93 protein-coding genes and 1 pseudogene (2 of these 94 only partly in view) are annotated in these 115,343 nt (G+C 67.2%); 58 read left to right on the top strand and 36 right to left on the bottom strand.

What is annotated here, in order from left to right; translation table 11 throughout:
* The 7 genes from addA to regB form a co-directional block, all read right to left on the bottom strand.
* Positions 1 to 3,086, bottom strand: partial view of a double-strand break repair helicase AddA gene (gene addA, locus ACFFU4_RS10415; protein WP_377069702.1) — the 5' portion only. 310 nt of this gene lie to the left of the window's left edge; only the first 3,086 of its 3,396 coding nucleotides appear in the window; it begins with the start codon at positions 3,084 to 3,086; its stop codon lies off the left edge, out of view.
* Positions 3,083 to 6,031 (bottom strand): double-strand break repair protein AddB, encoded by a 2,949-nt coding sequence (gene addB / locus ACFFU4_RS10410; protein WP_377069701.1) that lies wholly within the window; start codon positions 6,029 to 6,031, stop codon positions 3,083 to 3,085. Before addB ends, addA begins: the two co-directional genes overlap by 4 nt.
* Positions 6,018 to 6,719 (bottom strand): nucleotidyltransferase family protein, encoded by a 702-nt coding sequence (locus tag ACFFU4_RS10405; protein WP_377069700.1) that lies wholly within the window; start codon positions 6,717 to 6,719, stop codon positions 6,018 to 6,020. Before ACFFU4_RS10405 ends, addB begins: the two co-directional genes overlap by 14 nt.
* Positions 6,716 to 7,732 (bottom strand): aminoglycoside phosphotransferase family protein, encoded by a 1,017-nt coding sequence (locus ACFFU4_RS10400; RefSeq protein WP_377069699.1) that lies wholly within the window; start codon positions 7,730 to 7,732, stop codon positions 6,716 to 6,718. The genes ACFFU4_RS10405 and ACFFU4_RS10400 overlap by 4 nt, the downstream gene beginning before the upstream one ends.
* Positions 7,725 to 8,210 (bottom strand): tRNA (adenosine(37)-N6)-threonylcarbamoyltransferase complex ATPase subunit type 1 TsaE, encoded by a 486-nt coding sequence (gene tsaE, locus ACFFU4_RS10395; RefSeq protein WP_377069698.1) that lies wholly within the window; start codon positions 8,208 to 8,210, stop codon positions 7,725 to 7,727. Before tsaE ends, ACFFU4_RS10400 begins: the two co-directional genes overlap by 8 nt.
* A gap of 58 nt (positions 8,211 to 8,268) precedes the next feature.
* Positions 8,269 to 9,753 carry a PAS-domain containing protein gene (locus ACFFU4_RS10390; RefSeq protein ID WP_377069697.1) on the bottom strand — a complete coding sequence of 495 codons (1,485 nt, stop codon included), beginning with the start codon at positions 9,751 to 9,753 and terminating at the stop codon, positions 8,269 to 8,271.
* Between the two features lie 73 nt (positions 9,754 to 9,826).
* Positions 9,827 to 11,191 carry a sensor histidine kinase RegB gene (gene regB, locus ACFFU4_RS10385; RefSeq protein ID WP_377069696.1) on the bottom strand — a complete coding sequence of 455 codons (1,365 nt, stop codon included), beginning with the start codon at positions 11,189 to 11,191 and terminating at the stop codon, positions 9,827 to 9,829.
* 82 nt (positions 11,192 to 11,273) lie between these two features.
* Between regB and ACFFU4_RS10380 the strand changes: the two genes are divergently transcribed.
* From ACFFU4_RS10380 to ACFFU4_RS10360, 5 genes are all read left to right on the top strand, one after another.
* Positions 11,274 to 11,909 (top strand): SCO family protein, encoded by a 636-nt coding sequence (locus tag ACFFU4_RS10380; RefSeq protein WP_377069695.1) that lies wholly within the window; start codon positions 11,274 to 11,276, stop codon positions 11,907 to 11,909.
* A 72-nt stretch (positions 11,910 to 11,981) separates the two neighbouring features.
* Positions 11,982 to 12,533, top strand: a complete 552-nt coding sequence (locus ACFFU4_RS10375; protein ID WP_377069694.1) for an ActR/PrrA/RegA family redox response regulator transcription factor — start codon at positions 11,982 to 11,984, stop codon at positions 12,531 to 12,533.
* A 149-nt stretch (positions 12,534 to 12,682) separates the two neighbouring features.
* Positions 12,683 to 13,669 carry a glycosyltransferase family 2 protein gene (locus ACFFU4_RS10370; RefSeq protein WP_377069693.1) on the top strand — a complete coding sequence of 329 codons (987 nt, stop codon included), beginning with the start codon at positions 12,683 to 12,685 and terminating at the stop codon, positions 13,667 to 13,669.
* A gap of 31 nt (positions 13,670 to 13,700) precedes the next feature.
* Positions 13,701 to 15,401, top strand: a complete 1,701-nt coding sequence (locus tag ACFFU4_RS10365; protein ID WP_377069692.1) for a DUF5927 domain-containing protein — start codon at positions 13,701 to 13,703, stop codon at positions 15,399 to 15,401.
* 6 nt (positions 15,402 to 15,407) lie between these two features.
* Entirely contained in the window at positions 15,408 to 16,835 is a 1,428-nt protein-coding gene (locus ACFFU4_RS10360; protein ID WP_377069691.1) for a nodulation protein NodH, read from the top strand.
* 4 nt (positions 16,836 to 16,839) lie between these two features.
* On the opposite strand, the gene ACFFU4_RS10355 is transcribed toward ACFFU4_RS10360, so the two are convergent.
* The 6 genes from ACFFU4_RS10355 to ACFFU4_RS10330 all read right to left on the bottom strand — a co-directional run bounded on the left by ACFFU4_RS10355 (position 16,840) and on the right by ACFFU4_RS10330 (position 20,618).
* Complete coding sequence (locus ACFFU4_RS10355; protein WP_377069690.1) at positions 16,840 to 17,304, bottom strand: PTS sugar transporter subunit IIA; 465 nt, start codon at positions 17,302 to 17,304, stop codon at positions 16,840 to 16,842.
* A gap of 39 nt (positions 17,305 to 17,343) precedes the next feature.
* Positions 17,344 to 17,907, bottom strand: a complete 564-nt coding sequence (gene hpf, locus ACFFU4_RS10350; protein ID WP_377069689.1) for a ribosome hibernation-promoting factor, HPF/YfiA family — start codon at positions 17,905 to 17,907, stop codon at positions 17,344 to 17,346.
* A 213-nt stretch (positions 17,908 to 18,120) separates the two neighbouring features.
* Complete coding sequence (gene lptB / locus ACFFU4_RS10345; protein WP_377069688.1) at positions 18,121 to 18,891, bottom strand: LPS export ABC transporter ATP-binding protein; 771 nt, start codon at positions 18,889 to 18,891, stop codon at positions 18,121 to 18,123.
* Entirely contained in the window at positions 18,888 to 19,376 is a 489-nt protein-coding gene (gene lptA / locus ACFFU4_RS10340) for a lipopolysaccharide transport periplasmic protein LptA (RefSeq protein WP_377069725.1), read from the bottom strand. The genes lptB and lptA overlap by 4 nt, the downstream gene beginning before the upstream one ends.
* Positions 19,377 to 19,378: 2 nt before the next feature.
* Positions 19,379 to 19,960: an LPS export ABC transporter periplasmic protein LptC gene (gene lptC / locus ACFFU4_RS10335; RefSeq protein ID WP_377069687.1), complete on the bottom strand. Its 582-nt coding sequence runs from the start codon at positions 19,958 to 19,960 to the stop codon at positions 19,379 to 19,381.
* A 46-nt stretch (positions 19,961 to 20,006) separates the two neighbouring features.
* A complete protein-coding gene (locus ACFFU4_RS10330; RefSeq protein ID WP_377069686.1) occupies positions 20,007 to 20,618 on the bottom strand; it encodes a ribonuclease D in 612 nt (203 codons plus the stop codon).
* 195 nt (positions 20,619 to 20,813) lie between these two features.
* Between ACFFU4_RS10330 and ACFFU4_RS10325 the strand changes: the two genes are divergently transcribed.
* From ACFFU4_RS10325 to ACFFU4_RS10245, 17 genes are all read left to right on the top strand, one after another.
* Positions 20,814 to 22,427, top strand: coding sequence for a thiamine pyrophosphate-binding protein (locus tag ACFFU4_RS10325; RefSeq protein ID WP_377069685.1), 1,614 nt, complete (start codon positions 20,814 to 20,816; stop codon positions 22,425 to 22,427).
* A 10-nt stretch (positions 22,428 to 22,437) separates the two neighbouring features.
* The gene (locus ACFFU4_RS10320) at positions 22,438 to 23,613 is read left to right on the top strand and encodes a CaiB/BaiF CoA transferase family protein (RefSeq protein WP_377069684.1); all 1,176 of its coding nucleotides are present in this window, start codon (positions 22,438 to 22,440) and stop codon (positions 23,611 to 23,613) included.
* 77 nt (positions 23,614 to 23,690) lie between these two features.
* Complete coding sequence (locus ACFFU4_RS10315; RefSeq protein ID WP_377069683.1) at positions 23,691 to 24,161, top strand: DUF302 domain-containing protein; 471 nt, start codon at positions 23,691 to 23,693, stop codon at positions 24,159 to 24,161.
* A gap of 192 nt (positions 24,162 to 24,353) precedes the next feature.
* Positions 24,354 to 25,730, top strand: a complete 1,377-nt coding sequence (locus tag ACFFU4_RS10310) for a tetratricopeptide repeat protein (RefSeq protein ID WP_377069682.1) — start codon at positions 24,354 to 24,356, stop codon at positions 25,728 to 25,730.
* Between the two features lie 59 nt (positions 25,731 to 25,789).
* The gene (locus ACFFU4_RS10305) at positions 25,790 to 27,016 is read left to right on the top strand and encodes an OpgC family protein (protein ID WP_377069681.1); all 1,227 of its coding nucleotides are present in this window, start codon (positions 25,790 to 25,792) and stop codon (positions 27,014 to 27,016) included.
* Complete coding sequence (locus tag ACFFU4_RS10300) at positions 27,013 to 28,563, top strand: OpgD/OpgG family glucan biosynthesis protein (protein ID WP_377069680.1); 1,551 nt, start codon at positions 27,013 to 27,015, stop codon at positions 28,561 to 28,563. The genes ACFFU4_RS10305 and ACFFU4_RS10300 overlap by 4 nt, the downstream gene beginning before the upstream one ends.
* 23 nt (positions 28,564 to 28,586) lie before the next feature.
* Positions 28,587 to 30,419: a glucans biosynthesis glucosyltransferase MdoH gene (gene mdoH / locus ACFFU4_RS10295; protein WP_377069679.1), complete on the top strand. Its 1,833-nt coding sequence runs from the start codon at positions 28,587 to 28,589 to the stop codon at positions 30,417 to 30,419.
* 106 nt (positions 30,420 to 30,525) lie between these two features.
* Positions 30,526 to 31,656: an ABC transporter substrate-binding protein gene (locus ACFFU4_RS10290; protein WP_377069678.1), complete on the top strand. Its 1,131-nt coding sequence runs from the start codon at positions 30,526 to 30,528 to the stop codon at positions 31,654 to 31,656.
* A gap of 58 nt (positions 31,657 to 31,714) precedes the next feature.
* Positions 31,715 to 32,635, top strand: a complete 921-nt coding sequence (locus ACFFU4_RS10285) for a branched-chain amino acid ABC transporter permease (protein ID WP_377069677.1) — start codon at positions 31,715 to 31,717, stop codon at positions 32,633 to 32,635.
* On the top strand, positions 32,632 to 33,615 hold the full coding sequence (locus tag ACFFU4_RS10280) for a branched-chain amino acid ABC transporter permease (protein WP_377069676.1): 984 nt from the start codon (positions 32,632 to 32,634) through the stop codon (positions 33,613 to 33,615). Before ACFFU4_RS10285 ends, ACFFU4_RS10280 begins: the two co-directional genes overlap by 4 nt.
* Positions 33,608 to 34,357: an ABC transporter ATP-binding protein gene (locus tag ACFFU4_RS10275; protein ID WP_377069675.1), complete on the top strand. Its 750-nt coding sequence runs from the start codon at positions 33,608 to 33,610 to the stop codon at positions 34,355 to 34,357. Before ACFFU4_RS10280 ends, ACFFU4_RS10275 begins: the two co-directional genes overlap by 8 nt.
* Complete coding sequence (locus ACFFU4_RS10270) at positions 34,354 to 35,040, top strand: ABC transporter ATP-binding protein (protein ID WP_377069674.1); 687 nt, start codon at positions 34,354 to 34,356, stop codon at positions 35,038 to 35,040. Before ACFFU4_RS10275 ends, ACFFU4_RS10270 begins: the two co-directional genes overlap by 4 nt.
* A 107-nt stretch (positions 35,041 to 35,147) precedes the next feature.
* Positions 35,148 to 36,218, top strand: a complete 1,071-nt coding sequence (locus ACFFU4_RS10265; protein WP_377069673.1) for a radical SAM/SPASM domain-containing protein — start codon at positions 35,148 to 35,150, stop codon at positions 36,216 to 36,218.
* Positions 36,215 to 37,267: a protein kinase family protein gene (locus ACFFU4_RS10260; RefSeq protein WP_377069672.1), complete on the top strand. Its 1,053-nt coding sequence runs from the start codon at positions 36,215 to 36,217 to the stop codon at positions 37,265 to 37,267. The genes ACFFU4_RS10265 and ACFFU4_RS10260 overlap by 4 nt, the downstream gene beginning before the upstream one ends.
* A 28-nt stretch (positions 37,268 to 37,295) precedes the next feature.
* Positions 37,296 to 38,513, top strand: coding sequence for an ABC transporter substrate-binding protein (locus ACFFU4_RS10255; protein WP_377069671.1), 1,218 nt, complete (start codon positions 37,296 to 37,298; stop codon positions 38,511 to 38,513).
* A 96-nt stretch (positions 38,514 to 38,609) separates the two neighbouring features.
* Positions 38,610 to 40,259 (top strand): ABC transporter permease, encoded by a 1,650-nt coding sequence (locus ACFFU4_RS10250; RefSeq protein ID WP_377069724.1) that lies wholly within the window; start codon positions 38,610 to 38,612, stop codon positions 40,257 to 40,259.
* Positions 40,252 to 40,887 carry an ATP-binding cassette domain-containing protein gene (locus tag ACFFU4_RS10245; protein ID WP_377069670.1) on the top strand — a complete coding sequence of 212 codons (636 nt, stop codon included), beginning with the start codon at positions 40,252 to 40,254 and terminating at the stop codon, positions 40,885 to 40,887. Before ACFFU4_RS10250 ends, ACFFU4_RS10245 begins: the two co-directional genes overlap by 8 nt.
* A gap of 253 nt (positions 40,888 to 41,140) precedes the next feature.
* Here the strand turns inward: ACFFU4_RS10245 and pheS are convergent, their stop codons facing one another.
* The 4 genes from pheS to ACFFU4_RS10225 form a co-directional block, all read right to left on the bottom strand.
* Entirely contained in the window at positions 41,141 to 42,214 is a 1,074-nt protein-coding gene (gene pheS, locus ACFFU4_RS10240; RefSeq protein WP_377069669.1) for a phenylalanine--tRNA ligase subunit alpha, read from the bottom strand.
* A 59-nt stretch (positions 42,215 to 42,273) separates the two neighbouring features.
* Positions 42,274 to 43,071, bottom strand: a complete 798-nt coding sequence (locus ACFFU4_RS10235; protein WP_377069668.1) for an ion transporter — start codon at positions 43,069 to 43,071, stop codon at positions 42,274 to 42,276.
* A gap of 81 nt (positions 43,072 to 43,152) precedes the next feature.
* Positions 43,153 to 43,533: an HIT domain-containing protein gene (locus ACFFU4_RS10230; protein WP_377069667.1), complete on the bottom strand. Its 381-nt coding sequence runs from the start codon at positions 43,531 to 43,533 to the stop codon at positions 43,153 to 43,155.
* A gap of 9 nt (positions 43,534 to 43,542) precedes the next feature.
* On the bottom strand, positions 43,543 to 45,120 hold the full coding sequence (locus ACFFU4_RS10225) for a DUF5928 domain-containing protein (protein ID WP_377069666.1): 1,578 nt from the start codon (positions 45,118 to 45,120) through the stop codon (positions 43,543 to 43,545).
* Between the two features lie 140 nt (positions 45,121 to 45,260).
* On the opposite strand from ACFFU4_RS10225, the gene ACFFU4_RS10220 reads away from it, so the two are divergent.
* The 8 genes from ACFFU4_RS10220 (at position 45,261) to gyrB (ending at position 54,299) form a co-directional block, all read left to right on the top strand.
* Positions 45,261 to 46,079, top strand: coding sequence for a sulfotransferase family protein (locus ACFFU4_RS10220; protein ID WP_377069665.1), 819 nt, complete (start codon positions 45,261 to 45,263; stop codon positions 46,077 to 46,079).
* Between the two features lie 159 nt (positions 46,080 to 46,238).
* Complete coding sequence (rpsT, locus tag ACFFU4_RS10215) at positions 46,239 to 46,502, top strand: 30S ribosomal protein S20 (protein ID WP_377069664.1); 264 nt, start codon at positions 46,239 to 46,241, stop codon at positions 46,500 to 46,502.
* A 470-nt stretch (positions 46,503 to 46,972) separates the two neighbouring features.
* On the top strand, positions 46,973 to 48,331 hold the full coding sequence (dnaA, locus tag ACFFU4_RS10210) for a chromosomal replication initiator protein DnaA (protein ID WP_377069663.1): 1,359 nt from the start codon (positions 46,973 to 46,975) through the stop codon (positions 48,329 to 48,331).
* A 131-nt stretch (positions 48,332 to 48,462) separates the two neighbouring features.
* A complete protein-coding gene (dnaN, locus tag ACFFU4_RS10205; RefSeq protein WP_377069662.1) occupies positions 48,463 to 49,581 on the top strand; it encodes a DNA polymerase III subunit beta in 1,119 nt (372 codons plus the stop codon).
* A 53-nt stretch (positions 49,582 to 49,634) separates the two neighbouring features.
* The gene (recF, locus tag ACFFU4_RS10200) at positions 49,635 to 50,747 is read left to right on the top strand and encodes a DNA replication/repair protein RecF (protein ID WP_377069661.1); all 1,113 of its coding nucleotides are present in this window, start codon (positions 49,635 to 49,637) and stop codon (positions 50,745 to 50,747) included.
* A complete protein-coding gene (locus tag ACFFU4_RS10195) occupies positions 50,744 to 51,175 on the top strand; it encodes a VOC family protein (protein ID WP_377069660.1) in 432 nt (143 codons plus the stop codon). The genes recF and ACFFU4_RS10195 overlap by 4 nt, the downstream gene beginning before the upstream one ends.
* Complete coding sequence (locus ACFFU4_RS10190; protein WP_377069659.1) at positions 51,172 to 51,792, top strand: LysE family translocator; 621 nt, start codon at positions 51,172 to 51,174, stop codon at positions 51,790 to 51,792. The genes ACFFU4_RS10195 and ACFFU4_RS10190 overlap by 4 nt, the downstream gene beginning before the upstream one ends.
* Before the next feature lie 89 nt (positions 51,793 to 51,881).
* Positions 51,882 to 54,299, top strand: a complete 2,418-nt coding sequence (gene gyrB / locus ACFFU4_RS10185) for a DNA topoisomerase (ATP-hydrolyzing) subunit B (protein ID WP_377069658.1) — start codon at positions 51,882 to 51,884, stop codon at positions 54,297 to 54,299.
* A 34-nt stretch (positions 54,300 to 54,333) separates the two neighbouring features.
* On the opposite strand, the gene ACFFU4_RS10180 is transcribed toward gyrB, so the two are convergent.
* Positions 54,334 to 55,284 carry an isoaspartyl peptidase/L-asparaginase family protein gene (locus ACFFU4_RS10180; protein WP_377069657.1) on the bottom strand — a complete coding sequence of 317 codons (951 nt, stop codon included), beginning with the start codon at positions 55,282 to 55,284 and terminating at the stop codon, positions 54,334 to 54,336.
* A gap of 190 nt (positions 55,285 to 55,474) precedes the next feature.
* Here ACFFU4_RS10180 and ACFFU4_RS10175 point away from each other — a divergent pair, with 190 nt between their 5' ends.
* The 4 genes from ACFFU4_RS10175 (at position 55,475) to ACFFU4_RS10160 (ending at position 62,432) form a co-directional block, all read left to right on the top strand.
* The gene (locus ACFFU4_RS10175) at positions 55,475 to 56,335 is read left to right on the top strand and encodes a cyanophycinase (protein WP_377069656.1); all 861 of its coding nucleotides are present in this window, start codon (positions 55,475 to 55,477) and stop codon (positions 56,333 to 56,335) included.
* Positions 56,322 to 58,964 (top strand): cyanophycin synthetase, encoded by a 2,643-nt coding sequence (cphA, locus tag ACFFU4_RS10170; RefSeq protein WP_377069655.1) that lies wholly within the window; start codon positions 56,322 to 56,324, stop codon positions 58,962 to 58,964. The genes ACFFU4_RS10175 and cphA overlap by 14 nt, the downstream gene beginning before the upstream one ends.
* A 71-nt stretch (positions 58,965 to 59,035) precedes the next feature.
* On the top strand, positions 59,036 to 60,334 hold the full coding sequence (locus tag ACFFU4_RS10165; protein ID WP_377069654.1) for an ATP-grasp domain-containing protein: 1,299 nt from the start codon (positions 59,036 to 59,038) through the stop codon (positions 60,332 to 60,334).
* Between the two features lie 82 nt (positions 60,335 to 60,416).
* Positions 60,417 to 62,432 carry a CocE/NonD family hydrolase gene (locus ACFFU4_RS10160; protein ID WP_377069653.1) on the top strand — a complete coding sequence of 672 codons (2,016 nt, stop codon included), beginning with the start codon at positions 60,417 to 60,419 and terminating at the stop codon, positions 62,430 to 62,432.
* A gap of 283 nt (positions 62,433 to 62,715) precedes the next feature.
* Here ACFFU4_RS10160 and ACFFU4_RS10155 read toward each other — a convergent pair whose 3' ends face one another.
* Positions 62,716 to 65,007 (bottom strand): adenosylcobalamin-dependent ribonucleoside-diphosphate reductase, encoded by a 2,292-nt coding sequence (locus ACFFU4_RS10155; RefSeq protein ID WP_377069652.1) that lies wholly within the window; start codon positions 65,005 to 65,007, stop codon positions 62,716 to 62,718.
* Positions 65,008 to 65,086: 79 nt separating this feature from the next.
* A complete protein-coding gene (locus ACFFU4_RS10150) occupies positions 65,087 to 66,058 on the bottom strand; it encodes a GlxA family transcriptional regulator (RefSeq protein ID WP_377069651.1) in 972 nt (323 codons plus the stop codon).
* A 70-nt stretch (positions 66,059 to 66,128) separates the two neighbouring features.
* Between ACFFU4_RS10150 and bcoG the strand changes: the two genes are divergently transcribed.
* The 5 genes and pseudogenes from bcoG to ACFFU4_RS10125 all read left to right on the top strand — a co-directional run bounded on the left by bcoG (position 66,129) and on the right by ACFFU4_RS10125 (position 71,991).
* Positions 66,129 to 67,037, top strand: coding sequence for a 3-dehydrocarnitine:acetyl-CoA trimethylamine transferase BcoG (bcoG, locus tag ACFFU4_RS10145; protein WP_377069650.1), 909 nt, complete (start codon positions 66,129 to 66,131; stop codon positions 67,035 to 67,037).
* Positions 67,034 to 67,999: pseudogene (locus ACFFU4_RS10140) on the top strand (3-hydroxyacyl-CoA dehydrogenase NAD-binding domain-containing protein); the annotation flags it as partial. The gene bcoG and the pseudogene ACFFU4_RS10140, both read left to right, overlap by 4 nt.
* 29 nt (positions 68,000 to 68,028) lie before the next feature.
* Entirely contained in the window at positions 68,029 to 69,192 is a 1,164-nt protein-coding gene (locus ACFFU4_RS10135; RefSeq protein WP_377069649.1) for an acyl-CoA dehydrogenase family protein, read from the top strand.
* A gap of 10 nt (positions 69,193 to 69,202) precedes the next feature.
* Positions 69,203 to 71,197 carry an acetate--CoA ligase family protein gene (locus tag ACFFU4_RS10130; protein ID WP_377069648.1) on the top strand — a complete coding sequence of 665 codons (1,995 nt, stop codon included), beginning with the start codon at positions 69,203 to 69,205 and terminating at the stop codon, positions 71,195 to 71,197.
* Positions 71,194 to 71,991, top strand: coding sequence for a carnitinyl-CoA dehydratase (locus ACFFU4_RS10125; RefSeq protein WP_377069647.1), 798 nt, complete (start codon positions 71,194 to 71,196; stop codon positions 71,989 to 71,991). Before ACFFU4_RS10130 ends, ACFFU4_RS10125 begins: the two co-directional genes overlap by 4 nt.
* Positions 71,992 to 71,994: 3 nt before the next feature.
* Here the strand turns inward: ACFFU4_RS10125 and ACFFU4_RS10120 are convergent, their stop codons facing one another.
* From ACFFU4_RS10120 to ACFFU4_RS10105, 4 genes are all read right to left on the bottom strand, one after another.
* Positions 71,995 to 72,774, bottom strand: coding sequence for an IclR family transcriptional regulator (locus tag ACFFU4_RS10120; protein ID WP_377069646.1), 780 nt, complete (start codon positions 72,772 to 72,774; stop codon positions 71,995 to 71,997).
* Positions 72,775 to 72,787: 13 nt separating this feature from the next.
* Positions 72,788 to 74,149 (bottom strand): TRAP transporter large permease, encoded by a 1,362-nt coding sequence (locus tag ACFFU4_RS10115; protein ID WP_377069645.1) that lies wholly within the window; start codon positions 74,147 to 74,149, stop codon positions 72,788 to 72,790.
* Between the two features lies 1 nt (position 74,150).
* Complete coding sequence (locus ACFFU4_RS10110) at positions 74,151 to 74,819, bottom strand: TRAP transporter small permease (RefSeq protein ID WP_377069644.1); 669 nt, start codon at positions 74,817 to 74,819, stop codon at positions 74,151 to 74,153.
* Positions 74,820 to 74,914: 95 nt separating this feature from the next.
* A complete protein-coding gene (locus ACFFU4_RS10105; RefSeq protein WP_377069643.1) occupies positions 74,915 to 76,150 on the bottom strand; it encodes a TRAP transporter substrate-binding protein in 1,236 nt (411 codons plus the stop codon).
* Positions 76,151 to 76,265: 115 nt separating this feature from the next.
* On the opposite strand from ACFFU4_RS10105, the gene ACFFU4_RS10100 reads away from it, so the two are divergent.
* Complete coding sequence (locus ACFFU4_RS10100) at positions 76,266 to 77,876, top strand: GMC family oxidoreductase (protein ID WP_377069642.1); 1,611 nt, start codon at positions 76,266 to 76,268, stop codon at positions 77,874 to 77,876.
* A gap of 7 nt (positions 77,877 to 77,883) precedes the next feature.
* Here ACFFU4_RS10100 and ACFFU4_RS10095 read toward each other — a convergent pair whose 3' ends face one another.
* Together ACFFU4_RS10095 and ACFFU4_RS10090 are read right to left on the bottom strand one after the other, a co-directional pair.
* Positions 77,884 to 80,241 (bottom strand): YbcC family protein, encoded by a 2,358-nt coding sequence (locus tag ACFFU4_RS10095; RefSeq protein WP_377069641.1) that lies wholly within the window; start codon positions 80,239 to 80,241, stop codon positions 77,884 to 77,886.
* Positions 80,242 to 80,267: 26 nt separating this feature from the next.
* Complete coding sequence (locus tag ACFFU4_RS10090) at positions 80,268 to 81,806, bottom strand: proton-conducting transporter transmembrane domain-containing protein (RefSeq protein WP_377069640.1); 1,539 nt, start codon at positions 81,804 to 81,806, stop codon at positions 80,268 to 80,270.
* Positions 81,807 to 81,908: 102 nt separating this feature from the next.
* Between ACFFU4_RS10090 and ACFFU4_RS10085 the strand changes: the two genes are divergently transcribed.
* Positions 81,909 to 82,787 (top strand): LysR family transcriptional regulator, encoded by an 879-nt coding sequence (locus tag ACFFU4_RS10085; protein ID WP_377069639.1) that lies wholly within the window; start codon positions 81,909 to 81,911, stop codon positions 82,785 to 82,787.
* Positions 82,788 to 82,813: 26 nt separating this feature from the next.
* On the opposite strand, the gene ACFFU4_RS10080 is transcribed toward ACFFU4_RS10085, so the two are convergent.
* The 3 genes from ACFFU4_RS10080 to ACFFU4_RS10070 are packed head-to-tail and all read right to left on the bottom strand — an operon-like array spanning position 82,814 to position 84,600.
* Positions 82,814 to 83,863, bottom strand: a complete 1,050-nt coding sequence (locus ACFFU4_RS10080) for a YeeE/YedE family protein (protein ID WP_377069638.1) — start codon at positions 83,861 to 83,863, stop codon at positions 82,814 to 82,816.
* Positions 83,864 to 83,899: 36 nt separating this feature from the next.
* Positions 83,900 to 84,214: an ArsR/SmtB family transcription factor gene (locus tag ACFFU4_RS10075; RefSeq protein ID WP_377069637.1), complete on the bottom strand. Its 315-nt coding sequence runs from the start codon at positions 84,212 to 84,214 to the stop codon at positions 83,900 to 83,902.
* 23 nt (positions 84,215 to 84,237) lie between these two features.
* Positions 84,238 to 84,600 (bottom strand): hypothetical protein, encoded by a 363-nt coding sequence (locus tag ACFFU4_RS10070; RefSeq protein ID WP_377069636.1) that lies wholly within the window; start codon positions 84,598 to 84,600, stop codon positions 84,238 to 84,240.
* Positions 84,601 to 84,678: 78 nt separating this feature from the next.
* Here ACFFU4_RS10070 and ACFFU4_RS10065 point away from each other — a divergent pair, with 78 nt between their 5' ends.
* The 13 genes from ACFFU4_RS10065 (at position 84,679) to ACFFU4_RS10005 (ending at position 96,047) form a co-directional block, all read left to right on the top strand.
* The gene (locus ACFFU4_RS10065; protein WP_377069635.1) at positions 84,679 to 85,416 is read left to right on the top strand and encodes a cytochrome c biogenesis CcdA family protein; all 738 of its coding nucleotides are present in this window, start codon (positions 84,679 to 84,681) and stop codon (positions 85,414 to 85,416) included.
* Between the two features lie 12 nt (positions 85,417 to 85,428).
* The gene (locus ACFFU4_RS10060; RefSeq protein ID WP_377069634.1) at positions 85,429 to 86,007 is read left to right on the top strand and encodes a thioredoxin family protein; all 579 of its coding nucleotides are present in this window, start codon (positions 85,429 to 85,431) and stop codon (positions 86,005 to 86,007) included.
* Positions 86,008 to 86,123: 116 nt separating this feature from the next.
* Complete coding sequence (soxX, locus tag ACFFU4_RS10055) at positions 86,124 to 86,594, top strand: sulfur oxidation c-type cytochrome SoxX (RefSeq protein WP_377069633.1); 471 nt, start codon at positions 86,124 to 86,126, stop codon at positions 86,592 to 86,594.
* 45 nt (positions 86,595 to 86,639) lie between these two features.
* On the top strand, positions 86,640 to 87,056 hold the full coding sequence (gene soxY, locus ACFFU4_RS10050; RefSeq protein ID WP_377069632.1) for a thiosulfate oxidation carrier protein SoxY: 417 nt from the start codon (positions 86,640 to 86,642) through the stop codon (positions 87,054 to 87,056).
* A gap of 23 nt (positions 87,057 to 87,079) precedes the next feature.
* On the top strand, positions 87,080 to 87,409 hold the full coding sequence (soxZ, locus tag ACFFU4_RS10045) for a thiosulfate oxidation carrier complex protein SoxZ (protein ID WP_377069631.1): 330 nt from the start codon (positions 87,080 to 87,082) through the stop codon (positions 87,407 to 87,409).
* A gap of 27 nt (positions 87,410 to 87,436) precedes the next feature.
* Positions 87,437 to 88,294, top strand: coding sequence for a sulfur oxidation c-type cytochrome SoxA (gene soxA / locus ACFFU4_RS10040; protein WP_377069630.1), 858 nt, complete (start codon positions 87,437 to 87,439; stop codon positions 88,292 to 88,294).
* Between the two features lie 96 nt (positions 88,295 to 88,390).
* Positions 88,391 to 90,088: a thiosulfohydrolase SoxB gene (soxB, locus tag ACFFU4_RS10035; RefSeq protein WP_377069629.1), complete on the top strand. Its 1,698-nt coding sequence runs from the start codon at positions 88,391 to 88,393 to the stop codon at positions 90,086 to 90,088.
* Positions 90,089 to 90,114: 26 nt separating this feature from the next.
* Positions 90,115 to 91,395, top strand: coding sequence for a sulfite dehydrogenase (gene soxC, locus ACFFU4_RS10030; protein WP_377069628.1), 1,281 nt, complete (start codon positions 90,115 to 90,117; stop codon positions 91,393 to 91,395).
* Positions 91,379 to 92,386: a c-type cytochrome gene (locus tag ACFFU4_RS10025; protein ID WP_377069627.1), complete on the top strand. Its 1,008-nt coding sequence runs from the start codon at positions 91,379 to 91,381 to the stop codon at positions 92,384 to 92,386. Before soxC ends, ACFFU4_RS10025 begins: the two co-directional genes overlap by 17 nt.
* Positions 92,387 to 92,399: 13 nt before the next feature.
* On the top strand, positions 92,400 to 93,101 hold the full coding sequence (locus tag ACFFU4_RS10020; protein WP_377069723.1) for a c-type cytochrome: 702 nt from the start codon (positions 92,400 to 92,402) through the stop codon (positions 93,099 to 93,101).
* Positions 93,102 to 93,130: 29 nt separating this feature from the next.
* The gene (locus ACFFU4_RS10015; RefSeq protein ID WP_377069626.1) at positions 93,131 to 94,399 is read left to right on the top strand and encodes an FCSD flavin-binding domain-containing protein; all 1,269 of its coding nucleotides are present in this window, start codon (positions 93,131 to 93,133) and stop codon (positions 94,397 to 94,399) included.
* Positions 94,400 to 94,438: 39 nt separating this feature from the next.
* Entirely contained in the window at positions 94,439 to 94,867 is a 429-nt protein-coding gene (locus tag ACFFU4_RS10010; RefSeq protein WP_377069625.1) for a DUF302 domain-containing protein, read from the top strand.
* 115 nt (positions 94,868 to 94,982) lie between these two features.
* Positions 94,983 to 96,047 (top strand): YeeE/YedE family protein, encoded by a 1,065-nt coding sequence (locus ACFFU4_RS10005; protein WP_377069624.1) that lies wholly within the window; start codon positions 94,983 to 94,985, stop codon positions 96,045 to 96,047.
* A 99-nt stretch (positions 96,048 to 96,146) separates the two neighbouring features.
* Here ACFFU4_RS10005 and ACFFU4_RS10000 read toward each other — a convergent pair whose 3' ends face one another.
* A complete protein-coding gene (locus ACFFU4_RS10000; protein WP_377069623.1) occupies positions 96,147 to 97,091 on the bottom strand; it encodes an MBL fold metallo-hydrolase in 945 nt (314 codons plus the stop codon).
* Between the two features lie 4 nt (positions 97,092 to 97,095).
* Positions 97,096 to 98,010 (bottom strand): MBL fold metallo-hydrolase, encoded by a 915-nt coding sequence (locus ACFFU4_RS09995; protein ID WP_377069622.1) that lies wholly within the window; start codon positions 98,008 to 98,010, stop codon positions 97,096 to 97,098.
* A 608-nt stretch (positions 98,011 to 98,618) separates the two neighbouring features.
* Here ACFFU4_RS09995 and ACFFU4_RS09990 point away from each other — a divergent pair.
* From ACFFU4_RS09990 to ACFFU4_RS09975, 4 genes are all read left to right on the top strand, one after another.
* The gene (locus ACFFU4_RS09990; RefSeq protein WP_377069621.1) at positions 98,619 to 98,741 is read left to right on the top strand and encodes a hypothetical protein; all 123 of its coding nucleotides are present in this window, start codon (positions 98,619 to 98,621) and stop codon (positions 98,739 to 98,741) included.
* A complete protein-coding gene (locus tag ACFFU4_RS09985) occupies positions 98,731 to 98,991 on the top strand; it encodes a hypothetical protein (RefSeq protein ID WP_377069620.1) in 261 nt (86 codons plus the stop codon). Before ACFFU4_RS09990 ends, ACFFU4_RS09985 begins: the two co-directional genes overlap by 11 nt.
* Positions 98,964 to 99,455: a hypothetical protein gene (locus ACFFU4_RS09980; RefSeq protein ID WP_377069619.1), complete on the top strand. Its 492-nt coding sequence runs from the start codon at positions 98,964 to 98,966 to the stop codon at positions 99,453 to 99,455. The genes ACFFU4_RS09985 and ACFFU4_RS09980 overlap by 28 nt, the downstream gene beginning before the upstream one ends.
* A 235-nt stretch (positions 99,456 to 99,690) precedes the next feature.
* Complete coding sequence (locus ACFFU4_RS09975; protein ID WP_377069618.1) at positions 99,691 to 107,328, top strand: beta strand repeat-containing protein; 7,638 nt, start codon at positions 99,691 to 99,693, stop codon at positions 107,326 to 107,328.
* A 52-nt stretch (positions 107,329 to 107,380) separates the two neighbouring features.
* Here the strand turns inward: ACFFU4_RS09975 and ACFFU4_RS09970 are convergent, their stop codons facing one another.
* The 5 genes from ACFFU4_RS09970 to ACFFU4_RS09950 form a co-directional block, all read right to left on the bottom strand.
* Entirely contained in the window at positions 107,381 to 108,691 is a 1,311-nt protein-coding gene (locus ACFFU4_RS09970) for an HlyD family type I secretion periplasmic adaptor subunit (protein ID WP_377069617.1), read from the bottom strand.
* Complete coding sequence (locus ACFFU4_RS09965) at positions 108,681 to 110,858, bottom strand: type I secretion system permease/ATPase (RefSeq protein WP_377069616.1); 2,178 nt, start codon at positions 110,856 to 110,858, stop codon at positions 108,681 to 108,683. Before ACFFU4_RS09965 ends, ACFFU4_RS09970 begins: the two co-directional genes overlap by 11 nt.
* A complete protein-coding gene (locus ACFFU4_RS09960; protein WP_377069614.1) occupies positions 110,855 to 112,174 on the bottom strand; it encodes a TolC family protein in 1,320 nt (439 codons plus the stop codon). Before ACFFU4_RS09960 ends, ACFFU4_RS09965 begins: the two co-directional genes overlap by 4 nt.
* Complete coding sequence (locus ACFFU4_RS09955; protein ID WP_377069612.1) at positions 112,171 to 112,998, bottom strand: SapC family protein; 828 nt, start codon at positions 112,996 to 112,998, stop codon at positions 112,171 to 112,173. Before ACFFU4_RS09955 ends, ACFFU4_RS09960 begins: the two co-directional genes overlap by 4 nt.
* A gap of 115 nt (positions 112,999 to 113,113) precedes the next feature.
* On the bottom strand, positions 113,114 to 115,343 hold the end of the coding sequence (locus ACFFU4_RS09950; protein WP_377069610.1) for an Ig-like domain-containing protein. 4,055 nt of this gene lie beyond the right edge of the window; the window shows 2,230 of its 6,285 coding nt (coding positions 4,056-6,285); its start codon lies beyond the right edge, outside the window; it ends in the stop codon at positions 113,114 to 113,116.

The following is a 115,343-nucleotide window of genomic DNA, read 5'->3' as shown; positions in this document are numbered from 1 at the left end:
GGGGTGGACACGGGCACCTCGGCGAGCGCGTCGGCGGTGAAGAGATGCGCGAGGGAGGCCCCGGACAGCACCTTTTCCGCCTCGGCGAGACGCCGCGCGATCTCGTCTTCGGTGGCGGCGTCGGGGCCGTGGGCCAGCAGGGTGCGCGCGGCGGCGGGGCGGTCGGCGGCGGGCAGCGGCGGCAGGATTTCCAGCAGCCGGTGGACCTGCGTGCCGCGCCGTTTGGCGGCGTCCTCGTCAAGCCCGCCCTCGCCCGGCAGCGTGGTGGCCCCGCCCAGATCGGAGGGGCTCAGCGTCGCGGGGGCGGTGTCATGCGCCGGGGCGTGAGCGGCGAAGAGCGGGTCGAGGACCGTTTCGGTCCTGGGCATGTCCCGGGCCGGTTCGGGCACGGTTTCCGGCCAGGTGCCGGTTTCGAGCCGAAGGCCGTCACCCGTCGGGAAGGGGTGTGCGCGTGCCCCGGCGGTATCGAGCCCGGCGCTGATGCGGTCGTGCCAGGCCGCGCCGTCGCGGCCGAGATCGCCCGCCGCGGCGACGATCAGCCATTTCTCGGCCCGCGTCATGGCGACGTAGAGCAGGCGGTCGCGCTCGGCCAGTTGCGCGGCCTGGCCCTCTTCGGCGGCGGCGGCGAGGGTGTCGGGCATCCCGTCCTTGGGGCCGCGCCAGAACGGCGTGCCCGCGTGGGTGACGATAGCGGGCGGGGCGGGGGCGTTCCATTTCCCGGTTTGCGGCAGGATCACCACCGGCGCTTCCAGCCCCTTGGCACCGTGCACGGTCATCACGCGGATGCGGTCTCCGGCGCTGTCCATCTGGCGCTTGATCTCCATCTCGTCGGTTTCCATCCAGACGAGGAATCCGGTGAGGCTGCTGACGGCGCGGCCCTCGTAGGTCATGGCCTGCGCGAGCAGCGCGTCGATGCCGTCCTCGGCCTCGGGGCCGAGCCGGGCGAGCAGGCGGCGGCGGCCGTCGTGGCGGGTGAGCGTCCGCTCGATGAGATCGAAGGGGCGCAGGAAATCGGCATGATCGCGCAGGTCGTCGAGGATGGCGCAGGTCTCGGGGTGATCCGCGCGCGCTGTGCGCAGCGCGTCCCACAAGGTGCGGCGGCCGCGATCGGCGGCGAGGTCGAAAAGCTGCGCCTCGGTGAGGCCGAAGAGCGGCGAGCGCAGGGCGGTGGCGAGCGCGAGGTCGTCATCCCCGGTGGCGAGGAAGGACAGCAGCGCGGCGAGATCGCGCACCGCCAATTCGCCGCCGACCTTGAGCCGGTCGGCACCGGCGACGGGCAGATCGGCGGATTTGCAGGCGCGGATGATCTCGTGAAACAGCCGGCTGCGGCTGCGCACGAGGATCAGCACGTCGCCCGCCCGCATCCGCCGCGCGCCGCCGGGCGCGTCGCGCTCGGGGAGGGCGGTGCCCGCGTCGAGAGCCGCGCGGATATGATCGGCGATGCGGCGGGCGAGGATCACCGACGGGTCGGTCTCGGCGGGGATGTCGACGGGGCGGTGCCAGGGCGGCTGCTCGGGCGCGTCCGGCGTTGCCACGGGGGGCCAGAGATCGACGCGGCCGGGCATCGCGTCGAAAAACGCGATGTGGCTCTGATCCGGTGCGAAGCCGCTGTCTTCGGCCCCCGAAAGGCAGGTATCCACCGCCCGCAGGATCGCCTGCGAGGAGCGGAAGGAATAGTCGAGGCGGCGCTGTTGCAACGGGGTGCCGGTGGCCTCCAGCCGGAGGCTGAACGCGCGCCGCATCCGGTCGAATTCGCGGGCGTCGGCCCCCTGGAAGGAATAGATCGACTGCTTGCGGTCGCCGACGACGAAGAGCGTGCGCCGTATGTCGGCGCGCGCGCCCTCGCCGGCGGTGAATTCCTGCGCCAGCCGCTCGATCACCTGCCATTGCACGGGGCTGGTGTCCTGCGCCTCGTCCACGAGGATGTGGTCGATGCCGCCATCGAGCCGGTAGAGCACCCAGGCGGCGACGGAAGGGTCGGTGAGCAGATCGCGGGCGCGCAGGATCAAATCGTCGAAATCCAGCAGGCCCCGGCGCTGTTTCGCGGCGGAATAGAGCCTGAGAAAGACCTGCGCGAAATCGTGCAGTGCGCGGGTGCGCTCGACGGTGAGCAGCGCGAGACGGGCCTCGCGGGCGGTCTCGACGCGGGCCATCCAGTGCTCGATCTCGTCCATGACCGGGGCGAGCGCCTCGCGGGCGGCCTTGGTGGGAAAGCTGCCGATCTTGGCGGAAAAGGGGGCCTTGGCCGACGCGCCGGTGAGAAACACGCCTTCGAGTACCGGCAGCGCGTCGAAATCGAGCGTGGCGAGCGTGGCGAGCCTGTCGGCGGCCTTGACGTCATTGGCGGAACTGCCGCGCAGCACCGGCAGAAGCCGGTCAAGGAGCGCGCGCTCGGAGCCGAGAAAGACCTGCGCGGCGATGCGCTCACGGCTGAGATCCCCGGGCTGATCGAGCGCCGCGCAGAGCGCGGCATCGTCGGGCGCGGCGGCGAAATCGGCCTGTCTGGCGAGGATGTCCATGGCCAGCCTGTCGAGGCTCTCGTCGGCGTGGTGGCGAGCGAGCGCGGCGAGCACGGGGGCCTCGGGGCCGGCGGCGATCTGCTCGATGATGTCGGCGCGCAGCAGGCGCGCGGTCTGGTCGTCGATCTCGGCGAAATCCGGGGTCACGCCCGCTTCGAGCGGGAAGCGGCGCAGGAGCGACGCGCAGAAGGCGTGGATCGTCTGGATGCGCAGGCCGCCCGGCGTCTCGATCGCCTGCGCGAAGAGGCGGCGCGCACGGCGCATCGTGTCGGGGCCGGTCTCGCCCTCGTGGCCAAGGGTGTCGAGCGCCGCCGCGAGATCGTCATCGGGCATCATCGCCCATGTCCCGAGCGTGTCGAACAGGCGGATCTGCATCTCGCTGGCCGCGGCCTTGGTATAGGTCAGGCACAGGATGTGCTGCGGGTTGACGCCGTCGAGCAGGAGCCGCGCCACCCGGTTGGTGAGCACCCGCGTCTTGCCCGAGCCGGCATTGGCCGACAGCCATGTCGAGCGGTCGGGCCGGGCGGCGGCGATCTGGGCGACGGAGGCGGGATGCGGCGCGGTCATTGACCCACCTTCCGGCGCTGCGGCGGGTCGGTGAGGTCCCATTCGCCGTGGCGGGCGAGCTGATCGTAATCGCCGCGCATGTCCGCCCGGTAGGGCGCGCGGAGGGACACGTAGCCGGTGTCCCGGTCATCGTAGGCGGCGATGAGTTCGGCCAGTTCCGACAGGGTGCGCGCGGGCGGGATCTCGTCGAGCGGGGCGTTGACCTCGCCGGGTTTGCTGCCCATCCCGATATAGGCGGCGCGCCGCACGGGCATCGGGCCGAGCTCGTCGAAATCACCGCGCTCGACCATCGCGGCGGTGAGGAGAAGCTGCTTGTCGAATTCCGTCTGCTGCTTCGAGGTGGGGGGGGTGCCGGTCTTGTAGTCGTAGATCAGCGCGCGGCCCTGCGGGTCGATGTCGATGCGGTCGGCCTTGGCGGCGAGCGTGAAGGCGGGATCGCAGAGCGTCATGCGCCCGCGGCGTTCGAGCGCGGCGGGGTTCGCGTCGGCGCGGCGGGCGATCTCGCCGCTGATGAACCAGTCGGCGACCCGCTCCATCCGTGCGCGCCACAGCGCGCGCGCCTCGGCCCAGGGCACGGTTTCGGCCAGAACGGCCTCTGTTTTCTCCATGAGCGCATGGTGCGTGAGGCGTTCCGGATCGGCGCGCGTCTCGTCGATGAACTGTTCGAGGATGGCGTGCAGGACGGTGCCGCGCAACAGCGCGTCGGGTACCTTCATCAGCGGATCGAGGGGGCGCAGGCGCAGGATGTGCCTGGCATAGATGGCATAGGGATCGCGCACGAGGGTCTGGATCTCGGTGACGCTCAGCCGCCCGGGGCGCAATTCGGGCGGCGGGCAGGGGGCGGGGCGCGGGGCGCGGGGCACCGCGCCGGGCTCTTCGAGCAGGGCGGCGCGGTGCAGCCAGCCCCGGCCACGCGCGCGCATCGCCGCCAGCGCGCCGGGCCCGCCCTGATCGGGCAGACCGCCGAGCAGGTTCTGCACCCGGTTGAGCCAGCGCGAAACCACGGTCTGTGCATCCGACGATCGCAGCGAGCGGGTGAGCCAGACCTCGCGCGCGGCGATCGCCTGCTGGAAGTCGTGGGCCTGCAACCCGATGCGCCGCTCGGGCAGGAGCAAACCCGCCTGCAGCCGCAGCGCGCGGTTGAGCCACGGGTCGGGTGGCGGCGGGTCGGGCCAGCCGCCCTCGTTGAGCCCGCCGAGGATGAGCAGGTCGGCACCCTGCACCCGTGCTTCGAGCGTGCCCCAGATGCGGATGCGGGGATGCGGCTCGACCGGGTCGCGGGCCTCGCGCGCGGCGAGCGCGTCATGGACGAGGCGGGCATAGTCGGGCGGGGTCAGGGGGCCGCCCGCCCCGGCCTCGGCGGCGAGTTCGTCCATCGCCGCGCGGGCCTCCTCGCCGGCGGCCCTGTCCCAGAGCGTGCCTGCGCCTTCGGCGGTCTCTGCGCCGCGCGCGATCCGCTCGGCCAGCGCGCGGTGGGCGGTAACGAGGGTGGCCAGAGGGTCGGGGCCGGGGCGGTGGCGGTCGATCAGGCAGGTGCAGACCCAGTCGATCCATCGGGTGATGGCGGGCTCGTCCTTCTGCCGCGCCTGCGCCCAGCCCCGCAGGGTGCCCGCGTCGGGATAGGGCGGGCCGTGGCGGCGCAGGTGGTGCTCCAGCAGGCCGGTGAGCCGCAGATGGGTGCCGCGCCCCGCGCCGGTGTGGGCGAGCGGGTGCTTGAGCAGCGCGAGCAGCGCGTCGGCCCCGGTGCGATCGGCGAAGAGGTCGGCCGCATGGCGCAGGAAACGCCCCGGCGGCGAGAGGTGCAGCGGCTGCCCGGCGCTGTCATCGGGCAGGATGCGCCAGCGGTCGAGCGCGGCGGTGACCTGACGGGTCAGCGTGCGGTCCGGCGTGATGAGGGCGGCGGTGATGCCCTCCTCGGCGGCGGCGCGCAGGCGCATGGCGATGGCCAGCGCCTCGCGCCGGGTGTCGGGGGCCTCGAGCAGGGTGACATCGGCCATCGCCCCGGGGATGTCGGCGAGCCGTGGCCCGTCGCGCAGCCATTGATCCGTCACCGGTGCGGGGCGCAGGGCCAGCGACACCAGCCGGTTGCGCGCCGGGCAGGGCGGCGGGGCGTCGTGCCAGGGGCGGATCGCGTCAGGCGCGATTTCGGCCGCGTGCGCCATGCGGGCGAAGCGGTATTGCGGGTGATCCTCGGAGATCATCGGGTCGGCGAGCGCCTCCCAGGCGTGGGCGGGCGCGTCGAAATCGAAGCCCGGCAGCACCACCGCGCCTTGCGGCAGCCGCGCCACCGCCTGCATCAGCATGTGCGTGGCCCCGCGCGAGCCGGTCGAGCCTGCGACGATGACCGGGTGTTGCGGCGGGTGTGTGGCCCAGGTGTCGATGAGCGCCGCGATCACGCGGCGCTGGCGGGCCTCGGGGTCGGGCGCGTCGGCGTCGCCGTCGAAGAAGGGGCGGAGGATCTCCAGGAAGCGCTTGATCCGCGCCCAGTGCCCCGACTGGTCCGCGACGTCGAGCGCGGCGATGGTCTCGGGCGCGACCCCCTCGCCTTGCATCTCGTCGATGAGGCTCGCGAGGCTGTCGGCAAGGCCGAAGACGGCACTGCGCGGCGCGATGTCGGGCGCGCGGTCGAGCAGCGCCGAGACGAGCTGTGCCAGCTCCAACTGCCGCCGCAGGCGCGGGGCGGGGGGCGGCAGGCGGCCCGCCTGCCAGCTTTCGCCCAGGTCGGTGACGAGGCTCAGGCGCGGCAGGAGCGCGGGCGGCCCCGCGTCGAAAATGTCGCGCAGGCGGCGGGCCATGCGGCGGGTGTTGACGATGATCTGCACCCGCGCCAGCGCTTCGGGCGGGGCATCGCCCAGCCGCGCGCGCAGGCCGTCGATGAGCGCGCGGGGGAAATCCACGCCGGGGGCGAGGCCGAAGAGGCGGGGGACGGGATCAGTCTCGAACATGGGTTTGTGCCAGCATGTCCTCGGCCAGCGCGATGCCCTCGGGGTGGCCCACGTCGCACCAGTGGCCGGGATAGACCGCGCCGAACAGGCGGCCCTCGGCGGCGAGCCTGTTCCAGGCGCGGTTGAGCGAGAAAACCGTCTCGGGGATCCCGGCGAGGCAGGCGGGGTCGATGATCTGCACGCCGGAATAGACGAGGCCCGGACCGCGCGAGAGGCGGCCATCGGGGGCGAGCGTGAAATCGCCCGGCCCGGCATGGCCAAGCGCGCGGTCGGGTGGCAGGCACAGCAGAAGCGCGCCCATGTGCGCGCCGTCCCAGCCGGCTGCGAGATGCGGCAGCGGGTTGGGGCCGCGCCATATGGCGTCGGAATTCATCGTCAGCACCGGGCCATCGCCCAGCAGCGGCAGCGCCGCGCGCAGACCGCCCCCCGTATCGAGGATATCGGGCGTCTCGTGCGACAACAGCGCCCCGCGCCCGTCGAGATGCGCGGCAAGTTGATCGGCGCGGTAGTGGAGGTTCACCACCGTGCGGGGCGGGGTATAGGCGGTCACCAGATCGAGCGCGTGGTCGATCAGCGCGCGGCCCGCCACCTCGATCAGCGGCTTGGGGCGGTCCTGCGTCAGCGCGCCCATGCGGGTGCCGAACCCGGCGGCGAAGATCATCACCGGCAGGGGCCGTGGCAGGTTCATGCCGCGCGGCCCGATCTGAGGCGGGCGAGCAGCGCCGGGGTGGGTGGTGGCAGCGCCTCGGCCACCAGCGCGGCGAGGGGGGCGAGCGCGGGGGGGCGCAGGTCGGTTTGCAGATGCGCCCAGACGCGGGGGATGAGGCCGATATACTGCGGCTTGCCGTCGCGCAGGCTGAGCCTGGCAAAGACGCCGAGGATGCGCAGGTTGCGCTGCGCCCCGAGCCAGTGGAAGGCGGTGGTGAAGGCGTCCGCCTCCGCGCCGGTGGCGGCGATGTAATGCGCCAGCATGGCGCGGGCGGTGGCGGCCCCGACATCGCGCCGCGCGTCCTGCAACAGCGAGACGAGATCGTAGGCGCGGTGGCCGCGCATCGCGTCCTGAAAATCGAGCAGGCCGACACGGGCGGTTCCGGCACGCTCGGGCAGCCAGAGGAGGTTCTCGGCGTGGTAGTCGCGCTGGATCAGCACGCTGTCGGTGTCGGGCAGGGCGGCAAGATGCGCCTCCAATGTCGCGCAAAACCGGGGCCGCAGCCCGGCATCCTCCTCGCCGGTGGCCCCGCGGCGATACCAGTCGAGCGCGAGCGCCGCGAGATCGGCCATCAGGGCGGGACCGTAGGGCGCGATGCCTGTGGGCGGGGCGTGGCGGTGAAGCTCCACCAGCAGGTCGGTGGCGGCGCGGTAGAGATCGGGCTCCAGCGCCGGGGCGCTCTCCAGCACGCGGGCAAAGAGCGCGTCGCCGAGATCCTCGAGCAGCAGCAGCCCGGCCTGCGAATCCTCGCCGAGGATCTCGGGGGCCGACAGGCCGAGGGCCGACAGGTGCCGCGCGATCGCGGAGAAGGGGCGCACGTCCTCGCCGCGCTCGGCCGGGGCATCCATGAGCACCGCGCGCGCGCCACCGGGCTGCACCAGGCGCAGGTAGCGCCGGTTGGACGCATCGCCCGCGAGCGGATGGCGCGCGGCGCGGCCCCAGCCATGGGTGGCGAGAAAGGTGTCGATGCGGGGGGCGCGGTCGTCAGGCATCGGCGCGCGCCTCCAGCTCTGCGAGGCGGGCCGTCCAGCGCGGATCGGACCAGCGCAGCGCGAGATGGCGCGTGTCCGGCGCGGTGCCATGGGTGAAATCGAGATGCAGCGCCGACCCGGGGGCCATTTCGGCGAGGCGGTCCGGCCACTCCACGAGCGCGATGGCGTCGTCGAACGCCTCGGTGAGGCCAAGCTCGACGATCTCGGCGGGATCGGTCAGGCGGTAGAGATCGGCGTGCCAGATCTCGGCGGCGGGGCCCGGATAGGTCTGCACCAGCGTGAAGGTGGGCGACGGCACCTCTTCGGCGGGGGTGGTGAGGGCGCGGATCAGGCAGCGGGCGAAATGGGTCTTGCCCGCGCCGACGGGGCCCGAGAGCAGCAGCACGTCGCCCGCCCCGAGCCGCGGGGCGAGGCTTTGTGCCAGCCCGCAGGTGGCGTCGGGGCTGGTGAGGCGGAGGCGGCGTTCGTGGTCGGACATGGCCCAAGACTACACGGCGCGCGCGCGCCTGCAAGCGTGATGCGGCGGGCGACGGCGATCAGGCGGAGAGCGCGGGGCGCGCGCCCGCCGCCGGGCTGCGGCGCAGCGTGAGCATCATCTGGCCGGGGACGATCGGCACGAGACTCAGCGTCAGTGCGCGGCCCGTATCGGTCGCAAGCTGGCCGGTCACCGCCTGCGCCGGGCCAGCCGTATCGAGCCGGGCAGCGACGCCCTGCCAGAGCGCGTCATCGGGCAGGCGCGCGCGGCAGGTGCCGATCACCGCGTCGAGCGACAGCCCCGCCTCACGCGCGCCCGGATCGAGCCGCATCAGGGTGGCGAAGCGGCGGTTGCAGACCACGAGCCCCGCCTCGCGCGAGAGCACGGCGATGGCGTCATCCACCCGGTCGAGCGCGGCGAGCAGGGTGTCGCGCTCGGCGCGCTGGTGGCGGGTGGCCGAGACCTCGTCGGAAATGTCCTCGATCAGGAAGGCCACAGCGCCGTCGGGATGCGGCCGCCCGGTGACGCGGTAGGTGCGCCCGGTGACAAGGCTCCAGACCTCGCGGTACTGGCCGTTATGGGCGGCGTCGATCATCGCGTGGATCTGGCCGCGCCAGCCTGAATAGTTGCGCGGCTCCGGCATCACCTGCCGGTCGCGCAGCATGTCGAAGAAGGCGAAAATCTCGGGCCGCGCGCTGAGGAATACGGGGTCGAGCCCGGTGAGATCGGTGAGCGCCGGGTTGAACATGGCGAGCCGGCGCGTGCTGTCGAAGACCGCGAGGCCGGTGGGCAGGTCGGCAAAGCTGCGCCCCAGGGTCTGGACGAAGTCGCGCCTTGCCTCCTCGGCGCGGACGAGAGGGGTGACGTCGGTGGCGAAGATCAGCGTGCCGTTGGTGTCTTCCTCGATGCCCAGATCGAACCAGCGCGGCGGGTCATCGAGCGCAACGCGCCCCGCCCCCGTGGCCGGGAGAAGCTGCGCCCGGTCGCCGGGCGGCAGCGCGGCGGCGGCGGCATTTTCCCATATCACGCGCCCGTTGCCGTCGCGGAGCCAGACCGGCACCGGCACCCGATCGAGCGCCGCGCCCCGTCGCGCCCTCTCCGCGCGGCGCGCGAGGAGCGCGTGGCGCGTGGCCGGGCAGGTGGCGCGCGGGTCGCACAGGGTGACGCGCGTGCGCGGTCCGGTGGTGTCGATCTCCAGCGTGGCGGGGTCGGATTCGGGGTCCTGCGTGGCGAGGTGCCCGGTCCCCTCGGCGGGGCGGGTGGGCAGCGCGAAGCGCGGCGCGAGCCAGCGGGCGAGCTGTGCCCAGTCATCCCCGGTGTCATCCGGCGGGGGCGGCAGAACGTCCTCGTCCGCGTCGGTATCGACAAGCGCGCCGTCGTGCAGCAGGAAAGTGGTGATGGCCGTGGTCGTGGCGGGCGCGGGTGGCGCAGGCACCGCATCGCGCCGCGGGGGCAGGAGCGCCCCGGCGATCCACAGCGCAGCGACCGAGAGCACAAGCACCGCCGCCGCCAGGATCATCATCTCCGTCACCGTCATCGCCGCCATCCGCCCGCTCCGCTGCTGTCGCCCGCAGCGTTGCGCAAACTGGTTAAGACACGCTTAACGGCGATCCGGGCGGTCAGCCGGAGATCGGGCGGTTCTCGCCCAGCCCGGTCGCACCGTCGCCGCCGGCGGCGGCGATGGCGGCGAGCGGCCAGCTTACCTCGATGAGCGCGCCGGGCGGATCGGTGCCGTTGGTAAAGGTCAGGTCGGCACCCGAGCGTTCCAGCAGGGTCTTGGCGATGAACAGCCCAAGCCCCATCCCCTCGTAGCCGGGGCGGTGCGGGTCGGGGGCGGCCCCGCGACGGCGGATGAACGGCTCGCCCAGTCGCCCGATCATGTCGGGGGGAAAGCCGCGCCCGTCATCCATGATCCGCAGCGTGATGCGCGCGTCGGTCCAGCGGCTCTCGACGATCACGGTCTCGTGCGCGAAATCGACGGCGTTCTGGATCAGGTTGCGCAGCCCGTGGATGATCTCGGGGCGGCGCAGCACGGTGGGCTGTGCCGCCGGGTCGGCGCCATCGGCCCCGTGGCGGAAACGGATGCGCTTGCCGCGATCGACATGCGGTTCGGCGGCCTCCTCTATCAGGGCGGTGAGCGGTGCGCGGCGCAGGTGCAGGTCGTCCTTGCCGGCGCGGCCCATCGAGCGGAGGATGTCGCGGCAGCGGTTTGCCTGGTCGCGGATCAGGAGCGCGTCCTCGCGCAACTCGGGGTGGTCGTCGAGTTCGTCGGCCAATTCGGTGCTGGTGAGCTTGATGGTCGCCAGCGGCGTGCCCAGCTCGTGCGCCGCCGCCGCCACCACGCCGCCGAGATCGGTCAGCTTCTGCTCACGGGCGAGCGCCATCTGGGTGGCCTGAAGCGCGTCGGACATGGTGCGCATCTCCTGCACGACGCGGCGCGAATAGACCCCGAGAAACACCACCGCGATGACGATGGCGACCCAGTTGCCGAAGCGGAAGATGTCGGGGACGCGGAGCACCTCGCCGTCGGCGGTGCGCAGGTGCAGGTGAAATTGCATCAGCAGCGTCACGATGACGATGGCCATGACTCCCACGAACACCGTGGAGCGCCCCGACAGCGCCGAAGCCGAGACGGTGACCGGGCCGACGATCAGGATCGAGAACGGGTTGTTCATGCCGCCGGTGAGATACAGCAGCAGCCCCAGTTGCAGCATGTCGAACAGCACCACGAGGAGCGCGTCCTGTTCTCCGAGGCGCTTGGTCTCGGCAAAGACGAAGGTGGCCACGAGGTTGGAGGCCACCGACACCCCGAGCACGAGGAAGCACAGCCCCATCTCGAGATCGAGGCGGAACACCTCTTCGGCCACCAAGAGCGCGCTGGCCTGTCCGGCGATCGCCCACCAGCGCAACAGCGTGAGCGTGCGCAGGCGAATCCAGTTGCGCCCGTGGCCGGGGGGGAAGCTGTCGGGCGAAATATCGGACATCTGCGCGCGCTGGTCCCATTGTGTGAAGGTCGGATAGGAGGTAGAGGGTTGCACCGGAACCCGACCGAGGCAAGAGAGTCCGATGATACGCACGATTGCCATCTCCGCCGCCGCCATCGTCTTTGCCGGCATTGGCGCCATGTATCTCGCCGGTGTGGGCGGGTCCGACCCCGAGGATCGCTTTGCCCAGTGCCGGGCGTCGAACGTGGCCGGCGGAACCGCGCAGATCGGCGGGCCGTTCGAGCTGGTGAGTGAGACCGGCGAGACGGTGACCGACGCGGAGGTGATCGACAAGCCGACGCTGATCTATTTCGGTTATACCTTCTGTCCCGATGTCTGTCCGATGGACGCCGCGCGCAACGCCGCCGCCGTGGACCTGCTCGAGGAGCGGGGATACATGGTCAAGCCGGTGTTCATCTCGATCGACCCCAGGCGCGACACCCCCGAGGTGATGGCGGAATTCACCGATTACATGCATCCGCGGATGCTGGGCCTGACCGGCAGCGAGGAACAGGTGCGCGCCGCGTCCAGGGCCTATCGCACCTATTACCAGGCGCAGGAGCCCGCGGAGGGTGCGGAGGACTTCTACCTGGTGGATCACTCGACCATGAGCTATCTCAGCCTGCCGGAGCACGGCTTTGTCGAGTTCTTTCGCCGCGACACAACCCCCGAGCAGATGGCCGACCGGGTGGCCTGTTTCGCCGACGCGGCTTCGTGACGCGATTGTTTTGACGCGGAATCATCCACGGGCTACAACCTCTTGCACGGATGCGCGCAAGGGAGATCCGCGATGACCGCAGAACAACGCGATATCGGCGAGGACAGGACGCTTCTGCTGGTCGATGATGACGAATCGTTCCTGAAGCGGCTTGCCAAGGCGATGGAAAAGCGCGGATTCGAGGTGGAGACCGCCGAGTCCGTCGCCGCCGGGCGCGCGCGCGCCATGGCCCGCCCGCCCGCCTTTGCCGTCTGTGATCTGCGGCTCGGTGACGGCAACGGGCTCGACGTGGTCGAGACGATCCGGGAGCGCAGGCCGGATGCGCGCATCGTGGTGCTGACGGGGTACGGGGCCATTGCCACCGCCGTCGCGGCGGTCAAGATCGGGGCCACGGATTACCTGTCCAAGCCCGCCGACGCGACCGACATCATGCAGGCGCTGCTGGCGAGCGACGCCGACCTGCCGCCGCCGCCCGAGAACCCGATGAGCGCCGACCGCGTGAGGTGGGAGCATATCCAGAGGGTCTACGAGCTGTGCGACCGCAACGTGAGCGAGACGGCGCGGCGGCTCAACATGCACCGGCGCACGCTTCAGCGCATCCTCGCGAAGCGCTCGCCGAAATAGAATTCGGACCGGCTTGTTGCCGATACGGCAACAATCTCAGTAATTTTACCGATCTGGGCCGTTGCGGGGTTGTCTTAACCCTTGCCGGATAGTGTTGTGACGAACAGGCCATTCGAGGGGGCGATTTGGGGGTTTGGCAGTCATACCGGATGCGGCTCCGGCGCAAACGGGCCAAGATGCGCGCGTTTCGTAAGCATTTCTCGCTGCGCCCGGTTTCGGATCGCACCGCGCAGATCTGCCCCGGTGACGTGCTTCTGTTCTCGACGTTGCGCGACGAATTCGTGCGGTTGCCGTATTTCCTGCAATACTACCGCGATCTTGGCATCGCGCATTTCCTCATCGTGGACAATGACAGCGACGATGGCGGCACCGAATATCTCGCGCGGCAGCCCGACGTGTCGCTCTGGACCACCAGGGCGAGCTACAAGCGGTCGCGGTTCGGCGTCGATTGGCTCAACTGGCTTCAGGGTCGTTACGGGCACGATCACTGGACCCTGGTGGTCGACCCGGACGAGTTTCTTGTCTACCCGTTCTGCGACACGCGACCGATCCGGGCGCTGACCGACTGGCTCGATTCCAGCGCCGTCAAATCCTTCGGTGCGATGCTGCTGGACATGTATCCCAAGGGGCGGCTCGACGCCGTGCCGTATCGCGCCGGGCAGAACCCGATGGAAATCGCCGCCTGGTTCGATCCGGGCAATTACATGATCGAGAAGAACCGCCTCTATGGCAACCTGTGGATACAGGGCGGGCCGCGGGCGCGGGTGTTTTTCGCCGACAAGCCGAAACGCGCGCCCGCGCTCAACAAGACGCCGCTGGTGCGCTGGGACCGGCGCTATGCCTATGACAGTTCGACCCACATGCTGCTGCCGCGGGGCCTCAACCTCACCTATGACGAGTGGGGCGGCGAGAAGGCGAGCGGCATCCTGCTGCACGCCAAATTTCTCGACACCTTCTCCGCCAAGGCCGAGGAAGAGCTGCGCCGGGGGCAGCACTATTCGGGCAGCGTGGAATACAAGGCCTATGCCGCGCATGTTCGCGCCAACCCCGAACTTTGGTGCAAGTGGTCGGAGAAATATATAAACTGGCGTCAACTGGAGATCCTCGGGCTGATGTCCAAGGGCAACTGGGCATGAGGCGGAGCAAGGGGCAGGGAATGGCAGCGACATGAGCCTCGGCATCGTCATGCTGGTCCATACCGCCTTTGGCCGGGCCGAACAGGTGGCGCGGCACTGGGCGGCGTCGGGCTGTCCGCTGGTGATCCATGTCGACAAATGCGTGCCGCGCAAGACCTACGCCGCCTTTGTCGAGGCGGTGTCGGACCTGTCGGATGTGCGCTTTGCCAGGCGCTATCGCTGCGAATGGGGCATGTGGGGTCTGGTGGCGGCGACGCAGGACGCCTCGGAGGTGATGCTGCGCGAGTTTGCGCAGGTGCGGCACGTCTATCTCGCCTCTGGCTCGTGCCTGCCGCTGCGCCCGGTGCAGGAATTGATCGACTATCTGGCGGCCCGCCCGCAGACCGATTTCATCGAGAGCGCGACGACGTCGGATGTGCCCTGGACGATCGGCGGGCTGGACGAGGAACGCTTTACCCTGCGGTTCCCGTTCTCGTGGCGCCGGAACCGGTATCTGTTCGACAAATACGTCGCGCTGCAACGCAGGCTGAGGGTCCGGCGGCGTATCCCCAACGGTCTGGTGCCGCATATGGGCAGCCAGTGGTGGTGCCTCACGCGGCAGACCCTCTCGGCGGTGCTGCAGGATCCCGAGCGTCCGGTCCATGACCGCTACTTCTCGAAGGTGTGGATCCCCGACGAGAGCTATTTCCAGACGCTGGCGCGGCAGTATTCGCGCCAGATAGAGAGCCGATCGCTGACGCTGTCGAAATTCGACTACCAGGGCAAGCCGCACATCTTCTACGATGACCACTTGCAGCTATTGCGCCGGTCGGATTGTTTCGTCGCGCGCAAGATCTGGCCCTATGCCAACCGCCTCTACGAGGCGTTCCTGACCGATCAGGCGGGGGCCATGAAGCGCACCGAGCCCAACCCCGGCAAGATCGACCGCATCTTTGCCAAGGCGGTGGAGCGGCGGGTGTGCGGGCGACCGGGTCTCTTGATGCAGAGCCGCTTTCCCGTCGAGGGGCGCGAGAACCGCACCACGTGTGCGCCCTATTCGGTTTTCGAGGGGTTCGCCGAGCTCTTCGAGAATTTCGAGCCGTGGCTCGCGCGGGTGACGGGGATGCGGGTGCATGGCCACCTGTTCGCGCCCAAGCGCGCCGAATTCGCCGATGGCCAGACCGTGATGGCGGGGGCGCTGTCGGACAGCGCGGCGCTGCGCGACTATAACAAGCGCGCCTTTCTCACCAGCCTGATCTGGAACACGCGCGGCGAGCGGCAATGCTTCCAGATGGGGCCGGGCGACGAGATCGAGCATGTCGAGTGGGACATCGCCAAGGACCCGAACGCGCAGATATCGGTGATTTCGGGGGCGTGGGCGGTGCCGCTGTTCCAGTCGAACGCCAATTTCGCCGATCTGCGCGGCGCGGCCGCGCGGCTTCAGCATGTCGAGGCCGGGCACCTCAAGGTGCTGCGTTCGCAATGGGTGCGGGCACGGGTGCGGATCTGGACGATGGCGGAGTTCGTGGAATCGCCGATGGAGCCGCTGCAGAGCATCCTTGACGAGATCGGGCACAGCAATCCTCGGGGGCTGGCCGAGGTGCCGCGCATGGCCGATCTGAGCGGTTTCGGGCAATTCCTGCAAAACCTCAAGAACCAGGGGATGCACCCCTATATGATGGGTGATTTCCGGGCCGATACGGGCATGCACGAGCCGCCGGGAAGCCGTGGCCGACCCTATCTTGTGCGGTAGCGGGCGATGACGTCAGGTTTCAACTATTTCGTGATCTTCGCGGAGATGCGCACCGGCTCCAACTTCCTGGAGAGCAACCTCAACGCGCTCGACGGGATCGAGTGCCACGGCGAGGCGTTCAATCCGCATTTCATCGGTTACCCGAACCGGACCGACCTGCTCGGCGTCAGCCGCGCCATGCGCGACGAGGCACCGGAACGCCTTCTTGGCGCGATCAAGGGGCAGTCTCAGGGTATCGGCGGGTTCCGCTTCTTTCACGATCATGATCCGCGGGTGCTCGACACGATGCTGGACGACCCGCGTTGCGCCAAGATCGTGCTGACGCGGAACCCGGTGGACAGCTACGTGTCGCTCAAGATCGCGCAGGCGACCGGGCAGTGGAAGCTGACCGACGTCAAGCGGCGGCGCGACAGCACCGTGCGCTTTGATGCGGACGAGTTCGAACGCCACCTGGCGCGGCTTCAGGCGTTTCAACTGGTGATCCTCAACCGGCTTCAGACCAGCGGTCAGACGGCGTTTCATGTCGGCTATGACGATCTGCAATCGGTCGAGGTAATGAACGGGCTGGCGCGCTATCTGGGCTGCGCGGCGCGGCTCGAGGCGCTGGATGCCTCGCTCAAGCCGCAGAACCCGGAGCCGCTGGAAAGCAAGGTCGCGAATTACGACGAGATGGCGCGCGCGCTGGCGCGGCTCGACCGTTTCGACCTCAGCCGTACTCCGAATTTCGAGCCGCGCCGGGGCCCGGCGGTGCCCGGCTTTGTCACCGCCGCGCATGCGCCGCTGGTCTACATGCCGGTGCGCGGCGGGCCGGAGCGGCAGGTGCGCGCGTGGCTTGCCGCGCTCGACGGCGTGCCCGAGGACAGCCTTTCCACCAAGCTCAATCAGGGCGCGCTGCGGCAGTGGATGCGCGGCAAGCCGGGGCATCGGCGGTTCACCGTGCTGCGCCACCCGGTGGCGCGGGCGCATGCCGCGTTCTGCGAACGGATCCTGGTGCCGGGGCCGGGCTGTTTCAACAGCATCCGCCGCACCCTGCGCAAGGCCCACAAGCTGCCGATTCCCGCAGACTGGCCCGATCCCGCATATGACCGGGCCGCGCATCGCGCGGCGTTTGCCGGGTTCCTGCGGTTTCTCAAGGCCAATCTCGCCGGGCAGACCGCGATTCGCGTGGACGCGCATTGGGCCACACAGGCGGCGGTGGTCGAGGGGATGGCGCAATTTGGCGCGCCCGACGCGATCCTGCGCGAAGACGAGATGGCCGAGGGTCTCGCGGCGCTGGCGCGGCAGGCGGGACTCGCGGCCCCGCCCGCCCCGGGCGTGGCCGGGGCCGTGGGGCCGTTCGCGCTGGGCGATATCCATGACGCGGAGATCGAACGGCTGACGCGCGCAGCCTATCAGCGCGACTACGTGACCTTCGGCTTCGGCGACTGGGCGTAGCGGCTCAGGCGGCCTGCGCTGCCTGAGCCTCGGTCACGATGGTGTAGAGCGTCGCGCTGTCGTGGTTGGCGCGCAGCTTGGCGCAGAACGAGGGCTCGCGCAGGGTGCGCGAGACCAGTGCCAGCGCCTTGAGATGCTCGACGCCCGAATCGGTCGGCGCGAACAGCGCGAAGACGAGGTCCACCGGCTGGCGGTCCACCGCGTCGAACGGGATCGGCTTGTCGAGCACGGCGAGCGCGCCCACCACCCGGTCGAGCCCGTCGAGGCGCGCATGGGGCAGCGCCACGCCGTTGCCAACGCCTGTCGGCCCGAGGCTCTCGCGCTCCAGCAGGGCGTCGATGGCGTCGGAGTGCGGCACGTCATAGGCCGTCTCGGCCAGCGCGCCCAATTCGTTCATCAGGCGCTTCTTGCTGCTGACGCCGGACAATGCGCGAACGGCCTCGGGTTTGAGGAGCATGGTCAAATCCATATGCTAAGACGTGTTGACCGGCCCGCCGGTCATCCTCGATCAGGGGTCAATCCAGCCGATATTGCCGTCGTCCCGGCGATACACGACATTGACCGTCTCCTTGCCTTCCTTGCGGAACACCAGCACCGGTGCGCCGGCAAGCTCCATCTGCATCACCGCTTCCCCGACCGAGAGGGAGGGGATCTGGGTCTCCATCTCGGCCACGATGATCGGCTGCAGGCTGTCGGGCTCTTGCGCGGCCCCGTCCGAATCCGATGAGAGGATATACGAGGACACGCCGGTGAGTTCAACAGGTTCCGAGCGGTCCTTGTGATGGTCCTTGAGCCGGCGCTTGTAGCGGCGGAGCTGCTTCTCCATCTTTTCGCTGCAGGCGTCGAAGGCGGCGTAGATTTCATGCGCCTTGGCCGTGGCCTGCGCGGTCAGCCCGGTGGAAAGATGCACGACGGCCTCGCAGGCGTATTCGCTGGCGTTGCGCGAGAAAGTCACCTGCGCATCGGTCGGGCGCTCGGCGTATTTCGAAACCACCGCGCCAAGCTCGTCCTTGACGTGGGTCTGAAGAGCCTCGCCGATGTCGATCTGCTTTCCACTGATTTGATAGCGCATCTTGCCTCCTTATATTCCACGGACCGGCGCGGCACGGGGTGTGCGCGCGGGGTCAGGCCCGGTTCTCGATGCTGGTACGTGACATGCCCTGATGCTGGCCAAGGCCCGCCCCATCGCGTGGGGATGATCGGGAATCCGGCGTGCGATCACCACATGTCATTCTGTAATTGACGCCCCTTCCCCGGCCTTTGTCAATCCGCTTCGCGCGCGCGATCACGAGATGCGGAAGCTGTCGCCGAGATAGACCCGGCGCACGTTCTCGTTCTCGACGACCTCGCGCGGGCTGCCGGACATGAGAACCTTGCCATCGTGCAGGATATAGGCGCGGTCCACGATATCGAGCGTCTCGCGCACGTTGTGATCGGTGATGAGCACGCCGATACCGCGTTTCCTGAGGTCGGCCACGAGGTGGCGGATATCGCCCACCGAGATCGGATCGACCCCGGCGAAGGGCTCGTCGAGCAGCAGGTAACGCGGGTTGGCGGCGAGGCATCGGGCGATCTCGACCCGGCGCCGCTCGCCGCCCGACAGCGCCAGCGCGGGGGCGCGGCGCAGGTGCTCTATGGAGAACTCCGACAAAAGCTGTTCGAGCCGCTCGCGCCGCCGCGCGCGCTTGGGCTCGGATATTTCGAGGATGGCCATGATGTTGTCCTCGGCCGACAGGCCGCGGAAGATCGACATCTCCTGCGGCAGGTAGCCGATCCCGAGCTTGGCGCGGCGATACATCGGCAGCGCCGTCACGTCGCGCCCATCGATGTAGATATGCCCGCCCTCGGGGTGAATGAGGCCCGCGATGGCGTAGAAGGTCGTGGTCTTGCCCGAGCCGTTGGGGCCCAGAAGCGCCACCACCTCGCCCTGGTCGAGCGACAGCGAGACGTCGCGGATCACCAGCTTCTTGCTGTAGCTCTTGCGCAGGTTCTCGACGCGCAGGCCGGTCGCGTCGTTGCTGTGCGCGAGGCTGAGACCTGCCCCCGCCGCGCTCACTCGCTGTTCCCCGGTTGCAGAACGGTCCTGACCCGCCCGCTCACCCGCGCGGTGCCCGCGCCGGTATCGACGGTGACCGTGTCGCCGGTGATCGCGTTGTCGCCCTGCACGAGCAGCACGTCGCCGCGCAACTCGATCATGCCGGTGGTGATGTTGTAATCGGCGCGCACCGCCTCGGCGGCGTCCTCGCCGCTGACGAGGGTGACGCCGCCGCTGGCCTGAAGCGACTCGATGCCGCTCCGGTCGGGGAGATAGATCACCCGCACCCGCGGGGCCGAGAGCCGCATCTCGCCCTGCGCGATGACCACGCTGCCGGTGAACAGCGCCGAATTGTCAGCCTGATTGACGCTGAGCGAGTCGGAGGTCACCTCGACGGGAAGCGAGCGGTCGCTCTGCACCTGTCCGAAGGCCACCGGCGCGCCCTGCGCCGCCGCCCAAACCGGCAGGCAGCAAAGCGCCGCGGTGGCGGCAAGGCGTGCAAGCATCGTCACTGGTCCTGCTCCTTCTCGATATTCGGGCGGTATATCAGCTTGACACCCCCGCTGAAAAGCAATTCGGCGTCGTCGCTTCCGGGGGCCTCGCGCAGGATCATCCGTCCTGACCCGAGCGTGCCCAGCGGTCCGGTGGCGGTGACCGGCCCGGGGCTCTCGGCATGGAGCGCGTCGAGCCGGGTGTCGAGGCGGTCGGTGTCGATCTGGTAGCCGGTCGTTGTGGTGATGTGGACGCCACCGGCGAGGCTGGCGGTCATCGTTTGCTGGTCGAGCCGGGCGGTGGCCGCGCGCAGCCGCACCCCGGTGCCACCGACAAGGCCGATCTCGCCGTTGACACGCTCGGCAATGAGAAGATGCGGCGAGTCGCGCTCGGGCCGCGCGGCCTCGGCGCGCAGGGTGATCTGGTCGCCGCGCCCGGATACACCGGCAAAGCTGGGACGCGTCACGCCGAGGTCCTGCGCCCGCTGTTCGAGATCGACGGGCGCGCTGGGCACCGGGGCCGAGGGGTCGATCGTGTTGGAGATCAGGAACAGCGTGGACAGCATTCCGAGTGCCGCCAGCGGCAGGAGAATCTTCATCCCCGCAACGACACGCGAATAGGTGTTGTCCGCGCGCGCCATCCGGTCAGTGAGCGAAGATGTCGGTCTCGGGCCAGCCGGCGAGGTCGAGCCGCGCGCGAACCGGAAGAAACTCGAAACAGGCCTGTGCCAGGTCGGTGCGCCCTTCGCGTTCGAGCATCGCGTCGAGCGCCGCGCGCAGCCGGTGCAGGTAGAGCACGTCCGAGGCGGCATAGGCGTGCTGCGCCTCGCTGAGGGTCTCGGCACCCCAGTCCGAGCTTTGCTGCTGTTTGGAAATGTCCACGCCCAGCAGTTCCTGAAGCAGGTATTTCAGGCCGTGCCGGTCGGTATAGGTGCGGATGAGTTTCGAGGCGATCTTGGTGCAGTAGACCGGAGCCGCCAGCGCGCCGAAGGCGTTGTACATCGCCGCGATGTCGAACCGTCCGAAGTGAAACAGCTTGAGCACGTTCGGGTCGGTCAGCAGCCGTTCCAGATTGGGCGCGCGTGTCTGCCCCTGTGTCACCTGCACGAGATGCGCGTCGCCATCGCCGCCCGAGAGCTGCACGAGGCACAGCCGGTCGCGATGCGGGTTGAGGCCCATCGTCTCGCAATCGATCGCCACGACGGGGCCAAGGTCGAGCCCGTCGGGCAGATCGTTCCGGTAGAGGTGGTTCGCCATGAAATGCCCTTTCGCCCGCACCGGGGCCGCGCCGTGAAAACAGGATGTGCGCGCCTGATTAGGCGCTTTCGCGAGGTGCCTCAACCCGGATATGGGGCGCATCCGCCCGCCCTGCCACCGGTTTCGTCGCAATGCGGCTTGCGGTCGGGGGGTGGCTCGGCCACAAATCGGGCGCAGATTGCGGAGGAGCCCCCGATGACCCAGGCCGAAACACGCGCCGCCGACCACCTTGCCCGCAGGCTTTACGAGGCCGGGTGCCGCCATGCCTTTGGCATGCCGGGGGGCGAGGTTCTGACGGTGATGGATGCGCTGGCGCGGGCCGGGATCGAGGTGACATTGGCGCGGCATGAGAACGCCGCCGCGTTCATGGCCGAGGGGGTCTGGCACCGGACCGGCGCGCCCGGTATCCTCATTGCCACGCTGGGGCCGGGGGTGCTCAACGGTGTGAACGCCATCGCCAACGCGCATCAGGACCGGGTGCCGCTGATCGTGATTTCCGGCTGTGTCGATGCCGATGAGGCGCTGACCTACAGCCATCAGATCCTCGATCACGAGGCGGTTCTGGCGCCGATCACCAAGGCGACGTTTCGCCTGACGGCGCAGGGCGCGGATATCATCGCCGACAAGGCCGTGGGCATCGCCACCGAGGGGCGGCCCGGCCCGGTGCATATCGACGTGCCGATTTCCGTGGCCGACATGCGCGTGACCCTGCCGCGTCTGCGCCGCCGTCCCGATGCGGTGCCGATGGTGCCTGCGGCGCCGGAGGAGGCGCGCGAATGGCTGGCCGGGGCGGAGCGTCCGGTGATGATCGTGGGGCTCGATGCGGTGAACGAGGTGGCGGGTGCGGCGATTTTGGAAGTCGCGGAACGCCTCAATATTCCGGTCATTACCAGCTACAAGGCCAAGGGGATCATCCCGGAGACGCATCCGCTGTGCCTTGGCGGGGCGGGCCTGTCACCTTTGGCCGATGGCATCCTTATGCCGTTCGTGGAAAAGGCCGACCTGATCCTCTGCGTCGGCTATGACCCGATCGAGATGCGCCCCGGCTGGCGCGAGATCTGGGATCCGGCGCAGGTCAGGGTGATCGACATTGCCGCCGTGCCCAATGACCAATACATGCATCAGGCGACGATGAATATCGTGGGGGCCTGCGGGCCGTCGCTGGCGGCCATCGCCGAGGGCGCAGCACCCCGCGCCACATGGCCCGGCGGCGAGGTGGCCGAGGCGCGCGCGGCGCTGGCGCGGGCCTTTCCGAGCGATGACGACTGGGGCGCTTCCGCCGTCATCGCCGAGGCGCGCGCCGTCCTGCCCGAGGACAGCATCATTACCGTCGATAGCGGCGCGCATCGCATTCTGCTGTCGCAGATGTGGGTGACGCATCATCCCCGCAGCGTGCTGCAATCCACCGCGCTTTGCACCATGGGCTGCGCCGTGCCGCTGGCGATGGGGGCAAAACTCGCCACGCCCGAGGCCACCGTCGTCAGTTTCTCAGGCGATGCCGGGTTCCTGATGGTGGCGGGCGAGTTGTCGACCGTTGCGGAACTGAACCTGCCGGTGATATTCGTCGTGTTCGTCGATGCGAGCCTTGCGCTGATCGAGAAGAAGCAGCGCGAGCGTCAGATGCTCAATCTGGCCGTCGATTTCGGCCATCACGATTTCGCAGCTATCGGCCGGGCCTTTGGTGGCAATGGCGTGCGGGTGACGAACCGCGCCGAGTTGCGCGCCGCCTTGCAGGACGCGCAACAGGCCGACACATTCACCGTCATCGCCGCCGAGATCGACCGCGGCTCTTACGACAATCGCATCTGAGGAGGTGCCCATGCCCGGCCCGCTCGATGGTCTCGTTGTTCTCGACCTCAGCCGTATTCTGGCGGGGCCGACCTGTACGCAGCTCCTGGGCGATCTGGGGGCCGAGGTGATCAAGATCGAGAGCCTTGCGGGGGATGATACGCGGCAATGGGGGCCGCCCTTTGCGGTGGATGCGGCGGGGCAGGCGACGGACCTGTCGGCCTATTTCATGTCCTCGAACCGCAATAAGAAATCGGTGGCGGTGGACCTGACCGACGCGGATGTGCAGACCATGCTGCACGATCTGGCCGGGCGCGCGGATGTGGTGATCGAGAATTTCAAACCCGGGGGCCTGCGAAAATACGGTCTCGATCACGAGACGCTTTGCGCCGCCTATCCGGGCCTTGTCTATTGCTCGATTTCCGGTTTCGGCCAGACCGGGCCGAACCGCGACAAGCCCGGCTATGACCTGATGGCGCAGGGGTACGGCGGGATCATGTCGATCACCGGCGAGGCGGGCGAAGAGCCGATGAAGGTCGGCGTTGGCGTGGCCGATGTGGTCTGCGGGCTCTATGCCGCGACCGGGATTCTGGCGGCGTTGCGGCACCGCGATGCGACCGGTGAGGGGCAGTATATCGATCTGGCGCTGGTGGATACGACGATGTCGTGGCTGGTCAATCAGGGTCTGAATTACCTGACCTCGGGCACCGCGCCGGTGCGGGCGGGCAACGCGCATCCCAATATCGTGCCCTATCAGGTTTTTGCCACATCGGATGGCTACGTGATCGTCGCGGTGGGCAATGACAGCCAATATGCGCGGTTCTGCGATTACCTCGGGCAACCCGGCTGGGCCACCGACCCGCGTTTCGTCACGAACACTGCGCGATTGACGCATCGCGACACCCTTGTGCCGATGATCGCCGAGGCGCTAATGGGCCGGACGATGCAGGATGTGATCGACGGGCTGGAGGCGCGCCGCGTGCCGGTGGGGCCGGTCAATACGATCGAGCAGGCGCTGGAGAGCGATCAGGCGCAGGCGCGGGAGATGACCATAACCCTGCCCGCACCGCAGACCGCCACGGGCGAGGTGCGGCTCATTGGCAATCCGCTCAAATTTTCGCGCACGCCGGTCAGCTATCGGTCTGCGCCGCCGGCCACCGGCGCGGATACCGAGGCCGTGCTGAAGCGGTTCAGGGGCGATCTGTAACCTCGGCTCGCGGGCTCGTGATTTGTCGCGGCGCAGGTCACGGCGTAGCCCTCCGGGTATCAACCGGAGGGCCATTCATGCATAGAATTCTCAAGCTTCTCGTGATTCTCGCGCTGTTCGCCGCCCCCGCGCAGGCGCTGGAGCCGCGCGATGGGTGGGTGATCCACGACACCGGCAAGTCCTATGCCGATCTCGTCGGCGATGTGCGCGCCGCCGTCAGCGCCGCGCCCATCGCCATCGTCACGCAGGCGAGCGCCTCGGACGGGGCGCGGATGCAAGGCATCGACATCCCCGGCAATCGCGTCTTTGGCCTCTATCGCAACGATTACGCCCGCCGGATGCTGGATGCCAGCATCGCCGCCGGGATCGAGGCGCCGATCCGGCTCTACGTCACCGAGGATGCGGACGGCACCGCGACGCTCAGCTACAGGACGCCGAGCCATGTCTTTGCCCCGTATGCCGACGAGGGCGGCGCGGTACTGCGAGCGCTGGCCGAGGAACTGGATGCCGTGTTCGAGGGGGTGGCGCGTGCGGCGATTGCCGAGTGACGCCGCCCTGCACTCGCCGTGCGCAGGATTGTGCGCATCGCGATTCGGCCAAGGGTTGAGCGATGCCGCGCGAGACGTCACATTAGGGAACAGGACAATAACGTATTGGTGAGGTGCCTCCCGTCCGTGTTGCCGACGATATATCCGGCAGGCTAGCTGAACCTGACATTCTTGCCGAAAGGAAGCCGCATCATGCGTAACGATCAATTCGGGTATGACATCTCGCTGTCATCCGCGCAGGCCGTGCAGGCCTGGGACAGCATGGTGCTGGCCTTTCTCGCCCACGCCGCCGCCACGCCCGACCACCTGGGCCGGGTGCTGGAGGCCGAGCCCGGCTTTGCCATGGCGCACGCGGTCAAGGGGCTGTTCTGCCTGATGCTGGGGCGGCGCGAGATGGACGAGACCGCCCGCGCCGCGCACGAGACCGCTATGCTGTGCGCGCGGCAGGGCGCGCCGCTGCCGCGCGAGATGGGGTATGCGCGCGCGCTGGGCGCTTGGCTCGGCGGGCACCCCTCCGAATCGGTGCGCGAGATGGAGGCGATCCTGACGCGCTGGCCCGAGGACGCGCTGGCGATGAAGATCAGCCACGCGATCCGCTTCATCCTCGGCGACCGGCACGGCATGCGCGCCTCGGTCGAGGCGCTGTTGCCCGCCTATGACGCGCAGAACCCGGCGCGCGGCTACCTGTTCGGCTGTCACGCCTTTTCGCTGGAGGAGACCGGCGAATATGCCCGCGCCGAGACCGCCGGGCGCATGGGCCTCAGCCTGTCGCCCGACGATGCCTGGGGGCTGCACGCGGTGGCGCATGTCTTTGACATGACCTGCAACGCGCGCGCCGGGCTCGACTGGCTGAAGGGGCGCGAGCACGCCTGGGCGCATTGCAACAACTTCCGCTATCACGTCTGGTGGCACAAGGCGCTGATGCATCTCGATCAGAACGAGATCGAGGCGGTGTTCGAGCTTTACGACACCGAGGTGCGCAAGGATCGAACCGACGATTTCCGCGATATCTCCAATGGCACGTCGCTGCTCATGCGGCTGGAACTCGACGGTCACGACGTGGACGATCGCTGGGAGGAAATGGCCGATATCTGCGAGAAGCGGACCGATGACGCCTGCCTCATCTTCGCCGACCTGCATTATCTGCTGGCGCTGATCGGCGGCGGGCGCGAGAGTGCGCTCCGGCGAATGATGACGCGGCTGCACGCCGATGCGAAACGCGGCGGCGAGAGCGAGATGAACGCACGCATAGCCAATCCCGGCCTGTCGGCGGCATCCGGGCTTGAGGCTTTCGGCGAGGGGGATTACAAGACGGCCTTTCTCAACCTGAAACAGGCGCGCCATTCCATGCAGCTTGCTGGCGGCAGCCACGCCCAACGCGACATCTTCGAGCGTCTGACCATCGACGCCGGGATCCGCTCCGGTTTTCTCGACGATGCCGAGGCGATTCTGGGCGAGCGCAGCGCCCGGCGTGCCGGTCGGCATGACCGCTATTGCAGCACCCGGCTCGATCTGATCGCCGAGACGCGCGGCGGATGGGGCGAGGCCGGGCGCCTGCCCGCCGAGTGAGCGCACGGCCCGATCAGCAGGGACACGACACCGCCATGACGAGTGTTGCCGATCCAGCCATGTCACGCGGCCCCGCGCGGGCCGCTGCCGCGCCCGCGGCGGCCACGCGCGACATCCGGCTGGATTTCTTTCGCGGGCTGGCGATGTTCATCATCCTGATCGCCCACACGCCGGACAATTTCTTCACAAGTTGGATCCCGGCGCGCTGGGGGTTTTCGGACGCCACCGAGATCTTCGTGTTCTGCTCGGGCATGGCCTCGGCCATCGCGTTCGGGCGCAGCTTTGACAGGATGGGCTGGCGGCTCGGCGCGGCGCGGGTGGGCTATCGCGTCTGGCAGGTCTACTGGGCACATCTGGGGCTGTTCTTCGCCGTGGCCACGATGCTGGCGGCGATCGACCATTTCGGCAGCTTCGACACGGTTTATATCGGCACGCTCAACCTCTGGAAATTCTTCGCCGATCCGGGGCCGCAACTGGTGGGGCTCTTTACCCTGACCTACGTGCCCAACTATTTCGACATCCTGCCGATGTACATGGTCATCCTGGTGATGCTGCCGGCGATGGTGGCGCTGAGCCGCGTGAGCGTTGGGGCGGTGTTTGCCGCGATGGCGGTGATCTGGCTCTTTGCGCAGTCCGGGCTGCTCGATGCCTTCGGACTGATGCACCTGCACCTGGCCTTCCCGGCGGAGCCGTGGTCGGATCGGACGTGGTTCTTCAACCCGTTCGGCTGGCAACTCGTGTTCTTCACCGGCTTTGCGCTGATGCGCGGCTGGATACCGAAGCCGCCGGTCAACCCGGTGCTCATCGGCCTCGCGCTGGCGGTGGTGATCGCCAATGTGCCGCTGTCGCATATCGGGATGCGCGAGATTTTCGCGCCGCTCGCCCCGGAGATGCGCGAGGCCGTGATCGACTGGCGCATCGCCAATCAGGGTCTCATCAACAAGACCGACTTCGGCGTCCTGCGTTACGTACATTTCCTTGCCCTGGCCTATCTGTGCTGGGCGGCGGCGGGTGAGGGCGGCGCGCGGCTGCGGGCCGCGGGCAGCGGCGTTGCGGCGCGGGTCTGGGGCGGGCTGCTTGCGATGATCCTCAAGGTGGGGCAGCAATCGCTGGCGGTGTTCGTGTTTTCCATGTTCTTCGCGCGGCTGTCGGGCTTTGTCATGGACCAGATCGGGCGCACGACATGGACCATGACGGTGGCCAATCTCGCCGGCTTCGCCGCGCTGATCGCGGTCGCCTATGCCGTGTCGTGGTTCAAGGCACAGCCGTGGAGGGCGGCGCGATGATCCGGCGCGAGGTGTTGCAGGGGCTCGGCACGCTGGCGCTCTGGCCGGGCATAGCGCGGTCGGGCGAGGCGGTGCCGTTCTCCGAGGCGTGGCTGCACGAGATCGCGCGGGAGGTGGCGTCGAAGCCTTACGCGCCGCGCCCGATGGTCCCGCAGCCCTGGCGCGACCTGAACTACGGGCAGTACAAATCCATCCGCCCGCGCCCCGACCGCGCGGTCTGGAGCGGCACCGACGCACCGCTGCAGGTCGATATGTTCCCGCCGGGTCTCTATTTCCCGCGCGCGGTCGAGGTCCACCTCGTCGAGGATGGCATGGCGGTGCCGCTGCCGTTCGACTGGCGCTATTTCGACCGGCCCGAGGGTCTGAAAGACCTGCCCGTCGATGACAGTCTCGGCTATGCCGGGATACGGCTGCGGACGGATCTCGCGGGTGCGGGCACATCGCAGGAATACGCGGTGTTCCAGGGCGCGAGCTATTTCCGCATGATCGGCGCGGGCGAGATTTACGGCCTGTCGGCGCGCGGGTTGGCAATCGACACCGCCGGACCCGATGGCGAGGAGTTTCCGGAATTCACCCGTTTCTGGATCGAGCGACCGGAGCCGGGCGCACAGACCCATGTCCTGCACGCGCTGCTGGAAAGCCCGTCGGTCACCGGGCTCTACACCTTCGTCATCGCGCCCGGAGACGACACCGGCGTCGCGGTCAGGTCCACGCTCTATCCCCGCCGCAGGCTCGATAATGTCGGCATCGCGCCGCTCACCTCGATGTTCCTTTTCGACGATACGCGCGGCCCCGCGCTTGGCGATTACCGGCGCGCGGTGCATGACAGCGACGGGCTCGCCATCCTCAACGGCAATGGCGAGCAGATCTGGCGGCCGCTCGACAATCCCGACATCCTCCAGATTTCACATTTCATGGATGACGGACCAAAGGGCTTTGGCCTGTTTCAGCGTGCGCAATCCTTTTCGGCCTTCGGCGATATCGAAGCGCAGTTCGAACGACGCCCGAGCCTGTGGATCGAACCGGGCGAGGACTGGGGCCGGGGCAGCGTGATGCTGGCGGAAATCCCCAGCCGGCAGGAGAATTTCGATAACGTCGTCGCTTATTGGCGGCCCGCCGACCCGCTGGAGCCGGGGCGCCGGTACGATCTTTCCTACCGCATGACATGGACAGCCGAGGCAAGCCCCGCAAGCCCGGTGGCAAAGGTGACGGGCAGCTATCTGGGCAGTGCCTCCGACAACCCGGAAAAGACCGTGGTCGCGCCGATCGAGGGCGCATGGGGCAGCCGGGCGCACCATGTCGAGGTGCGGATCGACTATGCGCTGCACTCTGTCCTGCCCGCCGACCCGGACGCGCTCGATATCCTCGTGCGGTCAAATCGGGGGAGCGTCTCGCAGGGCGTGCTGCAGGTGCACCCCGAGACCGGCGCGCCGCGGCTTGCGTTTTCGTTTGATCCCGGCGATCACCAATCGGTCGAACTGCGCGCGCAGCTCTCCCACGACGGGCGCGCGGTCTCCGAAGTCTGGCTCTTCCGATGGACGGCGTAACCCACTTTCCCGGCGGCGACGTGATGCCGCCTCCCGCGCCGCTGGCCCATCCGGTGCAGGATCTGCGCCGTGCGCATCGCGACCCCGGTGCGCCCGGCTGGAAGCGTGAGCGTGGCATCTGGTGGCGCCGCGCGGCGGCGTTCCTGCCTGCGGTCGCGACGACGGGCGGGCTGGCCTGGGCGTTTGCCGACTGGCTGTCGGATGGCGGGATGTGGTGGCTGGAACGGGTGCTGCTGGCGCTGGTGACGGCGACGTTCTTCTGGGTCGCGCTGTCGGTGGCGACGGCGACGCTGGGGCTGGGCTGTCACCTTCTGAGGCGGCGCGGCGGGACGCGCGGGGCCGTGGGCCCGCTCGACGTGGCGCTGGTGGTGCCGGTCTATAACGAGCAGACGGCGGATGTCTTCGGCAACGCCTGCGCGATGATAATGGCGCTGCGCGACGCGGGCACGGCGCACCGGTTCGACCTCTACATTCTCAGCGACACGCAGGATTCCGCCATCGCGCGGGCCGAGCGGCAGGCGTTCACCACGCTGCGCAACGCGCTGCCGCCCGAGCTGCGGGTCTGGTATCGCCGCCGGGCGGACAATTCCGGGCGCAAGGTGGGCAATCTCCGGCAATGGGTCGAGACATGGGGCGCGGCCCATGACGCGATGCTGGTGCTCGATGCCGACAGCCTGATGAGCGCGCGCGCCATCACCGCGCTCGCCGACGAGATGGCCGCCGATCCCGGCGCCGGGCTGATACAGTCCGCGCCGCTGGTGATCGGCTCGGAGACGCTCTTTGGCCGGATGCAGCAATTCGCGGGCGGGGTCTATGGCACGCTGCTCAGCGCCGGGCTGGCGGGCTGGAGCGGGGCGGAGAGCAATTACTGGGGCCACAACGCGATCCTGCGCACCCGCGCATTCGCCGATTGCGCCGGGCTGCCGAGGATGCCCACGCTGACCGGCCGCCGCGGCGCGCTGATCCTCAGCCACGATTTCGTCGAGGCGGCGCTGTTGCGCCGCGCCGGGTGGGCGGTGCGCTTCGTGCCCGGCATCGAGGGCAGCTACGAGGAACCGCCCGCGACGCTGATCGACTATGCACTGCGCGACCGGCGCTGGTGCCACGGCAACCTGCAGCATCTGCGGCTGCTGGGCGCGAAGGGCCTGCACATCGTGTCGCGGTTTCACCTGCTGCACGGGGCGATAAGCTATCTGCTGTCGCCCGCGTGGTTCATCCTGCTGGTGATCTGGTCGCTGCTGGGCAACGGGCCGGACAGCGTCATCACCTATTTCTCGGCCGACAATCCGCTCTATCCGGTCTGGCCGGAGATGAGCGGGGTGCAGTCGGGGATGATCCTGCTGTTCATGTACGCGATGCTGCTGGCGCCCAAGGCGATGGGCGCGCTTGCGGTCCTGCTGGGCGAGGTGCCGGTGGCCCGGTTCGGCGGCGCGGGGCGCTTTGCGGCGTCGCTGCTGGCCGAGATCGTGCTGTCGATCCTATTCGCGCCGGTGATGATGGTGCAGCAGGTGGTGGCGGTGCTGCGCACGGTCGCGGGCATCCGACCGATCTGGTCGCCGCAGGCGCGCAAGGGCGGCGATTACAGCGCCGCGACGGTGCTCAAGTTTCATGCGCCGGAGACGGTGAGCGGCCTGCTTCTGGCGGTGGGGATCGCGTCGGGGCTCGTGTCGTTCTGGCTGGCACCCATCGCGCTGAGCCTCGGGCTCGCCGCGCCGCTCTCGATGCTCTCGGGGCGGCGGCTGAGGTGGCTGATGGCCACGCCCGAGCTGGTCAGCCCACCCGGCATCCTGCGCCGCGCCCGCGAGAGCCGCGCGATGTTCCGCGCCGCACAGACCACGCCCATCGCGGCGGAATAGCGCGGACCGGCCGCCCGTTTCGCCCCTGGCAGGCGGATTTTCCTTGCCTTTCGGCGGGCAAAAGGCGACCCAAATGGTCGGAACGGGAAACAGGGAGACCGGAAAAATGAAGAAACTGTTGGCGACTGCCGCCGCTCTGGCGCTCGGGGCCGGGATGGCCTCGGCCGAGGTCAAGGTGGGGATGATCACCACGCTATCGGGCGGCGGTGCGGGTCTTGGCATCGACGTTCGCGACGGCTTCATGCTCGCCGTCGAGCAATCGGGCCGCGACGATATCGAGGTCGTGATCGAGGATGACCAGCGCAAGCCGGACATCGCCGTGCAGCTCTCCGACAAGATGATCCAGTCGGAGAAGGTGGACGTGCTCACCGGCATCATCTGGTCGAACCTCGCGATGGCGGTGATCCCCGGCGCGGTGGCGCAGGGCAAGTTCTACCTCTCGCCCAATGCCGGGCCGTCGGCGCTGGCGGGCAAGGGCTGTCACGAGAACTATTTCAACGTGGCATGGCAGAACGATAACCTGCACGAGGCGGCAGGTGCCTATGCCAACTCCGCAGGCTACGATAACAGCTTCATCCTCGCGCCCAATTATCCGGCGGGGCAGGACGCGCTCACCGGCTACAAGCGGCTCTACGACGGTGCGGTCGCGGGCGAGGTCTATACCCAGTTGGGCCAGACCGACTACGCCGCCGAGATCGCCCAGATCCGCGCCAGCGGGGCAGATTCGGTGTTCTTCTTCCTGCCCGGCGGCATGGGGATTTCCTTCCTCAAGCAATATGCGGATTCGGGGGTCGGCCTGCCGGTGGTGGGCCCGGCCTTCAGCTTTGACCAGGGCATACTTCAGGCCGTGGGGCCCGCCGCGCTTGGCGTGGTGAATACCTCGCAATGGTCCAAGGACCTCGACAACCCGGCCAACGCCGCCTTTGTCGAGAGCTTTGAGGAGAAATACGGCCGCCTGCCCTCGCTTTACGCCAGTCAGGGGTTCGATACCGCCAACCTGCTGATCTCGGCGATGGAAAAGGCCGACGTCTCGGACGCGGACGCCTTTCGCGAGGCGCTGCGCGCCGCCGATTTCGACAGCACCCGCGGCGATTTCGCCTTTGGCCCTAACCAGCACCCGGTGCAGGATATCTATGCCCGCGAGGTGATCAAGGAGGGTGACGTGTTCACCAACAAGGTGATCGGTGTCGCGCTCGAAGATCATTCCAACGCTTACGTCGCCGAGTGCAAGATGTGAGCCGGACACCCGGCTCGCCGCGCGCGTCGCGGCGGGCCGGGACAATCACGGGCAGGGCATGTCTCTTATCCTCGTCATCGAGCAGATCCTCAACGGGGTGCAGCTTGGCGTGATGCTGTTCCTGATGGCCGCGGGGCTTACGCTCATCTTCGGCGTCATGGGGCTCATCAACCTCGCGCACGGTTCGCTCTACATGGTCGGCGCCTTCGCCGCCGCCGCGGTGGCGGGGGTGACGGGCTCTTTCCTTCTGGCGCTGCTCGCGGCGCTGGCGGCGGCGGCGCTCGCGGGGGCGCTGATCGAGGTGACGGTGATCCGGCGGCTTTATGCCGCCGACCATCTCGACCAGGTGCTGGCGACCTTCGCGCTCATCCTCGTATTCTCGGAAGGGGTGCGCTGGCTGTTCGGCTCGTTCCCGCTCTATCTCGACATTCCGCCCGCGCTCTCGGGTCCGGTGACGCTTCCGGGCGGGATCGAATATCCGCTTTACCGGCTGGTGCTGATCGGTATCGGGCTGGCGGTGGGGCTGGGCCTCTGGTGGCTGATCGAGCGCACGCGTCTCGGCATCCGCATCCGCGCGGGCGAGAACGACCGCGAGATGATCGCGGCGCTGGGCGTGGACATCTCGAAGCTCTACACCCTCGTCTTCGCCCTCGGCGCGGCGCTCGCCGGGCTGGCGGGCGCGCTGGTGGGGGCCATTCAGTCGGTGCAGGTCGGCATGGGAGAGCCGGTGCTGATCCTCGCCTTCGTGGTGATCGTGATCGGCGGTATCGGCTCGATCCGGGGGGCGTTTGTCGGCGCGCTGCTGGTGGGGCTGACAGAGACGCTGGGCGGTGTTTTCCTGCCCGTCTTCTTCGGGCTCTTCACCGATCCGGCAACGGCCACCTCGATCGGCGCGTCGCTCGCCTCGATGGCGATCTACCTGCTGATGGGCGCGGTGCTGGTGTGGCGGCCCACGGGGCTCTTCGGGGTGCGGGCATGATTTCGGAAAGGGTGCTGAGCCTCGCGGTGCTGGCGGTGCTGGTCGGGGTTGCGGGGCTGGCCGTGCTCATGGACGAGCCGTTCACCATCACGCTCGCCACGCGGGTGGCGATCCTCGCGCTGGCGGCGGCGGGGCTCAACATCGCGCTGGGCCTCGGCGGGTTGGTGAGCTTTGGCCACGCGCTGTTCTTTGGCCTCGGCGGCTATGTCATGGGCATTCTTGCCTTTCATGCGCAGACCTACACGCCGCTCGATCTCGGGCTGTTAGAGGTGGCAGGGACGAAATCCATGCCGGTGATCTGGCTGGCGGCGGTCGCGCTCTCGGCGCTGGTGGCGGTCCCGGTGGGGCTTCTGGCGCTGCGCACGACGGGCGTGTATTTCATCATGATCACCCTCGCCTTCGCGCAGATGTTCTATTATTTCACGATTTCCTGGAGCGCCTATGGCGGCGAGGACGGGCTGTCGATCTACGTGCGCAACGGCTTTCCCGGGCTGAATACGCTCGACCCGATCCAGTTCTTCGGGCTTTGCTTCGCGCTCCTGTGCGTGGTGCTGTGGCTCAGTGCGCGGCTCAAGCGTTCGCCCTTCGGCCTTGCGCTGGGCGCGGCGCGGCAGGCCCCCGCACGGACCGAGGCGGTGGGGCTTGACCCGATGCGCCTGCGGCTGGTGGCCTTCGTCATCTCGGGGGCCATCGCGGGGCTCGCAGGCGCGCTTTACGCCGATCTCAACCGGTTCGTCAGCCCGTCGATGTTCGGCTGGCACCTGTCGGGGGAATTGATCGTGCTGGTGATCCTCGGCGGCGTGGCGCGGATCATCGGGCCGGTGGTCGGCGCGGGGCTTTACGTCATGCTCGAGCATTTCCTCGGGCAGATCACCGATTTCTGGCAAATCTGGCTGGGCCTGATCCTGTTGGTGATCGTGCTGTTCGCCCGCGGCGGGATTGTCGGGTTGCTCTGTTCGCGGAGGGCCAAGGGTGGCTGATCCGGTGCTGGAAGTGCGGGGCCTGGGCAAGCGTTTCGGCGCGCTGGTGGCCAACGAGGAGGTCACGCTCGATCTGCGGCCGGGCGAAATACACGCCGTGATCGGTCCCAACGGCGCGGGCAAATCGACGCTCATCGCGCAGATTTGCGGCGCGCTGCGGCCCGACAGCGGCGAGGTCTGGCTTCGGGGCGAGGACGTCACCGGGCTGAGCGTAGCGCAGCGCGCGCGCAAGGGTATGGCGCGCACGTTTCAGGTCTCGGCGCTGGCGATGGAGGATAGCGTGCTGGAAAACGCGGTGCTGGGCGCGCTGGGGGCCACGGGCAGCCCGTGGCGCTTCTGGCGCGCGGCGCTGGATCACGCGGCGCTGGTGGACCGGGCCGGGGCGTCGCTCGCGCGCGTCGGGCTCTCGGAGGCGCGCCACCGGCGGGTGGCCGATCTCAGCCACGGGCAGCGGCGTCAGTTGGAGGTTGCGGTGGCGCTGACGCTGGGGCCGCGCGCCTTTGTCATGGACGAGCCGATGGCCGGCCTTGGCTCCGAGGGGTCGGCGGACCTCACCCATCTGCTCGACGCGCTGCGGCACGAGGCGCCGATCCTGCTGGTCGAGCATGACATGGACGCGGTCTTTGCCCTCGCCGACCGGATCAGCGTGCTGCTCTATGGCCGCGTGCTGATGACCGGGACGGTCGCCGAGGTGCGTGCAAGCGCCGAGGTGCGCGCGGCCTACCTGGGGGATGCGGCATGACGCTTCTGGAGGTGCAGGGCCTCACCGCGAGCTACGGTGCGAGCCAGGCGCTTTTCGGCGTCGATCTTTCGGTGGACGAGGGCGAGGTTGTCGCCCTCATGGGCCGCAACGGCATGGGCAAGACCACCACCGTCAAGTCGATCTGCCGGATGATCCCCTCTGAGGGACGGCTCACTTTCGCAGGGCGCGACCTGCACGCCATGCCGTCGCACCGCGCGGCGCGGGCGGGCATCGGGCTGGTGCCCGAGGGGCGGCGTTGTTTCGCCGGGCTGAGCGTGGCCGAGAACCTCACCGCCGCCGCGCGCCCCGGTCCGTGGAGCATGGACCGGGTTCACGCGCTCTTTCCCCGGCTGGCCGAACGCGCCGGACAGCGCGCCGCCTCGCTCTCGGGCGGCGAGCAGCAGATGCTGGCCATCGGGCGCGCGCTGATGACCAACCCGCGCCTGCTCATCCTCGACGAGGCGACCGAGGGGCTCGCCCCCGTGGTGCGCGCCGAGATCTGGGCCGCGATCCACACCGTCAGGCAGGAGACCGGCATGGCGATCCTGCTGGTCGACAAATCATTGAAGGAGTTGTCGCGCATCGCCGATCGCGCGGTGATCCTCGCGCGCGGGCGCACGGTGTGGGCCGGGGCGATGACGGCGCTCAGCCCCGAGATCACTCAGCGCCATGTCGGGGTATGACGCGGGTCCCGCCCTGACAATCCCGTGAGAATTGGCGCGGGTGCGTTTCCCTGCCATATCTTCTGTGTCACCCAAGCCGCAACCCGATGGAAAGGAGCGCACCGCGGATGGAAAGCATCTATTACGTCCTGTGCTGGGCCTGCCACCGCCGCTGCAAGCATTGCTACGAGGCGCGCTTTCGCCCCTACGTTCGCGGCGCGCTGCGCGAGGTGGTGGAGGAGGCGCGCAGCACCTTTCCCAGGGTGATCGACAGCCTGCCCGACGAGTTGAGCTATCTCGACCTGAACGCGCCTTCGGAGACCGCACCCGGCGGCTACGAGCGGCGTGCCAGCCGGATCATCCTTGCGGGCGGCGAGGTGCTGGTCGATCCGGTGCGCGAGGAGGTGCTCTATCCCGCGCTGGAGGCGATCCAGGCGAAATACGGGCCGCAGGGCGTGCGGGTGATCGTGCAGACCACCGGTGATCTGGTCACGCCGCAGATCATTGATGAGCTGCTGGCGCGCGGGGTCTGGATGATCTCCTGCGCCGGGATGGACGATTTCCATGTCGGCCACGAGGGCGACAAGCGGGTGCCGCTCATCGACCGGCTGCGCGAGATGTTTGAGGCGGCGGGACTGCGCGACAGCGCGCTCGCCTCCACCACCCGCAACTGGGCCGATCAGACGACAGATCAGCCGGTTTATTCGATGTTCGGCGCCACGGAGGATGCCTGGATCGGCAAGATCTGGCCGCGCGGGCGGGCGTGGGAGAATTCGCTGTCGAAGGCCGGGATCACCGACAATTTCTGCAATGTCTGGTCGGGGGGGCTTGGCTTTCTCAACCGCGGCTACTCCGGCTCCGAGGTGTCCATCGACCCCAATGGCGATGTCTTTCCCTGTTGCCTCAAGACTGCGGCCCCCTTGGGAAATCTCTGCCAGGAGCGGCTGGAGGATATTCTCGACAGTCTGGTCGGGCATCCGGCGCTGGAGGCGATTTCCATGGGTCACCCAGAGCGGATGGGCATGGCGCATGGCTGGGACTTGCCCCGCTTCCTCGACGAATCCCGCACCACCCGGCCCGATGGCGAGCCTTATCGCAACCTCTGCATCGGCTGTGACCGCTTCTTTGAAAAGGTGCTGGGGCCGGAACTGGCGCGGTTGCGTGAGGAGCGGATCGCAGCGAAGCGGGCGGCGGAATGAGCGTGATCACCGAGGATCGCCGTGCCGCGCTTATCCCGACACTGAGGGCGGCGCTTGATGCGGCGGGCATCGCTCCCGGCAGGCCGGAACTGATGCCTGACACCGGGCTGGCGCATGACCATGTGCGGCTGGGCGGCACCGGCTGGATCGCGCGGTTGCCGAAGCAGAGCCAGATGCAGCTCGGGCCCGCCGAGAACCTCGCCTATCAGGCCGCCTGTTTCACCCGCGCGAGCGCATCCGGCCACGCCCCGCGCCTCCATGCCGTGCTGCCGCCCTCGGATGCGCTTCCGCGTGGCGGGCTGGTGGTGGAAGAGATCGCGGGACGGGTCGCACGCCTGCCCGAGGATCTGCCCGCCATCATGGCGGCGCTGGCCGCGATCCACAGCTTGCCGGTGCCGGAGGCGCGCGCGCCGCTGCTCGATCCGGCGGATCCGCTGGTCGGGCTGCTGGAGGAGATCGACGCGCAGGCGGCTTATCTGCACGCCGTGGACCCGGAAACGCGGGCCATCGTCGAAACCCACATCGCCGCCCTGCGCGATCTGGCCGCCGATGGGCCGCGCCCGCCCAAGCGGCTCATCTCCTTCGACGCCCATCCCGGCAATTTCCTGATCACGCCCGAGGGTCGCGCCGTGCTGGTCGATCTGGAAAAGGCCCGCTACAGCGCCCCGCCGCTCGATCTGGCCCACGCCACGCTCTACACATCGACCACCTGGGATGTGGCCACGCACGCCGTGCTGACGCCTGAACAGGTGGCGGAGGCGTGCCACCATTGGCTCGATTGCCTGCCCGAGGCCGAGCGTGCCGCCTTCGCGCCGTGGATTCTGCCGATGCGCCGCGCCATGTGGCTCTGGTCGATGACGTGGTGTGCGAAATGGCGCGTGCTGTCGGGGGCAGAGGCCAAGGCGACGCAGGATGGCGAGGACTGGGCGGCGGACAAGAGCGAGGCGGCGCTCATCGCCCATGTCCGGGGCCGCGTCGATCACTATCTCGACCCCGCGACGGCGACGCGGATGGATCAGGACTTCGCGCGCCTGGCCAATACACTATAACAAGACAACCCAACCAGGAGACCCCGACATGATCCGACAGATGCTGACATCGCTGGCAGCCCTTGCGCTGGCCGCACCGCTCGCGGCGCAAGAGGTGACACCCGACCCGAGGGACTGGGCGGCGATCACCGAGGCGGCAGAGGGGCAGACCGTCTATTGGCACGCCTGGGGCGGCTCGAACGCCATCAACGACTATATCGCCTGGGCGGGCGATGAGGTGGCCGGGCGCTATGGTGTCACCGTCGAGCATGTAAAGCTCAAGGACACCGCCGACGCCGTCAGCCGCGTCATCGCCGAGAAATCGGCGGGCAAGGATGCGGGCGGCGCGGTCGATCTCATCTGGATCAACGGCGAGAATTTCGCGGCGATGAAGGAGCAGGGGCTGCTCTATGGCCCCTGGGCCGGGGACCTGCCCAACTGGCAATACGTCGATGTCGAGGGCAAGGCCGCCGTGACCTCGGATTTCACCGTGCCGACCGAGGGGCTGGAGGCGCCGTGGGGCATGGCGCAGATCATCTTCTATCACGACACCGCCCGGCTGGCCGAACCGCCCCGCTCGATCCCTGCGCTGCGGGACTGGGCGCAGAACAATCCGGGCCGCTTCGCCTATCCGCAGCCGCCCGATTTCCTTGGCTCCACCTTCCTCAAGCAGGCGGTGATGGAACTGGCGCCCGACCCGTCGGTACTGACCGAGCCGGTCAGCGAGGAAAGCTATCACGAGGCCACCGCACCGCTCTGGGCCTATCTCGACGATCTCACGCCCAACCTGTGGCGCGGTGGTGCGGCCTATCCGCAATCGGGGCCGCGGCTGATTCAGCTCATGAATGATGGCGAGATCGACCTTGCGCTCAGCTTCAACCCCAACGAGCCGTCGAACGCCATCGCCAATTTTGAGCTGCCCGCGACCGTGCGCAGCTATGTGCTGGACGGCGGCACCATCGGCAACGCGAGCTTCGTTGCCATTCCCTATAATGCCAACGCCAAGGAGGGCGCGCTGGTGCTGGCGAATTTCCTGATGTCGCCGGAGGCACAGGCGCACAAGCAGGACCCCGAGGTCTGGGGCAACGGCACGGTGCTGGCGCTCGACACGCTCAGCCCCGAGGATCGCGCGGCTTTTGACGCGATCGAGCTTGGCGTCGCCACGCTCTCGCCCGATGAACTGGGCGATGCGCTGCCCGAGCCGCACCCGTCGTGGATGGTCCGGCTGGAGCATGACTGGACCGCGCGCTACGGCGTCGGTCAGTAGGTCCGCGTGCGCGCCGCTGCCAGCATCGCCCCCCGGCCACGTCCCGCGCGGCGGGCGCGGTTTCTGCCCTGGGCCCCGCTGCTGACGCTGGCGGTGATGCTGGGTCCGGTGCTGGCGGGGCTGCTGGGCACGCTCGCCCCGGCGCTGGGCTACATGCCGGCGCTGGGCGGCACGAGCGTCGGCCTTGCCGCCTTCGACGCGCTTTTCGCCTGGCCGGGCCTGCCCCGCGCGGCCGCGCTCAGCCTCGGGGTGGGGTTTGCGGCCACGGCGCTTTCGCTCGCCATCGTCACGCTGATCTGCGCGGGCTGGGCCGGGACGCGGACCTTTGGCACCATCGAGCGGCTGCTGTCGCCGCTCCTGTCGGTGCCGCACGCGGCGGCGGCCTTCGGCCTTGCCTTTCTCATCGCGCCTTCGGGCTGGATCGCCCGCGCGCTCTCGCCCGGCCTGACGGGGTGGGCGCAGCCGCCGGACCTGCTGATCCTTCAGGATCCGGCGGGGCTCAGCCTCATCTTCGGGCTTGTGACCAAGGAGGTGCCGTTCCTTTTGCTGATGACGCTCGCCGCGCTGACGCAGGTGCGCCCGGGCCAGAGCCTGCGGGTGGCGCAGGCGCTGGGTTACGGGCGGGTGAGCGGCTGGCTCAAGGTGGTGTTTCCGCTGGTCTACCGGCAGATCCGCCTGCCGGTCTACGCGGTGCTGGCGTTTTCCATGTCGGTGGTGGACGTGGCGATCATCCTCGGGCCGAACACGCCCCCCACCCTCGCCGTGCAGGTGGTCCGCTGGATGAGCGACCCCGACCTCGCGCTGCGCTTTCAGGCGGCGGCGGGGGCAGTGCTGCAACTGGGGCTGGTGCTGGCGGGCCTTGGCCTGTGGCGGCTGATGGAGATGGCCGTGGCCCGCGCCGGGCGTGCCTGGATCGCGCGCGGCGGGCGTGGGCGGCGTGGGGCCGGGCGGGCGCTGCGCGGCGGCGCGCTGGTGCTGGGCGCGCTGGCGGCGCTGGCGGTGATCGCGGGGCTGGCGGGCCAAGTGGTCTGGTCCTTCGCGGGCCTGTGGCAGTTTCCCGACCTGCTGCCTGACGGCTTTACCTTTCGCAACTGGGATCGCCACGGCCCGCGGCTCGCCGGCCCGGGGCTTGAGACGCTGCTCATCGCCGGGGCGGCGACGGGGCTCGCGCTTCTGCTGACGCTGGCGAGCCTGGAGGCCGAGCACCGCCACGGGCTGCGCCCCGCCACGCGGGCGCTGTGGCTACTCTACCTGCCGCTGATCGTGCCGCAGGTGGCGTTCCTCATGGGGTTTCAGACGCTGTCGATCCTGGCGGGCGTCGATGGCGGGCGCGCGGCGGTCATCCTCGCGCATCTGGTGTTCGTGCTGCCTTATGTCTTCCTGTCGCTGTCGGATCCGTGGCGCGCCTGGGACGCGCGGCAGGACATCGTTGCCCGCGCCCTGGGCGCAGGCCCGGATCGCGTGCTCTGGGCGGTGCGGCTGCCGATGCTGCTGCGTCCGGTGCTGATCGCTGCGGCGGTGGGGTTTGCCGTGTCGGTGGGGCAATACCTGCCGACGCTGTTGGTCGGCGCGGGCCGGGTGGCCACGCTCACCACCGAGGCGGTGGCGCTGGCGGCGGGGGGCGACCGGCGGGCCATCGGGGTCTATGCGCTGGCGCAGACGGCGGCGGCGTTCGCGCCCTTCGCCCTCGCCGTGCTGCTGCCACGGATCGCGTGGCGCAACCGCATGGGGATGCGTGATGGCTGAGGGTCTGCGGTTCGAGCATGTCACGATCTCGCTGGGCCCCGAGCGGCTCATCGCGCTCGATTGCACGGTGGGGCCGGGCGAGGTGCTGACGGTGATGGGGCCGTCGGGCTCGGGCAAGTCCACGCTGCTCGCGGCGATCACCGGCACGCTTGATGCGGCCTTTGCCATGACCGGGCGCATCCGGCTTGACGGGCATGATCTCGCGGGCCTGCCCACCGAGGCGCGGCGCGTGGGCATCCTGTTTCAGGACGAATACCTGTTTCCGCACCTCTCGGTCGGGGCCAACCTCGCCTTCGGCCTCAAGCCCGGGGTGACGGGCCGCGCCGCCCGCCGCGCGCGGGTCGGGGCGGCGCTGGCCGAGGTGGGCCTCGCGGGCTTTGCCGAGCGCGACCCGGCGACGCTCTCGGGCGGTCAGCGGGCGCGGGTGGCGCTGCAACGGATGCTGCTCTCGGAGCCGCGCGCGCTGCTGCTGGACGAGGCGTTCTCCAAGCTCGACACCGGGCTGCGCGCGCAGGTCCGCGCGCTGGTGTTCGACACCGCGCGACAGAGGGCGCTGCCGGTGCTGCAAGTCACCCACGACCATTCCGACGCCGAGGCGGCGGGGGGAGAGGTGATGACGGTGGGGTGAGGGCGGACCGGCTCGGCTCCGCTCGCGCGGAACAAGGCGTGCTTGCACGCCGCCGCGCATCGTCATGCCAGCGGCATGCCTACGGCATGACGCCGCCCCCACGGCACGGCGATTAGGTTGCAACCTGCACGCCGCTCGGGTCTTTTTCGGATGTGGCTGCCATAAAGCGCGGCAGAAGGACCGTGGGATCGCCGCGCCGCGGCCCGTCGATGCGCGGCGCTGCTGTTAGGTCGGCACCAACCCGCTCCGCCGCCTACCGCGACAACCCGCCATGCAGCGTCGGCACATCAAGCGCCGCAAACCCGTAATGCCGCAGCCACCGCAGGTCTGAATCAAAGAACGCCCGCAGATCCGGGATGCCGTATTTCAGCATCGCGATGCGGTCGATCCCCAGGCCGAAGGCAAAGCCCTGCCATTCATTCGGGTCGATATGGCCCGCCTCCAGCACGCGGGGATGCACCATCCCGGACCCGAGGATTTCCAGCCAGTCATCGCCCTCGCCGACCTTGAGCGTGCCACCCTCCCAGCTACACCGGATATCCACCTCCGCCGACGGCTCGGTGAACGGGAAATGCGAGGCGCGAAAGCGCAGGTCGACCTGATCCACCTCGAAGAACGCCTTGACGAATTCCTCCAGTACCCACTTGAGATTGGCCATGGAAATATCGCGGTCGATGGCCAGCCCCTCGACCTGATGGAACATCGGCGTGTGCGTCTGGTCGTAATCCGCGCGATAGACGCGGCCCGGCGCGATCACCCGGATCGGCGCACCCTGCGCCTGCATGGCGCGGATCTGCACCGGCGAGGTATGGGTGCGCAGCACATGCGGGGGCCGGTCGTCGCCCTCGGCGCGATGCATGTAGAACGTGTCCATCTCGGCGCGGGCGGGGTGGTGCGAGGGGATGTTGAGCGCGTCGAAATTGTACCAGTCGCTTTCCACCTGCGGCCCCTCGGCCACGGCAAACCCCATGTCTGCAAAGATCGCCGTGACCTCCTCGGTCACCTGGGACACGGGATGGATCGTGCCCTGCCGCCGGGGGCGCCCCGGCAGCGTCACGTCGAGCCACTCGGCGCGCAGCCGCTCATCCAGCGCGGCATCGGCGAGCGCCGCCTTGCGCGCGGCGAGCGCCGAATTGATCTCGTCCTTGAGCGCGTTGAGGCGCGGGCCAGCCTCCTGCCGCTCCTCGGGGCTCATCCTGCCAAGCTCGCGCATCGCGAGGCTGATCTCGCCCTTCTTGCCCACGGCCTGCACGCGCAAGGTTTCAATCGCGGCCTCGTCGCGCGCATCGGCAATTGCTGTCAGGTATTTCTCGCGCAGGTCGCTCATGTCCGTCACCCCGATACTGTTATCGGCGGGTTACCGCGCATCCGGGATCAGCGCAAGCGTCAGGGGCGCGGCCCGCCCCCGCCCGACTGCGCGCGCATCATCTCTTCCAGCCGGTCGAGCCGGCCCAGCACCTCGTCGCGATAGGTATCGGTCTTTTCCGCGTCCTCGGTATGGTGGGCGTCCTGCATCGAGTTGACGATGAGGCCCACCAGCAGGTTCACCACCGCGAAGGTGGTGACCATGATGAACGGCACAAAGAAGCCCCAGGCATAGGGAAACACCTCCATCACCGGGCGCACGATCCCCATCGACCACGATTCCAGCGTCATGATCTGAAAGAGCGAATAGGCCGACCGCCCCAGATCGCCGAACCATTGCGGGAACGCCTCGCCAAAGAGCTTGGTCGCCATCACCGACCCGATGTAGAAGATCATCCCCATCAGCAGGAACACCGAGCCCATCCCCGGCAGCGCCGTCACCAGCCCCTCGACCACCCGGCGCAGCGACGGCGCCACCGAAACCACGCGCAAGAGACGCAGGATGCGCAGCGCCCGCAGCACCGACAGTCCCTGTGTCGTCGGCACCAGCGAAATGCCCACGATCACGAAATCAAAGACGTTCCAGCCGCGGCGAAAGAACCCGCCGAGACCCCGCGCATAGAGTTTGGCCACGATCTCGACGACGAAGAACGACAGGCACAGCTTGTCCAGCGCGGTGATGAGCGCCCCCGCCCGCGCCATCAGCGGCCCGACCGTTTCCAGCCCGAGGATCACGGCGTTGAACACGATCACGCCGAGGATGGCGTTCTGGAAAAGCGGCGTGTCGAGAAACCCGCCGACGCGGTTGCGAAAATTCATTCCCTGCCTGTTCGTTCGCGCTGCACTCAGGCGATCATATGGGCGCGCCCGCCCGGCCCCGCAAGCGCGCCCGTGCGCGCCTCATGCCCGCGCCAGCATCCGGCCCAGCGGGCGACCGCCAAGGATGTGCAGGTGGTAATGCGGCACCTCCTGAACCCCGGCCTCGCCCGAGTTGGAAATGGCGCGGAAACCGGCACCGCCGTCGCCCGGTGTCACCCCGGTCATTCGGCAGATTTCGGCCACGGCGCGCGTGAAATCCACGATCTCGGCCTCGCTCGCCTCGGCGGCGAAATGCGCATGATCCACATATGCCCCCTTGGGGATCACCAGAACATGCACCGGTGCCTGCGGCTGGATATCCTCGAAGGCGAGGGTGTGCCCGGTCTCCAGCACGGTCTTGTTGGGGATCTCGCCGCGCAGGATTTTCGCGAAAATGTTCTGGTCGTCGTAGGTATAGGCCATGGGGTCTCCTCAATCCGCGAAAAGATGGTCGAACTCGGCGATGTCCTGCGCCTTCTCGGCGGGAATATCAAGGAACTGCGCCAGCAGATCGGCGGAACGCTCGCGCGCGTCCCCCTCGCGCAGGATGAAATGGCTGGCGAAACCGGCATCGCGGATGCGGTCGCTCTCGTGGGTGATGTCGTGCCGGATGGTCGGCAGCAGCCGCGCCAGAGTCTCCGGCCGGGTCCGCTCTCCCGCGAGCCCGACGCGCCGTGCGTGGCCGCCGAGATAGGTATCGGAAAACGCGCACTGGATCTCGAGCAACCGCGTTCTCGCGCGGTCGCCGCAGAAATCCGTCAGCAAATCCATCGAGGCCGGGTCCATGCAGATGACGAGGCGGTCGGTCCGGTAATAGTCGAACAACATCCGCATCAGCGCGCGGCGGTGGCGGGTGCGCTTGGCAAGACTGAGCTGGATGCCGCCGAGATCGGGCAGCGCCGTGCCCTCCTCGTTGAACAGGTATTCGATCACCGGCAGGTCGGTCATCCGCCGGATGCGCGCCACCAGCCGCTTGGCCACATGCCATTTCTTGCAGATCACGATCAGCAGTTCGCGGTCGCGCCCGATGGTGCTCTCGACCTCCCAGAAGCGCCGGGCAAAGCGCCGCCCCTCGCGCCCGCGCCCGGCAAGGAACCGGTAGAGGTTGCGACCCTCGTCCGATATGCTGAATTCGGCGGTATCGTCGCTGTAGAGCGAGCCGAGCCTGCGCCGCAACTGCACCGCCTCGGGGCTGATCTTGCGCGCGAACAGATTGTCTTGCCCCAGCAGGAGGTCGTAGTGATCGTTGTAGAAGGTCACCGGCATGCCGTAATCGGTGAACATCAGGAAGGTCAGCGTGCGCGTCTCGATCTCGGTCCCGGGGACCAGATGGCGCACCAGCGTCTGAAAGAACGTCTCGTCGGGAATCCAGGTGGTGCGGAAAAACCGCATCACGTCGCGCCTTGCCTTCGTGAAATCGAGAATCCATTCCACCGTGCGGCGGCGCAGGCACCACCATTGGCTGCCGATCTGCACGTCGATGTCATGCGGGATATCGCGCGTGAGCCGCAGCCGTTTCTGCAGGTTGAACGATGTGTAGAATCGCCATGGCTGCGTGCGCTCGTTGAAGAAATGGCGGTAGGTGAGCCGCTCTTCCTTCATCCCGGTCTTGATCCAGTCGCTTTCGAAAAAGTCGAAGCTCTCGATGTAATCGACGTCGTGGGCATCGAGAAATGCGTGGGCATAGCGCGCCGACTTGATCGGTGCGCAATCGCCTGACAGCATATAGAAATGCGTCGCGCGCGGAAAGTGCCCGACCGCCGCCTCCACCGCGTGCAGCGTCGCCTGCACCAGCGACCACTCGCCCCAGCCGCACCTGATCCTGCGCCGGGCGAAGACCACGTTGGGATTGTCTGCAAGCTCCGCGCGAATGCGCGCAAAGGCGTCGGCACTGGCGCGCGCGTCGAAATGGATCGCGATGTAGTCGCCCGCCTCGGTCAGCATCCGCGCTTGCCGCACGATGGCCTCGGGATCCTTGTGACACAGCAGGATGAAGGCGATTCTGGCCATTGAGAATACGATGTCCTAGACTTCGCGGGCTTTGCTATACCAGTAGCGGTGAACAGAGCTTCAATAAACAGCCTTTCTTTTTTTTTTGAAGCGGTTAGTAGACATGCTTACCCGGCGGCAGAACGAGAGGCGCGGCGAGGATGGGGTTTCCCGGCACATGGATGACCGAGAGCGAGAGCGTGGTCTACCGCGTGGTGCCGAAATGCGCCTGCTCGACGATCGGGCAGATCATGTATTATTCGGATCACGGCACGTTCTTTGACGGTGACATCCACGACGCCATGTCGGGGATGCACAAATGGGCCATCGAGGACAGCCAGAAGCTGATCGCGGACAATGTCCGCAGCCATCGCTCCTATGCCTTCACCTGTGTGCGCAACCCCTACACGCGCATCCTGTCGTCGTTCTTCGACAAGATATGCGGCATCCAGCGCAACGGGCGGCGCTACCGTGGCAAGCTCGTGCCGATGGTGATCCAGAAATACGGCATCGAGGTGGGTGGCGAGGACGGGCGCGGCGAGTTCGACCAGATCAGGAGCTTTCGCCGCTTCCTGCTGTTTGCCCGCGACACCATCCGCTGGAAACGCCCGATGGAGCCCGACATCCACTGGTCGGCCATGTCCGGCCATGTCTCGACCTTCATCGTCAATGGCGGGCGCTACGACCGGATATTCTGGACCGAAAAGTTCAACGAGGGGATGGGCGCGGTGCTCGCCGATATCGACACGCCCCACGCGGTCGATCTCGAAACGATCCCGCGCTTCAACGAATCCGAGGGCCACGGTCCGAAACGCGCCCACCCGGTCGAGGATTATTTCGACGACCTGTCGATGCACCTGGTCTACGAAATCTACAAGCGCGATTTCGAGGTGTTCAAATACGACTTCGAGAACCCGGCCAACAAGATGCCGGTGGCCGAGATCGACCTCGACGAGGTCCACGCCAAGCTGGGGGAGTAGCGGCGCGGGGTTGCATTTCCCCGCGACTCGCGTATACGCCGCGCCAGACATGCGCGTGATGCCCGCTACCAGGCAAGAGCCGAGGCCCCCGGAACGGCGGGGCCGGACCGGGTATCTGTGCAACCAGAAATTGACAGACCCGGAAAGGTTCAGACACCCATGGCCAACACGATCCAGTCCAAGAAGCGCGCGCGTCAGAACGAGAAGCGCTATGCCATCAACAAGGCGCGCCGCTCGCGCATCCGCACCTACCTGCGCAAGGTCGAAGAGGCGATTGCCTCGGGCGACAAGGACGCCGCCGTCGGCGCGCTGCGCGCCGCCCAGCCCGAACTGATGCGCGGTGTCACCAAGGGCGTGTTCCACAAGAACACCGCCGCGCGCAAAATCTCGCGGCTGGCATCGCGGGTAAAGGCGCTGGGCTGACCTGCCACAAGGGTTTGAAATCAAGCGGGCATCGCCTTCGGGTGGTGCCCGTTTGCGTTTGTGCCCTTATGTGACAGGCGGAGATTCTTTTCCGCCCCCGTTCTGTCAAGCGCAATGATGAGTTGTCCGGGCCCGCGCGGCGTTGCTAACGTCCTAGAGCGATTCACGCTTGGGGGGACAGGCCATCGCAAGCCGGTGGGCAGCGTCGCTGCCCCGGCTCGCCAGGTGAGGGCTTTTTCGCTCTCTGGTTCTGTCTGATGGCATTTTGACGGAGGATCTTCCGCGGCTTTGGGACGGGCCGCAACGTGGAGGTTTTCCATCATGGTGCAGTGTGCAAGGGCGCATCTTCCTGGTGCCGGTCCGTGGCCGGTGTCATGGGTGTCCTTTGTTCTCCGTCGCGGATTGCCGGTTTTGACCTGTCGCCGGGCGTGTGTCCCGGCGGCCTACAAAAGAGCAGCGGAACGGGACATATGACACAAGAACAGTGGGGGGAGCTCAAGCAGCAGATCCGCGAGGCGGTCGGACAGAACAAGTTTCGCAACTGGATAGAGCCGCTCGAATTCGACGACCTTTCGGACGGTGTGGCCACGCTCTCGGTTCCGACCCGGTTCATCGGCAATTACGTGGCGCAGCATTTCGGCGACCTGATTCTCTACAAGTTGACACAGGTCGATTCCGCGGTTCGCAAGCTCGACTTCCGCGTTGCCGCCAACGGGGCAGAGGCCCCGCGCCCCGCACAGGACGCGCCGCAGGCGGCCCCCGCCCGCGCGTCGCGGAGCGACACGCCGCTGCATTCCGCGCCTCTGGACGATCGGTTCCGCTTCGACAGCTTTGTCGTGGGCAAGCCCAACCAGCTCGCCCATGCCGCCGCGCGCCGCGTCGCCGAGGGCGGCGAGACCACCTTCAACCCGCTGTTTCTCTATGGCGGCGTCGGCCTCGGCAAGACCCACCTGATGCACGCCATAGCCTGGGAGTTGGTCGAGCAGCGGCCCGACATGACCGTGCTCTATCTCTCGGCAGAGCAGTTCATGTATCGCTTCGTGCAGGCGCTGCGCGACCGCAAGATCATGGATTTCAAGCAGATGTTCCGCTCGGTCGATGTGCTGATGGTCGATGACGTGCAGTTCATCGCCGGCAAGGACAGCACGCAGGAGGAATTCTTTCACACCTTCAACGCGCTGGTCGACCAGAACAAGCAGATCGTCATCTCCGCCGATTGCGCGCCGGGAGAGATCGCGCGGCTGGAGGACCGGATCAAGTCGCGGCTGCAATGCGGCCTCGTGGTGGACCTGCACCCCACCGATTACGAATTGCGCCTCGGCGTGCTCCAGAACCGGGCCGAGCGCTATCGCGAGCGTCAGCCCGACCTTGCCATCGAGGACGGTGTGCTGGAATTTCTCGCGCACCGCATCAACACCAATGTGCGCGTGCTCGAAGGGGCGCTGACGCGGCTCTGCGCGTTTGCGTCGCTGGTGGGCAAGCCGATCTCGCAGGAGCTGACGCAGGATTGCCTGTCGGACATGCTGCGCAGCTACGAGCGCAAGCTCTCGGTCGAGGAGATCAAGCGCAAGGTGGCCGATCACTACAACATCCGCCTGTCCGACCTCGTCGGGCCCCGGCGCACGCGCTGCTACGCGCGGCCGCGGCAGATGGCGATGTACCTGTGCAAGCAGCTCACAAGCCGCTCGCTGCCCGAAATCGGGCGCAGCTTCGGCGGACGCGACCACACCACCGTGATGCACGGGGTCAAGAAGATTGACGAGCTGCGCCAGAAGGATGCCCAGATCGCCGACGACCTCGAATTGCTGCGCCGCGCGCTCGAGGCCTGAGGTCACGGGCGGGCCCCGGCACTTGACGCAGTGGCCAATCCGGCTGACAACGTCACAAAGCGCTTGAGCCGGAGGAGGATTTCGCTACCGTGCCCCTCCCGGCGCGACCGGAATCTGACAGGAGCGAGGGCATGAAATTCAGCATCGAACGGGGCACGCTGCTCAAGGCGGTGGCGCAGGCGCAATCGGTGGTCGAGCGCCGCAACACTATCCCGATCCTCGCCAACGTGCTGATCGAGGCCGAGGGCGAGCGCGTGCAGTTCCGCGCCACCGATCTCGATATCGAGATCGTGGACATGGCGACCGCGCAGGTCGAGCGCGCGGGCGCGACCACGGTCTCGGCGGTGATGCTGCACGAGATCGTGCGCAAGCTGCCCGATGGCGCGCTCGTCACGCTCTCCGAGGATGCCACCTCGGGGCGGCTGACGGTGCAGGCCGGGCGGTCGAACTTCAACCTCGCGACCCTGCCGAAAGAGGACTTCCCGGTGATGGCCTCGGCAGAGTACGCCAGCAATTTCTCGGTGCCCGCCGCAACGCTGCGGCGGCTGTTCGACAAATCGAAGTTCGCCATTTCCACCGAGGAAACCCGCTATTACCTCAACGGCGTCTATATGCATGTCTCCGAGGCCGATGGCGGGCAGGTGCTGCGCTGCGTGGCCACCGACGGCCACCGGCTTGCCCGGATCGACGCCGATCTGCCACAGGGCGCAGGCGACATGCCCGGCGTGATCGTTCCGCGCAAGACGGTGGGCGAATTGCGCAAGCTGCTCGACGATGACGACATGAAGATCGCGGTTTCGGTGTCCGAGACCAAGGTGCGCTTTGCCACCCCCGACATCACGCTGACGTCCAAGGTGATCGACGGCACCTTTCCCGATTACACCCGCGTTATCCCGCAGGGCAACACCAAGCGGCTTGAGGTCGACGCCGCCGAATTTGCCCAGGCCGTTGACCGCGTCGCCACCGTCAGTTCCGAGCGGTCCCGCGCGGTCAAGCTCGCGCTGGACGAGGACCGTCTCGTGCTCTCGGTCAACGCCCCCGACAGCGGCGCGGCCGAGGAAGAGCTGGCCGTGGCCTATGGCGACGAGCGGCTGGAAATCGGTTTCAACGCCAAGTACCTGCTGGAAATCGCCAGTCAGGTGGACCGCGAGAACGCCGTGTTCCTGTTCAACTCCTCGGGCGATCCCACGCTGATGCGCGAGGGCAACGACACGACGGCGGTCTATGTCGTGATGCCGATGCGGGTGTGACATCTGTCGGAGCCTCCGGCGGGGATATTTCTGGCAAGATGAAAGGGTCGTGAATGCCCGGCCTCTACCTGTCGGAATTGACCCTCTCGCATTTCCGGTCGCATAAATCCGCGCGGCTCACGCTCGATGCGCGGCCGGTGGCGATCTTTGGTCCCAACGGCGCGGGCAAGACCAACCTGATCGAGGCGGTTTCGCTCCTGTCGCCCGGGCGGGGCCTTCGGCGGGCGGCGGCGCAGGACATGGCGCGCCGGCCTGAATCCCTCGGGTGGAAGATCACCGGCATCCTGCACTCGCTGACCCGTGTCCACGAGGTCGAAATCCAGTCGGAGGAGGGCGCGGCGCGGCAGGTCCGCATCGACGGCAAACCCGCCGCGCAACTGATGCTGGGCCGCATCGCCCGCGTGCTCTGGCTGATTCCGGCGATGGATCGGCTCTGGATCGAGGGGGCCGAGGGGCGCCGCCGGTTTCTCGACCGGCTGACCATGAGCTTCCTGCCCGGCCATGCCGATGCGGTGCTGGCCTATGAAAAGGCCATGCGCGAACGCAACCGCCTGCTCAAGGACCAGGTGCGCGACGCGCATTGGTATCTGGCGCTGGAGCGGCAGATGGCCGAGAGCGGTGCGGCGATCCACGCCAACCGGCAGCAGGCTCTGGCGCTCATCGCCGGCGCGCAGATGCAGGCCGAAACCGCCTTTCCCACCGCCGAACTGGAGCTGACCCAGACCGAGGGCGAGATGCCTGACAGCGCCGATGACCTGCGCGAGGTGCTGGCCGAAAGCCGGTTTCGCGATCTGATTGCCGGGCGCACGTTGGTCGGCCCGCACCGTGCCGACCTTTACGGCGTCTATGCCGCCAAGGGCGTGCCCGCCGCCGAGTGCTCCACCGGCGAGCAGAAGGCGCTTCTGGTGTCGCTCATGCTCGCCAATGCCCGCGCTCTGGCGCGCGATTTCGGGGCACCGCCGATCCTGTTGCTGGACGAGGTCGCCGCCCATCTTGACGCCGACCGCCGCGCTGCGCTTTATGACGAGGTTTGCGGCCTCGGCGCGCAGGCGTGGATGACCGGTACCGGGCCGGAGCTTTTTGCCGAACTGGGCTGTCGGGCGCAGCACATCCATGTCACCGACACCGACGGCACCAGCCAGATCACAGAGGAGGCCACACGATGACCCCGCAGCGCGTGACCCTCATCACCCTTGGCGTCGACGATCTTGACCGCGCGCGGGCATTCTACGCGGCCCTCGGCTGGACACCGGCAGAGGCGCAGGACGAGGTCGTTTTCTACCAGATGAACGGGCTGGTCCTCGGACTGTTCGGCAAATCCGACCTGGCCGCCGATCAGGGGCGGCCGGATTCCGTGCTCGGCACCGGCGCGATGACGCTGGCGCAGAACTTCCCCACCGAGGCCGAGGTGGACGCCGCCTATGACCGGGCCATCGCCGCCGGAGCCACGCCGCTCAAGCGCCCCGAAAAGGTGTTCTGGGGCGGCTATTCCGGCTATTTCGCCGATCCCGACGGGCATGTCTGGGAACTGGCGATGAATCCCTTCTGGCCGCTCGCGCCCGATGGCAGCCTCACCTTGCCCGAGGCCCCATGACCATCGCGGTCTTTGACCTCGCGCTTTATGCCGCCGCCATGGCCGGGCTCTGGGCGGTGCCCGGCCCGGTCTGGGTGGCGCTTACCGCGCGCGCCCTGTCGGGCGGTATGCGGGGCGCGTGGCCGCTGGCCGTCGGCGTGGCGCTGGGCGACCTGATCTGGCCGCTCTGCGCGATCCTCGGGCTGGCCTGGGTGCTGTCGCTCTATGGCGACGCGCTGGCGCTCTTGCGCTGGGTCGCGGCGGCGGTGTTCATCGTGATGGGGCTGCTGTTGATCCGCAAACCCGCACGCGCCCCGAGTGCCGATAGCCGCATGACGAAGCCGGGCATCTGGGCCGGGTTCTCGGTCGGCATGGCGGCGGTGATCGGCAATCCCAAGGCGATCCTGTTCTACATGGGCTTCCTGCCGGGCTTCTTCGATCTCACGCGCGTCACGGTCCCCGACATCGCCGCCATCCTCGCGGTCTCTGCCGTCGTGCCGATGCTGGGCAACCTCGCGCTCGCCTTCTTCCTCGACCGCGCGCGCCGCCTGCTGCAGAGCCCGAGGGCGATCGCGCGGATGAATATCGCCTCCGGCGTGCTGCTCATCTTCGTTGGTCTGGTGATCCCGTTCACCTGAGCACGAAACAGCGCAAAATATGGGGTGGGGCCGTGACATTCCCCCCCAGACTTCGTATAAAATACGAAACATTCCAAAGGGTAATCCGCATGTCCGAACCCGCCATCGCGCCAGAAGAATACGGTGCCGATTCCATTAAGGTTCTCAAGGGGTTGGAGGCTGTCCGCAAGCGCCCCGGCATGTATATCGGGGATACCGATGACGGCTCGGGCCTGCACCACATGGTCTACGAGGTCGTCGATAACGGCATCGACGAGGCGCTGGCCGGTCACGCCGACGCCGTCAACGTCACGATCCATGCCGATTCCAGCGTCTCGGTCAGCGACAACGGCCGCGGCATCCCCACCGATATCCACGAGGAAGAGGGGGTCTCGGCCGCCGAGGTCATCATGACCCAGCTTCACGCCGGCGGCAAGTTCGACCAGAATTCCTACAAGGTTTCGGGCGGGCTGCACGGGGTGGGCGTCTCGGTGGTCAACGCGCTCTCCGATTGGCTGGAGCTGCGTGTCTGGCGGAACGGCAAGGCGCATCTCGCCCGCTTCGAGGGCGGCTTTACCACCGAGCATCTGCGCGTGGTCGGCGACGCCGAGGGCCGCAAGGGCACCGAGGTGCGCTTTCTCGCCTCCACCGAGACGTTCAGCAACCTCGATTACAGCTTCGAGATTCTGGAGCGGCGGCTGCGCGAGCTGGCTTTTCTCAATTCCGGCGTGCGCATCATCCTGCGCGACGAGCGCCCGCCCGAGCCGCTGGAGAGCGAGCTTTTCTACGAGGGCGGGGTCAAGGAATTCGTCAAGTATCTCGACCGGCACAAGACCCCGATGATGCCCGATCCGATCTTTATCACCGGCGAGCGCGACGGGATCACCGTCGAGGTGGCGATGTGGTGGAACGACAGCTACCACGAGACGGTGCTGCCGTTCACCAACAACATCCCGCAGCGCGACGGCGGCACCCACATGGCGGGCTTTCGCGGCGCGCTCACCCGCACCATCAACGCCTATGCCCAGACCACCGGCATCGCCCGCAAGGAAAAGGTCAGCTTCACCGGCGACGACGCCCGCGAGGGGCTCACTTGCGTGCTGTCGGTCAAGGTGCCCGATCCGAAATTCTCCAGCCAGACCAAGGATAAGCTCGTAAGCTCCGAGGTGCGCCCGGCGGTCGAGGGGCTGATGGGCGAGAAACTCGCCGAATGGTTCGAGGAAAACCCCCAGATTGCCAAGATCATCGTCGGCAAGATCATCGAGGCCGCCCATGCCCGCGAGGCGGCACGCAAGGCGCGCGACCTGACCCGCCGCAAGAACCCGATGGACGTGAATTTCCTCGCCGGCAAGCTCAAGGATTGCTCAAGCAAGGACCCGTCCAAGACCGAGCTTTTCCTCGTCGAGGGGGATTCGGCGGGCGGCTCGGCGCAGACCGGGCGCGACCGGGGAACGCAGGCGGTTCTGCCGCTGCGCGGCAAGATCCTCAATGTCGAGCGCGCCCGATTTGACCGGATGCTGGGCTCTCAGGAGATCGGCAACCTTGTCATGGCCCTCGGCACCGGCATTGGTCGGGACGAGTTCGACATCTCGAAACTGCGCTACCACAAGATCGTCATCATGACCGATGCCGACGTCGACGGCGCGCATATCCGCACGCTGCTGCTGACCTTTTTCTACCGGCAGATGCCTGAGCTGATCGAGGGCGGATACCTCTACATCGCGCAGCCCCCGCTCTACAAGGTGATGCGCGGCAAGTCCGAGGTCTATCTCAAGGATCATCCCTCGCTCGAGGATTACCTGATCGAGCAGGGTACCACCGATGCCGCCCTGCGGCTTGGCAGCGGCGAGGAGATCGCCGGGCCGGACCTCGTGCGCGTGGTCGAGGAGGCGCGGCAGGCCAAGCGCATTCTGGAGGCGTTCCCCACGCATTACCCCCGCCATATCCTCGAACAGGCGGCCATCGCCGAGGCGTTCCTGCCCGGGCGCGTGGATGCGGACCTGCAGGGCGTGGCCGATACCGTGGCCGCCCGGCTCGACATGATCTCGAACGAATACGAGCGCGGCTGGCAGGGCCGCCCGACGCAGGATCACGGGCTGCGCCTCAGCCGCACGGTGCGTGGCGTCGAGGAAATCCGCACGCTCGATGGCCCCGTCCTGCGCGGCGGCGAGGCGCGCAGGCTCGCGCAGATGACGCAGGCGCTGCGCGACATCTACCGCGAGAAGGCGATGCTTTTGCGCAAGGATCGCGCCCAGCCGATCTTCGGTCCGCTCGACCTGTTGACCGCGATCCTCAAGGAGGGCGAGAAGGGCCTCACCCTCCAGCGCTACAAGGGGCTCGGAGAGATGAACCCCGACCAGCTCTGGGAAACCACCCTCGACCCCGAGGCGCGCACGCTGCTTCAGGTCAAGATCGACGACGTGGCCGAGGCGGATGATCTCTTTACCAAGCTGATGGGCGACGTGGTCGAACCGCGCCGCGAGTTCATCCAGGAAAACGCGCTCAGCGTCGAAAACCTGGATTTCTGAGCAGTTCTCCGGCGCGGCTGGAACGCGCGCGCGTTCATTCGCAGTCTCGCGACACGCTGTGATATATCGCTGTTTCCGGCGCGTCGCCGTCTCGAACACAGCCGCGGTACATCCCGTCGCAGTTGAACGGCATCGCGAGTGTCCCGTCGCGGGCGACGCAGATCAGTCCGCCCGAGCCGCCGATGGCGGTCAGGTCGTGCAGGATGACCTGCCGCGCGGCCTCGGGCATCGGCTGTCGGGCCAGCCTCATGCGCGCGTCGATCTCATGCGCGACGGACAGGCGGATGAACGCTTCACCATCGCCGGTGGCCGAGACCGCGCAGGTGGCATCATCGGCGAAGGTGCCGGCACCGATGATCGGGCTGTCGCCGATACGGCCCGTGCGCTTGGCCGTCATGCCGCCCGTGGATGTCGCCGCGGCAAGAGTGCCTGCGCGGTCCAGCGCCACCGCCCCGACCGTGCCGTGACGCCGGGCAGGATCGTCGTCAAGGGTGCCGTCGGCCTCCATCCTGAGGGTGCCTTGCAGGCTGTCCCAGCGTTCCTGCGTAAAGAAATAGGCATCGTCCTCGAACGCGAGCCCGGCATCGCGCGCGATTTGCAGCGCGCCCTCACCGGCCATCATGACATGATCGGTCCGCTCCATGACGGCACGGGCCAGGCGCACCGGATTGCGGACCCCGGCGATGCCCGCGACCGCCCCGGCCTTGCGCCCGCGCCCGTCCATGATCGCGGCATCCATCTCGTGTCGGCCATCACGGGTAAACACGGCCCCGCGCCCGGCGTTGAACAAGGGCTCGTTTTCAAGCGCTTCCACTGCGGCGGTGACGGCATCGAGGGCGCTGCCATCCGCGGCCAGCACGGCCTGTCCGGCGGCCAGCACGCGGTCAAGGGCCGCGTGATACGCCGCCTCCTTTGCCGGGGTCATATCTCCACGGGGCAGGACGCCGGCGCCGCCATGAATTGCCAGGACGAAGCCAGATGTCACGGTTTGTCCTTTCAAAGATCGCCCGGAAGCCGTTGAAACGAAGGGGTGATTCGTCTCGCCTGATCGCGGGCGGCTTCAGTGTCACAAAAATGCACGTCGCTTGCTTCTGACGCGGCCGAGGACCACATACAACTGGACGCAAACCGCTTGCAAGGTATAGCTGTTCTCCAGCGCTCAAAGGAGGTCCTGCATGGACATGTCGATACACCCCGCCACGCGGGGTAAACTGGTCGCCATCGGCGGGGCCGAGGACAAGACAACACAGGCCGACGTCCTGAAACGTGTCCTGGCGTTCAGCCGCGATCCCGCGCCGGTCGTCGGCGTCATTACCACGGCCAGCAGCATCCCCGACGACGTTTTCGAGGATTATCGCGGGGTGTTCGACCGCCTGGGGGCGGGCGAGGTGCTCGACATCCGCATCCGCGACCGGGCCGATGCAATGGCTCCGACATTCGTCGAAATGCTCTCGCGTTGCGACGTGATCTTTCTTTCGGGCGGCGACCAGATGCGCCTGACGAGCATATTCGGAGGCTCGCCGGCGCTCGACATGATCCGCAAGCGCCAGGCGCAGGGGGCCGTCATTGCCGGAACGAGCGCCGGGGCCGCCTGTCAGTCCACGACCATGGTGTACGGCGGCGATGCGACCGACGCGCTCCGCAAGGGTGCGGTAAAGATGTCGGCCGGCTTCGGCTTGATGGAGGGCGTGATCATCGACACGCATTTTCTCGAACGCGGGAGGTTCTCGCGCCTCATGGAAGTGGGGGCGACGAACCCCGAATTGCTCGGGGTCGGCCTCGGAGAGGACGCGGCCGTGCTGTTCGAGGATGACAAGCTTTTTGCCTTCGGGCCCGGACATGTTATAGTGGTCGACAGTGCACAGACGACAGGCTCGAACGTGTTCGACCTGTCCGACGGTGAGGCGGTGAGCGTCCACAACGTCATAATGCACGCGCTGATCGACGGAGACGCCTACAGTTTGGCTGATCGGCGAGTCCTTGGCCCTGAAGAGGCCGCGACCCTGGAGATGAAAAAACAGAATGCGCATTCTTGAGCATCGCGCACTGCGCGGGCCTAACTATTACAGCCGCTATCAAGCCATCTACATGCGGCTCGACATCGAGCAGTTGGAACACCGCCCGAGTGACAAGGTTCCCGGCATTGCGGAGAAGCTCGAAGCGGTCATCCCCACCATCCATGAACACCGCTGTTCGGTCGGCGAGCCGGGCGGCTTTCTGCAGCGGGTGCAAAACGGCACCTATGCCGGGCACATGGTCGAACATGTGGCCATCGAACTGCAGAACATGGTCGGCTTTTCGGTGGGCTACGGCAAGACCGTGGACAGCTACGAGACCGGTATCTACAACGTCATCTACCGCTACCGCGACGAGGCCACCGGTCTTGCCGCGGGTAAGGCCGCGGTGGAGATCGTGCAAACGCTTTACGACGGCGGGTTCGTCGATCTCGATCCGATCCTGCAGCACCTCAAGGAGGTGCGGGACGCCAATGCGCTCGGCCCATCGACCGGCGCGATCGTCGAGGCTGCCAAGGCCCGCAACATACCGTGGAACAATCTGACCGAGGGCACCAGCTATACCCAGCTCGGGCACGGCGTGAAGCAGCGCCGCTTCCAGGCGACGGTGACCGACGCGTCGGGCATCATCGGCCATGCGATCGCCGACGACAAGGACTGGACCAAGCAGATACTCGGCGATGCCGGCGTGGCCGTGCCCAGGGGCTGCACCTGCTATACCTGGGAAGAGGTGAAGGAGGCCGCCGAATGGATCGGCTGGCCGGTGGTGACCAAGCCGCTGGCCGGTAATCACGGCCGCGGCGTGACCACCGACATCGCCAGCATGGACGACCTGAAATCGGGCTACGAGGCAGCGCTCGCGCGGGTGCGCGACGACTCCTGCGCGGTGATCGTGGAAAGCTACATCAAGGGCGAGGACCACCGAATGCTGGTGATCGGCGGCAAGCTGATCGCCGCCGCCCGCCGCCGGCCCGCGCATGTCACGGGCGACGGCAAATCGACGATCCGCGCCTTGATCGACAAGGCCAACGAAGACCCCCGCCGCGGCGTCGGCCACGAGAACCTGCTGACGCAAATCCATGTCGACGAGCAGACCCAGCGCATGCTCGACCAGGCCGGGCTGACGCTCGATTCGGTCCCCGGCGAGGGCGCGATGGTGTTTCTGAAATCCACCGCCAACATTTCGACCGGCGGGACGGCGACGGATCTCACCGACGAGGTGCATCCCGATATCAAGTTCGCGATGGAGCGCATCGCCCGGCTTGTCGGGCTGGACGTGATCGGCATAGACCTGCTGGCGGAAACCCTGACCAAGCCGCTGGATCAGCAATCCGCGGGCGTGGTCGAGGTCAATGCCGGGCCGGGATTCCGGATGCACATGGCACCGACCCACGGCACGCCGCGCCCTGTCGGCGAGCATGTGGTCGAAATGCTGTTTCCCGACCCCAAGGATGACGGCCGGGTCCCGATCACGGCGATCACCGGGACCAACGGCAAGACAACGACGACGCGCCTGACGACGCATATCCTGCGTCAAGCCGGCTATTCCGTGGGAATGGGCTGTACCGGCACGGTCGAGATCGACAACCATGTGATCCTGCGGGGTGACTATTCCGGCCCGGCGGCGGCGGCGGCAGTGCTGCACGAACCCACGGTGGAACACGCGGTGCTCGAGGTGGCGCGTGGCGGCATCATGCGCCGCGGCCTCGGCTTCGACGAATGCGACGTGGGCGTGCTGCTCAACATCGCGTCGGACCATCTGGGCGAGCGCGACATTCACACGCTCGAGGAACTGGCGCGCTGCAAGACCGTGGTCGTGGACGCCGTCAAGCGAGAGGGCGGCTATTGCGTGCTGAACGCAGACGACCCGCTGGTGATGGAGCATGGCACCTACTGGGCGCGGGGTGAGATCATCTATTTCTCGATGGACCCGGACAACCCCGCCCTGGCCGATCACCTGAGCCGGGGCGGCGAGGTGTTCACCGTCAATGCCGGGCGGATCGTCCTTATGCGGGGCAAGGTTCTGGTGGATGTGGTCGACGTCAACGACGTGCCGATCGCGTTCGAGGGGCACGCGCCGTTCAACGTGCAGAACGCGATGGCCGCCGCGGCGGTGGCACTGGCGCATGGCATCGAGATCGACGACATCCGCGCCGGGCTGCTGACCTTCCACCCAACCCCGGCGCAGATGCCCGGGCGCACCAACTATTTCGAGGCCGACGGCGTCTATTGCCTGATCGACTACGGTCACAACGTGCCGGCGCTGGTGGCGTTGGAGCCGCTCGTGAACGGGCTTGGACAACAGCGCAAGATCGGGGTTTCGAGCGCGCCGGGCAATCGCCGCGACGAAGACCTCGCCGCTCTGGGCGCGCAACTCGCCAAGATGTGCGACGTGCTCTATGTCTACGAATCCGACGCGCGCGGGCGCGCCGAGGGCGAGACGGCAGAGCTGATCCGCAAGGGCGCGTCAGATGCCGGATCGGACTGCGCGGTCGAGGTCATCATGAAGGAAAAGGACGCGGTTGACCGGGCCATCGCGGATGCCGTGCCGGGCGATTTCCTGCTGTTGCTGGTGGACGATATCACCGGCACCACCGAGCGGCTCAAGGGGCGCAGCTTTCCGGTTCAGTCCGATCTCTCACAGGCGTGACGTGACCGGGGCGGCCCGCCGGGCTTTGGCCGGCCGCCGATTGACACGCCCTGACAGGCAAGGAGAAATCCATGACCAGGAATATTTTCGTCGTCGGACTCAACGATCTGAACGCCGAGCGGCTGACCCGGCTTCGTGGCGTCGAGGATGTCGTCTTTCACCCGCTCCTGACCTCCGAAGCGGTCTCGGACACGCAGGAATTCGACATCCCCGCCATGCTGGCCGAGGCCGAGGCGGCGCTCGACGCCTTTGACGGCTCGATCGACGCCATCGTCGGCTATATCGACTTTCCGGTGTCCACCATGCTGCCGCTTCTGTGCGCGAAATACGGCACCCGCAACGCCTCGCTGGAAAGCCTCTTGAAATGCGAGCACAAATTCTGGTCGCGCAAGGTGATGGCCGAGGTGATCCCCGAGCACGTCCCGAAATTCACTGCCTTCGATCCGTTCGACGACAACGCGCTGTCGCGCATCGGCGAGGCCGATCTGCGGTTTCCGTTCTTCGTCAAGCCGATCAAGTCATCCGGGTCCCGTCTCGGCTTTCGCATCGACAGCCCCGAGGATTTCGACTACGCGGTTGCCGCCTTCCGCGCCGAGATCGGCCAGATTTCAGAACCGTTCAACTATGTGCTGGATCAGGCTGACCTGCCGGATGAAATCCGGGCGATCGAAGGGCATTACTGCATGGCCGAACAGGTGATCGGCGGACGGCAATGCACCGTAGAGGGCTATGTCCATGACGGCGAGGTGGTGCCCTACGGCACGGTCGATTCGATTCGCTATCCGCAGGTGCTCAGCTTTTTCTACTATCTCTACCCCTCGACCCTGCCGCGCCGCGTTCAGGACGAGATGAACGAAATCACCCGCAAGGTGATGGCGCATATCGGCTATGACAATGCCGGCTTCAATATCGAGTATTACTGGGACGAGGTGCAGAACAAGATCTGGCTGCTGGAGATCAACACCCGCATCGCGCAATCGCATTGCGATTTGTTCGAGATGGTCGACGGCGTCAGTCATCAGCAGGTCACGGTCGATCTGGGGCTCGGCCGCAGGCCGGACATGCCGCGCGGCGAGGGGCCGGAAAACGTCGCGTCGGAATTTTTCTACCGGGTGTTCTTCAACGATGCCACGGTGGCGCGCGCGCCGTCACGCGCCGAGCTCGAGGTCGCGGCCGAGCAGGTCGAGGGCACGCGCATCGTCTCTTATGTCAAGAAGGGCATGCGCCTGTCGGAACTGCCCGAGCAGGACGCCTACAGCTATGCCGTGGCATCGGTCTGGATGGGGGCGGGCAAGCAATCCAAGCTGTTGTGGAATTATGAGCAGGTCATGAAGCGGCTGAACTACGAATTCACCGACATAGAGGAATAGACCGGCGTCCGCGCTGGACTTTGTGGGGCGTGCGCGCGATACGCTGGGCGCATCGCGTGGCGCGTAATGCAGGATAAAATCCATGAAAGTCGATCACCCGCTTCCCGTCACCGTTCGGGAAATCGAGCACCTCGAGATCCCGATGCCCGATGGCACGCGTCTGGCGGCGCGCATCTGGATGCCCGACGGCGCAGAGGCGCAGGCGGTGCCCGCGATCCTCGAATACATCCCCTATCGCAAGAACGACAAGACGCTGGAGCGCGACCATGCGCGCGCGCCCTGGTTGACGGCGCAGGGCTATGCCTATGTCCGCGTCGACCTGCGCGGCACCGGCGAATCCGACGGTGTGATGACCGATGAATATACCGAGACCGAGCTTCAGGACGGCTGCGACGTCATCGCCTGGATCGCCGATCAGCCGTGGTGCGATGGCGGTGTCGGCATCGTCGGCATTTCCTGGGGCGGGTTCAACGGTCTGCAACTCGCCGCCCTGCGTCCGCCCGCGCTCCGGGCCGTGGTGTCGATCTGCTCGACCGACGACCGTTATGCCGACGACATCCACTACATGGGCGGCACCATGCTGTGCGACCACCTGTCCTGGGCATCGGTGATGTTCGGGATCAACACGCTGCCGCCGGATCCTGCGCATGTCGGCGATCGCTGGCGCGAATTGTGGGAAGAGCGGCTCGACGGGTCGGGCTTCTGGCTCGAGACATGGATGCAACATCAGACCCGCGACGCGTTCTGGAAACACGGGTCGGTCTGCGAGGATTTCGGCGATATCGAGGTGCCCGTCTATGCCGTCAGCGGCTGGGCCGACGGCTACTGCCGGTCGGTCTTTCGGCTGGTCGAGAACCTGAAAGGCCCGGTCAAGGGGATCGTCGGCCCCTGGTCGCATCGCTATCCGCATGTGGGCGCGCCCGGCCCTGCGATCGACTGGCTGAGCGAGGAAACCCGGTGGTGGGATCAATGGCTCAAGGGCATCGACACCGGCATCGCGGACGAACCGCCGTTGCGGGTCTATCTTCAGGATCACGCCGCGCCGCAAAGCCATTACGCGCATCGCGACGGGCACTGGATCACCGAACCGGCCTGGCCCTCGCCGAATGTCACCCCGACCGAATTCGCCCTCGGCTCCGACGGGCGGCTGTCGCGGTCGGAGGAGGTGCCCGGCGGCTGGCTGACCATCGCCTCGCCGCTCTGGGTCGGGTTCCAGGGCGGCAAGTGGTGCTCCTACGCGCTGCCCGGCGATCAGCCGGGCGATCAGCGGCGGGACGACGCCGGCAGCCTGTGCTTCGAAACCGGGCCTCTTGCCGGGCCGGTGCACATGGTGGGCGACGCGCGCCTGACACTGACATTCACCTCGGACCGGCCTGTCGCGCAGGCCGCCGTGCGCCTGATGGACGTGGCGCCCGACGGGGCGGCGACCCGGGTCAGCTACGGTTTGCTCAACCTCACCCATCGTGACGGCCACGAGCACCCCGAGCCCCTGACGCTGGGGCGGACCTACACGGTCGATGTGCCGATGAAACACGTCGCCCAGACCTTCCGCGCGGGCCACCGGATACGGCTGGGACTGTCGACCAGCTATTTTCCGATCGCCTGGCCCGCGCCCGAGCCGGTCACGCTGCGGGTTCTGACCGAGCGGAGCACACTCGTCCTGCCGCTGCGGGACGGCGACCAAAGCGATGCGGCGCCGTTCGGCCCACCACGCGCGGCGGCCCCTCTGGAGCAGGAGTTCGAGGTGCCCCCGACCGCGGATTGGAGCGTGACAGAAGACCGGACCACCGGGCGCGTGACGGCCGATATCCGCGTCCACGAGGGCGCGGCCCGTATCACCGGGCACGGGCTGACGCATTCCGCCGAGTGCACCGAGCGCTATTCCATCCTGCCGGGCGATCCCACCTCCGCCGAAGGAGAGGTGAGCTGGATCCACGAAATGCAGCGCGACGGCTGGGCCGTGCGGACGGTGACGCATACGCACCTGTCTTGCGACAGCACGCATTTCCATCTCCGCGCGCGTATGCAGGCATTCGAAGGCGACGCCACGGTCCGCGACGAGACCTATTCCGCGACCATCCCGAGACACGCCATGTAACGTGCGCAACCGGCTGCGCATTTGGCGGCCCCCTGTTTTGGTGGACGGCCAAGGGCTTGTAGAGTCCTGCGCCTACGGCGACGATCATCGCCGCTCAGTAAACCAGCAACACCAGCCATGAAGAAGCAGGCGGACGCCAGGTCCTGCACCACGTCCAGGGACACGACCCTCACATATGGAAAATCGAGCGGTTACGCCCGATTGACTTTGTTCGCTTGCGGAATGGACATCCCAAGCCCGCCGGTGGCCACTAATTGGCAGTCGGAACGACCCGGCGCCGCGGTCACCCCGAACACTTGCTGTGTCCGCAGCTTGCGCAGGTCATGCAGCCCTCGATCATGCGCATGTCATAGCTGCCGCAGGCCGGGCAGGCGGGGCCGCGGGGGGCGCCCTCCAGCCCCACGACCTGCGCCGTCGGGTCGGCCTTGAGGCCCAGCCCCTCGCCCTCCAGAAAGCCGATCTGCACCATGTGCCGTTCCAGCACCCCGCCGATGGCGGCGAGGATCGAGGGGATGTATTTGCCGTTCATCCACGCGCCACCGCGCGGATCGAACACCGCCTTCAGCTCCTCCACCACAAAGCTCACGTCGCCGCCGCGCCGGAACACCGCCGAGATCATCCGCGTCAGCGCCACGGTCCAGGCGTAATGCTCCATGTTCTTGGAGTTGATGAACACCTCGAAGGGCCGCCGGTGGCCGCCCAGCACGATGTCGTTGACGGTCACATAGATCGCATGGTTGCTGTCGGGCCATTTGAGCTTGTAGGTCGCGCCCTCCAGCTCCGTGGGCCGGTCCAGCGGGTCGGACATGTAGACGACTTCCCCGCCCTCGGCGGGAAAGTCGCCCCGAGCCTGATCCGGGGTCTCGCCGGGGACCTTGTCCTCGGCCTCGCCCACGCTCAGCACGCTGCCCGTCACGTCATTGGGCCGGTAGGTGGTGCAGCCCTTGCAGCCGGTCTCATAGGCTTGCATGTAAACGTTCTTGAACGCCTCGAAGGAGATGTCGGCAGGGCAGTTGATGGTCTTGGAAATGCTGCTGTCCACCCATTTCTGCGCCGCCGCCTGCATCTTGACATGATCCTCGGGGGCGAGCGTCTGCGCGTTGACGAAATGATCGGGCAGGGGCGCGTCGCCGAACATCTCGCGCCACATCTGCACGGCGTAATCCACCACCTCCTCCTCGGTGCGGCTGCCGTCCTTTTGCAGCACCTTGCGCGTGTAGCTGTAGGCGAATACCGGCTCGATGCCGGATGAGACGTTGCCGGCATAAAGGCTGATCGTGCCGGTGGGGGCCACCGAGGTCAGAAGCGCGTTGCGGATGCCGTGTTTCGCGATCGCCTCGCGCACCGTCTCGTCCATCTCGCGCATGGCGCCGGAGGCGAGGAAGTGCTCGGCATCAAACAGCGGGAACGCGCCCTTTTCCCGGGCCAGGTCGACGCTTGCCAGATAGGCGGCGACGGCGATCTTGTGCATCCAGATCTCGGTCTGACGCGCGGCCTTGTCCGAGCCATAGCGCAGCCCCAGCATCAAAAGCGCATCCGCGAGCCCCGTCACCCCCAGCCCGATGCGGCGCTTGGCCCGCGCCTCCCCGGCCTGCGCGGACAGGGGGAATTGCGACACGTCCACCACGTTGTCCATCATCCGCACCGCCGTGCGCACCAGATCCTTGAGCGCCGCCGCGTCGAGCCGCGCGCGGTTCCCGAACGGGTCGATCACGAGGCGGGCAAGGTTGACCGAGCCCAGCAGGCACGCCCCATAGGGCGGCAGGGGCTGTTCGCCGCAGGGGTTGGTCGCAGAGATATTCTCCACATAGTTCAGGTTGTTGGCCTGGTTGATCCGGTCGATGAAGATCACCCCCGGCTCGGCGTAATCATAGGTGGCCTGCATGATCCGGTTCCACAGGTCGCGCGCCTGCACCGTGCGATAGACCCGGCCATCGAATTGCAAATCCCACGGCCCGTCAGCCTTGACCGCCTCCATGAAGGCATCCGTCACCAGCACCGACAGGTTGAACATGCGCAACCGTGCGGCATCGGACTTGACGCCGATGAAATCCTCGATGTCGGGGTGATCGCAGCGCATGGTGGCCATCATCGCGCCGCGGCGGCTGCCCGCGCTCATGATCGTGCGGCACATCGCGTCCCACACGTCCATGAACGACAGCGGCCCGCTCGCATCCGCCGACACGCCCTTGACCACCGCGCCCCTGGGCCGGATCGTCGAGAAATCATAGCCAATTCCGCCGCCCTGCTGCATGGTCAGCGCCGCTTCGCGCAGGTTATCGAAGATCCCGCCCATGTCGTCGGGGATGGTGCCCATGACGAAGCAGTTGAACAGCGTCACCTTGCGGCCGGTGCCCGCTCCGGCGGTGATCCGGCCTGCGGGCAGGAACTTGAAGTCCTCAAGCGCGGCGTAGAACCGCTCCTCCCAGACATCCGGCTCGGCCTCGACCGCGGCCAACGCCCGCGCAACACGCCGCCACGTGTCCTCGACACTCGCATCGCCGCCGTCCCCGGTGACATAGCGGTATTTCATCGACCATATCTGCTCGGCGATCGGGGTGGTGAAACGGGTCATGGGCGATGTGTCCCTTGCGCTGGAGCGGAGATGGAACATAGCCCGCGCGCCGCGCGATTTCCAGACCGCGCGATAATGATCAACGCCCGGCGCGGCTCTCCCGCGGCGATTGCCCGAACCGGCGGCGATAGGCGCGGGAAAAGCTCGACCTGTCGGAGAACCCTGTGCGCAGGGCGATCTCCAGAAGCGGGTGGTCGGTGTCGCTCATCATCCGCCGCGCCGCCTGTAGCCGCAGATCAAGATAGCAGGCGGCGGGCCCCGTCCCGAGCCCGTCGCGGAATATCTGTTCCAGCCGCCGTGTCCCCAGTCCCAGCGCCGCCGCGATCTCGGGGATGGGCCGTGGCGCATCGAGCGCCTCGCCCATCATCGTCAGTGCCGCCGACAGCCGCCGGTCGCGCGCGCCCGGCACCCGGCCGGGGCGCTGCGGGCGCGTGGCGTCGGCGTGGCGGTCATAAAGGAACGAATCGGCGACCTGCCCCGCGACGCCCAGGCCGCAGCGCGTGCCGATCAGGTGCAGCATCATGTCGGCGGCAGGCCCCGCGCCGCCCGCCGTCAGCCTGCGCCCCGCGCGCACGTAGCGGTCCGCCACCACCTCGACCCCCGGAAACGCGGCGGCGAAATCCTCCAGGTCCTCCCAGTGCACGGTGGCGCGGTGCCCGTCCAGAAGCCCGGCGCGCGCCATGATCCACGGTCCCGCGTCGATCCCCGCGATCGCGCCGAACCGGCCCGCCATCCGCCGCAGCGTGGCGATGAGGTTCCGCGTCGCCACCTCGGCCTGATCGAAGCCCGACACGATCATCAACAGGTCCGCCCCCGCCACGTCGCCGAGCGCCCCCGAGGCGGGCAGCTCGATCCCGCAGGTCAGCGGGGCCGCGCGCCCGTCGGGCGTGATCACCCGCCAGCGAAACGCCTCGCGCGCCATCTGCCTGTTGGCGTTGCGCATCGGGTCGAGCACCGAGGCCACTTCCAGGATCGAGGCGCGCGGCAGGACCAGCACCGCGATGTCGAGCGTGGCGCGCGAGGGGGCAAAAATGGTTTCGGTATATGCCATGTTCCTTTCGTAAATCGCCAGGCACCGCGCCGCAACTCTGCTAGGCTGCGCCACAGCCAAGGAGGAACCGATGCCACTCACCATGAACCGCGAGGTGTTCATCACCTGTGCCGTGACCGGATCGGGCGGCACGCAGGACCGCAGCCCCCACGTCCCTCGCTCGCCCGAGGCCATCGCCGAGAGCGCCATCGCCGCCGCACAGGCCGGCGCGGCGGTGGTGCATTGCCACGTCCGCGACCCCGAAACCGGCGCGCCCTCGCGCGACCCCGCGCTTTTCCGCGAGGTGACCGAGCGCATCCGCGACAGCGCCACCGACGTGGTGCTCAACCTCACCGCCGGGATGGGCGGCGACCTGATGTTCGACGGGACCGAGGCGATGGGCCGGATGTCGGCCGCGTCGGACATGGCCGGGGCCGAGGAGCGGGTGGCGCATGTGGCCGACTGCCGCCCGGAAATCTGCACGCTCGATTGCGGCACAATGAATTTCGCCGAGGCCGATTACGTCATGGTCAACACGCCGGGGATGCTGCGCGACATGGCCGCGCGGATGGTGGCCGCCGGCACGCGGATCGAGATCGAGGCGTTCGACACCGGCCACCTGTGGTTCGCGAAGCAGCTCGTGAACGAAGGGATCATCCCCGAGCCGGTGCTGGTGCAGCTTTGCATGGGCGTGCCATGGGGCGCGCCCGACGATCTGAATACCTTTCTCGCGATGGTGAACAACGTGCCTGCGGGCTGGCACTGGTCCGCCTTCGGCCTCGGGCGCAGCGAGATGCCCTATGTCGCGGCGGCGGTGCTGGCCGGTGGCAACGTGCGCGTCGGGCTGGAGGACAACCTGATGCTCGACAAGGGCGTACTCGCCACCAATGCGCAGCTTGTCGCGCGCGCGGTCGGCATCGTCGAGGCGATGGGCGCGCGCGTGGTCGGCCCCGAGGCGGTGCGCGAACGGCTCAAGCTCGAAAAGCGGGCCCCGCTGTGAGCGGCGCACCCGGCAAGGCCGCCGTCATCGGCGGCGGCGTCATCGGCGGCGGGTGGGCCGCGCGCTTCCTGCTCGCGGGCTGGGACGTGGCGGTGTTCGACCCCGACCCGCAGACACCGCGCAAACTGGGCGAGGTGCTGGACAACGCCCGCGCCGCACTCCCCGCGCTCTCCGACCTGCCGATGCCGCCCGAGGGCCGCCTTACCCTTGCCGACAGCATCGCCGGGGCGGTGGCGGGCGCGGCCTATGTGCAGGAATCGGTGTCCGAGCGGATCGCGCTCAAGCATCACGTCTATGCCGAAGTGCAGGAGACCGCGCCCGATGTGCCGCTCGGCTCCTCGACCTCGGGCTACCGCCCCTCGGTGTTGCAGGAGGAGGCCCCAAATCCGGGCGCGATCTTCGTCGCGCACCCGTTCAACCCGGTCTACCTGCTGCCGCTGGTCGAACTGGTCCCCTCGCCCGCGACGGCCCTCGAAGTGACCGAAGCCGCCAAGGCGATCCTGCACGAAATCGGCATGTTCCCCCTCCACGTCCGCAAGGAGATCGACGCCCATATCGCCGACCGCCTGCTCGAGGCGGTCTGGCGCGAGGCGCTGTGGCTGGTGCGCGACGGCGTCGCCACGACCGAAGAGATCGACGACGCGATCCGCATGGGCTTTGGCCTGCGCTGGGCACAGATGGGCCTGTTCGAGACCTACCGCATCGCCGGGGGCGAGGCCGGGATGCACCATTTCCTCGGTCAGTTCGGCCCCTGCCTGCAAGAGCCGTGGACCCGGCTCACCGACGTGCCCGAGTATGACGACGCTCTCGTCGATCTGATCGCCGGGCAGTCGGACGCGCAATCGGGGCAGCACTCCATCCGCGAGCTGGAGCGTATCCGCGACCGCAACCTCGTGGGCATCCTGAAGGTGCTGAAGGAAAACGGATGGGGCGCGGGACGGGTGATCGCCGATCACGACGCGCATCGCGCGCGCGCAGGGGAGTGACCGGGATGGAGTTTGCCCTCACCGACGAACAGCGCATGATCGTCGAAACGACCCGCGCCTTTGTCGAGGCCGAACTGCTGCCGCACGAGGCGGCGGTCGAGCGCACCGGCCACCTGCCGATGGAGCTCGTGGCCGGGATCCAGAAAAAGGCGATGGCCGCCGGGCTCTACGCCGCCAACATGCCGCAGGAGGTGGGCGGCGCGGGGCTCGATACGCTGACATGGCTGCTCTACGAGCGCGAGCTTGGCCGCGCGAGCTATGCGCTCCACTGGACCTGCGTGGCGCGCCCCTCCAACATCCTGCTGGCGGGCACGCCGGAACAGCGCGAACGCTATCTCATGCCCTGCATCCGCGGCGAGACCTGGGATTGCCTCGCCATGACCGAGCCCGACGCCGGGTCGGACCTGCGCGGGATGCGCGCCACAGCCCGCCGCGATGGCGGCGATTGGGTTCTCGACGGCACCAAGCATTTCATCAGCCACGCCGATATCGCGGGCTTCACCATCACCTTCATGGCCACGGGCGAGGAGGAGACGCCAAGGGGCAAGCGCAAGCGCATCACCGCGTTCTTCGTCGACAAGGGCACGCCCGGCTTCACGATCCGCCCCGGCTATCGCTCGGTCTCGCATCGCGGCTATACCAACGCGATCCTCGAATTCGACGGTTGCCGGATACCCGACGCCAACGTGCTGGGCGAGGTGCACAAGGGCTTTGACGTGGCCAACGAATGGCTTGGGGCCACCCGCCTTCAGGTCGCCGCCACCAGCCTCGGGCGGGCCGAACGCGCGCTCGCCCTCGCCCTCGGCTGGGCCGCCGAGCGCCGCCAGTTCGGCCAGCGGATCGGCAAGTTCCAGGGCGTGTCCTTCAAGCTCGCCGACATGGCGACGGAACTCAAGGCCGCCGAACTGCTCACCCTCTGGGCGGGGTGGAAGGCGGATCAGGGCACCGTCACGGATTCGGATATGGCGATGGCCAAGCTCAAGGCAACCGAGGTGCTGGCGATGATCGCCGACGAGGCGATACAGATCCACGGCGGCATGGGCCTGATGGAGGAATTGCCGCTGGAGCGCATCTGGCGCGACGCGCGGATCGAGCGCATCTGGGAGGGCACCTCCGAGATCCAGCGCCACATCATCAGCCGCGCGCTGCTCCGCCCGCTGGGCGGCTGAGGGGGGCGGCATGACCGATCTCTCGCGCCTCCTGCGTCCCCGTCACGTCGCGGTTATGGGCGCAGGCTGGGCGGCGAATGTGATCGCCCAATGCGACCGTATGGGCTTTGCCGGGGAGGTCTGGCCGGTCCACCCGACGCGCGATGAAATCGGCGGGCGGCGCTGTTTCCGCAGCCTCGCCGACCTGCCCGCCGCCCCCGACGCCTGCTTTCTCGGCATCAACCGCCACGCCACCGTCGAAATGGTGGCAGCACTCGCAGGTCTGGACGCGGGCGGGGCGGTGTGTTTCGCCTCGGGCTGGCGCGAGGCGGGGGCGGGCGATCTTGAAACGGCCCTCGTCGCCGCCGCCGGGCCGATGCCTGTGCTCGGCCCCAACTGCTACGGTTTCGTCAACTATCTCGACGGCGCGCTGCTGTGGCCCGATCAGCATGGCGGGCGGCGGGGCGAGACGGGCGTGGCGATCCTCAGCCAATCGTCGAACATCGCGATCAACCTCACCATGCAGGCGCGCGGCTTGCCGCTGGCCTACATGGCCTGCCTCGGCAACGCGGCGCAGGTGGGGCTGGCCGATCTCGCGCTTGCCCTGCTCGACGATCCGCGCGTGACCGCGCTTGGCCTCTATATCGAGGGGGTGGGCGATGCCCCCGGCTTCGCCGCGATGGCCGAACATGCGCGCGCGGCGGGCAAGCCAGTCGTCGCGCTCAAATCCGGCAAGACCGAAGGCGCGCGGGCCGCGGCGGCGAGCCATACCGCCGCGCTCGCCGGCGAGGGCGCGGCCTCGGGCGCATTCCTGCGCCGATGCGGCGTGGCCGAGGTGGCGACCCTCGACGCGCTCATCGAGACGCTCAAGATCGTGCATGTGCATGGTGCCCTGCCGGGCGCGCGGCTCTGCGCGGTGTCAAGCTCTGGGGGCGAGGCGGGGCTCGTGGCCGATCTCGCGCCGCGCCACGGCCTGCGGTTCGAGCCGCCCGCGCCCGAGACGGCGGACCGGCTCTCGGCGACACTCGGGCCGCTGGTGCGCGTGGCCAACCCGCTCGACTATCACACCTTCATCTGGGGCGACATCGCCCGCACCACCGATGTCTTTGCCACCATGCTGGGGGACTATGACGCGGGCCTCTTCATCATCGACCCGCCGCGCCCCGACCGCTGCGACCCGGCAAGCTTCGAGCCCGCCCTCGACGCCATCGAAGCGGCGCAGGAGATGACCGGCATTGCCGCCTTTCCCGTGGCCTCGCTGCCCGAGAATTTCGACGAGGCGCGCGCCATCGCAATGATGGGGCGGGGCGTGGTGCCGCTCATGGGGCTCGATACCGCGCTCGCCGCACTCAAGGCGGCCCACCTGCCGCAAGCGCAGCCCGGCTGGCGGCCGTGGGATGTGCGCGAGGCAGGAACCACGCGCCTGCTCGACGAGCACGCGGCCAAGGCGCGCCTCGCGGTGGCGGGGATCACGGTGCCGCGCGGCACCACCGCGCCCACCCTCGCGGCGCTCGACACGCGCGGCGCGGGGCTGGTGCCGCCCTATGCGCTCAAGGGCCTTGGCCTTGCCCACAAGACCGAGGCCGGGGCCGTGCGCCTCAATGTCACCGATCCATGCCGCGAGGCCGAGATGCCGGGTGTCACCGGCTACCTGATCGAAGAGATGGTGACGGGTGGCGTGGCCGAGATGCTGCTGGGCCTGCGCCGAGACCCGGTCTATGGCGCGACCCTCACGCTGGGCCTTGGCGGTGTCGCGGCGGAACTGATGGCCGACACGGTGACGCTGGTCTGCCCCGTTACCGCCGCGGATATCGCCGCCGCGCTGCCCCGCTTGCGGCTCTGGCCGCTGCTCGACGGCTGGCGCGGCGGGCCGCGCGCCGATACCCGCGCGGCGGGGACCGTGGCGCTGGCGCTTCAGGCGATGATGGAGGACGATCCGGGGCTTGCCGAGATCGAGATCAATCCGCTGATCCTGAGCCCCGAGGGCGCAGTGGTGGCGGACGCATTCATACGGGAGGACACATGATGGAGATGCTGACAGACGGACCGATCCGCACCCGGATCGAGGGGGCGGTGCTCGAAGTGACGCTCGACCGGCCCAAGGCCAACGCTATCGACCTGGCGACGAGCCGGATCATGGGCGAGGTGTTCCGCGACTTCCGCGACGATAGCGCCCTGCGCGTCGCGATCCTGCGCGCGGCGGGCGAGAAATTCTTCTGCCCCGGCTGGGATCTCAAGGCCGCCGCCGGCGGCGACGCGGTGGACGGCGATTACGGCGTCGGCGGCTTTGGCGGATTGCAGGAACTGCCGCATCTCAACAAGCCGGTGATCGCGGCGGTGAACGGCATTTGCTGCGGCGGCGGGCTGGAACTGGCGCTGTCCTGCGACCTGATCCTCGCCAGCGACACGGCGCAATTCGCCCTGCCCGAAATCCGCTCGGGCACGGTGGCCGATGCCGCCTCGATCAAGCTGCCCAAGCGCATCCCCTACCACGTCGCGATGGACCTGCTGCTCACCGGGCGCTGGTTCGACGCCGGGGAGGCGCTGCGCTGGGGGCTGCTGCGCGAGGTTTGCGCGCCCGAAGAACTTGCCGACCGGACATGGGCGCTCGCCCGCCACCTCGAATCCGGCCCGCCCCTCGTCTACGCTGCCATCAAGGAAATTGTGCGCGAGGCCGAGGCGATGCGTTTCCAGGACATGCTCAACCGCGTGACCCGGCGGCAACTCGCCACCGTGGACCGGCTCTACGGCAGCGAGGATCTGCTGGAAGGCCAGACCGCCTTTGCCGAGAAGCGCGACCCGGTCTGGACCGGGCGGTAAGGCTCAGCCCCCTTCGCCCTCCGACACGAGGCTCGACAAATCCGCCGCCGCCTCGCGCATCGACGGCAGGTAATCGAGCGCCCGCGCGATATCGAAACGCTGCGTCGGCGCGTGAAAGGCCAGCGTCGCCATCAGCCGTTCGTTCATGTCGAGGATCGGCACGGCGAGCGCGATCATGTCGCGCATGAATTCCTCGCGGTCGAGCGAATAGCCCTGCGCACGCACCCGGGCAATCTCGTCCATCAGGGTGTCCGCATCGGTCAACGTATTCGGCGTCCGCGCCTTCAGATCGGTCGCGGCGAGGTACTTCACCAGGTGCGGCCGCGCCAGCGATGACAGGTACATCTTGCCGCTCGCGGTGCAGTAGAACGGCACCCGCGTCCCGATCGGCAACTGGATGCGCAGCGGCCATTGCGTTTCGACCCGTTCGAGATAGATCATCGCGTCGCGATCCGGCAGGGCGATGTTGCAGGTCTCGCCAATCTCGCCGCTGAGCCGCTTGAGGATCGCCTGCCGCGCGGTGCGGATGCGCAGCGAGGACAGGATGCCGCCCGCCAGGGTTCGCAGGCGGGGGCCGGGCGAATAGGTGCGCCCGTCCATGTCGCGTTGCAGAAAGCCCTCCTCCTCCAGCGTGGCAAAGAGCCGGTGGATGGTGGGCTTGGGCAGGCCGATGGCGGCATTGACCTCGGTGGGCGTCACCGGCACGCCCGCCCGGGCGATCTCTTCGATCACCAGCAGCAGGCGCAGGTTCGTGGGGATCGTTCCCGTGCTGTCACCGTCCATGCATACCCCATTGTCAACGGTTCGGAAGCAGGGCCGTCGAAAGCTCTGGCACGAGGGCCACGATGAACCAGACCGAAAGCAAAGCCACCAGATACGGCACCGTGTAACGCAACAGGCGGAAATAGGGAACGCCCGTCACACCCGATGCGACATAGAGGTTGAGCCCGTAGGGCGGGGTGATGAACCCGATGGAGGCCCCGACAAGAAAGATCACCGCGAATTGCACCGGCTCGACGCCGACCTCATGCGCGATGGGGGCAAGGATGGGGGCGAGGATGATCGTCACCGGCAGGCTTTCGAGCACCATGCCGCAGACGAACACGATCGCCATCGAGGTGAACAGCACCGCGTAATAGCCGCCCATCGAGGTCACGAACCCGCCGATCAGCTCCTGCGCGCCCAGCACCGACAGGATCTGCTGCATCACCACCGACACGGCAATAAGCGGCGCGAGGATGCCGGTGATTTGCGCCGAGCGCATCGTGATCGAGGGCAGTTCCAGCGGGCTGAACCCTTCGACCACCAGCATTTCCGAGACCCGCTTTTCGTTCACGTCGCGCCCCTTGGCCCCGCCCATGATCCTGTAGAGCGGCAGGCTGACAAAGCCCACGATCACGCAGAATCCCACGGTCACGCCCGCCGCCTCGGTGGGCGAGAACTTGCCGGTGTAGATACCCCAGAGCACCAGCCCGATGGCAAAGAACCCCAGCCACGCGCCGATCGCGGTCTTGATCACCCGCATCGGGCTCAGCGCGATCAGGATGCCCCACTTGTTGCTAAAGCAGATCAGGAAGGCGGCGAACATCATCGCCCCCACCATCAGCGCGCCGGGAATGATGCCCGCGACGAACAGGTCCGAAATCGGCAGGTTCAGCAGGAAGCCGTAGACGATGAAGATGATCGAGGGCGGGATGATGATCCCCACCGTGCCGCCCGCCGCCGCTGTCGCCGCCGAGAACCGCTCGTCATAGCCGCCCTTGACCATCTCGGGATGCAGCATCGAACCGATGGTCGCCGTGGTGGCCGAGTTCGAGCCCGATATCGCGGCGAAAAGCCCGCAGGCGCCAAGCGACGCCATCGCCAGCCCGCCGCGTATCCAGCCAAGGCAGGCATAGGCGAAATCCGACAGTCGGCGCGCGATCCCTGAGCGGTTGATGAGATCCCCCGTCAGGATGAAGAGCGGCATGGCCAGCAGGGCAAAGCCGTCGGTGAACACATCCGCCAGCGCGCCGCCGATATTCTGCAAGGGCATGCCGAGGACGAAAGAGACGCCGATCACCCAGTAGCCGATCACCAGAAAGACCGGCACGCCCAGCATGAACAGAAGCGTCACCGCGATGGAGATGAGCGTGACAAGCGTTGAAGGGTCGGTCATGTCAGTCGCCTCCGATCACGGCCTGGGTGATGAGCGTGTCGCCACGCCGGAAATTGGCGATGTCGCGCAGCAGGTTCTCGATCACCCGCGCCACCAGCGTGGTAAAGGCCAGCGGCACCGACAGCAGGAACCACCATTGCATCACGTTGTCCGTGCCCAGCATGATTTGGAAATTCGCCGCCGAATTGGCCACCACCTTGGTCGAGGTGACGACCACCACCCAGGAAAACCCGATCCACAGCACCGCGTCGAGGATCAGGCAGCCCATCTGCCCGGCGCGCGGCATGGCGGTGCGGAACTCGGCAAAGGCCAGATGCGTGCGCAGCTTGACGTTATAGCTGCACCCGAACCACGTCATGATCAGAAACAGGAACGGCGGCAGCGTGGTGGACCACGGCGCCTGTTGCGACAACACGAAGCGGCGGAACACCTCGACAAAGATGATCCCGCCGATGGCGAGGTAGGAGATGACCATCAGCGATTGCTCGAAATTGCGCTCGGCCCAGGGCACGACGCGGTAGAGGATGAGAAACCCCATCGCCATGACCAGCATCGCGATCAGCCCCAGCGGCCAGACCGCGGGCGCGCGCATCGCTTCGCTCAACATCCATGAATCGCCCGAGGCGAGGGCACTCAGGATCTCTCCCGTGCCCTGAAACCAGCCGGTCATGCCCACTCCTCCCCTTGGGTTGCCGTATGTCCTGGCCGCACGTCCCGGCGGCTTGGGGTGCCGGGCCGCGCACGGCCCGGCCCGATGCTAGGCGATCATGCCGCACGCCACCAGCGGCGCGGCTCGACATTCTCGGGCAGCGTGTCCACGGGGATCTCGCGCGCCGTGTTGTAGATCTCCTGGTAGGTGTCGATGCCCCCGGCCCAGTTGTTGAGCCGCTCGCGCCACTGCGCCCAGGGTTCGGGGTTGAACTCGGGCGAGCACATTTCCTCGGCCATCTTGATCTGATCGTCGGCGAGGAACGCGGGCCGCACGTTGTTTTCGGCAAAGATCGTGCCGGGAAGCTGCGGGTCCGAGAAGCCGACGGTCTTGACCAGCGCCGCCTCGTTCGCCGCCTGCACATGGACCTGCGCCAGATAGGCCGATTCCATGATCGCATCCTGAAGATGCGGCTCCATCGCGTCGAACACCCGCGATGACATCGACGTGTGTTCCGTGCCGCAGAAGAACTTGAGATCGACCGATTGGCTGACCACCGGCGACATGTTGGCATAGGCCACCGCCGACGCCCATGTTTCCGCGCCGTCGATCAGGCCCTGCTTGAGCCCGTCCAATGTCTCTTCCCAGGCCACCGGCACCGGGTTGAGGTTGAGAAGCTGCATCGCGATGCGGCCAAGCTGCGTGCCGGTGACGCGGTTCTTGGTCCCGAACAGCTCCTCCAGCTTCGTGACCGTGGGCTTCTCGGCAAAGTTGTTGCCAAGCTGGATGCCGCGCAATTCGCAATGCGAGAACAGGAATTTCAGCCCGTGCCGCTTTTCCAGCGGCTCGCGCAGGATGCGCTGCGATTCCGGGGAATAGAGGAAGTGATACTGCGACGCCCGGCTCGGGAACATGTAGGCATAGTCGAGCACGTTGAGATAGGGCGCACCGCCAGCCGAATTCTGCGTCGAGGCGGCATACATGTCGATCACGCCGGTCTGGGTTTTCTCGACACAGTTGAGCTGACCGCAGATCTGGTTGTCACCGATGAATTCGACACGAATCTCGCCCTCGGTCCGCTCCTCCAGGTCGCGGGCGAATTCCAGAACGCCGGCGCGCTCGATCAGCAGGTTGCGCGGGTTGAACCCGGCGGCACCGAGCGTCAGCTTGTGCTTCGGCTCCTTGGCGAACCGCTTGTCGTAGGTGCTCTCGGCTGCGCGCGCGAGCGAGGGCAGCGTCATCGCCCCGGTCAGTGCACCCGCACCCATGACCACGGATGACAGGCCGAACTGGCCCGTCAGGCGGAACAGATCCCGCCGCGAAATCCCGCTGAGGGCATTCGATACTTTCATGATATCCTCCCTGATTGCAAATATTGATACTTGCAGTCTCAATATTGATAGACTTATGCTCAATCTGGCAAGGAAAATCTTTCCCGCACGAATTTTGTGCAAAGGTCGGTCGGAAATGTCGGATATATCAGCGGATTACGTGATCGTCGGGGCAGGGTCTGCCGGATGCGTGCTTGCGAATCGGCTTTCCGCCGACCCGAAGACCAGGGTGGTGCTGCTCGAGGCGGGCGGGCGCGACTGGAACCCGTGGATTCACATCCCGGTCGGGTATTTCAAGACCATGCACAACCCCAGCGTGGACTGGTGCTACCGCACCGAACCCGATCCCGGGCTCAATGGCCGCGCTCTCGATTGGCCGCGCGGCAAGGTGCTGGGCGGGTCATCGTCGCTCAACGGGTTGCTCTATGTGCGCGGACAGCCGCAGGATTACGACCGCTGGGCGCAGATGGGCAATCCCGGCTGGGGCTGGGACGACGTGCTGCCGCTCTTCAAGCGCTCCGAGCGGCAGGAGCGTGGTGCCGATGACTACCACGGCGACCAGGGGCCTCTTTCCGTCTCGAACATGCGTCTGCAACGCCCCATCTGCGACGCCTGGGTCGCTGCGGCGCAGGAGGCGGGCTATCCCTACAACCCCGATTACAACGGTGCCTGCCAAGAGGGGGTGGGCTATTTTCAGCTCACCACGCGCAACGGGCGTCGCTGCTCTGCCGCCGTGGCGTTTCTCAATCCCGTCCGCAAGCGCGCGAACCTGACGATCCTGACCCGCGCGCAGGCCAGCCGCATCACCTTTGACGGCACCCGCGCCACCGGCGTGGCGTATCGCGACCGCAGCGGGGCAGAGCATGTCGTGCGCGCCGGACGCGAGGTGATCCTGTCCTCGGGCGCCATCGGCTCGCCGCACCTGATGATGGTGTCGGGGCTGGGCGAGGCGGCGCATCTGGCCGGGCACGGCATCGAGCCGCTGTGCGACCTGCCCGGCGTGGGCCGCAACATGCAGGACCACCTGCAGGCGCGGCTGGTGTTCAAGTGCAACGAGCCGACGCTCAACGACGAGGTGCGCAGCCTGTTCGATCAGGCCCGCATCGCGCTCAAATACGCGATGTTCCGCGCGGGACCGATGGCCATGGCCGCCAGCCTCGCCACCGGCTTCATGCGCACCGGCGATCATGTCGAAACCCCCGACATCCAGTTCCACGTACAGCCCTGGTCCGCCGACAGCCCCGGCGAGGGGCCACATCGCTTCTCGGCCTTCACCATGTCGGTCTGTCAGTTGCGCCCCGAGAGCCGGGGCCACATCCGCCTCGCCTCTGCCGATCCGGGCACCTACCCGAAAATCCACCCCAATTACCTCGCCACCGAGACCGATTGCCGGACCATCGTCGAGGGCATCCGCATCGCCCGCCGCATCGCCCGGCACGCGCCGCTCAGCACCAAGATATCAGAGGAATTCCGCCCCGCCGCGACCCTCGATATTGACGATTACGAGGGCACGCTCGACTGGGCGCGCGACTATTCCACCACGATCTACCACCCCACCGGCACCTGCAAGATGGGGCAGGGGCCCGACGCGGTGGTCGATGCCCGGCTGCGCGTGCACGGCATCACCGGGCTGCGCGTCGCCGATTGCTCGATCATGCCCGAGATCGTCTCGGGCAACACCAACGCCCCCGCCATCATGATCGGGGAAAAGGCATCGGACATGATCCTCGCGGATCACGCCGGTTGAGCCGGGGTCAGGCCACCTCCCACTCAAGCCCGGGCCGGTAGCGCGCGGCCACCCGACCCCCCTCCAGCGCGAGAAGGTGCAGCCAGCCGTTGTCGAACAGCGTCCGCACCTCCCCGTGCCGCGCCAGCACATCCCCGATCGCCTCGCGCGGGGCCTCGATCATCACCGTGAGGCGCAGCGTCTCATGCGCCGCGCGCTCCCCGTCATGCACGGCCTGCCACGGCAGGCCGGGGCGCAGGATGCCGCCATTACCCTGCACCACGCCGATCCCGCCCACCACGTTGTGGATGCGCTTGTTGCCGCCGCCAAAGGCCGCCGGCGCCACGGTCGCGCCGTAATATTGCAGGCTGATCCAGCTCGCCACCACCACCGGCGCGGTGAGTATGAGCTCCAGCGTGGCAAAGCCCGCATCCGCCCGCCAGTCATAGCTGTGCAGGAACGCCCGCCCACCCAGGTCGGCCCCGGCACTCGCCCCGCGCGGCGCGGCGACAAAGGCGGCACAGCCCGCCAGCCCCCATTCCGGGCGCAACTCGGCCCAGTCGCGCGCGCGCCGCGCCACGGTGTCGGGCCGCGCGCCGGGCAGGCGGCCCGCCCGCTCGGCCCGCGCCACGCCCCCCGCCGCATCGAGCCATGCGCGCGCCTGCGCGATATCGGCGGCGTGGTCCGGGGCGCGGGTGTCCTCGTAGAGGGTGACGGCATCGGTCGTAGTGTCGTGCAGCCCGGCCATAAACAGCGTGTCGCCGGGCAGCGCGATGCCGTGGTCGGAGAGGCCCGCCCGCGTCTCGGGATCGTTGAGCAAAGCGGCCAGCAGCCGCGCCGAGACCGCGCCGGTCTGCCCGCCGCAGGCGCCGCAGTGATAGGCGCTCTCATGCGGGTTGTTGGCCACGTTCGCGCCGTGGCCCAGCAGCAGCACCAGCCGCGCGTGCCCGGTGGTCAGGCTCATGGCGCGCAGGACCGCTGCCGCGGTCCCGGCCTTCCGTGCGGCGCTCAGCCCGCCCTCGATGCGCGGGGCCGGCTCGGGCGCCCGGGTCTTTTCCCCCAGCGCCAGCGCGTCGCGCACCAGCTTCCAGCCATAGGCCGGGCCTGCCGCCTCGACAAAGGCAAACGACGATACCGCCGCCTGCCGGAACCGGCCCCAGGCCCGCACCGCGCGCGCCGCGATTCGCGTCTCCTCTTCGGTTTCCGGCCCGGCATGGCTGCACGAGGTCAGTGCCGGTTTCAGCAGCACCGGCAGATGCGCCTGCGCCAGGTCCGTGCCTTGTGGCTTGTGCGCCAAAGGCAGGCCGAAGAACCCGGCAAAGCCGATGGTCTCGATCGCGCCGCCCTGCGCCTCCAGCGCGCGGCGGAACACCTCGGACCGCACGTCGATGCAGAACGCGGCCTGAAGCGCGGGGCGCGTCTCCTGCGCCTTGGCCCCGGTCAGGGCCGCCGACAGGCGGCGCTGATAGCTGCGTTCGGCGGCGTCCTGAAGGATCGCGTCGATCGCCTGATCGGGCGTCGGCGCGACCGGCTCGGCATGGGCGGCCACCACATCCCGCCAGTCGCCTGCGACCTGTGGCGCGTGCTCTAGCAACGCCTCCTCCCAGATCATGCGGATCGCCAGCAGGTCTGTGATGGTGGTGTCGCTCTCGCCCGCCATTTCCGCCTGCCAGAGCATCCAGCGCGCGTGCTGCGCCCAGCCGCCCAGATCCATCAGCAGCCGGTGAAACGCCGTCTCCGCCGCCGTCTCCGTCAGGCCCAGCCGCTCGGCGGCGCGCAGGATCGCCCGCTCCGCCGTGTCCGGCGCGGCGGCGACATGCGCGCAAAAGCCGGTCAGCCCGGCGATCTCCGGCGTCAGGTCATGGGTCGCCCATTCGCGCCACGCGGCAAAGGCCCCGCGCCCCGGCGCGGGCGTCCACAGCGCCTGTCCCCGGTCGAAATGCCCCGCCGCCCACAGCCCAAGGCTGCGCGCGATCACGGCGGGCCAGTCGGTGCCGGTGGCCTCTGACGCCAGTTCCGCCACCGTGGGCAGGGCCTGCGGCGCGGGGCTCTCGGCGGCGAGTTTCGCCTTCACCAGCGCGAGGTCGGCGGGCTTGAGCGGCGAGGCGCTCGCGAACAGCGCGGCGGCGAGATCGTCATCGGTGATCCCGCCCGCCTTCATCTGCGCGGCATACTCGGCGCGCGGGCGGGTGAGGCGCACCCCCGCCACCCGCGCCAGCCGTGCGGATGCGGTGGCGAGGTCATCCTGCGCCTGCCCGAGGAACGGGTTGACCGCGACGGTCGCGTCCAGCGGAAACGCCGGCGGGATGGCCCGTGCCGCGGCCTCGGCGCTTGTCAGCAGGCCCGAGACCCGGTCGGCGGCGATCTGTGTGTGCTTGAGGAACATCTGTCTCTACTCCTGCCCTGTCCGTGTCAGTTGGATTTCGCGGTTTTCAGCCCGCCGATCAGGCGGTCGAGCACGGCGTTGAGGTATAGCCCGTTGGCGAGGTGCACCCGCAGCCCGGCGGTCGAGGGGTGGTGCGCCCAGAGCGGGAACAGCGCCTGCGCCACCGCCACCAGCCCGAAAGAGCCCAGCGCCAGCACGATGAGGCCCCATTCCAGCGGCCCCGGCGCGGGCGGCGCGGGCAGGTGCGTGCCCCACAGCACCCCGGCCAGGACGTGAAAGCCGAAATAGGCCACCGCCGCCGCCAGCGAGGCGCGCGCCGTGTGCCGCGTCAGCGCGCGCGGCGCGGCATCCGCGAGGCCCTGCGCCACGAGGTAGGCGACGCCAAGGATCAGGATCGTCCCCAGTGCCAGCGCCTGCGCCGATTTCGGGCCCGCGATCAGGCCGAACCCGGTGGCCACCACCGCGTAGAGCACCAGCGCCAGCGCAAAGGACCGCGCCACCGCCGCCAGCCCCGGCGCCGCCACCGGCCCCGGCCGCCGCACCGACAGCACCGCCTGCACCGCCCCGCCCGAGGCGAGGAAGGCATGCGCCTTGTAGAGCGAATGCGCCACGATATGCAGCATCGCCAGCGCCCACAGGCCCAGCCCGCATTGCAACAGCATGAACCCCATCTGCGCCACGGTGGACCACGCCAGCGCCGTCTTGACGGCGCTCTGCGTGAGCATCACCGCCGCGCCGAAAATCGCGGTCAGCCCGCCCAGCATCACCAGCGCGGCCATCGCGCCGGGGCTTGCCTGCACCACCTCCGCCAGCCGGATCAGCAGCAGCCCGCCGCCGTTGATGATGCCCGCGTGCAGCAGCGCCGAGACCGGGGTGGGCGCCTCCATCACCTCGGTCAGCCATCCGTGCAGAGGAAAGGCCGCGGTCTTGAGCGCCGCCGCGATCACCAGCAGCGCCACCGCCAGCTTGGCGGCGAGCGGCAGGCCCGCGCCCGCCGCTGCTGTCAGGTCGGCGATGCCGATGGTGCCGAAGGCGTGCCACAGCAGCGCGGCGGCGAGGATCAGCGCCGCGTCGCCCGCGCCCCAGACAAGGGTGAACTTGGCCGCCGCGCGCCGCGCCTCGGCGCGGTCGGGGTAAAACATGAGCAGTTGCTTTATGACCAGCCCGGTGGCGATGAACCCGGCGGCCAGAACCGCAAGGTTCGCCGCCTGAACCTGCAGGTTCACCGCCGCCAGCGCCGCCAGAAGCAGCCCGTGAAACGCGCCCTCGCGCGCCTCGCCGTCGAGGTAACTGCGCGCGTAGCGCACCACCACCCAGCCGACAAAGGAGACCAGAACCACCATCGTCGCGCTCACCGCGTCGAGCCGGATGAGACCCGGGAGCGTGACCGGCCCGGCGATCAGAAGCTGCCCCAGCCCTGCCACGCCGACCGCGAGCGCCGCCAGCGCGGCTCCCTCGGCCAGCCTCGGCAGGGCGCGCGGGCGGCGACCGGGCCGGGCGATGCTCAGCGCCGCAACGGCCAGTAAAACAAGGGGTGCAAAGAGGCTCAGAGGGGGCAGGTCCATGTCGTGCGTTTCCTGTTTCAGAGGTTTGGAGCAGGAGATACGACTTGCGGAACTTCTATAAAATTACATATTATGCGGAATATCATTTGATAAAATAGAACAATGGCCCAACTGAACCTTCACCACCTGCGCCTGTTCCGCGCCGTCGCCCGCGACGGCACGCTGACCGGCGCCGCGCGCGGCCTCAACCTGTCGCAATCGGCGCTCTCGACGCAGTTGCGCACGCTCGAGGCGACGCTCGGCCACGACCTGTTCGACCGCCGGGGCCGCGGCCTCGTCCTGACCGAAGCGGGCCGCATTGCACTCGATCACGCCGAGGCGATCTTTCGCACCGCCGACGACCTCACGGCGACGCTGGCGCAGGCCCCCGGCTCGCGCCGGGTGCTGCGGGTGGGGGCGCTTTCGACCCTGTCGCGCAATTTCCAGATCGGTTTCGTCGGGCCGCTGATCGGGCGCGCGGATGTCGAGGTGGTGCTGCGCTCGGGCACGCAGAGCGATCTCTTGCGTGGTCTCGAGGCGCTGACACTGGATATTGTGCTGAGCAATCTCGTGCCCGCGCGCGATGCCGGCAGCCCCTATCTCGTGCACGCGATTTCCGAACAGCCGGTGAGCCTCGTGGGGGTGCCCGCAGGCGAGGGCGACGCGCACAACCTGTCGGAGATGCTGACCACCGAGCCGCTGGTCCTTCCGACACCCGAATCGGCCCTGCGCGCGGCCTTTGACGCGATGCTGGACCGGCTGGGCGTGGTGCCCCGCATCGCCGCCGAGGCCGATGACATGGCGATGCTGCGCCTGCTGGCGCGCAGTGGCAGCAGCCTCGCCGTGATCCCGCCCATCGTGGTGCAGGACGAACTGGCCTCGGGGATGCTGGTGGAGCGCGCGCGGCTGGAGGGGATCACCGAACGGTTCCTCGCCGTGACGCTGCGCCGCCGCTTCCCCAACCCGCTGGTGGCCGAGGTGCTGGATGCCGCGGCGGTCTGAGGGGGCGCAGCCGGTGCCGTCGTCTCTCAGGCGAAGCCGGTGATGAGCTGCCGGAGCCCCAGCGCCGCGCCCGCGAAAATTGCCGCCAGCGTGACCGGCGCGCTGAGCGCCATCACGGAAAACGCCGACATGCCCTGCCCGACCGAGCAGCCCACCGCGATCACCCCGCCGAAGCCCATGCATACCCCGCCGAGGATCTGGCGGCGCAATTCGCGCGGGTCGTCGCATGCCTCCCAGCGGAAATGGCCCTGGGCAAAGCAGCCCGCCAATGCCCCCGCCAGCACGCCGAATACCGAGGCGACGCCGAAGCCGATGCCGCTGCCACTGCTGGCGGTCATCAGGTAGAGGATGGTGTCGCCCAGCGGGGCCGAGAAGGTATGCGAGATCACCTCCTGCGGCTCGAAGCCGAAACTGGCAACGTGCGAGGTAACCGCCCAGCCCGACGCGATGGCGAGGCCGACCGCCGCCCCCCAGATCACCGCCCGCGCGTTCGCAAGGAAGGTGCGCGACGCGAGCGACAGCCCCGCGATGGCGAGGGAGAGGCCAAGCCCCGCCACCACCAGCGGCAGCCCTGTCAGCGCAGCCACCACCTCGGCATAACTCGTTGTCTGCCAGCCGACTGCGGTCGCCTCGGTCAGCGAAACGCGCAGCGTCGCCAGCGGGCCGGACATCATGATATAGGCCGAGATGCCCATTACCAGGACGATCACGAAGGCCCGCAGGTCGCCGCCGCCAAGCCGCGCCAGCGCACCGTGGCCGCAATTCCCGGCAATCGACATGCCGTAGCCGAAGAGCAGCCCGCCCACCACGCTGGCGAGCGGCGACCAGGGCGTGCGCCAGTAGACATTCGCGCCGATATCGAAGAGGCCCAGCGCCGCCATGCCGAAAGCCGAAACGCCGGCAAACCCGATGGCCAGCCCCCACATGCGCAGGCGCGTGTCACTGCCCTGGTAGAGCAGGTCCTCGATCGCGCCCAGCGTGCAGAAACGCCCGACGCGCGCCGCCAGTCCCAGCAGCACGCCGCCGCCGAACGCGACCAGCGCGATGAGGACAGAATCGGGGATTTCGGTGGCCATGCGCGTCCTCCCTCTGCCCGGCACCACGACCCCCGCTCAGGCGGAGTGGCAGAACAGGTCGTAGACGACGGACAGCATTCTCCGGGTACGCTCGTCTGTCAAACGATAATAGATTGTCTTGCCCTCACGTCTGGGTGTGACGATCCCCTCCTGCCGCAGACGCGAGAGCTGTTGCGACACCGCGGCCTGCCGCGCCGAGAGCAGGGCCTCGAGCTCGGAGACGGATTTCTCGCCGGTGGCGAGATGGCACAGGATCATCAGCCGCCCCTCGTGGCTGATCGCCTTGAGGAATTCCGCCGCGTTGCAGGCGTGGCGGTGAAACTCGTCGAGACTTTGTTGCGTGATGTCCATCGGATCGGGTCCGTCCTTGGGGGTCAGGGCAGGGCGGTGGCCGCGGGATGCGCGTCGAGAAGCTGGCCGAGCAGGAACCAGAAGAATTCATCCCCGGCATAGCCTTCGATCCGGCCAAGCTCGCGCCCGTCGTCGATCAGTACGAAAGTGGGCGTGAAGACGGGGCGCGAGGTGAACGCGATGTCCCCTGGCAGCTCGTGAATCTGCGCGCGGCGCAGCGGCGCGCGCAGCGACTCGTCTGTCTTGGGATAGATCGGGCCGATCTCGGCGTTCCAGCGGTCGCACCAGTGGCAACCGTGCCGCTCGACCATGAGCAATTCCGCGGCGCGTGGCGCGGCGGGAAGCATCGCGAGGATCAGGCCGAGGAGAAAGGCGGGCACGCGCATGGGCGCTCCGATTGACGAATGTTCAAAAACATATGATAGTTTGAATGTGAATATAGTGCAACCTGTCAGGGGTCCTTGATGCTGGACGTGTCCGTTCTGAGCGCCTTTCTCGGGGGGCTGGTGGTGTTTTTCTCGCCTTGCGTGCTGCCCATCGTACCATTTTACCTGAGCTACATGGCGGGCGCATCCGTCTCGGCGGTGACGACGGAGGGCGTGATCCCGGCGGGGGTGCGGGTGCGTGCCTTTGCCGCCTCGGTGATGTTCTCGGCGGGGATCATCACGGTCTTCGTGCTGCTCGGCGCGGCGGCCTTTGGTCTCAGCCAGGCGTTTCGCGCACACCAGACCGAGTTTCGCGCCGTGGCAGCCCTGATCGTTCTGGTGATGGGGCTGCATTTCCTGGGCGTGCTGCGCATCGGATTTCTCAACCGCGTGTTCCAGGTGGATGCGGGCGAGACCCGGGGCATGTCGGTACTGGGGGCGTATCTCGTGGGCTTTGCCTTTGCCGCGGGCTGGACACCTTGCGTGGGCGGCGTGCTGACCGCTGTGGTGTTCACGGCAAGCACCGAGGCGACGGCGATGAAGGGGCTGGGGCTTATGCTGGTCTTTGGCCTCGCGATGACCACACCGTTCATGGTGGCGGCGCTGTTCATCGGGCCGTTCCTGCGTTTTGTCGCGCGGTTCCGGCAGTACCTGCCGGTGGTGGAGAAGGCGATGGGCGCGCTGCTCATTGTCTTCGCGGCGCTGATCGCCACCGACAGCGTCAATTATATCGCGCAGTGGATGCTCGAGGCATTTCCGGTCTTTCAGAGAATCTAGGGAGGAGATGACATGACACGACTTCTTGGCCTGATGGCGGCGCTTGTGCTGGCGGTGCCGGTCGCCGCAGCGGAACTTGGCGATGACGGGCTGCACAAGACCGATTGGATGCGCGAAACGTTCAAGGACCTGCGCGACGATCTCGCCGAGGCGGAGGCTGAGGACAAGCGGCTGATGCTGATCGTGGAGCAGCGCGGCTGCATCTACTGCACGCGGATGCACGAGGAGGTGTTTCCGCGTCCCGCGATCGCCGATTACATCCGCGAAAACTTCTTCGTGGTGCAGATCAATCTGCACGGCGATACCGAGGTGACCGATTTCGATGGGGAATCACTCAGCGAGAAGGCGGCCGCCCGAAAGTGGGGGCTCTTGTTCACCCCGTCCATCCTGTTCCTGCCCGAGGAGGTGCCGGAGGGGCAGAGCGCGGCCGAGGCGGCGGTGGCGATGATGCCCGGCGCGTTCGAGGCGGGCACCACGCTCGACCTGCTGACATGGGTGAACGAGAAACGATACGCGCTTGATACGGATGAGGATTTCCAGCGCTATCATGCACGGAAGATCGCCGAGCGAGCCGCCGAGAAGCAGGATTGACAGGGCCAATCCCGAGCGCAGGAATACATCAAATTCAAAAATCAGAATTTAATGTTGTGCGCTCACGGATTTGTGTTCTATGATATACCAAATTCTGAATGTGTTAGGGAGGACGCATGAAACGCAACATAATTGCCCTGGCCCTCGCCTGTGCGGCCTCGGGTGCCGCCGCGGCAGAGACTGCGCCCGGCGACGTGGCATTCGACTACGGCGCGGTGGCGCAGCCGCTCACCGGGCAGCCCGGCGATCCCGAACGGGGGCGCGAGGTGGTCGGTTCGAAATCACTTGGCAATTGCGTGGCCTGCCATGCCAATTCCGAGATGAGCGACATCCCGTTCCATGGCGAGATAGGCCCGCCCCTCGATGGTGCGGGTGACCGCTGGAGCGAGGCGGAGCTGCGCGGCATCGTGGCCAACGCCAAGATGATGTTCCCAGGCTCGATGATGCCGTCCTTCTACAAGGTCGACGGTTTCGTCCGGCCCGGCAACGCCTATACCGGCGAGGCGGCGGATGACAGCTTTGGCCCGCTTCTGACCGCGCAGCAGATCGAGGACGTGGTCGCCTATCTGCAGACCCTCACCGAATGATACCTGCGCCCGTGCGCCGGGCGTCCTGAAGAGGAGACAGACGAGATGACACTGACAAGACGCAGCGTGATGGTGATGGGGGCGGGTGCAGTCGTTGCCTTCGGCCTGCCGATGCGGGCAACCGCCGCCGGTGAAGACGCGATCGCCGAGTTCACCGGCGGTGCCGAGATGGGCGACGGCGGCATCACCCTGACCGCGCCCGAGATTGCCGAGAACGGCAACACCGTGCCGATCGAGGTTGACGCCCCTGGCGCCGAGGCGATCCTCGTGCTGGCCATGGGCAACCCGACGCCGGGCGTCGCCGAGTTCAAGTTCGGGCCGCTGGCGGCCGAACAGCGCGCCTCGACCCGCATCCGCCTGGCCGGAACGCAGGACGTGGTGGCGATCGCCAAGATGAAGGACGGCTCCTTTGCCAGGGCATCGAGCAACGTCAAGGTCACCATCGGCGGCTGCGGCGGCTGAGGCAGAGACAGGAGAACAGGACAATGGCAGACAACGTCAGACCCCGCGTGAAAGCGCCGCGCAAGGCCGAGCCCGGCGAGGCGGTCACCATCAAGACCCTCATCAGCCACCCGATGGAATCGGGCCAGCGCAAGGATGCTGATGGCAACACCATACCGCGTTCGATCATTCACCGCTTCACCTGCGAGTTCAACGGCGAGATGGTCGTCGACGTCACGATGGAGCCCGCGATCTCGACCAACCCGTATTTCGAGTTGGCAGCCGTGGTGCCCGAAGCGGGTGACTTCAAGTTCACTTGGTACGACGACGACGGCTCTGTCTACGAGGAGACCAAGAGCGTCGCGATGGCCTGAGGGCCGCATCGTCAGGGAGGGACGAACATGACAGGAATCAAAGCCATAACGGCGCTGTTGGGCGCGACGGCGATCACGGCGGGTGCGGCCTTTGCCGAACCCGTCGAGGATACGCTGACCGTCAACGAAGAGATCGAGATGACCACTTGGACCGAACCGTCGGCGACGGTCGAGGATGCGCTGCCCGAGGTGATCTCGGGCTGGCATTTCCGCGGCGATGAGACCCGCGCCATGCAGGCCGACGATTTCGACAATCCCGGCATGATCTTTGTCGAGCAGGCGATGGATGACTGGGAGACGGCCGAGGGCGAGGCGGGCAAGTCCTGTGCAAGCTGCCACGGTGACGTGGCCGACAGCATGAAAGGCGTGCGCGCGGTTTACCCGAAATGGAACGAGGAGGCCGGTGAGGTCCGCACAATGGAGATGCAGGTCAATGCCTGCCGCGAGGATAACATGAAGGCCGAGCCGCTGAAATATACCGGTGGTGCGATGGCCCGCATGGTGGCGCTGATCTCGTCGGTGTCGCGTGGCATGCCCGTCAATGTGGCCACGGATGGACCGGTGGCCGAGACCTGGGAGCAGGGCAAGGAGCTCTATTATACCCGTACCGGACAACTGGAACTGAGCTGCGCCAATTGTCACGAGGACAATTACGGGCGCATGATCCGCGCCGATCATCTCAGCCAGGGGCAGATCAACGGCTTCCCTGTCTACCGTCTGAAGAACACCAAGCTCAACACGGTCCATGCCCGCTTCAAGGGCTGCGTGCGCGATACCCGCGCCGAGACCTACAAGCCCGGCAGCCCCGAATTTGTGGCGCTGGAGCTTTATGTCGCGAGCCGTGGCAACGGCCTGTCGGTCGAGGGGCCATCGGTCCGCAACTGAACGAGGACCCCGCCGGGCGGTGCCCGCGCGGGGTTTTCCATACGCAAAAACATTCAAGAAACCGCATGGGTTCATGCGGAACGTGAAAGGCCCGACATGATCTCGCGTCGCGATTTTCTTCAGACGAGCATGGCCGCCTCGGCCATCCTCGGGGCGTCGTCCTTTGGCAACTGGGCGAAACTGGCGGCACAACAGGCGCTTTCGCAGGATGACCTGTTGCAGTTCGACACCTTCGGCAACGTGAGCCTGATCCACGTCACCGACATTCACGCCCAACTCAAGCCCATCTATTTCCGAGAGCCGTCGATCAATATCGGCGTGGGCGACAACAAGGGCGCGGTGCCGCATGTCACCGGCGCGGATTTCCGCAAGCTTTATGGCATCGACGATGGCAGCCCGTCGCATTACGCCCTGTCCTCCGGCGATTTCAGTGCGCTGGCGCAGGCCTATGGCAAGGTCGGCGGGCTCGATCGCGTGGCGACCGTGATCAACGCCATCCGCGCCGACCGCCCGGAGGCGATCCTGCTGGATGGTGGCGACACCTGGCACGGCTCCTATACCTGCTATCACACCGAGGGGCAGGACATGGTCAACGTGATGAACGCGCTGAGGCCCGACGCGATGACCTTTCACTGGGAGTTCACCCTGGGGCAGGAGCGCGTGCGCGAGATCGTCGAGGGGCTGCCCTTTGCCGCGTTGGGGCAGAACATCTTCGACAAGATGTGGGACGAGCCGGCGGCGGAGTTCTCGCCCTACACGTTCTTCGAGCGTGGCGGGGCCAAGATCGCCGTCATCGGACAGGCTTTCCCCTACATGCCGATCGCCAACCCCGGCTGGATGTTCCCCGACTATTCCTTCGGCATCCGTGACGAGAACATGCAGGCGATGGTGGACGAGGTGCGTGCTCAGGGCGCCGACCTCGTGGTGTGCCTGAGCCATAACGGCTTTGACGTCGACAAGAAGATGGCGGGGATCGTAAAGGGAATCGACGTGATCCTGACCGGGCATACCCATGATGCACTGCCAGAGCCGGTTCTGGTGGGCGAGACGATCCTGATCGCCAGCGGCTCCAACGGCAAGTTCGTGAGCCGCGTCGATCTCGACGTGCGCGACGGGCGGATGATGGGCTTCCGTCACAAGCTGATCCCGATCTTCAGCGACGTGATTGCCCCGGACAAGGATGTCACCGCGCTGATCGACGCCGAGCGCGCGCCGTTCAAGGCAGAGCTCGAAGAGGTGATCGGCCAGACCGACAGCCTGCTCTACCGGCGTGGCAACTTCAACGGCTCGTGGGATGACCTGATCTGCGAGGCGCTGATCGAGGAGCGCGAGGCCGATATCGCCATGTCGCCCGGCGTGCGGTGGGGGCCCTCCCTCATCCCCGGGCAGGACATCACCCGCGAGGATATCTTCAACGTCACCTCGATGACCTATGGCAAGGCGTATCGCAGCGAGATGACCGGCGAGTTCATCAAGGTGATCCTCGAGGACGTGGCCGACAACATCTTCAACCCCGACCCCTATTACCAGCAGGGCGGGGACATGGTGCGGATCGGCGGCATGGGCTACCGGATCGACATCAACCAGCCGCAGGGCAGCCGGATCAGCGACATGGTTTTGCTCAGGACCGGCGAGGCGATCGACCCCGAGAAGACTTACGTCGTCGCCGGTTGGGCCAGCGTCAACGAGGGCACCGAGGGCCCGCAGATCTGGGACGTGGTCGAGAGCCATATCCGCAAACAGGGCACCGTGCGTGTCGCCCCCAATGACAGCGTCAAGGTGATTGGCGCGTGACGATCAGTCGAGAGGAGACAGTCTGGATGTCTGAATTCTTCAAGGGAAAACCGACCTCGCGCCGCGCGTTCCTGCGCGGCAGCGCGGCCGCGGCGGCGGGGGCGGTGACGGCCGGCGCGGCAAAGGCCGGCCCCGACCCGCTCATCACCGAAGTGCAGCCCTGGGCCTCGGGCCTGGGCGAGGGCGTGGATGCCACGCCCTACGGCCTGCCCATCGAGTACGAGTCGGACGTGGTGCGCCGCAATGTCGAATGGCTGACCGCCGACACGATCAGCTCGATCAACTTCACGCCGATCCACGCGCTTGACGGCACGATCACGCCGCAGGGCTGCGCCTTCGAGCGGCACCATTCCGGCGCGATTGACCTCAAGAAGGAAGATTACCGGCTGATGATCAACGGGCTGGTGGATACGCCGCTGGTCTTTACCTATGCCGATCTCGAACGCTTCCCGCGCGAGAACCACGTCTATTTCTGCGAATGCGCGGCCAACACGGGCATGGAATGGGCCGGCGCCCAGCTCAACGGCGCGCAGTTCACCCACGGCATGATCCACAACATGGAATATACCGGCGTGCCGCTGCGGACCCTGCTGGAAGAGGCGGGGCTCGACGCGGCGGGTGTCCTCGATGACAAGTGGGTCTATGTCGAGGGGGCGGATGCCTCTTCCAACGGCCGCTCCATCCCGATGGGCAAGGCGCTGGGCGATTGCCTGGTGGCGTTCAATGCCAATGGCGAGGCGCTGCGCAAGGAGCACGGCTATCCCGTGCGCCTCGTCGTGCCGGGCTGGGAGGGCAACCTCTGGGTCAAGTGGCTGCGCCGCGTCGAGGTGACGGACGGCCCCGTGGAAAGCCGCGAGGAGACATCGAAATACACCGATACGCTGGCCGACGGCACCAGCCGCAAGTGGACGTGGGTGATGGACGCCAAATCGGTCATTACCAGCCCCAGCCCGCAATCGCCGATCACCCACGGCAAGGGGCCGCTGGTGATAACCGGGCTGGCGTGGTCGGGCCACGGCGCGATATCCCGCGTGGACGTGTCGAAGGACGGCGGCAAGACATGGCAGACCGCGCGGCTGGCCAGGGAAGGCGAGGCCAAGGCGCTCACCCGCTTCTACCTCGATACCGAGTGGGACGGCGAGGAGATGCTGCTGCAAAGCCGGGCGATGGACGAGACCGGCTATGTCCAGCCCACCAAGGCGCAGCTGCGCGAGGTGCGCGGCGAGAACTCGATCTATCACAACAACTGTATCCAGACATGGTGGGTGCGGCCTGGCGGGGAGGCAGAGAATGTCGAAGTTTCTTAAGTTCACGCTGGTCGCGGGCCTGACCGTCAGCGCCACCGCGACCGCCGTCTGGGCGGGTGAATACGGGCTGGGTCGCCCGGCGCTGCCCGAGGAGGTCGCCGCCTGGGACGTAAAGATCATGCCGGACGGGCGCGGCCTGCCCGAGGGCTCGGGCGATGTCTGGACCGGCGAGGAGGTGTTCGTCGAGAAATGCGCCGTCTGTCACGGTGATTTCGCCGAAGGCGTCGGCAACTGGCCCAAGCTGGCGGGCGGCGAGGGCACGCTGGCCGACAAGGACCCGCTCAAGACCGTGGGCTCCTACTGGCCCTACCTGTCGACCGTGTGGGATTACGTGAACCGCTCGATGCCCTTCGGCAACGCGCAGTCGCTCAGCCCCGACGAGGTCTACGCGATCACCGCCTACATCCTCTATTCCAACTTCCTCGTGGATGACGATTTCGTGCTCAGTCACGAGAATTTCGCAGAGGTCGAGATGCCCAATGCCGACGGCTTCATCGTCGATGACCGGGCCGAGACGGAATACGCGATCTGGCATGGCGAGCCCTGCATGGAGAACTGCAAGGACGGCGTCGAGATCACCATGCGCGCCGCCGTGCTCGACGTGACGCCGGAGGAAGAGGGGGCAGAGGCCGAGGAGGCCGCAGCGCCCGCCCCTGACGCCGCCCCCGACCCCGAGCTGGTGGCCGCGGGCGAGAAGGTGTTTCGCCAGTGCAAGGCCTGTCACATGGTAGGCGAGGGGGCCAAGAACCGAGTCGGCCCGCATCTCAATGGCGTGATGAACCGTGCCGCCGGGATGGTGGACGGGTTCCGGTATTCCTCTGCGCTCAAGGACATGGCCGCCGACGGCCTGGTCTGGGACGAGGAAAACCTCGCTGCCTTCCTCGCCGACCCGCGCGGTTTCATGAAGGGGACGCGGATGGGCTTTGCCGGTCTGCGGTCGGACGAGGATATCGCCGCCGTCAACGCCTATCTCTCGACCTTCGGGGAATGATTCAATGCGCCTGATGCCCCGCCTGTCGGCCCTGACGCTCGCCGCAATGGTCGTGTCGGGCGGCGCGGCACGGGCAGAGCTCATCGGCGACGCCGAGAAAGGGGCGGAGCAGTTCAGCGAATGCTCGGGCTGCCACCAGGTGGGCAAGGGGGCCGAGGACCGGATTGGCCCCCATCTCAACGGCATTTTCGGGCGGCGCGCGGCGGCGCATGACGGCTATCGCTATTCCGCCTCGATGGAGCGGGCAGGGGTCGACGGGCTCACCTGGACGCTCGAGACGCTCGACGCCTATATCGAGAACCCGCGCGCGCTCGTATCCAGGACGCGGATGAGCTATCGCGGCATGAAGGACGAGCAGGCGCGCGCCGATCTGCTCGCTTATCTTCGCCGTTTTTCCGACAATCCCGCGAACATACCCGAGGCCGCACCGACGGCCATTGGCACGGATCACTCGGTCGATCCCGATATTCTCGCCATTCAGGGCGATCCGGAATATGGCGAATATCTCAGCAGCGAATGCGTGAGCTGTCATCAGGCCGATGGCAGCGCGGACGGCATCCCCTCGATCACCCGCTGGCCGGAGGAGGATTTCGTCGTGGCGATGCATGCCTACAAGGACAAACTGCGTCCCCATCCGGTGATGCAGATGATGGCTGGCCGGCTCTCGAACGAGGAGATCGCGGCGTTGGCGGCCTATTTCAAGGACCTCGAATAAAACGCGGTCCGATCAAGGGAGGAGATACCATGACTTTGAACCGACGCAAGTTCATTGCCGTTGGAACGGCTGCGGCTGCCACGCTTTCTGCACCCGCGGTGCTGGCGCAGGGTGCGGGCAAGCCGCGTGTCGTCGTGATCGGCGGCGGCTCGGGCGGGGCCACCGCCGCGCGCTACATCGCCAAGGACAGCGAGGGCGCGATCGACGTCACGCTGGTCGAGCCCTCGCGCAGCTATTTCACCTGCTATTTCTCCAACCTTTATATCGGCGGTTTCACCGATCTGGAGGATATCAGCCACACCTACGGCACGCTGGCCGCGAAATACGGGATCAACGTGGTCCATGACTGGGCAGTGGACGTGGACCGCGATGCCAAGACCGTCAGCCTCGCCGGGGGTGCGGTGCTGCCCTATGACAAGATCATTCTCAGCCCCGGTATCGATTTCGTCGAGGATGCCGTGCCAGGCTGGTCGGTGGCCCAGCAGAACAGGATGCCCCACGCCTACAAGGCTGGCTCGCAAAGCGAGTTGCTCAAGGCGCAGATCATGGCGATGCCCGAGGGCGGGCGCTTTGCCATGGTGGCCCCGCCAAACCCCTACCGCTGCCCGCCGGGCCCCTATGAGCGGATCTCGATGGTGGCGCATGTGCTGAGCCGGGTGAACCCCACCGCCAAGATCCTCGTGGCCGACCCCAAGCCCAAATTTTCCAAGCAGGCGCTGTTCGAAGAGGGGTGGCAGCGCCATTACGGCGGCATGATCGAGCGGATCGGTCCCGATTTCGGCGGCGAGAACGTGAGCGTGGACACCGGGGCCATGACCATCGATATCGACGGAATCGTGGAAGACGTGGATGTCTGCAACGTGATCCCGGCACAGAAGGCGGGGCGCATCGCCGACATGGCGGGCGTGACGGAGGGCAACTGGGCCCCGGTGAATGCCGCCGACATGTCGTCAAAGGTGGACCCGGACGTGCATGTCCTCGGCGATGCCGCCGCACAGGGCGACATGCCCAAATCGGGCTTTGCCGCCAATTCACAGGCCAAGGTCTGCGCCATGGCGGTAAGGGGCGCGCTCACCGGATCGAATGTCTTTCCGGCAAAGTTCACCAATACCTGCTGGTCGCTCATCGCCGAGGATGATGGCGTCAAGGTGGGGGCCACCTACGAGGCAACCGAGGAAAAGATCGCCAAGGTCGACGGCTTCATCTCGCAGACCGGCGAGGATGCAGCGACCCGCAAGGCCACCTACGAGGAATCGGTCGGTTGGTATGCCGGTATCACCACGGACATGTTCGATTGATCGGCGCGCGAACGCCTGTCTGACAAAGGAGTAAAGGCAATGAAACGGACAATTCTGGCCGGGGTTTTCGGCCTCATGGCGCTGCCTGCAATGGCGCAGGAGGCGGTGACCTACCCGTTCAACGGCACCTTCGGCGATGCGACATTCGCGGTCGAAAGTGCCATCCTCGACCGGGGGCTGGTGATCGACCTGACCAGCCATGTGGGTGACATGCTCAACCGCACCGGTGCCGATGTGGGCAGCGACGTGACGATCTTCGAGGCGGCGGATATCTTCCTCTTTTGCTCTGCCACCCTCTCGCGCGAGGTGATGGAGGCCGACCCTATGAACATCGCGCATTGCCCCTACGGCGTGTTCGTGGCCGAGCGCGAAGGCGAGGTGATGGTGGGCTATCGCACCTACCCCGATGGCGAGATGCAGAAGGTGCAGGCGCTGCTGGATGAAATCGTGCAGGACGCGCTGGAATGATCAGCCTGACCGGGCCGCATCTGCGCGGCCCGGTTGCCCCCGGATTGACCCAAGTCAAGACATGCGCGTCCGTGAATGTGTATGCTGACGGCATCGCCTCATGATGGAATGATGCATGCTGGAAACTCTTATTGATACCTATGGCGACGGGGCCGTTCTGGCGATGGCCGGGGTGCTCGTTGGCGTGATCTTCGGCGCCGCCGCGCAGCATTCGCGGTTCTGCCTGCGCGCCGCCACCATCGAGGTGGCCGAACGCGGGCTGGGCCCGCGTCTGTCGATCTGGATCATCGCCTTTTCCGCCGGGGTGCTGGCGGTGCAGGGGGCGATTGCCATGGGCGTTCTGGACGTCTCGCAATCGCGCCAGCTGGCCGCCACCGGCAGCCTCTCGGGCGCGATCATCGGCGGGCTGATGTTCGGCGCGGGGATGATCCTCGCGCGCGGCTGCGCGAGCCGCCTGCTGGTGCTGTCGGCCACGGGGAACCTGCGCGCGCTGGTGACGGGGCTGGTGCTGACCATCGTCGCGCAATCGTCGCTGCGCGGGGTGCTTTCGCCCGCGCGCGAGGGGCTGGCGACGCTCTGGACGGTGCCGGGCGGCGCGGCACGCGACCTTCTGGCGCATCTGGGCCTGACATCCGCCGCGGCCGCGACGCTGGCCGCGGCGGCGCTGGCGGGCGGGGTCGCCTTGGCCGTCTTGCGTCACGTCCGTTCGAGCCACGTTCTAGCCGGGATCGGCGTGGGGCTGGCCGTGGGCCTTGGCTGGCTGGCAACATACGCCATCGCGCAGACCTCGTTCGAGGTGATCCCGATCTCCTCGGTCACCTTCACCGGCCCCTCGACCGATACGTTGATGGGGTTGGTGAACAGCACCTCGCTACCTCTCGGCTTTGGCGTCGGGCTGGTGCCGGGCGTTCTCGCGGGTGCGGCTGCCACGGCGCTGGTCACGCGCGAGTGGAAGATCGAGCGCTTCGGCCCCGACACGCCCATGGAACGCTACCTGGCCGGGGCCGCGCTCATGGGATTCGGCTCGATGCTGGCGGGCGGCTGCGCGGTGGGCGCGGGGATGTCCGGCGGCGCGATCTTTGCCCTGACCGCCTGGGTTGCCGTTACTGCGATGTGGGTGGGAGCGATGGCCACGCACCTGCTGGTGGCGCGGCCCACCCGGCGCGCTGTGCCGGGATAGCAGGCGCAACAGGGGTATTTTTGCCAAGAAGAAGCCCGGCCCGGTTCTCTCGGCACGCGTGCTTCTTCTTGGTTCAAATACCCGGCCTGGGCGCTGCGCTCACTCCCATTCCATCTGTTCGTAGACCCGCCCCGCATTCTTGGTGGCCAGTTCCTCGAACGTGTCAAGATGCGCGTAGGGGGACTGGTCCACGTAATACGCCTCCGCAAGGTCGCCGCCCGCGTCGAGGTGTTCGCCGATGCGCGCGCGCAGGTATTCGAGGTAGCCCTTGGTATAGCGGCGCACCTGATCCATGTTGGTGGGGTGGCCGTGGCCGGGGATCACGTAGGTGGCCCCGAGCGCCTCGAATTCGGCATCCCAGGTCTCCAGCCAGTCGCGCGTGTTCGTGTGCGCGAAGATCGGCAGCATGCGCTCATGAAAGGCCATGTCGCCGGAAATCACGAGGCTCTGATCGGGCAGCCAGATCACGATGTCGCCGGGGCTGTGGGCGGGGCCCAGATACCGCGCCTCGATGCGGGTGTCGCCCATCTCGAGCGTGTAGGTGTCGGCAAAGGTCTCGGTCGGCGGGACCACCTCGGTGCCTTCGGCGCGCTCCTTGGTGATGCGGCGCGCGGCCTGCAGCGACGAGCCGCCATAGCGCTCGATCTCGTGCAGCGCGTCCTCGTGGGCGACCACCGGCACGCCCTGCTCCACCCAGTAGGAATTGCCCAGCATGGCGTGGCCCTGGCCGTTCTCGTTGAACACGCGCCTCACGGGCTGGTCGGTGATCGTCTTGATTTCCTCGTGCAGCGCGCGGGCAAGGCCATAGGAGGCGCCGCCATTGATGACGACCACGCCCTCGCCGGTGACGATGAAGCTGAGGTTGTTGTTGTGGCCCGCGTTCTCGTAGGTGGGCGGCGCGGTGGCCCCGATGGCGGACCAGACGCCGGGGATGAACTCGACCGGCTTGGAATAGAGCAGCGAGCCGGGATACTGGTCGGCGATGTCCTCGCTGGCCAGTGCGGGGGTGGCGGCGAGAAGGGCGGCGAAAATCAGGTGTCGCATCGGCTCACACCTCGGTCACGAAGCGATAGGCGTCGCCCGCGCGTTCCACCCGGCCAAGCCCGCCGCCGGGCAGGTGAAAGCCCACCATCGGCATGCCCTCGGTTGCGAGCCGGTCAAGCAGCCGCAGCCTCGTGGCAATGCCCTGTTCGGCGTTCTGATCGGCCCCGCTGGCCCAACCGGGATGCGCAAGCGCGAGGTGGCCGTTGCCGATGGCGTCGCCCACCACCATCACCGCCGAATTGCCTTGCCCGATCTCGAAGCTGACGTGGCCAGGGGTATGGCCCCGGGTGTCATGTGCGAGGATGCCGGGCAGCACCTCCTGCCCGGGGGTAAAGGTCTCGAGCCGGTCGGCGATCGCCTCGAGCCGTCGCGCCGCGCCGACGGCAAAGCTGGCGCGCGCCTCGCCGATGGTCCCGACTGTGGCGGGGTCGGTCCAGTAGGCGTGCTCTGCCTGCCCGATCATGTGGGCGGCATTGGCAAAGACCGGATCGTCGAAATCGTCGAGCACGCCCCAGAGGTGATCGGGATGTGCGTGGGTGAAGAGCACATGGGTAACCTCGTCGGGCGCGACCCCGGCGGCGTCGAGCGCGTCGCGCAGCTTGCCCGCGCTGGGCATGAAGGCGGGGCCGGAGCCCGCGTCGAACAGCACGGTGTTGGTGCCGTCGCGGTAGAGGGTGAGGTTGCAGGGCGGGGTGAGCGTGTCGCCGGTGATGCCGTGCTGCGCGAGCGCCTCGGTGGCCTGCGCCTGTGGCAGGTCGCCGATGAGGAAATCGAGCGGCAGCACGAGGTTGCCATCGCTGAGCGTGGTGAGTTGCGCAGGCCCAAGCGCCATTTCGGTGGCAGCGAAGGCCTGCATTGCCTGTCCGGTCGCAAGCGCGGCCAGCCCCCCGGTCATGATATCGCGTCTGGTGATCCGCATCTTTCCCCCTCCCGTCAATAAATGCAAGGATACGAATATGATTTCATGGTGCGATGGAAATGACAAGGGCGACCCGGAAGGTCACGCGCCCCGCGTTCTCGGAACCGATGTTCGATGCCTGCCCGGGCGATTGCTCCTGTGCCCCGCAGTGTTTTTGGTCCGATATCGAGATGGCTCGCAGCGAGTTCCTCGATCTCGCACGCGGGAATGTCGCTTCTGTCGTCAAGCTCATCGCCGGTCAACGGTTACGGCAGCATGCCACATGATGGCGCGGCATGCGCGGAGATGACGGATCGACACGCGTGCTCTGGTATCGCCACCCTTTCCGAGGCGGCTGCCGGCAGCGCAGACCAGGATTCGCTCAGCGACAATCTGTCAGGAGTTGAGCCATGTCTCCGACGATGTCGCGGCACCGAGCAGCTTCGCCGCAGTTGCCCTAAGATCAGGACATCCAAGTAAAGAAATATTGATGCAATGGCAGAATCATTTATTACCGTCATCATGCCCGTACGTGTCCGAGTGATGTCCATCAACCTCTACGGTAGCACATGTGAATTCTGGGCGAGTAGAAGCTTCGGTGACGCACCGATGGTTCGAAGGAAAACAGCATGAGCACCCAAGGCACGGACGGCAATGACACCCTCGAGGGCACTGTCGGTGATGACGTGATCACGAGTGGGGACAACCCCGCTTCTGACATCGTCTTTGCCTCGGGCGGTAGTGACCGATAGACTTCACCGGATCACGGGTGAGCCGGGCGGCTTTGTCACGGTCGATTACAGCGGCATCGGCACGACCATCGATGTGCAGATCGACGGCGGGGCCAATACCGGCAGCGTGGTCAAAAACGGGCTGGGCACCGACACGTTCACCAATGTCGAGAACCCGCTTTTCGCGGGCTGGACGACGGGGGGCTGTCGCTCCTGGGCACCTCCGGTGCGGATACGTTCGATGTGGCGATCGAGGGTCAGCAATGGATGAGCTTTCGCCCCGGTGACGGCACGGACACGATCACCGTTGGCGGCGACCCGTCATTGATCCGGCTGGATATGTCGGACGGTAACGGGATCAATGTGGACCTGAGCCTTGCCAGCAATCAGATCATCGATGTCGGGTTCGGCAATGCCGAGACCATCACCGGCACGACCTTGGTGCATGAAATCCGCGGGTCGGGTTTTGACGATACGGTCACGTTCTCGGACACGGGCGACTCCTATCGCTACAAAAGCGGCAGCAACACGCTCATCGGCGGCGCGGGCAATGACCGGCTGCGCTATGACGTCGGGCAGGTGCAGCGTATCGAGGCCGATCTGCAGGGTGGGCAGGTCCGCGTTGTCACCGACAGCAGCGTCTTTACCGACACGGTCAGCAGCATCGAGAACCTGCGCGGCTCCGGTGGCGGTGACCTTATGATCGCCGATGGCAGCGGCGTGCGGCCCGCATGATTGCCGAATAGCCACACCGGCTTTTTCAAAGCCGGGATTTTGCCCCGGACACGGAATTATGAAAGCCAGGCCAGCCCGTTCAAATCCGGCCTCTTGCCTTAAACACGCAATTGTGTAGTCATCTTTGCAAGTGATTGTCGGCTATGCCGTGTTTCCGGTTTTGGGGGCGACGTCACATTGGATGTGATGCGCTTCGGCCGGTCTTGTCGTCGCGCGAGTTTGAGAGGATTTGTTCATGACGACAGTAACGCTGACCGGCTTTCTCATCGCCAATGACAGCAACGACGACCCGATTTCGGTCTCCCCTGCCACGTTTGCCGCGGACGTGCCAGACCCATCGGCCGTGATCAACTATTCGCTGCTTCCGACTCCTCCCGGTGAACTGCTCCCGCTCGTGGACATCGGCGGGACACCGATGGCAAGCGCCTCGGTGAACGGCACCGACGTGCTGAACGACGATTCGCTCGAAACCTCCATCGGATTCATCGAAACACCCGCGGGCATCCACATCATTCTGGCCATCTTCGATCCCGACACGAATACGGATGCGATCTTCCAGATCGGGGGCGATCCATTGACCGAGCCCACGACCGTGGCCGAATTCAACTCGCTCGAAGCTTCGATCATCAACGCCGGAACGGCATCCGGTGACTTCGGCCCGGGGGAGGACATTCTGCTTGGCCTCGAAGGCTCGTTCAGCGGAGATCCTTTCAACCTCGTGGAGGGCAGCGACGGCAACGACACTCTCGTCGGGACGGACGCGGATGACCTCGTGGTCACCGGCGATACCGACGCCAACGGCGATTTCTACGTGGCGTCCACCGGCAATGACACGATCGACATGAGCGACATGAACCAGTCCACCGCGTGGTTCGTGATGGATTACGGCGTGCTCGGCGGGCCGATCAATGTGCAGATCGACGGCGCGGCCAATACCGGCAGCGTCGATGCAGGTGCCGATGGCACGGATACGCTGCTCGATGTCGAAAACCCGCTCAACGCGGGCTGGATCGCCGGCGGGCTGTCGATTCAGGGTACCGCCGCCGCCGACACGTTCGACGTGTCGCCCGAGGGCCAGCAATGGATGAGCATCCGGCCCGGCGACGGGCTGGACACGATCAATGTCGATGGCACTGGCCTGGTGCGGCTCCAGATGGATGATGGCAACGGGATCGACGTCAATCTCGCCACGCGCACGATCAACGACGACGGGTTCGGCAATGCCGAGATCATCGGCGGCACCGCGCCGGTCTGGGAGGTGATGGGCTCGGCGGGGGATGACACTTTCACGGGCTCCGGCAACGGCGAATCCTTCCGTCCCACGGGGGGCGACGACACGCTCGACGGCGGGTTGGGTTTCGACCGGCTGCGCTACGATTCGTTCCAGATCGCGTCGGTCACCATCGACGCGAGCGCGGGCACGGCGACGGGCACGCTCACCGCAGGCGGTACCTTCACCGACAGCATCTCCGGCTTCGAGCGGCTGCGCGGCTCGGGCGGCAACGATCAGATCACCGGTGAGGCGGGGGTGGACAACCGCTACGAGGGCCGTGGCGGCACCGACACCTTCGTGCATCTGGGCGGCAATGACCGGATCGACGATTTCGACCCGACAACCGAGACACTGATCGTGCGCGTGGCGGGGCTGGACCAGGCGGCGGTCGACACGGCGATGTCTACTGGGGTGGCGCAGGGCGGTGACACGCTCGTCACCTTCGGCGGCGGGACGGTACTCTTCAAGGGTCTTGCGCCGGTTGATCTGGCCGGGGCCAACGTGCAGGCCGTCGATCTCGACGCGGCAAGCCTCGTGGAGGGCACGGACGATGACAACGTGCTGAACGGCACGCCGGGGGATGATGTTATCCTTACCGGCAATGCCACCTCCGTGCTGGGCGATGTCGTCAACGGCTCGACCGGCGATGATACCATCGACATGTCCGGCAACGATGGCGTCAACGGCTTTGTCACCATCGACTACAGCGCAGTGACCGGTCCGGCGACGATCACGGTGGACGGCGCGTCGAACATCGCGACCGTGGACAAGGGCGTGAATGGCACCGACACGCTCGTTGGCGTGGCGCAGCCGCTTTCGGCGGGCTGGGTGAATGGCGGGCTGGCAATCTTCGGCACCGCGCAGGGCGATACCTTCAACCTTGCCCCAGAGGGCAATCAGTGGATGAGCGTTCGCGGCGGCGACGGCATCGACAGCTACAACATCAATGGCAGCGGCCTCGTGCGGATGGATTTCCGCGACGCGACGCAGGGCATTGACGTCAACCTTGCCACCGGCGCGATTGCCGATGACGGGTTCGGCAATGAAGAGACGATCACCGGCACGACCCCGGTGCATGAGATACGCGGATCGGGCTTCGACGATACGGTCACGTTCTCGGATGCGGGCGCTTCGTATCGCTACGAAAGCGGCAGCAACACGCTCATCGGCGGCGCGGGCAGTGACAGGGTGCGATACGACGTGGGGCAGGTGCAGCGTGTGGAGGCCGATCTGTCGGCGGGTCAGGTCCGTGTCGTCACCGACAGCGGCACATTTACCGACACGGTCAACAGCATCGACAGCCTGCGCGGCTCCGATGGCGGTGACCTGATGATCGCCGATGGCAGCGGCGTGAGGCTGGAAGGGCGCGGTGGTGATGACACGCTTGTCGGCGGACTGGGTAACGATAACGTGGTTCTAGGCAGCGGATCGAATACTTATGTCTATCGTGGCGGTTTTGACCAAGTTAGCGATTTTGATCCCTTGACCGACACGCTTTTCATCGATCTGCCGGGCCTCACCCAGCAGGATGTCGACGATGCCTTCGCCGCGCCGATTCCGTTCACCGATCCTTTCGGCGACTTCTTTTTCCTTGTCGATTTCGGTAGTCAAAGCGGCAATCTGGCCCTGCGTGGGCTGTCCGAGGCGCAAATTCAGGCGATCCCCGCGCAGCTTGGCGATGCGGGCGTGTCGCAGATTGGCAATACCATCGGCACGGATGGTGATGATGACCTTGTCGGCACGGGGGCTGATGACAGCATCACCACCGGGGACAATCCGGGCGGTGATTTCGTTCTGGGCACGGCGGGTGACGACACAATCGACTTCACCGGGATCACGTCTGATCCGGGCGGGTTCGTCACGGTCGATTACAGCGGCATCGGCACGACCATCGATGTGCAGGTCGATGGTGGCGCGAATACCGGCAGCGTGGCCAAGGACGGGCTTGGCACCGACACGTTCACCAATGTCGAACTCCCGTTGCTTGCTGGATGGACGACGGGGGGGCTGTCGCTCCTGGGCACCTCCGGCGCGGATACGTTCGATGTGGCGATCGAGGGTCAGCAATGGATGAGCTTTCGCCCCGGTGACGGCACGGACACGATCACCGTGGGCGGCGACCCGTCATTGATCCGGCTGGATATGTCGGACGGTAACGGGATCAATGTGGACCTGAGCCTTGCCAGCAATCAGATCATCGATGACGGGTTCGGCAATACCGAGACCATCGGTGGCACAGCCCCGGTGTGGGAGGTGTTCGGCTCTGGCGGGAACGACGATTTTACCGGATCGGCCAACGCCGAATCCTTCCGGCCCACGGGCGGCGACGACACGCTCGACGGCGGGGCGGGCTTTGACCGACTGCGCTACGATTCGTTCCAGATCGCATCGGTCAATATCGACGTGAGCGAGGGCACGGCGACGGGCACGCTCACCGCAGGCGGCACCTTCACCGACAGCATCTCCGGCTTCGAGCGGCTGCGCGGCTCGGACGGCAGCGACCAGATCACCGGGGAAGCGGGGGTGGACAACCGCTACGAGGGCGAAGGCGGTACGGATACCTTCACCCATCTGGGCGGCAATGACACGATCTCGGATTTCGACCCGAACAGCGAGACGCTGATCGTGCGTGTGGCTGGGTTGGATCAGACGGCGGTGGATGCGGCTGTTTCGGGGGCCGTGGCGCAAGGCGGAGACACGCTCGTCACGTTCGGCACCGGCACGGTGCTGTTCAGCGGCCTCGCGCCGGGTGATCTGGCCGGGGCCGATGTGCAATTCGTCGAGCCGGGGGGCGCCAACCTCGTGCAGGGCACGGATAACGATGATTTCCTCGAGGGCACGGTCGGGAATGACCTGATCACGACCGGGGATGCCACGCCGGACGGGGATGTGGTAGTCGCCTCTGCGGGTGATGACACCATCGACATGACCGGCATGAACCCGAACACTTCCTTCATGGGGCTGCGCTACAGCGATCTCGGCTCCGGGATCGATGTGACGATCGACGGGGCGGCCAATACCGGCACGGTGGACAAGGGGGCGCTTGGCATCGACACGTTGCTTGGCGTGGAGAATCCGATGTTCGCGGGCTGGACCGTGGGTGGCCTCGGTCTCGACGGCACCGATTTTGACGACACGTTCAACGTCACACTGGATGATCTGCAATGGACGAGCATTCGCGGCGGTGCGGGGCAGGACACCTACACCATCAACACGTCTGTCGGTCAGCGCGTCGATCCGAATGATGACGTCGGCGCCTTGCGGCTCGACATGCGTTTTGGCAACGGGATCGACGTGAACCTCGCCACAGGGGCGATTGCCGATGACGGCTATGGCAACATAGAGCAGATCAACGGCAACGCGCCGATCTGGGAGGTCTGGGGCTCTGGCGGGGATGATAGCTTCGTCGGCTCGGACAATGCCGAATCCTACCGCTATACCGGCGGCAACAACGACCTCGACGGCGGATTGGGCTTCGACCGGCTGCGCTACGATTCCTCTGGTGTGGCTTCGGTCGTGATCGACGCGGCGGGTGGTGTGGTGAACGGCACCTTCGACGGTGGCGGCACCTTCACCGACAGCATCTCCGGCTTCGAGCGGCTGCGCGGCTCGGGCGGCAACGACCAGATCACCGGTGAGGCGGGAGTGGACAACCGCTACGAGGGCCGTGGCGGCACCGATACCTTCGTGCATCTGGGCGGCAATGACACGATCTCGGATTTCGACCCGAACAGCGAGACGCTGATCGTGCGCGTGGCTGGGCTGGATCAGACGGCGGTGGATGCGGCTGTTTCGGGGGCCGTGGCGCAAGGCGGAGACACGCTCGTCACGTTCGGCACCGGCACGGTGCTGTTCAGCGGCCTCGCGCCGGGTGATCTGGCCGGGGCCGATGTGCAATTCGTCGAGCCGGGGACCGCCAACCTCGTGCAGGGCACCGATAACGATGACACGCTCGAAGGCACGGCGGTGGATGATCTGATCACGACCGGGGACAATCCCGGCTTTGATCTCGTGCTGGGCTCCGCCGGGAATGACACCATCGACTTCACCGGGATCACCTCTGAACCGGGCGGGTTTGTTGAAATCGACTACTCGGCGCTTGGCGGGCCGATCTCGGTGGCCATCGACGGTGGCGGCAATACCGGAACCATTATCAAGGATGGCCTCGGCACGGACACTCTGAGCGATGTACAGGCGCCTCTCCTTGCTGGCTGGACGTCGGGTGGTCTGTCGATTGTCGGGACCGCGGCAGGCGACACGTTCGATGTCTCGCCCGAGGGCGAACAATGGATGAGCATCCGGCCCGGAGACGGGCAGGATACGATCATCGTGAACAGCAACGGAACCGAACGTACCGACCCGTTCGACCCCATCGGCGCGGTGCGGCTCGACATGAGCGACGGCAACGGGATCGACGTGAACCTTGCCACAGGCGAGATTGCCAATGACGGGTTCGGCAATGCCGAGACCATCGGCGGCACCGCCCCGGTCTGGGAGGTGCGCGGCTCAGGTGGCGATGACACTTTCTTGGGCTCGGGCAATGCCGAATCCTACCGCTACACCGGTGGCAACAACGACCTCACTGGCGGGCTGGGCTTTGACCGGTTGCGGTATGATTCGTTCATCGAGTCGGTCGACATCAATGCCGAAACCGGTGTGGTGACGGGTACATTCTTCGGCGGTGGCTCCTTTACCGACACGATCTCCGGTTTCGAGCACTTCCGCGGCACGCAGGGGAACGACTCCTTCATCGGCACCGGCGAGAGCGAACTGTTCGAAGGTGGTCAGGGTAGCGACACCATAACCGCCGGGGGCGGTGACGACACGCTGGCCGGAGGCGAAGGGGATTCCACGCTCAACGGCGGGACCGGCAGCGACGTGTTCTTCGTCGGCAACGGGCGCACGGTGATCGAGGATTTCAACGCCGCCGAGGATGCACTTGATTTCTCGTTCACGGAGCTTGGGCTGGTCGGGCGCAACACGGCGCTGGAGAACGCGTTCGATAACGGGGGCGAGACCACGGTCGATCTGGGCAATGGCGGCAACCTGATCTTTGACAGCCTGACCGTGGGCGAGGTGCAGGCGCTGGCCGATCCCGATGCCGGCACGCCACCGCCGCCGCCGCCCACGCCGATTGCGTGGACGGTGGGCGATCCGCACCTGCTGACACTCGATGGGGTGGGCTACGATTTCCACGCCATCGGCGAGTTCGTTCTGTTGCGCGGCACCTCGGGTGGCAGCTTCAGCGAGTTCGAGATCCAGTCGCGGATGGGGCCGGTTCTCGACGATGCGGATCAGCCCCTGCCGAACGTCTCGGCCAATATCGCGATTGCCGCGCGGCTGGGGAACGGGTCCGAGGTGATGATCGACTCGGCCGATGCCAGTCCGCTTTCGATCGACGGGGGCGCGACAACGATCGCAGATGGCGATGCCATCGATGTCGGCAGCGACCTGATTGTCCGTGAGGGCAACATGTACTCCGTCATCTTCGCCGGAGCGGACGGCACCGTGGGCGCGGGCGATGCGCGGCTCAACGTGATCGTGCGCGAGGGGTATGTCGATCTCAGCGTGCAGATCAGCGCCGACATGGCCGGGCAGGTCGAGGGGCTGTTGGGTGACGGCGATGGCAATCCCGACAACGATATCGCCCTGGCCGATGGCACCGTGCTGGAGCGGCCGCTGGCGTTCGAGGACCTGTACGGCAACGATACGGGCACCAATCCGAACCTGCGCGATGACTGGCGGGTGACGACCGGGGAGCAGAGCCTGTTCATCTATGATGCGGGCGAGACGCTTGACGGCTTGTATGACCCCGATGCGCCCGGTGGCGGCCCGACGGACGGGTTTACCGACGAGCAGGTGAGCACGGCACAGCAGGCGGTGACGGATGCCGGGCTCATCCCCGGCACGCTCGCGTTCGAGAACGCGGTGCAGGATTTCCTTGTGGCCGGCGACGCCAGGTTCATCGAGTCCTCTTCGGGTGAGGCCGCGCCGACCCCCGAGAATGCCGGGTCGGCGGGCGCGCTGGCAGATGGCGAGCAGCGGATCACGATCGATGTCAGCCTCGTGGACCGGGGGGATGCGGCGCTCGACGACGCGGTGGTCAATTTCTCGGCCGCGGGCGGGGCCCCGATCCTCGGCAAGGCCGACGCGGGCGCGGGCCAATACGACATCTCGCTCGGGTCCAACTCGCCCGGGGGCAAGGTGGACGCGGTGCGCGGATATGACGATGCCATGGACCCCGGTATCGGCGTGAGCGACGCGCTCAACGCGCTGCGGCTCGCGGTCGGGCTCGACCCGAGTTTCGGCCCGGCCAGCGCGATGGATTTCATCGCGGCGGATGTCGATCAGAACGGCCAGGTCGGTGTCAGTGACGCGCTCGACATCCTGCGGTTCGCCGTCGGGCTGGAGACCGGGAACGCGCCTCGCTGGGTGTTCATGGACGAGGGGCAGGACCTCTCGGGTGTCACGGCTGACAATGTCGTTTTCGATACCGGTGCGGAGACCGGAGATCCGGGTCAGCTCGGCGGACCGGTGGAGCTGACCGGCGTCTTGCTGGGCAGCGTGGCCGAGGTGCTGGGAAGCCCCGCAGAGGCGTGATCGAGAAGGCGCGTGCCCGTTCCGGCAGGGGCGGGCCCGCGCGGCCCCCGGCTCAGTCGCGCAGGGCGCGCTCCTTGACCCGCACGACCGGGCGCATCAGGTAATCCAGCACGGTCTTGCGCCCGGCAATGAAATCCGCCTGCGCGACCATGCCGGGCATGATCTCCACCGCGACGCCATCGGCGTCCAGGATGGTGTCGGTGGTGCGGACCTCGACGACAAAGACCTCTTCCTCGCTGCGCTCGGAGCGGGTGATGGTGTTGGCGCCGATGCGCAGGATCTCGCCCGAAAGGTTGCCATAGCGCGAGGAATCGTAGGCGGTAATCGTCACCTTGACCGGCTGGCCGGGATAAAGAAAGGCGATATCGTCGGGCCGGACATAGGCCTCGACCAGAAGCGTGTCATCGAGCGGCACGATCTCGATCAGTTCCTCGCCCGAGCGGGCCATGCTGCCCAGCGTGGCGCGGTGCACGCGGTTGACGATCCCGCGCACGGGGGCGGTAATGCGCGACCGGGCGGCACGGCTCTGGAGCGCGGGAAGGGCCGGCTTGAGCGCCGCAAGCTCGGCCGTGGCGGTCGCCAGATCGGTCAGCGTGGCGCTGCGAAAGCGGCTGCGCTGGGCGGCGATCCGGTCGTCGATCTCGTCGAGCGCGCTCTGCAGCCGCTCGAGCGAGGCTTCGGCGCGCACCTCGCGTCCGCGCCACTCGGCCTCGGAGCGGCGCAGCGACAGGAGCGTGGTGGCCGGCTCCATCCCGCGCTCGACCAGCGGGGCCATCATGTCGCGTTCCTCGGTCAGGACGGCGAGGGTTTCCCGGGCGGTCTGGCGGTCCACCAGCCCTTCCTCGTACTCCTGCCGGCGTTGCAGGCGCTGGCGTTCGAGAATGTCGATCTCGGCCTGCAATTCGACCTGCCTGCCTCGGTAGAGGGCGGTTTCGGATTTCACGACATCCGCCGCCCGCGCCACCAGGTTGGGGGTGAAGCGCAGGGGATCTCCGTCGATCTCGGATTGCAGCCGTTCGATCCGGGCCATCAGGCCATAGGCGCGCTGCTGTTCCTGATCCAACTGGCTGTCGAGTATGGTGCCATCAAGCTCCATCAGGAGCGCGCCCTTCTCGACCACCTCGCCTTCGCTGACATGCAGGGCCTCGAGCACCCCCGGCTCGGAGGCCTCGATCACCTGGATCGAGGCCGAGGGCACGATGCGCCCGTCGGCGCGGGTCACGTCGTCGATTTCCGTGTTGGCGGCCCAGATGACGGCGGTCGCGAGAAAGGCGAGGATGGTCAGGAGCAGAAGCGAGCCGCGCAGCGGCGACCGCCCGCGCATCTCTCGCGCCAGCCGTTCCAGATCGCGATCACGCGCCATCCTTGCCGCCCGTGGCCTGCCGCCCGCCGCGGGCCAGCAACGACTTGTCGCCATCCGCGGCCACACGGCCATCCTCGATCACGATGACGCGGTCCACCAGGTCCAGAAGGCTTGTCCGATGGGTCACCACAACCACGGTGCGCTCGCGTGCCTCGTCCTTGAGCCGCGCGATGACATCGCGCTCGTTTTGCACATCCATGGCGCTGGTGGGCTCGTCGAGCAGCAGGACCGGCGGCCGCCCGACCAGCGCGCGCGCGAGCGTGATCGCCTGTTTCTGCCCGCCCGACAGCCCCTCGCCGCGTTCGGCCAGCATCAGATCGTAGCCGGACGGATGCCGGGCGATGAAATCCTCGACCCCGGCGACGCGCGCGGCGTCTATGATATCGGCGTCGCGGGGACGGCGCGCGCCGATGGCGATATTCTCGCGCACGGTCCCGGTAAAGAGCCACACGTCCTGCAGCACCGACCCGACATTTCGGCGAAGATCGCCGGGGTCGATCTGCCGGATGTCCGTGTCGTCGATCAGGACCGCGCCGCGGTCTGGTTCGTAAAGCCCGAGAAGCAGCCGCGCGATCGTGCTCTTGCCCGAGCCGATCCGGCCGAGGATCGCGACCTTCTCACCGGGTTCAACGGTGAAGCTGACGCCATCGAGCGTTGCGACCATCTGGTCGGGATAGGTAAAATGCACATTGTCGAAGCGTATGCGACCGTTCAGTTTCGGGCGGCTGATCCAGTGGCGACCCTCGGGGCGCTCGCTGTCGGCGCGCATCAGGGCATCGAGATTGCGGTAGGAACTGCGCGCCTGGTTGAGCCGGGTGAGCGTCTGAGCAAGCTGTGCCAGCGGTGCCAGGGCCCGCCCCGTCAGGATCACGCTGGCGATGAGCGCGCCCATGCTGACCTCTCCGGCGGTGATCAGGAACACGCCGTAGAAGACGATCATGACCTGCGCGGTCTGTTGGGTGAACGCGGTCGCGTTCATGGCGAATTGCGTGATCGTGCGGCTGCGCGTGCCATGTTCGGATTGCCGGGCGATGGCGTCTTCCCAGCGGGCGCGCATGCGCCGGGCGGCCCCGGTGGCCTTGATCGTCTCCAGCCCCGAGACGGTTTCCACCAGCACGCCCTGCTTGGACTGTCCGTCGGCAAAGCTCTGTTCGGCCAGCCGGGCCAGCAGCGGCTGCACGGCGAGGCCGACCAAAAGCACCACCGGAACAGCGATCGCGGGCACGATCGCAAGCGGCCCGCCGATCAGGTAGATCACCCCGACGAAAAGCAGGATGAAGGGCAGATCTACCACCGCCACCAGCGTCGCCGAGGTAAAGAAATCGCGCAGCGTCTCGAATTCCCGCAGGGTGCTGGCAAGCGCCCCGGTCGAGCCCTTGCGCGCGCGCATCTGCATATCGAGCAGTTGATCGAAAATGCGTCGTCCCATGGCCATGTCGGCGCGTTGTCCGGCGCGGTCGATGAACCCGGCGCGCAGGCTCTTGATCACGAAATCGAACAGCAGGGCGATGCCGACGCCGATGGTGAGCGCGATGAGCGATTCCGTCGCCTCGTTGGGCAGCACGCGGTCATACACAACCATGATGAAGATCGACGTCGTGAGGCCCAGAAAATTGGCCAGAACCGCGGCCAGCAGCACCTGCGTATAGGACCAGCGGTTGGCGGCGAGCGCCGACCAGAACCAATGCCCCCGCCGCCCCTCGGTGGTCGCAAGGATATCCTCGCGATGCTCGCGCCGCAGCAGGATGGCGTGGCCCGCATAGGATTCGGCGATCTCGGCGCGGGGCACTTCGCCGATGCCTTCGCCGAGCAGCGGGTCGTATATCGCCAGCCGGTCCTCGTCTGCCAGACCATGCAGTACGACCGCGCGACCGCCCTCCATCAACAGGATCGCGGGGGTCAGCGCGGCATCGAAATCGCGCAGAGGCCGCGCCCCGAACGCGGCCTGCATCCCGGCGCGCTCGGCGGCGGTGATGGCCTCGCGCACCCCGAGGCTGCCCTCGGCTTCCGACGATTGCACGGCATGCAGCGCGGCCAGCGTCATCGGACGGTCGAGAAAGGCGGCGGCATGGAGCAGGCAGGCCTCCAGGGGCGACGTCTCGTCCGGTCGGCTGTGCGCCTCGCGGTCCAGGGTGACGACGCGCGGCCCGGTCTCCGGCGCCGTCATGGCGCGACCTCGGGCAAGGGGATCGCAAACACGTCGATGATGTCGCCGGTGAGGGCCAGCGCCGCGTAGTCGGTAAGGAACCGCTCTTCCTCGGCGAGGATGAGGGTTTCCTCCGCACGCACATAATCGCGCTGCGAATCCAGCAGATCGACCATGCTCCGGCGTCCGATGCTGAACTGCTCGCGGGCCGTGTCGACGCTTTGGGCGTTGGTGTCCGCGGCCTTGCGGGCGGCGATGACACGCGCATCGCCCGCCACCTGATCGGCCCGCACGAAGGCCAGCGCCTCGCGCACGTCGCGCAAGAGCATGTCCCGCTCGGCCCGCGTGGCGTCCAGGCGCGCCTCGGCCGCGTCGATGGCGGCGCGGAGCTCGCCCCGCGTGTCAAGGCTGTAATTCAGCGTCAGGTCGAGCCCGACATCGGCCCCCCCGCCCGAATCACGCCGTCCCGTCGCGCCCAGTTCCAGCGCCGGCAGGCGGCGGGCGCGGGCGGCGCTCAGATCCGCCTCGGCGGCGCGCAGGGCGGCGGTGACACTGCGCAGGCGCGGGCTCTGCTCCAGAACGTCGGTCTCGTCGGCGGGAAGCGGCGGCGCTGTCACGGGCCGGGGCAGATTGCCGGGCGGCTCCTGAAAGAGACGGCGAAAGGCCGCTTCGGCGCGGTCGAGACGCGCCTGCGCGTCGACGCGCCGGGTCTCGGCATCCGCCACCCGGCTGCGCGCGGTCAGGCTGTCGGCGGTCGAGCCCGCGCCGCTGCGCACGCGCTCGCGGATCTGGCGGTCAAACCCGCGCAGCACGCGCAGGTTTTCGTTGGCGAGGTCAAGCAGGCGGCGGCTGGTGATCAGCCTCTGATAGGTCTCGACCGTCTCCAGCGCCACGGAAGAGGCGACCTCGAGCTGCCGGGCGCGGGATTCGAGCACCCGCGCCTCCGCGCCGGTCTGATCGGCATGCGCCGCCCCGGCATCGTAGACCAGTTGCGACACCCGCAGGAAGGGTGAGGTATTGCTGTCCGAATCGCTGCCGACGAGGCGGCTCTCGGCGCTGATGCCGACGTTGAGATCGGGGCGGAACGCCCCGTCCACCGCCTTCTGATTGGCGCGCGCGGCGCGGATGTCGGCGGCGTTGCGCGCCAGATCGGGGTTGGTCACGACCGCGCGGGCGATCGCCAGACCGAACGGATCAGTGGCGAGGCCATCGGGCACGCGGTCCCCCTGTAGCCCGGCGGTCCCGGGCGCGAGGCTGCGCTGCACTTGCGTGAGGTCGGGCCGCTCGGTACACGCGACCAGCACGCCGAGGGCCATTATCGCGAGCGCCGCCCTCATCCCTGCTCTCCGTTGTCGCGGTCCCGCGCGTCGGCGACCGCCGACAGGAAATCCGACAGGCGCGAACCGGGTGCATCCGGGGCCGGGGCCGGGGCGGCCGGGGCGGTGGCCCCCGGAGCGGCACTGAGCGCCCGCGCCATCCATGACGCGTGATGCAGCGACAGCCGGTGCGCCTGCGCCAGACGCAGCGCGCCTTCATGCCACAACCCGGGCAGGGCGCTGTCGGGCAGGGCCTGCAATTTTTCCGGATCGACCGCGAACAGCCCCTGCGCGCTCATGTCGTCCATGCCCGGCAGCGGCCGCAGCGGGGCGAGCAGCCCGGCCTCGCCAAGCGCCGCGCAGGCGGTGCGGGTGTCGCGCTCCGACAGGGCGCGGGTGCGGAAGAAGGCGATCACCTGACCGAGCGGCTCTGACGGGGTGCCGTCCTCGGCAAAGAACGGCTCGTCATGCGGATCGTCGGTGACAAGCCCGCTGCCCTCATCGACCAGCAGGGCCATTTCGTCCCCCGCGCCGGTGGCGCTGGCGCTGAACGGATGCGCGCGCAACGCCGAGGGCACGTAGGTGCCGCGCCACGAGCCGTCCCCGGCGACGAAGGGCGTATCAGCGTCGCGCCGCAAGTGCAGGAGCGCCACCGGCATCATCCCCTGCGCATCCTCGGCGAAGACGACCGGAAAGCTTGCCGCCGCCGGGTCAAGCTCGGCCAGGACCACCGGCACGCAATGCAGCGACCGCGCAAAGGCATAAGAGGTGAACCGCCGCCAGCAACGCCCGCCGTGACGCTCGTGGCTGACTGGCACCTGCCCCGTTTGTGTCACCGCGTTCATGACTGCCGACTATCCCCCAGGTTTCTTATCAATCCGCAAATATCGGGCCTTGCGAACCGGAGGCAGGCCGATACTGCGCAGCACCGGCTTGCCTGTCCGATTATTGCCCCTTGCCCTAGGTCACTGCGATCGTCACCGGATCGGGCAGGATGACGTTGTCGGGGCTGAGTTGGTTCAGATCGCCGATGTCGCTGAAATTGGCGAGGATTTCGACCGAGGCGTCATCCGGTGCGGCGACCGTGACCCGCGCCAGCGCCGCATCTGTGCCATCGCCGGCGAGGAAGTAGACCTCGTCACCCGCAGCCTCGCCCGTGAGCCCCTCGAAGGCCGTCTCGAGCGCGGTCGCGTCGGTACCGCCAAGCGCGTTCGTGAAGATCACGAACCCGGTATCCGCGCCCAACGGGCCACCGTTGCCCAGGCTTTCCACATCCGTTCCCCCGCCCCGCAGATCGGCCTCGCCCAGGAAAGCCATCACATCCGACTGGAACGTGTTGCCCAAGGTAAAGCCGGTGACGGTATCGGTACCGTTGCTGGCCTGATCGAGTTCAAACACGACGACATCGGTGCCGGTGGCCGAGACGTCGATGCTGTCATCGCCGCCCTTGCCCTGGATCACCGAGTCGATGTTGGACGCAGTCAGCGTGTCGCCCCCGGAGGTGCCGATCTGGAGTTCGGTCGGGCCGCCCTGTTCGTCGTCGACGAAGCTGAGCGTGATCGGGCCAGCATCTTGGGATTCGATCTCGAAGCCGTAGAGTTCGGCAGGAAGTGTGAACGGAGTGGCGACCAAACCCCCGAAAATGACCTCACCGCTCGCGGCGTTGTTTTCATTTGGCAACGGGAGGAGGCCGGACAGAATTGCCGTGGTGCTCCCAAGCGCAAAACTTGCGTCCGCCGTGTCAAAAGTCAAAGTGGTGTCGATCCCAAGACCAGCGGACGCGTCCAAGTTCTCGTTACCATTGGCTACGATCGTCAGCGTACTCCCATTTTCTTCGGTGTTCACAAAGTTATAGCCAGTGGCCAGATACGCGTCGATATCCGCGCTCGCCTCGTCCGCCGCACGCCCTGCCGCGTTCTCGACATTCGCGGCGACGGTAAAGGTCTCGCCCGGCTCCAGCGCGTCGATGGCGGATTGCGGCACGTCGAATGTCCAGTCTCCGTTGGCATCGACCTGCACGTCGATATTGTCTGCGCCCGGGGAGGTGTCCAGCAGGGTCGCGCCGCTCGCCGCGGTGATCACCACGGTGACCTGCTGCCCCGGTTCCACCCCGACGGTGGTGCCGGTGATGCTGGCATCGGCGGTATCCGACAGGTCCACCGCCCCGTCCTCGCCGATCGGGTCGATGGTGAGGATCGGCGCGAAATCGGTCGAGATATCAAAGCTTGGGGGCGTCTCCGCGACGTTGCCCGCCGCATCCGTGATGGTGATGGCGACAGTATAATCGCTCAGGTCGCGCAGCCCGTCCACCTCCTGCTCGGTCAGCGGCAGGGTGAACAAGCCCGCATCCGGCGTGAGCGTGTCGAGCGCCACCGTCTTGTCGATATCCGCGGTACCGTCGCTATGGGTGAAGGTCAGGGTGACGTTCGCGCCGGATGTTTCCGACGTGGTAAAGTCGATGCCATCCGCCATCTCGCGCTCTTCGATATCGAGGGTGAAGGGCTGGGGCGGCGGATCGTCAAAGGCGATGGTGGGCGCGGTGACGTCGATGTCGAAGCCGCCGGTTGCCGGGGTCGCCGGGTTGCCCGCCGCGTCCGAGACATCGGCGGTGACGGTGGCCGATGCCCACCCGCTCAAACCATCCAGAGCGACGTCATCGAACAACACTGCGAAGGTGCCGCCGGTGACCGGGCCGGTTGCCGTGATCGGACCCGGGGCCACACCGCTCAGGGTGACGGTGACGGTTTCGCCCTCGGCACCGGTCACATTGCCCGTGATGGTGATCCCCGCGTCGCTTTCGGCGATGTTGAGGATATCGTCCGGCCCGACGCCGGTATCGGTGATCTCGATGGTGGGCGGGGTGAAGTCGGTGGTGAAGCTGGCCGGATCGGACGTGCCGGTATTGCCCGCCGTGTCGGTCGCCGATGCGATGATCTCGACGGTGGCATCCGTGCCGAGACCCGTCAGCGTGGCAAAGGGCACGGTGACCTCCCAGCCGCCGCTGTTGACGGTGACGCCGGTCAGTTCCGTGCCGTTGAGGGTGACGGTGACGTCGTCGGCACCATTGACGGTGCCGCTGATCACAAGGTCCTCGCCGCTCTCGGCGATGTTCATCACCGGGCCGAGGGCCTGACCATCCGACTCGAGGCTATCTATCGTCACCCCGGGCGGGGTTTCATCGAGTGTCATG

It is taken from the genome of Roseovarius ramblicola, assembly GCF_042430665.1.
GTDB lineage: Bacteria > Pseudomonadota > Alphaproteobacteria > Rhodobacterales > Rhodobacteraceae > Roseovarius > Roseovarius ramblicola.
This window is presented reverse-complemented; position numbering and strand designations above follow the sequence as displayed.

Coding starts and splice junctions, on each gene's coding strand:
- tsaE (WP_377069698.1), bottom strand. CDS start 8,210: ATGTCCGACCACGAACGCCGCCTCCGCCTCACCAGCCCCGACGCCACC.
- ACFFU4_RS09970 (WP_377069617.1), bottom strand. CDS start 108,691: ATGGCGCGTGATCGCGATCTGGAACGGCTGGCGCGAGAGATGCGCGGG.
- ACFFU4_RS10120 (WP_377069646.1), bottom strand. CDS start 72,774: ATGGACGGTGACAGCACGGGAACGATCCCCACGAACCTGCGCCTGCTG.
- regB (WP_377069696.1), bottom strand. CDS start 11,191: ATGTCCGATATTTCGCCCGACAGCTTCCCCCCCGGCCACGGGCGCAAC.
- hpf (WP_377069689.1), bottom strand. CDS start 17,907: ATGCGCTATCAAATCAGTGGAAAGCAGATCGACATCGGCGAGGCTCTT.
- ACFFU4_RS10370 (WP_377069693.1), top strand. CDS start 12,683: ATGCGGCTCCGGCGCAAACGGGCCAAGATGCGCGCGTTTCGTAAGCAT.
- soxZ (WP_377069631.1), top strand. CDS start 87,080: ATGGCAGACAACGTCAGACCCCGCGTGAAAGCGCCGCGCAAGGCCGAG.
- ACFFU4_RS10255 (WP_377069671.1), top strand. CDS start 37,296: ATGATCCGACAGATGCTGACATCGCTGGCAGCCCTTGCGCTGGCCGCA.
- ACFFU4_RS10270 (WP_377069674.1), top strand. CDS start 34,354: ATGACGCTTCTGGAGGTGCAGGGCCTCACCGCGAGCTACGGTGCGAGC.
- ACFFU4_RS10105 (WP_377069643.1), bottom strand. CDS start 76,150: ATGAAAGTATCGAATGCCCTCAGCGGGATTTCGCGGCGGGATCTGTTC.
- ACFFU4_RS10285 (WP_377069677.1), top strand. CDS start 31,715: ATGTCTCTTATCCTCGTCATCGAGCAGATCCTCAACGGGGTGCAGCTT.
- lptC (WP_377069687.1), bottom strand. CDS start 19,960: ATGAAGATTCTCCTGCCGCTGGCGGCACTCGGAATGCTGTCCACGCTG.
- ACFFU4_RS10025 (WP_377069627.1), top strand. CDS start 91,379: ATGTCGAAGTTTCTTAAGTTCACGCTGGTCGCGGGCCTGACCGTCAGC.
- ACFFU4_RS10325 (WP_377069685.1), top strand. CDS start 20,814: ATGACCCAGGCCGAAACACGCGCCGCCGACCACCTTGCCCGCAGGCTT.
- ACFFU4_RS10230 (WP_377069667.1), bottom strand. CDS start 43,533: ATGGCCTATACCTACGACGACCAGAACATTTTCGCGAAAATCCTGCGC.
- ACFFU4_RS10160 (WP_377069653.1), top strand. CDS start 60,417: ATGAAAGTCGATCACCCGCTTCCCGTCACCGTTCGGGAAATCGAGCAC.
- ACFFU4_RS09990 (WP_377069621.1), top strand. CDS start 98,619: ATGAGCACCCAAGGCACGGACGGCAATGACACCCTCGAGGGCACTGTC.
- ACFFU4_RS10305 (WP_377069681.1), top strand. CDS start 25,790: ATGTCACGCGGCCCCGCGCGGGCCGCTGCCGCGCCCGCGGCGGCCACG.
- ACFFU4_RS10175 (WP_377069656.1), top strand. CDS start 55,475: ATGGACATGTCGATACACCCCGCCACGCGGGGTAAACTGGTCGCCATC.
- ACFFU4_RS10115 (WP_377069645.1), bottom strand. CDS start 74,149: ATGACCGACCCTTCAACGCTTGTCACGCTCATCTCCATCGCGGTGACG.
- ACFFU4_RS10130 (WP_377069648.1), top strand. CDS start 69,203: ATGACCGATCTCTCGCGCCTCCTGCGTCCCCGTCACGTCGCGGTTATG.
- rpsT (WP_377069664.1), top strand. CDS start 46,239: ATGGCCAACACGATCCAGTCCAAGAAGCGCGCGCGTCAGAACGAGAAG.
- ACFFU4_RS10290 (WP_377069678.1), top strand. CDS start 30,526: ATGAAGAAACTGTTGGCGACTGCCGCCGCTCTGGCGCTCGGGGCCGGG.
- ACFFU4_RS10280 (WP_377069676.1), top strand. CDS start 32,632: ATGATTTCGGAAAGGGTGCTGAGCCTCGCGGTGCTGGCGGTGCTGGTC.
- ACFFU4_RS10400 (WP_377069699.1), bottom strand. CDS start 7,732: ATGCCTGACGACCGCGCCCCCCGCATCGACACCTTTCTCGCCACCCAT.
- ACFFU4_RS10405 (WP_377069700.1), bottom strand. CDS start 6,719: ATGAACCTGCCACGGCCCCTGCCGGTGATGATCTTCGCCGCCGGGTTC.
- ACFFU4_RS10100 (WP_377069642.1), top strand. CDS start 76,266: ATGTCGGATATATCAGCGGATTACGTGATCGTCGGGGCAGGGTCTGCC.
- dnaN (WP_377069662.1), top strand. CDS start 48,463: ATGAAATTCAGCATCGAACGGGGCACGCTGCTCAAGGCGGTGGCGCAG.
- ACFFU4_RS10015 (WP_377069626.1), top strand. CDS start 93,131: ATGACTTTGAACCGACGCAAGTTCATTGCCGTTGGAACGGCTGCGGCT.
- ACFFU4_RS10315 (WP_377069683.1), top strand. CDS start 23,691: ATGCATAGAATTCTCAAGCTTCTCGTGATTCTCGCGCTGTTCGCCGCC.
- ACFFU4_RS09975 (WP_377069618.1), top strand. CDS start 99,691: ATGACGACAGTAACGCTGACCGGCTTTCTCATCGCCAATGACAGCAAC.
- ACFFU4_RS10080 (WP_377069638.1), bottom strand. CDS start 83,863: ATGGCCACCGAAATCCCCGATTCTGTCCTCATCGCGCTGGTCGCGTTC.
- ACFFU4_RS10235 (WP_377069668.1), bottom strand. CDS start 43,071: ATGAATTTTCGCAACCGCGTCGGCGGGTTTCTCGACACGCCGCTTTTC.
- soxB (WP_377069629.1), top strand. CDS start 88,391: ATGATCTCGCGTCGCGATTTTCTTCAGACGAGCATGGCCGCCTCGGCC.
- ACFFU4_RS10225 (WP_377069666.1), bottom strand. CDS start 45,120: ATGGCCAGAATCGCCTTCATCCTGCTGTGTCACAAGGATCCCGAGGCC.
- lptA (WP_377069725.1), bottom strand. CDS start 19,376: ATGCTTGCACGCCTTGCCGCCACCGCGGCGCTTTGCTGCCTGCCGGTT.
- ACFFU4_RS10380 (WP_377069695.1), top strand. CDS start 11,274: ATGATACGCACGATTGCCATCTCCGCCGCCGCCATCGTCTTTGCCGGC.
- ACFFU4_RS10090 (WP_377069640.1), bottom strand. CDS start 81,806: ATGGACCTGCCCCCTCTGAGCCTCTTTGCACCCCTTGTTTTACTGGCC.
- cphA (WP_377069655.1), top strand. CDS start 56,322: ATGCGCATTCTTGAGCATCGCGCACTGCGCGGGCCTAACTATTACAGC.
- ACFFU4_RS10165 (WP_377069654.1), top strand. CDS start 59,036: ATGACCAGGAATATTTTCGTCGTCGGACTCAACGATCTGAACGCCGAG.
- recF (WP_377069661.1), top strand. CDS start 49,635: ATGCCCGGCCTCTACCTGTCGGAATTGACCCTCTCGCATTTCCGGTCG.
- bcoG (WP_377069650.1), top strand. CDS start 66,129: ATGCCACTCACCATGAACCGCGAGGTGTTCATCACCTGTGCCGTGACC.
- ACFFU4_RS10245 (WP_377069670.1), top strand. CDS start 40,252: ATGGCTGAGGGTCTGCGGTTCGAGCATGTCACGATCTCGCTGGGCCCC.
- gyrB (WP_377069658.1), top strand. CDS start 51,882: ATGTCCGAACCCGCCATCGCGCCAGAAGAATACGGTGCCGATTCCATT.
- ACFFU4_RS10390 (WP_377069697.1), bottom strand. CDS start 9,753: ATGGCGGCGATGACGGTGACGGAGATGATGATCCTGGCGGCGGCGGTG.
- ACFFU4_RS09960 (WP_377069614.1), bottom strand. CDS start 112,174: ATGAGGGCGGCGCTCGCGATAATGGCCCTCGGCGTGCTGGTCGCGTGT.
- ACFFU4_RS10220 (WP_377069665.1), top strand. CDS start 45,261: ATGGGGTTTCCCGGCACATGGATGACCGAGAGCGAGAGCGTGGTCTAC.
- ACFFU4_RS10065 (WP_377069635.1), top strand. CDS start 84,679: ATGCTGGACGTGTCCGTTCTGAGCGCCTTTCTCGGGGGGCTGGTGGTG.
- soxY (WP_377069632.1), top strand. CDS start 86,640: ATGACACTGACAAGACGCAGCGTGATGGTGATGGGGGCGGGTGCAGTC.
- ACFFU4_RS10005 (WP_377069624.1), top strand. CDS start 94,983: ATGCTGGAAACTCTTATTGATACCTATGGCGACGGGGCCGTTCTGGCG.
- ACFFU4_RS10355 (WP_377069690.1), bottom strand. CDS start 17,304: ATGGATTTGACCATGCTCCTCAAACCCGAGGCCGTTCGCGCATTGTCC.
- ACFFU4_RS10365 (WP_377069692.1), top strand. CDS start 13,701: ATGAGCCTCGGCATCGTCATGCTGGTCCATACCGCCTTTGGCCGGGCC.
- ACFFU4_RS10260 (WP_377069672.1), top strand. CDS start 36,215: ATGAGCGTGATCACCGAGGATCGCCGTGCCGCGCTTATCCCGACACTG.
- ACFFU4_RS10020 (WP_377069723.1), top strand. CDS start 92,400: ATGCCCCGCCTGTCGGCCCTGACGCTCGCCGCAATGGTCGTGTCGGGC.
- ACFFU4_RS09995 (WP_377069622.1), bottom strand. CDS start 98,010: ATGCGGATCACCAGACGCGATATCATGACCGGGGGGCTGGCCGCGCTT.
- ACFFU4_RS10060 (WP_377069634.1), top strand. CDS start 85,429: ATGACACGACTTCTTGGCCTGATGGCGGCGCTTGTGCTGGCGGTGCCG.
- ACFFU4_RS10125 (WP_377069647.1), top strand. CDS start 71,194: ATGATGGAGATGCTGACAGACGGACCGATCCGCACCCGGATCGAGGGG.
- soxC (WP_377069628.1), top strand. CDS start 90,115: ATGTCTGAATTCTTCAAGGGAAAACCGACCTCGCGCCGCGCGTTCCTG.
- ACFFU4_RS10095 (WP_377069641.1), bottom strand. CDS start 80,241: ATGTTCCTCAAGCACACACAGATCGCCGCCGACCGGGTCTCGGGCCTG.
- ACFFU4_RS09955 (WP_377069612.1), bottom strand. CDS start 112,998: ATGAACGCGGTGACACAAACGGGGCAGGTGCCAGTCAGCCACGAGCGT.
- ACFFU4_RS10320 (WP_377069684.1), top strand. CDS start 22,438: ATGCCCGGCCCGCTCGATGGTCTCGTTGTTCTCGACCTCAGCCGTATT.
- ACFFU4_RS10110 (WP_377069644.1), bottom strand. CDS start 74,819: ATGACCGGCTGGTTTCAGGGCACGGGAGAGATCCTGAGTGCCCTCGCC.
- ACFFU4_RS10250 (WP_377069724.1), top strand. CDS start 38,610: ATGCTGGGTCCGGTGCTGGCGGGGCTGCTGGGCACGCTCGCCCCGGCG.
- ACFFU4_RS10195 (WP_377069660.1), top strand. CDS start 50,744: ATGACCCCGCAGCGCGTGACCCTCATCACCCTTGGCGTCGACGATCTT.
- ACFFU4_RS10150 (WP_377069651.1), bottom strand. CDS start 66,058: ATGGCATATACCGAAACCATTTTTGCCCCCTCGCGCGCCACGCTCGAC.
- ACFFU4_RS09965 (WP_377069616.1), bottom strand. CDS start 110,858: ATGACGGCGCCGGAGACCGGGCCGCGCGTCGTCACCCTGGACCGCGAG.
- ACFFU4_RS10085 (WP_377069639.1), top strand. CDS start 81,909: ATGGCCCAACTGAACCTTCACCACCTGCGCCTGTTCCGCGCCGTCGCC.
- ACFFU4_RS10360 (WP_377069691.1), top strand. CDS start 15,408: ATGACGTCAGGTTTCAACTATTTCGTGATCTTCGCGGAGATGCGCACC.
- mdoH (WP_377069679.1), top strand. CDS start 28,587: ATGCCGCCTCCCGCGCCGCTGGCCCATCCGGTGCAGGATCTGCGCCGT.
- ACFFU4_RS10375 (WP_377069694.1), top strand. CDS start 11,982: ATGACCGCAGAACAACGCGATATCGGCGAGGACAGGACGCTTCTGCTG.
- ACFFU4_RS10190 (WP_377069659.1), top strand. CDS start 51,172: ATGACCATCGCGGTCTTTGACCTCGCGCTTTATGCCGCCGCCATGGCC.
- ACFFU4_RS10010 (WP_377069625.1), top strand. CDS start 94,439: ATGAAACGGACAATTCTGGCCGGGGTTTTCGGCCTCATGGCGCTGCCT.
- ACFFU4_RS10310 (WP_377069682.1), top strand. CDS start 24,354: ATGCGTAACGATCAATTCGGGTATGACATCTCGCTGTCATCCGCGCAG.
- ACFFU4_RS10075 (WP_377069637.1), bottom strand. CDS start 84,214: ATGGACATCACGCAACAAAGTCTCGACGAGTTTCACCGCCACGCCTGC.
- dnaA (WP_377069663.1), top strand. CDS start 46,973: ATGACACAAGAACAGTGGGGGGAGCTCAAGCAGCAGATCCGCGAGGCG.
- ACFFU4_RS10135 (WP_377069649.1), top strand. CDS start 68,029: ATGGAGTTTGCCCTCACCGACGAACAGCGCATGATCGTCGAAACGACC.
- soxX (WP_377069633.1), top strand. CDS start 86,124: ATGAAACGCAACATAATTGCCCTGGCCCTCGCCTGTGCGGCCTCGGGT.
- ACFFU4_RS10155 (WP_377069652.1), bottom strand. CDS start 65,007: ATGACCCGTTTCACCACCCCGATCGCCGAGCAGATATGGTCGATGAAA.
- addB (WP_377069701.1), bottom strand. CDS start 6,031: ATGTTCGAGACTGATCCCGTCCCCCGCCTCTTCGGCCTCGCCCCCGGC.
- ACFFU4_RS10070 (WP_377069636.1), bottom strand. CDS start 84,600: ATGCGCGTGCCCGCCTTTCTCCTCGGCCTGATCCTCGCGATGCTTCCC.
- ACFFU4_RS10300 (WP_377069680.1), top strand. CDS start 27,013: ATGATCCGGCGCGAGGTGTTGCAGGGGCTCGGCACGCTGGCGCTCTGG.
- soxA (WP_377069630.1), top strand. CDS start 87,437: ATGACAGGAATCAAAGCCATAACGGCGCTGTTGGGCGCGACGGCGATC.
- ACFFU4_RS10000 (WP_377069623.1), bottom strand. CDS start 97,091: ATGCGACACCTGATTTTCGCCGCCCTTCTCGCCGCCACCCCCGCACTG.
- ACFFU4_RS10265 (WP_377069673.1), top strand. CDS start 35,148: ATGGAAAGCATCTATTACGTCCTGTGCTGGGCCTGCCACCGCCGCTGC.
- pheS (WP_377069669.1), bottom strand. CDS start 42,214: ATGAGCGACCTGCGCGAGAAATACCTGACAGCAATTGCCGATGCGCGC.
- ACFFU4_RS10330 (WP_377069686.1), bottom strand. CDS start 20,618: ATGGCGAACCACCTCTACCGGAACGATCTGCCCGACGGGCTCGACCTT.